This is a genomic window from Paenibacillus timonensis (assembly GCF_022427145.1).
Classification (GTDB): domain Bacteria; phylum Bacillota; class Bacilli; order Paenibacillales; family Paenibacillaceae; genus Fontibacillus; species Fontibacillus timonensis.
The window spans coordinates 1-101,578 of record NZ_JAKSXN010000009.1 but is presented as its reverse complement, the minus strand read 5'-3'; the positions used below and the strand labels follow the sequence as shown (position 1 = coordinate 101,578).

General features: G+C 56.3%; 108 protein-coding genes, 1 riboswitch and 1 other annotated feature. Of the genes, 11 read left to right on the top strand and 97 right to left on the bottom strand.

Annotation, left to right across the window (positions count from 1 at the left end):
- A partial coding sequence (locus tag MJ257_RS05425) for a hypothetical protein (protein ID WP_240268277.1) occupies positions 1-258 on the top strand: 258 nt, incomplete at its 5' end.
- Here MJ257_RS05425 and prsW read toward each other — a convergent pair.
- From prsW to MJ257_RS05410, 3 genes are all read right to left on the bottom strand, one after another.
- The gene (gene prsW / locus MJ257_RS05420; protein WP_240268267.1) at positions 255-947 is read right to left on the bottom strand and encodes a glutamic-type intramembrane protease PrsW; all 693 of its coding nucleotides are present in this window, start codon (positions 945-947) and stop codon (positions 255-257) included. The genes MJ257_RS05425 and prsW overlap by 4 nt on opposite strands.
- Before the next feature lie 86 nt (positions 948-1,033).
- Positions 1,034-1,654, bottom strand: a complete 621-nt coding sequence (locus MJ257_RS05415; RefSeq protein ID WP_059043445.1) for a genetic competence negative regulator — start codon at positions 1,652-1,654, stop codon at positions 1,034-1,036.
- 201 nt (positions 1,655-1,855) lie between these two features.
- Positions 1,856-2,251 (bottom strand): hypothetical protein, encoded by a 396-nt coding sequence (locus tag MJ257_RS05410; RefSeq protein ID WP_240268266.1) that lies wholly within the window; start codon positions 2,249-2,251, stop codon positions 1,856-1,858.
- Positions 2,252-2,338: 87 nt separating this feature from the next.
- Between MJ257_RS05410 and MJ257_RS05405 the strand changes: the two genes are divergently transcribed.
- On the top strand, positions 2,339-3,298 hold the full coding sequence (locus MJ257_RS05405; protein ID WP_240268265.1) for a polysaccharide deacetylase family protein: 960 nt from the start codon (positions 2,339-2,341) through the stop codon (positions 3,296-3,298).
- An 82-nt stretch (positions 3,299-3,380) separates the two neighbouring features.
- On the opposite strand, the gene MJ257_RS05400 is transcribed toward MJ257_RS05405, so the two are convergent.
- Both MJ257_RS05400 and MJ257_RS05395 read right to left on the bottom strand, forming a co-directional pair.
- Positions 3,381-4,070: a hypothetical protein gene (locus MJ257_RS05400; protein ID WP_178022702.1), complete on the bottom strand. Its 690-nt coding sequence runs from the start codon at positions 4,068-4,070 to the stop codon at positions 3,381-3,383.
- Positions 4,067-4,660 (bottom strand): CPBP family intramembrane glutamic endopeptidase, encoded by a 594-nt coding sequence (locus MJ257_RS05395; protein ID WP_178022703.1) that lies wholly within the window; start codon positions 4,658-4,660, stop codon positions 4,067-4,069. The genes MJ257_RS05400 and MJ257_RS05395 overlap by 4 nt, the downstream gene beginning before the upstream one ends.
- A gap of 69 nt (positions 4,661-4,729) precedes the next feature.
- Here MJ257_RS05395 and MJ257_RS05390 point away from each other — a divergent pair, with 69 nt between their 5' ends.
- Together MJ257_RS05390 and serA are read left to right on the top strand one after the other, a co-directional pair.
- Positions 4,730-5,650 carry a hypothetical protein gene (locus tag MJ257_RS05390; protein ID WP_178022704.1) on the top strand — a complete coding sequence of 307 codons (921 nt, stop codon included), beginning with the start codon at positions 4,730-4,732 and terminating at the stop codon, positions 5,648-5,650.
- A 181-nt stretch (positions 5,651-5,831) separates the two neighbouring features.
- Positions 5,832-6,056: a binding site (T-box leader), on the top strand.
- Positions 6,057-6,289: 233 nt separating this feature from the next.
- Positions 6,290-7,879, top strand: a complete 1,590-nt coding sequence (gene serA / locus MJ257_RS05385) for a phosphoglycerate dehydrogenase (RefSeq protein ID WP_240268264.1) — start codon at positions 6,290-6,292, stop codon at positions 7,877-7,879.
- A gap of 98 nt (positions 7,880-7,977) precedes the next feature.
- Here serA and MJ257_RS05380 read toward each other — a convergent pair whose 3' ends face one another.
- From MJ257_RS05380 to ribD, 17 genes are all read right to left on the bottom strand, one after another.
- Positions 7,978-9,417: an ATP-binding protein gene (locus tag MJ257_RS05380; protein ID WP_178022706.1), complete on the bottom strand. Its 1,440-nt coding sequence runs from the start codon at positions 9,415-9,417 to the stop codon at positions 7,978-7,980.
- The gene (locus MJ257_RS05375; protein WP_059043456.1) at positions 9,418-10,134 is read right to left on the bottom strand and encodes a response regulator transcription factor; all 717 of its coding nucleotides are present in this window, start codon (positions 10,132-10,134) and stop codon (positions 9,418-9,420) included.
- A 64-nt stretch (positions 10,135-10,198) separates the two neighbouring features.
- On the bottom strand, positions 10,199-11,464 hold the full coding sequence (gene ccsA / locus MJ257_RS05370; RefSeq protein ID WP_178022707.1) for a cytochrome c biogenesis protein CcsA: 1,266 nt from the start codon (positions 11,462-11,464) through the stop codon (positions 10,199-10,201).
- Positions 11,461-13,131, bottom strand: a complete 1,671-nt coding sequence (gene resB, locus MJ257_RS05365; protein WP_178022708.1) for a cytochrome c biogenesis protein ResB — start codon at positions 13,129-13,131, stop codon at positions 11,461-11,463. The genes ccsA and resB overlap by 4 nt, the downstream gene beginning before the upstream one ends.
- Before the next feature lie 22 nt (positions 13,132-13,153).
- Positions 13,154-13,681, bottom strand: coding sequence for a peroxiredoxin family protein (locus MJ257_RS05360; RefSeq protein ID WP_178022709.1), 528 nt, complete (start codon positions 13,679-13,681; stop codon positions 13,154-13,156).
- Positions 13,682-14,132: 451 nt separating this feature from the next.
- Complete coding sequence (locus MJ257_RS05355; protein ID WP_178022710.1) at positions 14,133-14,879, bottom strand: pseudouridine synthase; 747 nt, start codon at positions 14,877-14,879, stop codon at positions 14,133-14,135.
- Positions 14,880-15,021: 142 nt separating this feature from the next.
- On the bottom strand, positions 15,022-15,555 hold the full coding sequence (locus MJ257_RS05350) for a spore maturation protein (protein ID WP_270405974.1): 534 nt from the start codon (positions 15,553-15,555) through the stop codon (positions 15,022-15,024).
- 6 nt (positions 15,556-15,561) lie between these two features.
- Positions 15,562-16,191, bottom strand: a complete 630-nt coding sequence (locus MJ257_RS05345; RefSeq protein ID WP_178022711.1) for a nucleoside recognition domain-containing protein — start codon at positions 16,189-16,191, stop codon at positions 15,562-15,564.
- A 40-nt stretch (positions 16,192-16,231) separates the two neighbouring features.
- Positions 16,232-17,431, bottom strand: coding sequence for a D-alanyl-D-alanine carboxypeptidase family protein (locus MJ257_RS05340; protein ID WP_372489744.1), 1,200 nt, complete (start codon positions 17,429-17,431; stop codon positions 16,232-16,234).
- Between the two features lie 138 nt (positions 17,432-17,569).
- Positions 17,570-18,067, bottom strand: coding sequence for a GerW family sporulation protein (gene ytfJ / locus MJ257_RS05335; protein ID WP_240268263.1), 498 nt, complete (start codon positions 18,065-18,067; stop codon positions 17,570-17,572).
- The gene (locus MJ257_RS05330) at positions 18,040-18,723 is read right to left on the bottom strand and encodes a DUF2953 domain-containing protein (protein ID WP_240268262.1); all 684 of its coding nucleotides are present in this window, start codon (positions 18,721-18,723) and stop codon (positions 18,040-18,042) included. Before MJ257_RS05330 ends, ytfJ begins: the two co-directional genes overlap by 28 nt.
- A 146-nt stretch (positions 18,724-18,869) precedes the next feature.
- Positions 18,870-19,520: an SMC-Scp complex subunit ScpB gene (scpB, locus tag MJ257_RS05325; protein ID WP_240268261.1), complete on the bottom strand. Its 651-nt coding sequence runs from the start codon at positions 19,518-19,520 to the stop codon at positions 18,870-18,872.
- A complete protein-coding gene (locus MJ257_RS05320) occupies positions 19,489-20,286 on the bottom strand; it encodes a segregation and condensation protein A (protein ID WP_240268260.1) in 798 nt (265 codons plus the stop codon). Before MJ257_RS05320 ends, scpB begins: the two co-directional genes overlap by 32 nt.
- 118 nt (positions 20,287-20,404) lie before the next feature.
- Entirely contained in the window at positions 20,405-20,872 is a 468-nt protein-coding gene (gene ribH / locus MJ257_RS05315) for a 6,7-dimethyl-8-ribityllumazine synthase (protein ID WP_155605400.1), read from the bottom strand.
- 54 nt (positions 20,873-20,926) lie between these two features.
- Positions 20,927-22,165: a bifunctional 3,4-dihydroxy-2-butanone-4-phosphate synthase/GTP cyclohydrolase II gene (locus tag MJ257_RS05310; RefSeq protein ID WP_240268259.1), complete on the bottom strand. Its 1,239-nt coding sequence runs from the start codon at positions 22,163-22,165 to the stop codon at positions 20,927-20,929.
- A gap of 464 nt (positions 22,166-22,629) precedes the next feature.
- The gene (gene ribE / locus MJ257_RS05305; RefSeq protein WP_240268258.1) at positions 22,630-23,310 is read right to left on the bottom strand and encodes a riboflavin synthase; all 681 of its coding nucleotides are present in this window, start codon (positions 23,308-23,310) and stop codon (positions 22,630-22,632) included.
- Positions 23,310-24,437, bottom strand: a complete 1,128-nt coding sequence (ribD, locus tag MJ257_RS05300) for a bifunctional diaminohydroxyphosphoribosylaminopyrimidine deaminase/5-amino-6-(5-phosphoribosylamino)uracil reductase RibD (RefSeq protein ID WP_240268257.1) — start codon at positions 24,435-24,437, stop codon at positions 23,310-23,312. The genes ribE and ribD overlap by 1 nt, the downstream gene beginning before the upstream one ends.
- A 282-nt stretch (positions 24,438-24,719) precedes the next feature.
- A riboswitch (FMN riboswitch) is annotated at positions 24,720-24,882 on the bottom strand.
- 214 nt (positions 24,883-25,096) lie between these two features.
- Here ribD and tlp point away from each other — a divergent pair.
- Complete coding sequence (gene tlp, locus MJ257_RS05295) at positions 25,097-25,324, top strand: small acid-soluble spore protein Tlp (protein ID WP_059043488.1); 228 nt, start codon at positions 25,097-25,099, stop codon at positions 25,322-25,324.
- Between the two features lie 67 nt (positions 25,325-25,391).
- Here the strand turns inward: tlp and MJ257_RS05290 are convergent, their stop codons facing one another.
- The 23 genes from MJ257_RS05290 to ggt all read right to left on the bottom strand — a co-directional run bounded on the left by MJ257_RS05290 (position 25,392) and on the right by ggt (position 51,158).
- Positions 25,392-25,829 carry a peptidylprolyl isomerase gene (locus MJ257_RS05290; RefSeq protein ID WP_178022721.1) on the bottom strand — a complete coding sequence of 146 codons (438 nt, stop codon included), beginning with the start codon at positions 25,827-25,829 and terminating at the stop codon, positions 25,392-25,394.
- A 144-nt stretch (positions 25,830-25,973) separates the two neighbouring features.
- Positions 25,974-27,302, bottom strand: a complete 1,329-nt coding sequence (lysA, locus tag MJ257_RS05285; RefSeq protein ID WP_240268256.1) for a diaminopimelate decarboxylase — start codon at positions 27,300-27,302, stop codon at positions 25,974-25,976.
- A 111-nt stretch (positions 27,303-27,413) separates the two neighbouring features.
- Positions 27,414-29,036 (bottom strand): spore germination protein, encoded by a 1,623-nt coding sequence (locus tag MJ257_RS05280; RefSeq protein WP_372489745.1) that lies wholly within the window; start codon positions 29,034-29,036, stop codon positions 27,414-27,416.
- Between the two features lie 50 nt (positions 29,037-29,086).
- Positions 29,087-29,509 carry a stage V sporulation protein AB gene (locus MJ257_RS05275; protein ID WP_240268254.1) on the bottom strand — a complete coding sequence of 141 codons (423 nt, stop codon included), beginning with the start codon at positions 29,507-29,509 and terminating at the stop codon, positions 29,087-29,089.
- A complete protein-coding gene (locus MJ257_RS05270; protein ID WP_240268253.1) occupies positions 29,509-30,150 on the bottom strand; it encodes a stage V sporulation protein AA in 642 nt (213 codons plus the stop codon). The genes MJ257_RS05275 and MJ257_RS05270 overlap by 1 nt, the downstream gene beginning before the upstream one ends.
- Positions 30,151-30,300: 150 nt before the next feature.
- Entirely contained in the window at positions 30,301-31,008 is a 708-nt protein-coding gene (deoD, locus tag MJ257_RS05265; RefSeq protein WP_240268252.1) for a purine-nucleoside phosphorylase, read from the bottom strand.
- Positions 31,009-31,124: 116 nt separating this feature from the next.
- Positions 31,125-32,357, bottom strand: a complete 1,233-nt coding sequence (locus MJ257_RS05260) for a pyridoxal-phosphate-dependent aminotransferase family protein (RefSeq protein WP_240268251.1) — start codon at positions 32,355-32,357, stop codon at positions 31,125-31,127.
- 46 nt (positions 32,358-32,403) lie between these two features.
- Positions 32,404-33,675, bottom strand: coding sequence for a M20 family metallo-hydrolase (locus tag MJ257_RS05255; protein ID WP_240268250.1), 1,272 nt, complete (start codon positions 33,673-33,675; stop codon positions 32,404-32,406).
- The gene (gene allB / locus MJ257_RS05250) at positions 33,672-35,066 is read right to left on the bottom strand and encodes an allantoinase AllB (RefSeq protein WP_240268249.1); all 1,395 of its coding nucleotides are present in this window, start codon (positions 35,064-35,066) and stop codon (positions 33,672-33,674) included. The genes MJ257_RS05255 and allB overlap by 4 nt, the downstream gene beginning before the upstream one ends.
- Before the next feature lie 37 nt (positions 35,067-35,103).
- On the bottom strand, positions 35,104-35,487 hold the full coding sequence (gene uraH, locus MJ257_RS05245) for a hydroxyisourate hydrolase (protein ID WP_240268248.1): 384 nt from the start codon (positions 35,485-35,487) through the stop codon (positions 35,104-35,106).
- Between the two features lie 39 nt (positions 35,488-35,526).
- The gene (gene uraD, locus MJ257_RS05240; RefSeq protein WP_240268247.1) at positions 35,527-36,042 is read right to left on the bottom strand and encodes a 2-oxo-4-hydroxy-4-carboxy-5-ureidoimidazoline decarboxylase; all 516 of its coding nucleotides are present in this window, start codon (positions 36,040-36,042) and stop codon (positions 35,527-35,529) included.
- Positions 36,032-36,571 carry a (2Fe-2S)-binding protein gene (locus MJ257_RS05235; RefSeq protein ID WP_240268246.1) on the bottom strand — a complete coding sequence of 180 codons (540 nt, stop codon included), beginning with the start codon at positions 36,569-36,571 and terminating at the stop codon, positions 36,032-36,034. Before MJ257_RS05235 ends, uraD begins: the two co-directional genes overlap by 11 nt.
- The gene (gene pucD, locus MJ257_RS05230) at positions 36,561-38,837 is read right to left on the bottom strand and encodes a xanthine dehydrogenase subunit D (RefSeq protein ID WP_240268245.1); all 2,277 of its coding nucleotides are present in this window, start codon (positions 38,835-38,837) and stop codon (positions 36,561-36,563) included. The genes MJ257_RS05235 and pucD overlap by 11 nt, the downstream gene beginning before the upstream one ends.
- Positions 38,838-38,892: 55 nt before the next feature.
- Positions 38,893-39,813, bottom strand: a complete 921-nt coding sequence (locus MJ257_RS05225) for an FAD binding domain-containing protein (protein ID WP_240268244.1) — start codon at positions 39,811-39,813, stop codon at positions 38,893-38,895.
- Between the two features lie 20 nt (positions 39,814-39,833).
- Positions 39,834-40,763 carry an ABC transporter permease gene (locus MJ257_RS05220; RefSeq protein ID WP_240268243.1) on the bottom strand — a complete coding sequence of 310 codons (930 nt, stop codon included), beginning with the start codon at positions 40,761-40,763 and terminating at the stop codon, positions 39,834-39,836.
- 20 nt (positions 40,764-40,783) lie between these two features.
- Positions 40,784-41,908, bottom strand: coding sequence for an ABC transporter permease (locus MJ257_RS05215; RefSeq protein WP_372489742.1), 1,125 nt, complete (start codon positions 41,906-41,908; stop codon positions 40,784-40,786).
- Positions 41,905-43,437, bottom strand: a complete 1,533-nt coding sequence (locus MJ257_RS05210) for an ABC transporter ATP-binding protein (RefSeq protein WP_240268242.1) — start codon at positions 43,435-43,437, stop codon at positions 41,905-41,907. Before MJ257_RS05210 ends, MJ257_RS05215 begins: the two co-directional genes overlap by 4 nt.
- 81 nt (positions 43,438-43,518) lie before the next feature.
- Positions 43,519-44,706 (bottom strand): BMP family ABC transporter substrate-binding protein, encoded by a 1,188-nt coding sequence (locus MJ257_RS05205; protein WP_240268241.1) that lies wholly within the window; start codon positions 44,704-44,706, stop codon positions 43,519-43,521.
- Between the two features lie 174 nt (positions 44,707-44,880).
- Positions 44,881-45,498, bottom strand: coding sequence for a nucleotidyltransferase family protein (locus MJ257_RS05200; protein ID WP_240268240.1), 618 nt, complete (start codon positions 45,496-45,498; stop codon positions 44,881-44,883).
- The gene (locus tag MJ257_RS05195) at positions 45,428-46,480 is read right to left on the bottom strand and encodes an XdhC family protein (RefSeq protein WP_240268239.1); all 1,053 of its coding nucleotides are present in this window, start codon (positions 46,478-46,480) and stop codon (positions 45,428-45,430) included. Before MJ257_RS05195 ends, MJ257_RS05200 begins: the two co-directional genes overlap by 71 nt.
- Positions 46,477-48,063, bottom strand: coding sequence for a PucR family transcriptional regulator (locus tag MJ257_RS05190; RefSeq protein WP_240268238.1), 1,587 nt, complete (start codon positions 48,061-48,063; stop codon positions 46,477-46,479). Before MJ257_RS05190 ends, MJ257_RS05195 begins: the two co-directional genes overlap by 4 nt.
- Before the next feature lie 222 nt (positions 48,064-48,285).
- Entirely contained in the window at positions 48,286-49,518 is a 1,233-nt protein-coding gene (locus tag MJ257_RS05185; protein ID WP_240268237.1) for an amidase, read from the bottom strand.
- A gap of 62 nt (positions 49,519-49,580) precedes the next feature.
- Positions 49,581-51,158 (bottom strand): gamma-glutamyltransferase, encoded by a 1,578-nt coding sequence (gene ggt, locus MJ257_RS05180; RefSeq protein ID WP_240268236.1) that lies wholly within the window; start codon positions 51,156-51,158, stop codon positions 49,581-49,583.
- Positions 51,159-51,369: 211 nt separating this feature from the next.
- Here ggt and chrB point away from each other — a divergent pair, with 211 nt between their 5' ends.
- Positions 51,370-51,981 (top strand): chromate efflux transporter ChrB, encoded by a 612-nt coding sequence (chrB, locus tag MJ257_RS05175; protein ID WP_270405971.1) that lies wholly within the window; start codon positions 51,370-51,372, stop codon positions 51,979-51,981.
- A complete protein-coding gene (gene chrA / locus MJ257_RS05170; protein WP_240268235.1) occupies positions 51,981-52,520 on the top strand; it encodes a chromate efflux transporter ChrA in 540 nt (179 codons plus the stop codon). The genes chrB and chrA overlap by 1 nt, the downstream gene beginning before the upstream one ends.
- A 63-nt stretch (positions 52,521-52,583) precedes the next feature.
- On the opposite strand, the gene MJ257_RS05165 is transcribed toward chrA, so the two are convergent.
- From MJ257_RS05165 to MJ257_RS05100, 14 genes are all read right to left on the bottom strand, one after another.
- Positions 52,584-54,023 carry a flavin-containing monooxygenase gene (locus MJ257_RS05165; protein ID WP_240268272.1) on the bottom strand — a complete coding sequence of 480 codons (1,440 nt, stop codon included), beginning with the start codon at positions 54,021-54,023 and terminating at the stop codon, positions 52,584-52,586.
- A 228-nt stretch (positions 54,024-54,251) separates the two neighbouring features.
- Positions 54,252-55,007, bottom strand: a complete 756-nt coding sequence (gene sigF / locus MJ257_RS05160) for an RNA polymerase sporulation sigma factor SigF (protein ID WP_178022745.1) — start codon at positions 55,005-55,007, stop codon at positions 54,252-54,254.
- Positions 55,008-55,018: 11 nt separating this feature from the next.
- Positions 55,019-55,447 carry an anti-sigma F factor gene (gene spoIIAB / locus MJ257_RS05155; RefSeq protein ID WP_240268271.1) on the bottom strand — a complete coding sequence of 143 codons (429 nt, stop codon included), beginning with the start codon at positions 55,445-55,447 and terminating at the stop codon, positions 55,019-55,021.
- 29 nt (positions 55,448-55,476) lie between these two features.
- On the bottom strand, positions 55,477-55,830 hold the full coding sequence (gene spoIIAA, locus MJ257_RS05150) for an anti-sigma F factor antagonist (RefSeq protein ID WP_240268234.1): 354 nt from the start codon (positions 55,828-55,830) through the stop codon (positions 55,477-55,479).
- Positions 55,831-55,919: 89 nt separating this feature from the next.
- Positions 55,920-57,110 carry a D-alanyl-D-alanine carboxypeptidase family protein gene (locus MJ257_RS05145; RefSeq protein WP_240268233.1) on the bottom strand — a complete coding sequence of 397 codons (1,191 nt, stop codon included), beginning with the start codon at positions 57,108-57,110 and terminating at the stop codon, positions 55,920-55,922.
- A gap of 235 nt (positions 57,111-57,345) precedes the next feature.
- On the bottom strand, positions 57,346-58,677 hold the full coding sequence (locus tag MJ257_RS05140) for a pyrimidine-nucleoside phosphorylase (protein ID WP_240268232.1): 1,332 nt from the start codon (positions 58,675-58,677) through the stop codon (positions 57,346-57,348).
- Between the two features lie 19 nt (positions 58,678-58,696).
- The gene (locus MJ257_RS05135) at positions 58,697-59,533 is read right to left on the bottom strand and encodes a purine-nucleoside phosphorylase (RefSeq protein ID WP_240268231.1); all 837 of its coding nucleotides are present in this window, start codon (positions 59,531-59,533) and stop codon (positions 58,697-58,699) included.
- 48 nt (positions 59,534-59,581) lie between these two features.
- Positions 59,582-60,769 (bottom strand): phosphopentomutase, encoded by a 1,188-nt coding sequence (locus MJ257_RS05130; RefSeq protein ID WP_240268230.1) that lies wholly within the window; start codon positions 60,767-60,769, stop codon positions 59,582-59,584.
- Positions 60,770-60,802: 33 nt separating this feature from the next.
- Positions 60,803-61,774 (bottom strand): site-specific tyrosine recombinase XerD, encoded by a 972-nt coding sequence (gene xerD, locus MJ257_RS05125; RefSeq protein ID WP_240268229.1) that lies wholly within the window; start codon positions 61,772-61,774, stop codon positions 60,803-60,805.
- A gap of 108 nt (positions 61,775-61,882) precedes the next feature.
- Positions 61,883-62,119, bottom strand: a complete 237-nt coding sequence (locus MJ257_RS05120) for a DUF4227 family protein (protein ID WP_240268228.1) — start codon at positions 62,117-62,119, stop codon at positions 61,883-61,885.
- Positions 62,120-62,306: 187 nt separating this feature from the next.
- The gene (fur, locus tag MJ257_RS05115) at positions 62,307-62,780 is read right to left on the bottom strand and encodes a ferric iron uptake transcriptional regulator (protein WP_240268227.1); all 474 of its coding nucleotides are present in this window, start codon (positions 62,778-62,780) and stop codon (positions 62,307-62,309) included.
- Positions 62,781-62,922: 142 nt separating this feature from the next.
- Entirely contained in the window at positions 62,923-63,549 is a 627-nt protein-coding gene (gene spoIIM, locus MJ257_RS05110; protein WP_240268225.1) for a stage II sporulation protein M, read from the bottom strand.
- Between the two features lie 98 nt (positions 63,550-63,647).
- The gene (locus tag MJ257_RS05105) at positions 63,648-64,856 is read right to left on the bottom strand and encodes an endonuclease Q family protein (RefSeq protein ID WP_240268270.1); all 1,209 of its coding nucleotides are present in this window, start codon (positions 64,854-64,856) and stop codon (positions 63,648-63,650) included.
- Complete coding sequence (locus tag MJ257_RS05100; RefSeq protein WP_240268224.1) at positions 64,853-65,419, bottom strand: NUDIX hydrolase; 567 nt, start codon at positions 65,417-65,419, stop codon at positions 64,853-64,855. The genes MJ257_RS05105 and MJ257_RS05100 overlap by 4 nt, the downstream gene beginning before the upstream one ends.
- Before the next feature lie 108 nt (positions 65,420-65,527).
- Between MJ257_RS05100 and mciZ the strand changes: the two genes are divergently transcribed.
- Both mciZ and MJ257_RS05090 read left to right on the top strand, forming a co-directional pair.
- Positions 65,528-65,707 (top strand): Z-ring formation inhibitor MciZ, encoded by a 180-nt coding sequence (gene mciZ / locus MJ257_RS05095; protein WP_240268223.1) that lies wholly within the window; start codon positions 65,528-65,530, stop codon positions 65,705-65,707.
- 3 nt (positions 65,708-65,710) lie between these two features.
- Positions 65,711-66,274 carry a tetratricopeptide repeat protein gene (locus tag MJ257_RS05090; RefSeq protein WP_240268222.1) on the top strand — a complete coding sequence of 188 codons (564 nt, stop codon included), beginning with the start codon at positions 65,711-65,713 and terminating at the stop codon, positions 66,272-66,274.
- An 87-nt stretch (positions 66,275-66,361) separates the two neighbouring features.
- Here the strand turns inward: MJ257_RS05090 and MJ257_RS05085 are convergent, their stop codons facing one another.
- The gene (locus MJ257_RS05085) at positions 66,362-67,489 is read right to left on the bottom strand and encodes a M20/M25/M40 family metallo-hydrolase (RefSeq protein WP_240268221.1); all 1,128 of its coding nucleotides are present in this window, start codon (positions 67,487-67,489) and stop codon (positions 66,362-66,364) included.
- Between the two features lie 76 nt (positions 67,490-67,565).
- Between MJ257_RS05085 and prli42 the strand changes: the two genes are divergently transcribed.
- Positions 67,566-67,664 carry a stressosome-associated protein Prli42 gene (prli42, locus tag MJ257_RS05080; RefSeq protein WP_240268220.1) on the top strand — a complete coding sequence of 33 codons (99 nt, stop codon included), beginning with the start codon at positions 67,566-67,568 and terminating at the stop codon, positions 67,662-67,664.
- Between the two features lie 29 nt (positions 67,665-67,693).
- Here the strand turns inward: prli42 and lipB are convergent, their stop codons facing one another.
- From lipB to lpdA, 5 genes are all read right to left on the bottom strand, one after another.
- Complete coding sequence (gene lipB, locus MJ257_RS05075) at positions 67,694-68,380, bottom strand: lipoyl(octanoyl) transferase LipB (protein ID WP_240268219.1); 687 nt, start codon at positions 68,378-68,380, stop codon at positions 67,694-67,696.
- Between the two features lie 30 nt (positions 68,381-68,410).
- Positions 68,411-69,802 carry a dihydrolipoamide acetyltransferase family protein gene (locus MJ257_RS05070; RefSeq protein WP_240268218.1) on the bottom strand — a complete coding sequence of 464 codons (1,392 nt, stop codon included), beginning with the start codon at positions 69,800-69,802 and terminating at the stop codon, positions 68,411-68,413.
- Between the two features lie 18 nt (positions 69,803-69,820).
- Positions 69,821-70,807, bottom strand: coding sequence for an alpha-ketoacid dehydrogenase subunit beta (locus MJ257_RS05065; RefSeq protein ID WP_240268217.1), 987 nt, complete (start codon positions 70,805-70,807; stop codon positions 69,821-69,823).
- 2 nt (positions 70,808-70,809) lie between these two features.
- Positions 70,810-71,835 carry a thiamine pyrophosphate-dependent dehydrogenase E1 component subunit alpha gene (locus MJ257_RS05060; protein ID WP_240268216.1) on the bottom strand — a complete coding sequence of 342 codons (1,026 nt, stop codon included), beginning with the start codon at positions 71,833-71,835 and terminating at the stop codon, positions 70,810-70,812.
- Positions 71,836-71,961: 126 nt separating this feature from the next.
- Positions 71,962-73,383 carry a dihydrolipoyl dehydrogenase gene (lpdA, locus tag MJ257_RS05055; protein WP_240268215.1) on the bottom strand — a complete coding sequence of 474 codons (1,422 nt, stop codon included), beginning with the start codon at positions 73,381-73,383 and terminating at the stop codon, positions 71,962-71,964.
- A gap of 165 nt (positions 73,384-73,548) precedes the next feature.
- On the opposite strand from lpdA, the gene MJ257_RS05050 reads away from it, so the two are divergent.
- Entirely contained in the window at positions 73,549-73,866 is a 318-nt protein-coding gene (locus tag MJ257_RS05050) for a DUF2627 family protein (RefSeq protein WP_240268214.1), read from the top strand.
- A 75-nt stretch (positions 73,867-73,941) separates the two neighbouring features.
- Here MJ257_RS05050 and MJ257_RS05045 read toward each other — a convergent pair whose 3' ends face one another.
- From MJ257_RS05045 to MJ257_RS04890, 32 genes are all read right to left on the bottom strand, one after another.
- Positions 73,942-74,151: a hypothetical protein gene (locus MJ257_RS05045; RefSeq protein ID WP_240268213.1), complete on the bottom strand. Its 210-nt coding sequence runs from the start codon at positions 74,149-74,151 to the stop codon at positions 73,942-73,944.
- 26 nt (positions 74,152-74,177) lie between these two features.
- On the bottom strand, positions 74,178-75,125 hold the full coding sequence (locus MJ257_RS05040; RefSeq protein ID WP_240268212.1) for a cation diffusion facilitator family transporter: 948 nt from the start codon (positions 75,123-75,125) through the stop codon (positions 74,178-74,180).
- 12 nt (positions 75,126-75,137) lie between these two features.
- Entirely contained in the window at positions 75,138-75,446 is a 309-nt protein-coding gene (locus tag MJ257_RS05035; protein ID WP_240268211.1) for an ArsR/SmtB family transcription factor, read from the bottom strand.
- 240 nt (positions 75,447-75,686) lie between these two features.
- Positions 75,687-76,490, bottom strand: a complete 804-nt coding sequence (gene spo0A, locus MJ257_RS05030; protein ID WP_240268210.1) for a sporulation transcription factor Spo0A — start codon at positions 76,488-76,490, stop codon at positions 75,687-75,689.
- Positions 76,491-76,750: 260 nt separating this feature from the next.
- Positions 76,751-78,082, bottom strand: a complete 1,332-nt coding sequence (spoIVB, locus tag MJ257_RS05025) for a SpoIVB peptidase (protein WP_240268209.1) — start codon at positions 78,080-78,082, stop codon at positions 76,751-76,753.
- A gap of 99 nt (positions 78,083-78,181) precedes the next feature.
- Positions 78,182-79,921, bottom strand: a complete 1,740-nt coding sequence (recN, locus tag MJ257_RS05020) for a DNA repair protein RecN (RefSeq protein ID WP_240268208.1) — start codon at positions 79,919-79,921, stop codon at positions 78,182-78,184.
- Positions 79,922-79,954: 33 nt separating this feature from the next.
- A complete protein-coding gene (gene ahrC, locus MJ257_RS05015) occupies positions 79,955-80,404 on the bottom strand; it encodes a transcriptional regulator AhrC/ArgR (RefSeq protein WP_240268207.1) in 450 nt (149 codons plus the stop codon).
- 39 nt (positions 80,405-80,443) lie between these two features.
- Positions 80,444-80,923 (bottom strand): hypothetical protein, encoded by a 480-nt coding sequence (locus MJ257_RS05010; RefSeq protein ID WP_240268206.1) that lies wholly within the window; start codon positions 80,921-80,923, stop codon positions 80,444-80,446.
- Between the two features lie 155 nt (positions 80,924-81,078).
- Entirely contained in the window at positions 81,079-81,942 is an 864-nt protein-coding gene (locus MJ257_RS05005) for a TlyA family RNA methyltransferase (RefSeq protein ID WP_240268205.1), read from the bottom strand.
- A 12-nt stretch (positions 81,943-81,954) separates the two neighbouring features.
- Positions 81,955-83,865: a 1-deoxy-D-xylulose-5-phosphate synthase gene (gene dxs, locus MJ257_RS05000; protein ID WP_275693693.1), complete on the bottom strand. Its 1,911-nt coding sequence runs from the start codon at positions 83,863-83,865 to the stop codon at positions 81,955-81,957.
- A 168-nt stretch (positions 83,866-84,033) separates the two neighbouring features.
- Positions 84,034-84,909 (bottom strand): polyprenyl synthetase family protein, encoded by an 876-nt coding sequence (locus MJ257_RS04995; protein WP_240268268.1) that lies wholly within the window; start codon positions 84,907-84,909, stop codon positions 84,034-84,036.
- 47 nt (positions 84,910-84,956) lie between these two features.
- The gene (gene xseB, locus MJ257_RS04990; protein WP_240268204.1) at positions 84,957-85,238 is read right to left on the bottom strand and encodes an exodeoxyribonuclease VII small subunit; all 282 of its coding nucleotides are present in this window, start codon (positions 85,236-85,238) and stop codon (positions 84,957-84,959) included.
- Positions 85,213-86,598 (bottom strand): exodeoxyribonuclease VII large subunit, encoded by a 1,386-nt coding sequence (xseA, locus tag MJ257_RS04985; RefSeq protein WP_240268203.1) that lies wholly within the window; start codon positions 86,596-86,598, stop codon positions 85,213-85,215. The genes xseB and xseA overlap by 26 nt, the downstream gene beginning before the upstream one ends.
- 270 nt (positions 86,599-86,868) lie before the next feature.
- A complete protein-coding gene (folD, locus tag MJ257_RS04980; RefSeq protein WP_240268202.1) occupies positions 86,869-87,726 on the bottom strand; it encodes a bifunctional methylenetetrahydrofolate dehydrogenase/methenyltetrahydrofolate cyclohydrolase FolD in 858 nt (285 codons plus the stop codon).
- A gap of 31 nt (positions 87,727-87,757) precedes the next feature.
- Positions 87,758-88,207, bottom strand: a complete 450-nt coding sequence (gene nusB / locus MJ257_RS04975; RefSeq protein WP_240268201.1) for a transcription antitermination factor NusB — start codon at positions 88,205-88,207, stop codon at positions 87,758-87,760.
- 225 nt (positions 88,208-88,432) lie between these two features.
- Positions 88,433-88,666: a DUF2273 domain-containing protein gene (locus tag MJ257_RS04970; RefSeq protein ID WP_178022780.1), complete on the bottom strand. Its 234-nt coding sequence runs from the start codon at positions 88,664-88,666 to the stop codon at positions 88,433-88,435.
- Between the two features lie 14 nt (positions 88,667-88,680).
- On the bottom strand, positions 88,681-89,220 hold the full coding sequence (gene amaP / locus MJ257_RS04965; RefSeq protein ID WP_240268200.1) for an alkaline shock response membrane anchor protein AmaP: 540 nt from the start codon (positions 89,218-89,220) through the stop codon (positions 88,681-88,683).
- Between the two features lie 102 nt (positions 89,221-89,322).
- The gene (locus MJ257_RS04960; protein ID WP_178022782.1) at positions 89,323-89,730 is read right to left on the bottom strand and encodes an Asp23/Gls24 family envelope stress response protein; all 408 of its coding nucleotides are present in this window, start codon (positions 89,728-89,730) and stop codon (positions 89,323-89,325) included.
- A gap of 112 nt (positions 89,731-89,842) precedes the next feature.
- On the bottom strand, positions 89,843-91,186 hold the full coding sequence (gene accC / locus MJ257_RS04955) for an acetyl-CoA carboxylase biotin carboxylase subunit (protein WP_178022783.1): 1,344 nt from the start codon (positions 91,184-91,186) through the stop codon (positions 89,843-89,845).
- 74 nt (positions 91,187-91,260) lie between these two features.
- On the bottom strand, positions 91,261-91,758 hold the full coding sequence (gene accB, locus MJ257_RS04950; RefSeq protein ID WP_240268199.1) for an acetyl-CoA carboxylase biotin carboxyl carrier protein: 498 nt from the start codon (positions 91,756-91,758) through the stop codon (positions 91,261-91,263).
- A gap of 175 nt (positions 91,759-91,933) precedes the next feature.
- Positions 91,934-92,725 (bottom strand): SpoIIIAH-like family protein, encoded by a 792-nt coding sequence (locus tag MJ257_RS04945; protein ID WP_240268198.1) that lies wholly within the window; start codon positions 92,723-92,725, stop codon positions 91,934-91,936.
- Positions 92,726-92,789: 64 nt separating this feature from the next.
- A complete protein-coding gene (gene spoIIIAG, locus MJ257_RS04940) occupies positions 92,790-93,443 on the bottom strand; it encodes a stage III sporulation protein AG (protein WP_275693692.1) in 654 nt (217 codons plus the stop codon).
- On the bottom strand, positions 93,443-94,270 hold the full coding sequence (gene spoIIIAF, locus MJ257_RS04935; RefSeq protein ID WP_240268197.1) for a stage III sporulation protein AF: 828 nt from the start codon (positions 94,268-94,270) through the stop codon (positions 93,443-93,445). Before spoIIIAF ends, spoIIIAG begins: the two co-directional genes overlap by 1 nt.
- A gap of 43 nt (positions 94,271-94,313) precedes the next feature.
- A complete protein-coding gene (gene spoIIIAE, locus MJ257_RS04930; protein WP_240268196.1) occupies positions 94,314-95,510 on the bottom strand; it encodes a stage III sporulation protein AE in 1,197 nt (398 codons plus the stop codon).
- Positions 95,511-95,544: 34 nt separating this feature from the next.
- Positions 95,545-95,934, bottom strand: a complete 390-nt coding sequence (gene spoIIIAD / locus MJ257_RS04925; protein ID WP_240268195.1) for a stage III sporulation protein AD — start codon at positions 95,932-95,934, stop codon at positions 95,545-95,547.
- 11 nt (positions 95,935-95,945) lie between these two features.
- Positions 95,946-96,149, bottom strand: coding sequence for a stage III sporulation protein AC (gene spoIIIAC, locus MJ257_RS04920; protein WP_009225775.1), 204 nt, complete (start codon positions 96,147-96,149; stop codon positions 95,946-95,948).
- Between the two features lie 60 nt (positions 96,150-96,209).
- Positions 96,210-96,728, bottom strand: coding sequence for a stage III sporulation protein SpoIIIAB (gene spoIIIAB, locus MJ257_RS04915; protein ID WP_240268194.1), 519 nt, complete (start codon positions 96,726-96,728; stop codon positions 96,210-96,212).
- On the bottom strand, positions 96,721-97,719 hold the full coding sequence (spoIIIAA, locus tag MJ257_RS04910) for a stage III sporulation protein AA (protein WP_240268193.1): 999 nt from the start codon (positions 97,717-97,719) through the stop codon (positions 96,721-96,723). The genes spoIIIAB and spoIIIAA overlap by 8 nt, the downstream gene beginning before the upstream one ends.
- Positions 97,720-97,845: 126 nt before the next feature.
- On the bottom strand, positions 97,846-98,112 hold the full coding sequence (locus MJ257_RS04905; protein ID WP_240268192.1) for a YqhV family protein: 267 nt from the start codon (positions 98,110-98,112) through the stop codon (positions 97,846-97,848).
- Positions 98,113-98,245: 133 nt separating this feature from the next.
- Positions 98,246-99,499, bottom strand: coding sequence for an aspartate kinase (locus MJ257_RS04900; RefSeq protein WP_240268191.1), 1,254 nt, complete (start codon positions 99,497-99,499; stop codon positions 98,246-98,248).
- A 214-nt stretch (positions 99,500-99,713) separates the two neighbouring features.
- The gene (gene efp / locus MJ257_RS04895) at positions 99,714-100,271 is read right to left on the bottom strand and encodes an elongation factor P (RefSeq protein ID WP_240268190.1); all 558 of its coding nucleotides are present in this window, start codon (positions 100,269-100,271) and stop codon (positions 99,714-99,716) included.
- 162 nt (positions 100,272-100,433) lie between these two features.
- Complete coding sequence (locus MJ257_RS04890; protein WP_240268189.1) at positions 100,434-101,504, bottom strand: M24 family metallopeptidase; 1,071 nt, start codon at positions 101,502-101,504, stop codon at positions 100,434-100,436.
- Between the last annotated feature and the right edge of the window lie 74 nt (positions 101,505-101,578).

Here is a 101,578-nt window from a genome sequence, read left to right as displayed (position 1 = left end):
CGCTTCCCCTTATTGCACCACATCTTCTTCGATCTCGAAGTCATGCTGATTGTTGCACAAGCATTGCTTAAAGCCGGTATCAATGTGGCCGCGTTCTTTTTTGCCGCGCAGCACGAACCGCTCGCCGCACGCTTTACAGGTGATTCTTACCTTGACGCGCACGAAAAAAGGCACCCCCTTCTATCCAACTTCACGGTCTGCCTTACAGCAGACGCGCAAATCGCTAGAATCAGGATGCCCTATTCTTCAATGAATTAGTCTTGCCCCTTGGCTCCCGGCGTTAACCGGAAAGGGGATCGATTGTTGGCCCGGTACACCTTGCCAAGTCCCCCATACCAGAGGAAGGCCATGAGCGGAACGATAAACCAGATCCAGTACTGGGTCGTATTGTTTAAGATCCAGTCATAAACCCCGTGCCAGAACAACGGGAATAACAGCGAAAAAATGAGGAACTTCCGACTTTGCCATCCGGTTGAAAATTTGGCCCGGCCCAAGTAGTACCCCATCATGACGCCAAACATCGCGTGTCCCGATACCGGAAGCAGGGCCCGAACGATCATGGTGCCGATCGAGGCGTGGCTCGCCAAAGCGTAAAGGACATTCTCGACCGTCGCAAATCCCAAGGATATTGCCACCGCATATAATATCCCGTCATACGGTTCATCAAACTCCGTATGATTGTAAATCATATGAAATAGCACGAACCACTTCAGCACTTCCTCAACGCCGGCCGAAATGCCAAATGCCGTCACCAGCGGCCCATCGCCAAGCCACATCGTCAACCCCCGCTGGATGATCATGACCGGCAATACGATCAAGAAGCCAAGCAGGAACACCTTGATGACCATATGCAAGGGTTCCGCATCATACTTGTCCTTGAGATAAAAATATGTTAGCAGTGCAATACCGGGAGCTACCGCTGCGCTTGCTATCGAGAAAAAGAGCAACGGTTATCCCCCCTTATTGGCCGCTTGCCGTTCCTTGTCTCTCTCTCATATCGTTTCACGGGTTGCCTTTCTCGAATACGTACAAATCAATCCTGGCGCTTGAAGTGGCTGCAAATCGTGTCCACCGCGTGGTCGGCCATGATCAAATTCCCGTACTCTTCCAGCATCGCCGTCGTTACCGAAGTTGCTTCGCCAAACTCAGCCAATACCGCGATCAAAGCAGGGTGCTTGCCCTCCTCCAATTCTTCCGGCTCCAACTGAAGAACCCATTTCCCATTATATTTATACAGTCTGCCGGCATTCTGAAGCATCGTCTTAAGCACGTGTGCCGCTTCGATCAAATTTTCGAAATCGTCAAAGGAATACAAAATCGTATCGCTTTGCTCCAGCGTGACTTCCATCTCGTATACTTCTTCCGGCAGTTCATCCTCATAAGGCGAGCCGATCCCGTGTTGATGGTGATCGTATTTGCCGCGCGTTACGATGACGACCATTCCTTGTGCAGGAAGGGCGAACACTTCCACAGCCAATGGCCCGGTGGCGTCAAAGCCCACTTCGTTATAAGCCTGATCCATCATTTCGGTGAACAGGTCATGGACTTTGGGAATCTCTTGCCACATGTCCTCTTTCTGTATACCGCGTTCGCTTAAATCGTCAAACGTGAGGAAAATCCGTATCTTATCCTGGCCTAGTCTTTCTATCTTCATACAGGATCCTCCTCTCTCTATGCCGTGTTATAAACAGATTATGAAACCTGTTGTCAAATGTGCTGGAAATGGTTCTTTGTATGTATGTTATCACTTATTTCCCCTAAATGCACGCTTTAAAATAGACCAAAAAAGAATCATTTTCCGATCCCCCGGGAAGGGGGAAGAAAATGATTCTAGAGCGGGTTGGCGACGGTTGGATTACAGTCCCGGGACCGGTGAATTCGTCTCTTTGAGAATGGCTTCGACTTCACGGCGCACATCCGCATCGCCTTTAATGAAGTCCGTCAGTTGCTTTAGACTGTATTCCTTCGAATGATTCGAACCGGACGCTGATACCGTGCCGGAACTGGGATACACCTGGGCGTTGTCTGCCCCTTTAGCCTTCGCCGCGGTTTCGGACGCTGAAGCTTCCGTCTTCAACGCTGCCGATATATCTTCGGTGGGGTTTTCGTGGCGGTTCGAGGTCACCCCGGCAAACTTCAAGGCCGAACCCGCGCCGTTCATGACCGACATCAGGCTTTGCTTCCGTCTCGAAGCCCACATCGCGGCAAAGACGCCGACCAGAATACCGCCTAAAAATGAGGAAGATTTCACGTAAAAAACCTCCTTGGTTATGTTAAAATCATCTGTAGTGTTCGCGGTTTGCCTCAAACTCATGCGGCATAAATACAGGAAAGCGAGATGACTCCTTTGCTCCACAAGAAACTCCTGCCCATCGCCGCCGCTTGTCTTATTCTTAGCTCATGCGGCCAACCTGATGCACAGCCGAAGGTATCCACATCCAACCAAAACGCCACTCACTCTGTCGAGGCGACCGTGCAAGGCGGCAACGATGAAACCGGACAAGCAAGCGGACAGCTTGAGGGCTCGGCACCATCGGATCAGGGAAGAACCCCTGGCAATTCGTCCGGCGCTGCCGATCACACCGCCGTACCTGATCAAATCGGCGAGGACTCCTCTTCCGAAGTTGCCGCGCCTCCGCTACTGTATCACATCAATAAAGCATACAACGTGGTACCCAATGATGAGACCGTGGACAAGAAGGTCGTATTGCTGACGTTTGACGACGGGCCGAAGGAAAAGGAAATGATCGACGGACTGATCGATACGCTGGATAAGCATCAAGCGAAAGCGATCTTTTTCGTAAACGGGTACCGGGTGAAAGCTCATCCCGAGCTGCTGCAGTTGATCAAAGACCGCGGGCAGATCATCGGAAATCACAGTTGGGATCACATCGACTTAAAGAAAGAATCCGCGGCAAACATGCGCAAACAGATCGAAGACGTGCAAAACATCGTGAAGGAAACGACCGGCGAAACGCCTCGTTTCTTCCGTCCGCCTTTCGGATCAGGCAACGAAACGACGCACCTAATCGCGGACGACAACGACCTGATCTACATGACCTGGTCCAATGGTTCCCTCGATTGGGACAGCAAGAACAAAAACAAGCCGGAAGCGGTCATCGCCAATGTGCTCGAACAGCTTCATGCCGGAAGCAACATCCTGATGCACGAGCTTCCTTGGACCGTGGAGGCGTTGGATGATTTGCTGACCCAGCTGGAACAGAAAGGTTATGGTTTCGTCGACCCGAGGAGCATCGGACCTGCTCCCGTCGAAGCAGAGTCCGGAGGAACAAAATAAAGGATATAGTCCCGCCCAAAGCCTAGAAGACGCAAAAACCGCCAGGAGAATTCCTCCTGACGGTTTTTTTACGCCTTAACTATTATAAACCATGGTTTTTCCCCCACGGCGAATCGCTTACGCCCCACCATAACAAATAAATCAGAATGATGACAAAGATGTAGAGAAGCGAATTATAAAACCAACGGGTCATTTTCAACCGTTGCGACGGAAACAGCTCTTTGCGCGTCGGCAGCATTTCCAGATCCGGCTCCATCCCCGGACTAGCCAGCGGTTCCATCCCGGGCGCCGAAAGCAGCCGCCCCTGGATATCGTCCAATCCTTCGTTCTCGCGCGCCACTCTGGAGTTCGGAGATGAAGAGAACGGCACTTGCTGTACAGGTTCCTTCAATTTAGCCAACGCTGCGACTGCTGCAGACTCGAATTTGCCGCCCCGAGCCGCTTCGGATCTGACCGGTTCCGGCTTCGTCGGAACCTGCGGCACCTTCTCCCGCCGCTGTTCCTCGGGCGCCATCCGCGGAATCAGCAGTCGGACCATCGTCTCATCGCCGATGGCGGGCTTCTTCTCCTCACGCATTAGAGGCATCTCTTCCCTTGCCTTATCGCTCCGGGACCGCACGGTTGGGGTTGGCCGTTCGTCTTCCGCCGTCGAACCTTCCGGAGCAGGCGGGGCCGCCGCCATTCCGGAGGCAAGGCTCCATGAGGCCGCAGAGACGTGTTTAACTCGATTTGGCTGACCGTAACGGTCCATTCGGCTTAAATGTTCGTTCATGTCTCCCTCCGAAATTTGATCACCAATCCCGATACCATATCGATCAGGAAGTGACATAGGATCGGCGCCCAAAGCGTCCCCGTTTGCACATAAATGAATCCAAGACCGTAGCTGCTCGCGAACACCCACGCTGTCGGAATCCAATGCCGGAGATACCGGACATGGATCGCCGCGAACAGGATGCTCGTCCAATACGGACCGATCCCATGCTGGATCGCTCCCCGGAACAACAACTCCTCGCACAGGGCCACGATCGCCGAGATTAAGGCGATATGCCAGATCGGCCGTTGGCGGAATAGCATCGAGTTAATGCCGCCGTCGTCCATACTTTCCTCGGATATGAACCGGGATAGCAGCATATCCGCTCCGAACATCACTACCGCCAATCCCGCCCCCCAGTACAAAAATTCGACACTTTTCGGAAAATCGAACAGGTGAAACGGATTTCTTTTCTGAAAAAACAGGATGACCAGACCGATAAATAAAGTAAGTCCTTGCGTTAGGTACAAATTAATAAGCAGCAAACGATCATTAAGCTGACCGGGGTCGACTTTTTGTATTTTTACGTCGCGAATTTTGAACTTTTTCATAATTTTTGTCAAACCCTGTCCTTTATATTATTCTAGCGCATTCAATTCAATATGGTAAGGAGCATCCTCATGATTCGTAAAAATAATGCCAAATTCGAAATGCTGTTTTTGCTTGGTTTTCTCGCCACGCTGATTATTGCGTTCGGGACCTTCTTTCTGGGACTGAATATCGGCATCGACAAGACGGAAGCCAAGTACGCTTATTTAAATGCTGCGCCGCCCGGGGAAGAGAACGAAGCTTCCTACCAGCAACAGGATTTGGTTACGTTCTACTACGTGGTGTTCCAGCCTTATCAACAGTTCAAAGAGGATTATCTCACGCTGGTCGACGATATGTCCCGCAGCAATTCGAAGTCGGTCTCGGCGGACGCGATGAAGGAAATCCGCGAGAAGGCAAAAGCCAGCTACGAACAGATTGCCGCCCAATCCATTGCAGATTCCTCGCCTTTGCTTAAAGAAGCCCAAACCGACTACTTAAAAAGCTTGAAGCTGTTCGAGGATAGCATGGGCCAGGTCAAAACCACGGCAGGAAGCAAAAAAGGCGCGGAGTTGGCCAAGGCAGTCAACCAGGACGAATTCACGGTCAGCGCAAAAAATTACGGTCTGCAGGCGCAAAAGAAATATTATTCTTCGATACTCAAGTGGACCGCCAAAACGAAAGGTGACGTTCCGGCCGATTACACTTACAAAAATAACATTGGCACCAAGGAATGGTCCGGTTATTCGCTCGCCGTCAAAAACAAAGCCATCACCGATATGATGGTGAACGAGCAGCTTTATGTATCTTATCTGCCGCAGGATTTGACCGCCAAAATCGATCAATTGATCGGAAGCGGAAAAGCCGGTGCGCTGAAACTGACCTCCGTTGCTTCGATCGTTAAGGTTTTAACGGAAACGGATGCCGTCAAAAATAAGGAATTCGCAAAATGGAAATCAACGTATTACGCATCCGAGTCGCTACCGGAGCTGCCATTCTTTACGGAGGATTAAGCCCTGCGGCTTATCGCCGGAATCAGACGCTTTTCGACATTAGTAAAATCATAACCAAAATTCTAGGCGGATTCAAGTTTGGTCAAAACCCGAACGACAACCGCCTATCTTTGTAAAAATGTTCAGGTTGGTGTTGACACTTCACCGGGGACCGTGTTACATTATGAAAAATTACATTTGATGAAACACGTTGAAGGAAAAAAGGATTCGGAAAGCTTCCAGAGAGCCGGTGGTGCTGCAAACCGGTAGCGGAACGAATGCTTTAGCGCTCCCGAGTCGCTGCGTTGAATCGAAGTAGGCGCAGCCGGTGAACCCGTTATCGTTCTGTCAGCAATGACAACTGAGGCTGCTTTCTGCGAAGGCGCAGCGAATTAGGGTGGTACCACGAACAACTCTCGTCCCTTACTACGGAAGTAGTGTGCGGATCGAGAGTTTTTTAGTTTATCAAGCAAGCTAATAAACGAACGCGGACGGCAATCTTCACGTCCCGAGGTACCTCCGTTCTTTTGCGCGGTGATAGGACACAGCGTCAATGAAGGACTCATCTGAAACCCATCAGCTTATGCTTCCGAAGAAAGCCACGAATGCAGACTTTCCAGGAGGCCTTGCTATATAAAACTTTTAGGAGGGTCAATAATCATGTTTAAAGTGTTAGTATCGGATCCGATCAGCGACTTGGGGATTCAGCAGCTGATGGATGCAGCCGACGTTGAGGTCGACAAGAAACCGGGTCTCAGCGAAGACGAATTGGTGCAGATCATTCCGCAATATGACGGTCTTCTGGTCCGCAGCCAAACGAAAGTAACCGAAAAAATCATGGAAGCCGGGACCCGCTTGAAAGTCATCGGCCGCGCAGGTGTCGGGGTCGACAATATCAATCTGGAAGCCGCAACGAAACGCGGGATCATCGTCATTAATGCTCCGGACGGCAATACGATCACGACTTGCGAGCACGCGTTTGCGATGATGATGGCGTTGGCCCGCCATATTCCTCAAGCTTACGCCAAAACGATTAACGGCGAATGGGACCGCAAATTCCTCGGCGTAGAGCTGCGCAACAAAACGTTGGGCGTGCTGGGCATGGGCCGGATCGGCAGCGAGGTTGCCAAGCGGGCTAAAGCGTTCGGCATGGATATTCTCGGGTATGACCCGTTCCTTACCGAGGATCGCGCCGAGAAGCTGGGCGTCAAGCTGGCTACCGTAGACGATATCATTCGTAACGCCGACTTTATTACGGTGCACACGCCATTGACGCCGGAAACGAAGCATATGATCGCCCGTCCGCAGTTTGAAGTGATGAAGAAAGGCATGCGTATCGTCAACTGCGCCCGCGGCGGCATTATCGACGAAATGGCGCTGGTTGAAGCGATCGACCAAGGCATCGTTGCCGGAGCAGCCTTTGACGTGTTCGAGAAAGAACCGCCGGAAGCCGACCACCCTTTCCTTAACCATCCGAAAATCATCGTGACCCCGCACCTCGGCGCTTCCACCGTGGAAGCCCAGGAGAACGTGGCCATCGACGTATCGGAGCAGGTCCTCCATATCCTGCGCAACGAACCGTTCAAAAACGCCGTCAACATGCCGCCGGTAGCGGCCAGCGTCATGAACAAACTGCAGCCTTACTTCGAGCTCGGCGAGAAAATCGGGGTCTTCCTGTCCCAGTTGAACAATCAAGCCGTGAAGGAAATCCACGTCGACTATGCCGGGGATCTGGCGGAAGTCGATACGCAGCCGCTCACCCGCTACATTATCAAAGGGGTGTTATCCCGCCATTTCGCCGGAGACGTGAATATCGTCAACTCGATGCATCTGGCGAAAGTCCGCGACATCAACGTGGTCGTATCGCAGGCTTCAGCCACCAAAGGCTTCACCAACCTGATCTCCGTGACGCTCAAGGCCCAAGACGGGGCGGAGCGTCGAGTCGCTGGAACCTTGCTCAACGGATATGGCGCGCGGATCGTACAGATCGACAAATTCCCGGTCGACGTCGCGCCGGAAGGTCATCTGATTTTCATTTCGCACAATGACAAACCGGGGATCATCGGCCATGTCGGTACCCTGCTCGGGAAAAACGACGTCAACATCGCCTCCATGCAGGTGGGACGTAAGCTCGTCGGCGGAGAAGCCATCATGGTCCTGACCGTGGATAAAATCGTGACGAAGGACGTACTGGACGATTTGACGAAGCTCCCCGAATTGAATAAAGCGCAGCACATCATTTTAGCCTAATCCGGCCAATATTCCGATCATTGTTCCACGATGAACAAGATTTATCTGCGGCATTCAACAAAAAAACATCCTTCTTCGCGAAGGATGTTTTTTTGTTGTTACGTGGTTTGTCCCTTTTCGACAGGAAGCAAGAAATGAAAAGCCGTACCTTTACCGATTTCGCTATCGGCCCAAATCGACCCATGATGAGCGTCGATGATATTCTTGACGATCGAAAGACCCAATCCCGTTCCGCCGCTCTCGCCCCGAACACGAGCTTTATCGGCTTTATAGAAGCGATCAAAGATAAAACGCAAATCATCGCTCGGGATGCCGACCCCCGTATCCGTCACGGTCGCGTGCAGCTGCTTGCCTTGCCCGCCCGGCTCCATGTGAGCCGTCACCGCAACGGTTCCTCCTTCCGGCGTATGCCGGAAAGCATTGTCCAGCAGGTTGGTCAGAACCTGCTCTAACCGGTCTTCATCCGCTTGCAGCTCCAGCTCTCCTTCTTCCAGATCCAAGGCAAGTTCAACGCCGTTCTCCTTGGCCCGCACCTGAAATTTACGGTACACCCGCTCGGCCAATTCGCGGAAGTCGACCTGGCGCATCGCCATATCCGTATGCCCCGCTTCCATGCGGGCCAAGTCCAGCAGGTCACGGACAAGCCGCCCCATCCGCAAGGATTCGTCATGAATAACCTGGGCGAGCTCCGCGCTCTCTTCCGGGGATGAAGCCATGCCGTCCAGCAGCGCTTCGCTGTAACCCTGCATCATCGAGAGCGGGGTCCGAATTTCATGGGACACGTTCGCCACGAAGTCGCGGCGCATCTTCTCCAGACTCACCTCTTCGGTCACGTCGCGAAGCACGGCAACCGCTCCGCGGACCTCGCCGTCCGAAGACAGCGGAGCCATATGAACGGACCATACGCCTTTCATGACGTGTACGTTCATTTTCTGGTCGTTCTCCTGATCGAGCAGCCGGTGGAACATCGGAAGCAGCGGTTGCGGAACAACCTGCCCTTCGCCGGTTGGCACGGGCGGATCCTCTCCCTCTTCCTCGGTCAGATCGCCCCACATTTGCAGGATCCGATCGCCCGGCGGATTGGTCAAGATCACGTAGCCTTCCCGATCCAAGGTGATCACCGCATCGTTCATGCTCCGCAGCACGCTGGATAGATGCTCTTTCTCATGCTTCAAGCTGCGGATCGTATTCTCGAGCTCCTCAGCCATATGATTAAACGTAATCGCTAATTCGCCGATCTCGTCGCTCGTTCGAAGCGACAGGCGTGTGTCATACTTCCCCTTGCGCACCGAATCTGCAGCCTGAATAAGCTGCTGCATCGGTTGGGTAATCTTGGTGAACAGAAACAACGCAAAAAACGTCGTGAGCGAAAATCCAATCATCGAGACGATCACGAATAATCGTTTGACCGCTCCGGAGTTTGTAAAATTCGTATCGATATAGGGCAGCAGGAAGAGTCCCATCAACATCAGGACACAGGCCACCAAACAAATGATCGTAATCCACAGTTTACCAACGAGCGTTCTCCAGAAGTTCACTTACTTCGAAACCTCCAGCTTGTAACCGACGCCCCACACCGTGGTGATCATTGCGGCGGATTCCGGTGACACCTTGTTCAGTTTCTCGCGCAGCCGTTTGACATGAGTGTCGACCGTGCGCAAATCGCCGAAAAATTCGTAATTCCAAACGTCCTTCAACAGTTCTTCCCGGGAAAACACTTTATCCGGTGAAACCGCCAGATAATGAAGCAGCTCATATTCCTTCGGGGTCAAGCTGACCTCTTGGCCGCTAGCCGTCACCCGATGAGCGTCATGCTCAATGACAAGATGAGGGAACACGATATTGTTGCTAGTCCCGCTTTCTTTGGTCAAATACGCCGTTGCCGAGGCGCGACGCATAATCGCCTTGACCCGGTAGATGACCTCACGAGGGCTAAACGGCTTGACGACGTAATCGTCCGCTCCGACTTCAAAGCCCTGCACGCGGTTGATTTCCTCGCCCTTGGCCGTCAGCATCAGCACCGGCGTTGCCTTGACTTGTCTCAAACGGTTACAGACCTCGACGCCGTCAATGCCCGGCAGCATGACGTCGAGCAGAATCAAACCGTAGTCGCCGGAGGTCGCCATTTTCAAGGCAGTCTCTCCGTCTTCGGCTTCATCGATTTCGTAGCCTTCTTTTTCCAAGTACATCTTCAGCAGCCGGCGAATCCGCTCCTCGTCATCGACTACCAGAATGCGGTTTGCTTGATCTGACATTAACAACAACCCCTTCATCATCTTACCCAATCAGTTGAGCAGTCCATATGGTCTTCTTGCTTTGTTAATCGGTACCCGCATAGGAGTGCAGACCTGCTATGATCAAATTCACCCCTACGAGCGTAAACATCACGACTAGAAATCCCAAGACGGCCAGCCACGAAGCCTTACGTCCCTGAAACCCTCGCGACAAGCGCAAATGCAGATAGGCACTGTAAAACAGCCAGGTAATCAGCGCCCATACTTCCTTCGGATCCCAGCCCCAGAATCTGCCCCAGGCCTGCTGCGCCCAGATCATGGCAAATACGAGCGCACCCAAAGTAAAGATTGGGAAACCGATCGCAATCGCCCGGTAGCTGATCTCATCCAGATCGTCCGGATCGATGCCCCGAAGCGCCGGCGATAGCGCCGAGCCCAGCGGTTTACGAATCATCAACCGGAGCAGCAAATAAAGCACGGTACCTGTTAGTATGGCCCAAATGACCGTGTTCAGTTTGCGGCCGGCCGTATCCCCCCTCATCCAGGAAGGCGCCTCGAATAACGGCTTCGTCATTCCAAGGAACGGCTGGATTTGCTCCGCTTCGCCTTGATGCGGACCGACGATCGGTGGCAGATTATAGATTTCTTTATCTTCTATTGTACTATCCTGCTCTACTTGGCTGTCAATCGTTGTCTGATTTTGTACGAATACGGCTTCATATCCGGCTGCCCGAAAAGCGAAAACGGAAACAATAAAGCCCAATACTATAATAATAGAAAAAAGCGTAAATTCAACCCACCATTTTTGCCGGCGGCCGGGCCGGTCGGTGGCGGCGAAATCCACGGCGCGCAGCAGGTACATCAACCCGGCGATAAACCCTACGGCGAAAAACGCCTCTCCGGTTGCCGCCAGCGTCACATGGATATAGAGCCAAATGGAGCGAAGCGAGGGGATCAGCGGCTGCACGTCCTGCGGGAAGACGGCGGCATAAGCCATAATCAGAATGGCAAGCGGAAGCGCGAACACCCCCAATAGAATCTTACGATAAATGATAAAAACGACGGTGAAGGCCACCATTATCATCATCGACAAGAACGACATGAATTCGTACATGTTGCTGACCGGCACGTGTCCGCTGTAGGCCCAGCGGGTAGCGCAATAGACAAGATGAGACAATAGGCCAAGCGAGGAGACGGTAAATGAAATACGTCCCCATTTGGCCTCATGGCGCTGCGGGTCGCGATTGCGCCACGTTTTTCCCGTTACGGCCACCACATAGAATATAAAAGCCGCGCAATAAAGCAAAAAGGCCGTCATAAATGCGACTCTGCTGATTTCCAGAAAGTTCATGGACGTTTCCCCCTGTTTTCCAATGACTTCTCATCCGCTTCCAGTCCCATCGATTGGAGGAACCCGGAAACTTCGCGGCGCATGCCGAACCAATTTTTCGTCGTGTGCCCGCCCAGCGTCAACTGACGGCCGTCCACACGCAGCCAAATTCGGCGATGCTGCCAGTAAAATCCCAAGATCAACCCAAGCATTACGATTCCGAGCCCCAGCCATACGAATGGCATCGCCCGGTCGATCCGGATGTTCAGGTAACTGGACGCTGCGATAAAATCCACGTCCTCCATGCCAAGGACATCCAACTGCAGTTTCGACTGCACTCCGCCGAGCTGCTGGTTGATCGCATCCTGCTGGAACCGCTCCTTGTCGACCTGCTTGGGAAAATAAATGTACTGCGCGCCTTTGTCCGGAAGATCCGGTCCCTGGATCAAAAACAAGAAAGCCGGCGCGTTGGGTTCACCGGAGATGGATACCGGCTGCCCCTCGTCGTTCAGGGAAAAATCCATATATTTATTTTGCAGCGTCAGCCGATAAGGGCCGATTTCAACCTCGCGCTGAGGATTTCTCATGTCCAATTTGAATTTCCCGTACGACTCCCCGGTTTTGACATCGATTAAGGCCGGCTGCACGGACCTCAGCTTCGGCGTGAGATCGAAGTCGAACTGATACGCTTGAAGTCCTTTGTAGCTGAGCGGATCGTTCACCCGGATCGCGTGACGGTCCACTTCGCGAAGCTGCGGCTCTTTCGAGGGATCGTCGCAATCGGCCGTGCATTCATAGAGAACCGCTTGCGTTTCGAACAGCTTCGGCACGACTTTGCCTCTCGCTTTGAAATCCTCGGACATTTCGTCTTCGCTGTAATATTCGACCGTAAACTTCTCATTTTTCAGATAGAGGTTCGTTTCCGGAATCCGCGTAATTTCCCCCTCGGGAAACCAGTAGTGTTTGTCCAAGTGAAGCCCCGGCAACCCGCGGAACAAAACAGCCAGAAGAAAAACGATCAACCCGATATGAATGATGTAGGGGCCCCACCGGCTAAATCGCTGTTTCTCCGCCAGCAGGGCACTCCCGTCCGTATACACACGGTAGTGCTTCTTCCGCAAAGGTTGAACGGCCCGCTGGACCCATTCCGTGCCTTCTTCACTAATTTCCCCCTGGTACACGACTTTCTGCCGGGTGAGAAATTCAAGGTGTTTGCGCACTTTTTGCTTTGAAAGCGCTTTGTACAGCGGAAGCACGCGATCCAGGCTGCAGATCACCAGCGAAGCGCCGATCATGACTAGCAGCAGAATGAACCACCAGGATTCATACGTATGGGATAAGCCCAGCCGGTAATAAATTTCGCCGATCGTACCATATTTGTTTTTGTAAAAGGTGGACGGATCAAAATTGATGAAGTTGCTCTCCTGCTCGAAGATCGTACCGAACATCGCACCAATCAGCGTGATGATGATCAGGTAGATGGCGACCTTCACGGAGGAGAAGAAATTCCAAATCCGATCGATCACGTTAGGGTTGGCCCGCTGCGATCGCCGGGCGACCCCGTCATAACGCATCTCCAGCAACCCGCCCGGCTGCTCATCCTCGATCAGCGGTTTGCCGCAGGCTTCGCATAACACGGTTCCCACCCGATTCTGGTGGCCGCATTCGCATTTTGTGTTTTGGATCACGGATTATGCCCTCCTCTCGTCGTCAAAGATCCACCAGCTGCTTGATTTGGTCATCCAACGTATCCAAGTTCAGCTCGCCTTGATGAATGGAGGAGATTTTGCCGTTCTTGCCGATAAAAAACGTCGTTGGCATCGGCACGATGCCATAATCGCGGGTCGTGGTATTATCGGAATCAAATAGAATGGGAAAATCCACGCCCGTTTGCTTGACGAAATTTTGCACGGTCATCTCGTCTTCGCCCGTGTTGATGCCCAACACGACGACGCCTTGCTCGCGCCATTTTTCCCACTGGGCTTGCAGTGCCGGCATCTCTTTCACGCAATAGGTGCACCAGGTAGCCCAGAAATTCAGGACAACCGTTTGGCCTTTGTAATCATCCAACGTATGTACCTGTCCATCCAAACCGAGCAGCTTAAAAGCCGGCGGTTTGCCGCCTTGCTTTGGTTTATCGGCTTCGCCGCCGGATACCGCGGTCCCGATGGCATATCCGCCCAGGACGACGATCAGCAGCAAGATGACGATTTGGACTGGCCGTCTCGCCTTCCCCATAGTTAACTTCCTTTCTATGACAATAATCATAAGTGTTGAACAAATCGTGAACACTCTATGAACATTATAACGATATTTGCCACAGTTTCAGCCCGGGGAAATATGAATATTATGTGACGCGCTAGAAATGAGGGGAAAAAGTGGGGCAGAGGCGGTCAGGCGAAATATTTCTTACGAAACGTGGCGTCGCTTTTTAGCCTTAATGTTTGAACGATGGTTGGCTACGGCAGGGGCAGCCGGGCAAAATGTTCTTACGATCGCTGTTGCTCGCGGAATTCTTTAATTGCGATTTAAAGGTAGAATTCCGCTCACAAAGGCGAACGCTCCGCTTCTTCAGAATCATTTTCCCCTTTGCCACTTTCCGTGCTACTGTTCAATCCATAGGGCCTTGGCGCTTCGCTTCTTCAGAATCGTTTCACCCTGTTGCCCTTACCTCCTGTTCACCGCATTTCTAGCGCTTAGGGGTGGGGGGAGTGGTGGTGCGGGCTTGTTTATAAAGGCTTTCGACCTCTTCTTTCGTCAAGTGGCGATAGAGGCCGCGTTTTAGGTTGCCGAGGTACAAATCGCCGAAAGATATGCGTTTCAGCTTGGTCACCGGGTGCGAGATCGCATCAAACATGCGGCGTACCTGGCGGTTTCTGCCTTCATGGATGGTGATCGAGATCGTCGAGAATTTGCCCTCCGGGTCGATGTCTTGGTACTCTACCTCCGCAGGGGCGGTCATTCCGTCCTCCAGCATCACGCCTTGCTTGAGCTTGTCCAGCGCCGAGCCATGCGGCACCCCTTTGACCGTTGCATGATACGTCTTCGGCACATGATGCTTCGGGTGCGTCAGCAGATGAGCAAACTCGCCGTCGTTGGTCAGCAGCAACAAACCTTCGGTATCATAGTCAAGCCGGCCTACCGGGTAAACCCGCTCGGTGATTCCTTTTAAGTAGTCGGTGACGATTTTGCGGCCCTGAGGATCGGAAGCGCTCGTGATCACGCCTTTCGGTTTGTTGAACACAAGATACAGCTTCTTCTCCTTGCCGATAGATTTTCCCTCGACGGTGATGACGTCAACGGCCGGATCGGCTTTCGTGCCGAGGGTCGTGACGGTTTCCCCGTTTACCTGAACTTTGCCGCTCAGAATCAATTCCTCGCATTTGCGGCGCGATGCCACGCCTGCAGCGGCCAATATTTTCTGTAATCTCTCCATTTTCGCTAAGTCACCTCATACACATGATACCCACCGAAAGGCAAAATCACAATAGCCGTGCGGAGAAACCGCAAAAACCGCCTCGTCAGCTAAGAAGAGCTGCAGGCGGTTCACACTTGGCAACATAACCGATATGTAGGAATTATCCGAATAAGAGCAGGCAAACGGCGATCGCCGCGATAAAGCCGACAACATCTGAAAACAAACCAACCTTTAAGGCATAACGGCCGTTCCGGATACCCACGGCCCCAAAATAAACCGTCAAAACGTACAACGTCGTATCGGTACTTCCTTGAATCGTGGAGGCAATCCGGCCGATCATCGAATCCGGACCGTAGGTTTTGATCAGGTCGGTCGTAAACGCAAGCGACCCGGTCCCTGTCAAAGGGCGGAGGAAGCCAAGCGGCAGCACTTCCGGCGGAACCCGCAGCCAGGACAGCAAGGGAGCCATCCATCCGACGAAAAAATCCAGCGCCCCCGAAGCGCGGAATACGCTGATGGCCACCATCATGCCCACCAGATGCGGGATGATGCCGATGGCGGTCGAAAAGCCGTCCTTAGCCCCATCTACGAACGATTCGTATACCGGCACTTTTTTGAAATAAGCATATAGCGGAATGAACGCGATCATCACCGGTACCGCCCATGCGGAAATAAGATTGATCCAGTCCAGCAATGTGCCTCACCCTTTCAGCGAGATATTGGGCGGCGCCGTGGTCTGTGGCGGGGTGCGATAAGTGTTGCGCCTGCGATACCAACGGTCGGCCACAATGGCCGCCATCGTGGCGATTGCGGTCGCAAGCAGCGTAGAGCCCACGATCTCTGCCGGATTGGCGGAATGAAAATTGATCCGGATCGCAATGAGCGTCGTCGGGATCAGCGTAATGCTGGCTGTGTTGAGCGCCAACAAGGTACACATCGCCGGGGAAGCCGTCTGTTTGTCCGGATTCAATTCCTGCAGCGCCTGCATTGCCCGGATTCCCATGGGTGTTGCCGCATTCCCCAGCCCAAGCAGATTCGCGCTCATGTTCGATAGAATATATCCCATGGCTGGATGATTCTTCGGCACGTCAGGGAACAAATACCCTACGATCGGTCCGAGCAACCGGGAAATCGTCTTGACCAACCCGGAATCCTCGGCTAGCCGCATGATGCCAAGCCAGAACACCAGGACGCTGATCAAGCCGAAACATACGGTCACGCCGGTCGCGGCCCCATCGAACGCCGCTTGGGTGACGACTCCGATGTCCCCTTTTACGGCAGCAAAGAGAAACCCAATCAGAATGAGCGCAAGCCATATTTTATTGACCATTTTTCCCCCTCCTTGCCCTGTCCTGCGTTTCTCCCGTAATTTAAACGTCAAACAGCAGGGACTGCAGCACTTTCTTCAGCGAACCGGACCAATCGGAAGGCAGCCGGATGACCTTGCTGTTCGAGGCGGAACCAAAGGCTCCGTCAACTTTCGGTGCGCTGCCCTCTCCCGTTTTGGACGGGCTGTAGCTGACTTTATCGTAGACCGGTACCGTGCCGATCTCTTCCCCCTTCAGCAGGACGCTGATTTTCCCGCGGTAACCGAACGACCCTGAGCGCGTCGTGCTCAGCTTCAGCCTTCTTTCGATTTGATCCGCTTCTTCCGGCGCCAAAGCATATTTGAATTCCGCCCCGGTGACCAGGCCGTTCTCGACAGACTGTCCTTCGCGGATCAACGTCGTCAACGGAAAGTTGGCAAAGCCGTAGTCCAGCAGCTTCCGGTGGTCGTTCCAATCATCTCCGTCATTTAAGGTGATAACGGCGATTTGCTGTCCGCCGCGGGTGGCGGAGCTCACCAGACACCGCTTGGCGATTTTGGTGTAGCCGGTTTTGACGCCGTCCGCCCCGTCGTAGAATCGCAGCATCTTATTCTTGTTCAGCCATTTATAATCCCAAGGATCGTTAGGATTCGGCGCGTTTTTGCTGGGCGTGCGGACGATCTCTTTAAAATGCGGATTTTTCAACGCATAGCTCGTCAGCTTGGCCAAATCGTTGGCTGACGAATAATGCCCTTTGGCGTCCAAGCCGTGCGGATTCTGAAAATGGGTATGCGTAAGTCCGAGCAGCTTGGCTTTCTCGTTCATCAAGTAAACGAAGCCCTCTTCCGATCCGCCAACGTGCTCGGCTATGGCGGTGGCCGCATCGTTGCCCGAACGGAGCATCAGCCCATACAGCATATTTTCCAGGCTCATCTCTTCCCCCAAATGCAGATAGATGGACGAACCTTCCTTAGCGTAAGCGTTTCTTCCGACGGTGACCGTATCCGAAAGCTTGCCATGCTCGATGGCAACGATGGCTGTCATGATTTTGGTCAAGCTGGCGATCGGCAGCTGCTCGTCCCCGCGCAGACTATACAGCAGACGGCCCGAAGTCACGTCAATGACCGCAGCGGCCTGGGCATGGATCGATGGCGCGGCTGGGGCGGCTTGTACCGGTTGCGGGCTTAGGCAACCCAGCAGAACCATGGCGGCCAAGAAACCGCGAAACGCGCGAAATCTGCGGTCAGGTGCATTTTTCCTCATAAGCTGATTCCTCCGGTAACAGGTACTGTAGCGTGTCCTTGTATACAATATGCGGTAATTCAGGAGAGTATGTCCCACCCTGAATCAATAAAAAGACCCCTCCCGGAAGTCCGGAAAGGATCAACGGTCGAAAGGCGGTTAGGAAAACGGGTTGATGCCGTTTCGTGCAGCCGATTCCTGCATCGCGTTTTGAGCGGCCTGCGCCGTGGCCATCGAGGTACCCGCAGTTGTATGTTGGTTCGGGAACATGGACTGGATTCTGTCGATGACGCCAGGTACCGAATCGATGATCTTTTCGACCAAATGCGTCTGGTTATCAAGCGGTACGATGTGTACCCCCGGCTTTCCAACGACGAGGAACGCGATCGGATTGATCGATACCCCGCCGCCGCTACCGCCGCCGAACGGACGGGCTTTGCCGTGCTCGGAAGTGCCTGAGGCCGATTTATCGTGGCCGTCCTCAATATTGAAATCGCTACCTCCGGCGGCAAAACCGAAGCCTACGCGGCTAATCGGCAGAATCACGCTGCCGTCCGGCGTTTCGACTGGCTCGCCCACAATCGTGTTGACATCAACCATTTCCTTGATGTTTTCCATGGCGGTTTGCATTAATCCTTGAATAGGATGGTCAGCCATTTTTTCACTCCTCCCTTCACTTTTAGCACGCGAACTATAAGTACCAGTCCAGCATATATAGCATAACCGCAGCGAATTTTCGCTATGCAGCGAAATTCCGTGGAAAATAACGGCGTACCATCAAATACGGGAACGACGAACAACTTCGGTCTTTTCTTTAATGTAATATGTTGGGTCAACCACCCGACGAGCGTGGACTTCACTCCCCATAAAGCTCCGGTTAATGTCGCGGTATGGGCCGCATCCTGCAAACCCACATTCGTCGACCATTCCAACTGGCGGAACGATACGCGGCGGAGCGTGGCGCGAAGCCAAACCTTAAACCCGCTGGTCGCCTTGAGCATCCGTTCGAACTCGTCCATCCATTGCTGGACTTGGTCCTTGTTTACTTTTTGGTCAACGCTTGAAGACTCCTTCTGCAATACGTTCTCTGGCCGATTCTTCTCGATCTGCAGGCCGTCGCGCCAGTTCTTGAGCCGAACCGAGGGCACTTGATAGTGCATGCGAACAAAGCCGTAGAGCATCGTGACATCCAGCAGGATCGTATCATCCCGGTTCTTCTTGCGCAGGGTCAAATGGAGCGTAATTGTAGACAGCAAAATCAAGGCGGCTATAAGCAGCAGCAGGATCAGGATGCCTCCGAGCCAAATCCACACGGGAAAGCCCTCCATACCTATCAGATAAAAATTCTCCATCGTAGTATGGCTTGCCCAATAGGAAAAAATTCGTCGGTATGGGTCACGAAGCAGCATTTCGGCGCAAAAAAACGCCGGAGGGACTTCTCCGGCGTTTTATGGATTGTTTAGTTTTCGTTATCCGCATCCTGACGCTCCTCCGGCGGCGCTAAAGCCTCGTCGTTTACGTCATCGAAGGTCAACTGTTGTTCCTCTAGCCGTTGAAACAGCAACTGCGTTTCTTCTTCCAACTGTTCGGCGCTCTCGAAATCGGCCAAATCCGGAAGGTCCTTCAAGCTGGCCAGGCCGAAATAATCAAGGAACGCCTTAGTCGTGCCGTATAAAATCGGTCGCCCGATCGCTTCGGCGCGGCCAACCTCCTCGATCAAATCCTTGTTCACCAACGAATGAATGGCCCGCTCCGATTTCACCCCGCGGATCTCCTCGATTTCCACCCGGGTTATCGGTTGCCGGTAAGCGATAATCGATAACGTCTCGAGCGCGGCCTGGGATAAGGTCGAACGCGAAGGCGAATAAGCCAGACGTTCGAAATAAGGGGCATGCTCCGGGAGCGTCGCCAGCTGGTAGCTGCCAGCAATTTGCACGATTTGCAGCCCTCTGCCGGCTCGTTCGAAGGACGACTTCATGTCAAGCAGGGCATCCGAAACCACCTCCTGCCGCTGCTCCGTCACTTCGGCCAGCTGCTTCAGGCTCAGGCCTTCTTCGCCGGCCAAAAATAGCAACCCCTCAATAATCGATTTCAATTCCTGAAAATTCATCGATCTTTCCTTCCCCTCTCCACTCCATGACAATATCGTCGAATAGCCTGTTCTGATAACAGACGATCTGTTTCATCTTCATCAGCTCCAGAACGGCCAGGAACGTGACGACGATTTCATGCCGATACATTTCGGGATGCAGCAGCTTGGAAAACAGCAGCCGCCCTCCCATGCCCGCCTGCTCAAGCGCGGCCACAACCTCCTTGATCCGGTCCTTGACGGAAATCTCGTCGCGGTGAATCCGCGCCACCGTGTTGCGCTTGGCCGCCCGGCGAATCGCCTTCTGAAAGACGGCTATCAAGTCGGCGGCGTGCAATCCCTTAACCGGGTTCTCCTGCACTTCCGGCATGAACGGCGTCAAATCCTCCGGTTCCTTGGAGAAAATCAAGCTTCGTTCCCATTCACGTTCATGCAAATGCTCGGCGATCCCTTTATATTTTCGATATTCGATCAGCTTGCGGATCAACTCGTCACGCGGGTCCTCCTCATCCTCAAGCAAATAATCGAATTCATCGTCCAATTCAATGACGGGTGGTTTGGGCAGCAGCTGCTTGCTCTTGATCGACAGCAGCGTCGCGGCCATGACCAGAAACTCGCTGGTTATTTCCAGTTCAAGCTCCTGCATGTCATGCAAATATTCGAGGTACTGATCGGTGATCTCGCTGATGGAGATTTGATGGATATCGATCTCCGCTTTGTCGATGAGGTGCAATAGCAAATCCAGCGGACCCTCGAAGGTTTCCAGCTTGTACGTTACTGTCGTCAATGAACATCCTCCACCCGTAAGCAAACATGTATGTACATAAGTTTACCTTAAAAACGGTTTGTTGCAAAAGAAAAATGTAGTACCCCTGCGAATCAGAGGTACTACATTAAGATAAGCACTATTTCAGCTGTTTCGTCAAGTTTGCCATTTCGATCGCTGCCATCGCCGCATCCCAGCCTTTGTTACCGGCTTTCGTGCCCGCGCGTTCGATCGCTTGCTCGATATTTTCGGTCGTTACGACGCCGAAGATCGTCGGTACGCCGGTTTTGAGTCCGACGGCCGCCACGCCTTTGGCCACTTCGTTGCAGACGTAATCATAATGCGTAGTCGAACCGCGAATGACCGTGCCTAGCGTGATCACCGCGTCATATTTGCCGCTTTCCGCCAGCTTTTGCGCCGCAAACGGGATTTCAAAAGCGCCGGGCACCCAAGCCACGTTAATCTCTTCCTCTTTGGCCCCGTGCCGCTTCAAGGCATCCAAGGCTCCGGAGAGCAGCTTGCTGGTAATGAACTCGTTAAAGCGCCCGACGACGATCGCATATTTTAACCCTTCCGATACTAAATGCCCTTCAAATACGTTTGCCATGATTCATCAAACCTTTCTATAAGTGGGATAGTGGATAATTTCGCAATGTGCGGCCTAGACACGGGAGGATTCGTCCTGCTCCAAATCGTCAAATTTGAGCAAATGACCCAATTTAGCCTGCTTCGTGTGCAGATATTTGGTGTTATCCTCGTTTTCCTTCATTTGAATCGGTACGCGTTCGACGACCTCCAGCCCGTAACCTTCCAACCCTTTGATCTTCCGCGGATTATTGGTCATCAGGCGGATTTGGCGGACGCCCAGATCCTTGAGGATTTGCGCCCCGATTCCATAATCGCGCAGGTCCGCCGGGAATCCGAGCTTCAGGTTGGCATCGACCGTATCAAAGCCTTGTTCCTGCAGCTTATAGGCCTTCAGCTTGTTGATCAAGCCGATACCGCGGCCTTCTTGGCGCATATACAGCAATACGCCCCTGCCCGCTTCCTCAATCTGGCGAAGCGCCGCTTCGAACTGCGGTCCGCAGTCGCAGCGGTGAGAATGGAACACGTCCCCGGTCAAGCATTCGGAATGCACGCGCACCAGCACCGGCTCGTCGCCGTTAATCTCGCCTTTGACCAATGCGACATGCTCTTTGTTATCCACGTCGTTCGTGTAGGCGACGGCGCGGAATTCGCCGTAATCGGTCGGCATACGCACCTCGACTTCGCGCGTGACCAGCTTCTCTTTCTCATTACGGTAATGAATGAGATCCTTGACGCTGATCAATTTGAGGTCATAGGTTTTGGCGATCTCCACCAAATCCGGTAACCGGGCCATCGTCCCGTCTTCCTTGATCACCTCGCAGATCACACCGGCCGGATAGGCACCGCACATCCGGGCCAGGTCGACCGCCGCTTCCGTATGTCCGGCGCGGCGCAGCACGCCGCCTTTCTTCGCGATCAGCGGGAACATATGGCCCGGCCGACGGAAGTCCGAAGCCTTGGTGTTCGGATCCATGATCGCCTTAATCGTTAGGGAACGTTCATACGCCGATATTCCCGTCGTCGTATCTTTATGGTCAATGGAGACGGTAAAGGCCGTCCCGTGGTTATCGGTATTTTGCGCCACCATGGGCTGCAGATCCAGTTCTTCCGCCCGTTCTGCCGTAATCGGCAAGCAGACCAGACCGCGGCCTTGGGTGATCATGAAGTTGATGACTTCGGGCGTCGCTTTTTCGGCCAAGGCCACGAAATCCCCTTCATTCTCCCGATCCTCGTCGTCAACGACGATGATGACCTTGCCTCGCATCAGTTCGTAAATCGCTTCTTCGACTCGGTCCAATACGATATCACTCATAGCTTTCCCCTCCTTGGTAGATGTAGATCACAAACTTGTCTTTGGATCACGAAGCGGGTTCAAGGATGCAGATTCGGCGTCGAATCTTGAATTCAGACGGGCCTTCCGTTGCTCACGTACCCAAAACGACGTTCCGCTACTCACTCCCTAACTTCATCCAACCTTCTTGGTGCTCCAAACCCAGCGGCTCCAAACGAAACTCCCCGGCTAACGGAACTCAGGGGCGTTATCTCTCCGCTGATAGGGCGATTATTGCGGCTAACGGAACTAGGAGGTCTTATTTGGAATCGATGCGGCTGATTTGTTGCTATTTGGGCCAAATAAGGTCTCTGGGTTCCGTTACATCGGGAAATCGCCGGGAAATGAGCATATAAGAGCTCTCAGTTCCGTTACAATCAAAGCCAGGGGCGCAGCGCGTTCCATGTTTCATCCAACCCTTGGCCTCGCTCAAGTTCCGGCCTTTATTAAACGAACCCGTTCGCTGCCAGAAACGGAAGATTGATTCCCGACTCGACGCCGCTAGCATCTTCATCTTCCGTTTCGACGCCGCCTCTGCCGTACTTCAGCAGATGATCCACGTATTTTCCGAGCACATCGCATTCCAGATTAACCGTGTCCCCGGCCCGCTTGAAAGCGAGCACCGTTTCGGCCAACGTATGCGGAATGATGGATATCGTAAACGTGCCGCCTTCCGCTTCAACCACCGTTAAGCTAATCCCGTCCACAGCAATGGAGCCTTTGGGAATAATGTATTTGAATAAAGACGGTTTACCCGGTCGGATTTCAAACACAACCGCGTTCTGATCCTGACTGGTGCCGACAATTGTGCCGATTCCGTCGACATGCCCCTGGACGATATGTCCGCCGAACCGTCCATTCGCCGACATGGCCCGTTCCAGATTCACTCGGCTGCCTGGTTTCAAATCCTTCAGATTCGTGTTGCGGTACGTCTGCGGCATCACGTCTACCGTAAAGGAGGAAGCATCGAACGAGGTGGCCGTCAAGCATACCCCGTTAACCGAAATGCTGTCGCCCAGCTTGATGCCCTCCGTGACAACCTTTGCCGAGATGCCAAGGAGCATGGCTTCCCCTTTGCGGCTAATCGATTTTAGAGTGCCGATTTCTTCCACAAGTCCTGTAAACATCAGTGATCTCCCTCCTTCACCTCAGCCTGCGCCCAGACCGGTACTCCCCGGATGCACACATTATCCCCGATTTGTTCGACTTCCATGTCGCGCAAAGTGACGGCATCCTGCATTCGATCGTACCCGGTGAAGCGAAAATTCTCGGGTGATTCCTTGCCGCCGACGAGCTTGGGAGCGAAAAACAACACGATTTCATCCACCAGTTGCCGTTCCAGCAGCGAGCCGTTTAAGCGTCCGCCGCCTTCGACGAGGACGGAGGAGATTCCCCGCTGTCCGAGTTGAACGAGCGCCTCCCGAAGATCGACCTGCGGACCGCTGCCGCATCGGAGAACTTCCGCACCGAGGCCCATTAGCCGTTTGGCTTTCTCCGGATCGGCTTGTTCCGTTGTCACGATCCACGTAGGGGCCGTCCCGTCCCGAAGGATCTGTGCCGTCTCCGGAATCCGAAGCGTAGAATCGGCGACCACGCGAACGGGCGACAATCCCGGGACAGTCATCCGGGTCGATAACTGCGGATCATCGGCTACGATCGTCGATACGCCAACCATGATCGCCTGATGGCGATGCCGCATCGTGTGCACGATTTCTCTCGCTTTCTCGTTGGAGATCCATTTGCTGTCCCCCGTCCGGCTCGCAAGCTTCCCATCCAGCGTGCTGGCGGATTTGATCGTCACATACGGCATGCCCGTGGTGATGAACTTGATAAAGCGGCGGTTCAGCTTTAAAGCCCGCTCGTGCAGGACGCCTACCTTCACCTCGACGCCGGCGGCGCGCAGCATTTCGATTCCTCTCCCGGCAACCAGAGGATTCGGATCCTCGCAGGCAACCACGACACGCTGCACCTTTTCGTGAATCAACCGCTCCGCGCAAGGCGGCGTCAAGCCATGGTGGCTGCAGGGCTCCAGCGTGACATAAACCGTGCTGCCTTCCGCCCGGGAACCCGCCATGTTGAGGGCATGCACCTCGGCATGCGGAGTCCCCCGCTGCAAATGGGTGCCAAGGCCAACCAACGCTCCGTCCTTGACCACAACGGCGCCGACGACCGGATTCGTCCCGGTTTGCCCGAGCGCCCGTTCAGCCATGTCCAGCGCCAATGCCATGTAATATTCGTCATCGATCACCTTCATCCGCCGTCCTCCTTTCACCAATCCTTCAAGCTGAGAATACAAAAACAACCCTGCCGCAATCCGGCAGGGTTGATCATGAGAGTGGTTCTACGGACAAACGAAAGAGCGCCTCCATCTTCATCGTGCCGCCTTCTTTATGATAAAGGGACGACATATGTAAGACGAATAAGCCGAAATCACCAAGCTCTCCACAAACGTGTAATTGTGAAAAATAGAACTTGATCAATTGAAGCTCTTTAGGTCTGAACACCATCGCAAAATAAATAACGTACGTGCTCCCGCGTTTTCCTTCTCCCATCCAGACTATACTGTCGGTCCCGGAATCTCACCGGCTCAGCCGCATGCTTACGAAAGCACTGCGGGTCACGGACTCGTGCTTCATCGGACGAACGTCCAATGAGCCATCACCGTCGGTAGGGAATTTCACCCTGCCCCGAAGGATTGCTTAATATTAGGTTTTGCATAACTGCAAGACGAATGTTAGCACTTATCCCGTAAAAAATCAAGCCTGCCCGTCACAACGCGTCGCCGCGACTCGCCTCTCCAGCAAAGATGCATGGCACCGATCTCCGGAAACCCGGGTGAATAAAAACCTTTCGAAATAGCCAACCTTAATGTCGATATCGTAGTGCAAATCCCTATACTCAGGAGGAATGAACGTGGCTAAACCGGACAATCGCTCCGACAACGTCGATAAGCTGCAACGAAGCATTCAGAACACCATCGAGAATTTCCGCGAAGGACAAGACTACCTCAGCGAACATGCGGATGAAATCTCCGTTAAGGAGAAGAAGCAGATCGAGGAGAAAAACGACAAACGGCTACACGCCATCGAAGGCTTCCGGGAAGAAGTCAAGGATGAAGCGGCCCACCAAAGAAAATCCTAAAATCATAATAGGGGTGCTCCGCCGCCAAATCTGCTTGGCTTGCGGGGCACCCCTTCTTATCGGCTGATTAAGCCTCGTCCCAAACGGAAACTTCCTTCATTTTATCGCCAGGACGAACATTGTCCACGTGCTCCATCCCCGAAGTCACTTTGCCGAAAACGGTATGTACTCCGTTCAAATGCGGCTGCGGCTCATAAACGATGAAGAACTGGCTGCCGCCGGTATCTTTGCCGGCATGGGCCATCGACAGCACGCCGCGTTCATGTTTGGTTACGTTCGTATCCGTCTCGCATTTGATCGTATAGCCAGGACCGCCGGTACCGTTGCCGATCGGGCAACCGCCTTGGGCCACGAATCCCGGAATCACGCGATGGAACGTGAGACCGTTGTAGAAACCGGAATTGGCCAGTTTTTCGAAGTTAGCGACCGTACCGGGAGCTTCCTCCGGCAGGAACTGAATTTCCACCTCGCCGCCTTTTTCCAAAACGATTTTACCTTTTTTCATATCCGTACACGCACCCTTCTTCTTTAACGTCATTGGACAAACCTCTTCCAGTTTACTAAAAAATAGACCTCCAAGCAAAAAAGGCCGGTCAGGGACCGGACAACCCGGTTCCCCTCGGCCTTGAAATCTCCCTGATCCTTCCGCTTATTTCAGCGAAGGTTGTTTGGCGATTCGCTCCGGAATCACGTCGCACGCGACCAGATCCTGGAGGGACTCCCGTTTCACGACTAGATCGCTGCGGCCGTCTTGAACGAAGACAACCGCCGGACGGCGAATCCGGTTATAATTGCTGGCCATGGCGTAGTTATAGGCGCCGGTGCAAGCCACGGCAAGCAAATCGCCGCTGTTCACCTTCGGCAAATCCACGTCCCAGATCAGCATGTCGCCGCTTTCGCAGCATTTGCCGGCGATCGATACGGTCTCTTCGTTCGCATCGTTGCCGCGGTTGGCGAGCATCGCCTCGTATTTGGAGCCGTAAAGAGCCGGACGCGGGTTGTCCGTCATCCCGCCATCTACCGCAACGTATTTGCGTACGCCGGGGATATCCTTGCTTGTTCCCACCGTGTACAACGTCGTGCCGGCATCGCCGACGATGCTCCGGCCCGGTTCAACCCAAATTTCCGGAAGCTGCGGATAACCGGCAAATTCCCGTTTGACCGCATCCGTAATCGCACCGACGTAATCGGAAACCTTCAGCGGCGTATCGCCTTCCGTATAGCGAATGCCAAAGCCCCCGCCCAGATTAACGACCTTGAACGTAACGCCCAGATTCTCCTTCGCTTGCATGGCAAAAGCCGCAACCCGCTCAACCGCCATTTGGAACCCTTCCACCTCGAAAATCTGCGAGCCGATATGCGAATGCACGCCGAGCAATTGCAGATTCAAACTGCGGTTGGCCAATTCTACGGCATCCATTGCCGAGCCGTTGCCGATATCAAACCCGAATTTGGAGTCGGTTTGACCGGTCGAAATATATTCATGCGTATGGGCTTCCACCCCCGGAGTTACGCGCAGCAACACATTGACGATGACGCCTTTCTCGGCGGCAAGCGCCTGCAGCATATGCAGCTCCGTAAAATTGTCGGCCACGAAACAACCGATCCCGGCGGAAATCGCCATTTCCAACTCATCCGGCGTCTTGTTGTTGCCATGAAAATGGATTCGCTGCGCGGGGAAACCCGCTTGAAGGGCCGTAAACAGTTCACCCTCGGAGACGACGTCCAGGGACAAGCCCTCCTCCTCGGCCAGCCGGCACATCGCCATGACGCAGAATGCTTTGCTGGCATAAGCGACCTGGAAAGCCAAGCCCGATGCCCGGAAGGCATTCATATATTCACGGCATCTTTGCCGTACAAGGGCTTCATCTACGACATACAGCGGCGTTCCGTAGGTTTGCTTCAGCTCGACCGAATCGCAGCCGCCGATTTCGAGATGGCCTTTTGCATTGATTTTGCTGGTACCGTGTAAATACATCTATGCAGTCCTCCACTTTCAAATTTTACACCAGTATAGCAAACAACCGGGAACCTGAAAAATGGATTTTTCGGAATAACATTTGTGTTATTTGTTGAACAAGCCCAAGCGTCACCGTTTCCCCGGCATCCGCGTATTGTCCCGCGGTTTGTTGGAGGACGGTCTTTGCTTGGACGTCATCACCGGAACACGGAACAACACCCCGGCCAAAGCCTTTGCATTAAAAGGTATAAACGGCCACATGTAAGACGAGTTATTCGAGCGGCGCAAGGTTAGCAGCACGATAAACGCCGTTACCCCGACCACGAATCCGGGGGCGCCGAAGATCGCCACCGCCACGAGCAATGCCAACCGCACAACGCGGTTAGCAAGACCCAGCTCATAACTCGGCGTCGCAAACATCCCGATCGCCGCCACCGCCATATAGAGGACGACCTCGTTGACGAACAACCCCGTCTGGACGGCGATATCGCCGATCAAGATGGCGGCGATCAAGCCCATCGCGGAAGCAAGCGGCGTTGGCGTATGCACGGCTGCCATCCGCATCAGATCGACGCCGAACTCGACCAGCAGGAACTGGGCGATCAGCGGTATTTTTGCCTGTTCCTGAGGCCCGATGAAAGCGAGTCCCGCCGGCTTGAACTCCGGATAGACAACGACCAGCAGCCAAATCGGCAGCAGGAATAGCGAGGCGAATATGCCGAAGAAACGCACCCAGCGCAAATACGTTCCCATAAACGGGGTCTGCCGGTTCTCCTCCGCATGCTGGCACAGATCAAAAAAGGTGGTCGGCAGGATCATCACGCTGGGCGAGGTATCCACGAACAGGACAACCCGGCCTTCCAGCAGATGCGAAGCGACGACGTCCGGACGTTCCGAATAACGCACCAGCGGGTAAGGATTCCACCCTTTATGGATGATCGCTTCCTCCAGTTGTTTATCCGCCAGGGGAATACCGTCGATGTTGACCGCTTTGATTTTTTCGCGGATGGAATCGACCTGGGTCTTATCGACGATGTCGTCGATGTAGGCGATGCAAACGTCGGTACGGGTCCGGCGGCCCACGCTGACCATCTCCAGTTTAAGTCCCGGATCGCGCAACCGGCGGCGAACCAAGGTAATGTTGGTTACCAGCGTCTCCGTGAACCCGTCCCGCGATCCGCGCACGACCCGCTCCAGCGACGGCTCCTCCGGGCTTCGCACCGGGTATTGCCGGGTATCCATCAGCAGCGCCGTTTGCTCTCCTTCGATAAACAACGCGCTCATGCCGGTCAGCGTTTTGTTGATGGCGTCGCTCAGCTTCTCCGTTTTCTCTACCTGAATATGAGGAATATAGAGTTCGAAAAAAGATCGGAGCGCTCCGGTCGTCAGGTTTTCCGGGGTTAGATAGGTGAGCCGCTTGATGATTTCCTGCATCACGTCAGTCCGGGCAAACCCGTTAATGAAAAAGAGGCAGGTGTTTTTACCTCCGAAAGTCATGTCGCGGAACACGACGTCAAAGCTTTCTCCCAGGCCGACGACTTCCTTCAGCGTATGTTTCGTTGTCGTCAGGCTCCGGCTGATCGCATCGCTTTGCTGCCAATAGATGACCGATTCCTCAACGTTATCGGACCGTTCCGCTTCGCGTTTTCGTTTGATCGCCTCCTCCTCCGGATAGTTCTCCTGAAGAAAATTCTCCTCTTCCTCAGGCACGAAGTCCGGAACCGCCTGCGGCTGATCCACTCCGTCCTGCATCGTCTCTTGCGTATCCTGCTCCATCCCACATCAACCTCCGTTTCTTCGATTCACGGTCTGTAAATAAACCATTCAAACAGGGAGCCCGCCATTTTGCCAAAGACCATCGCGAGCAAGAAGCCAAACAAATACCGTTGCATATGCAGCCGCTTGGCCAAAATCGGCAGGACGTTCAGCACTTCGGTCAAAGCGGCGGCCAGCATGCCGACGAAAACGCCGTTAAATAAGCCGACAACGCCGGTAACCGGCCATGGCCCGGCCACCCGCCAATTCCAGAAATCCGCCACCGTGCCCATCACCGCTCCGGCAATCATCGCCCCTTCGTACCAATGCACCTTATCGTAAGAATTCGTCACCTGGGCCAGGCGCGGAATCATGTCCAGAACGATGAATAAAGCGATGACGCCTCCGCCGACGGCGATGCCGCCAGCTAGGCCAAGGAAGATCGCCAACCCCGCAGCGACGGGAGACATCAGCTTCGCTTCGCCGACGATTCGGCGCGATGCATTTTTTTATATTCCTCGGCGACGACGTACTGGTTGAGGTTCTCCTGGTAGAGGAACATTTCGACTTCCAGCGGGGTGGGCTCCTCATTCCACTTCTTCCTGAACAAATGATTAAAAAACACGATCATCCCGAAACCGATGCCTACGGAATAAGCGCCTTGAAAGAGATAGGGGTGTTCATCCTTCTCGCCGGTGATCATCTCCACGATCCGGACCTGCACCTCCGGCATGCTGACATCGGCGTGAAAGTTCATGATGGTCAACGCCGCTCCGAAAAAGAGCAGCAGCCAGACCAGGGCAAACAACAGCAGGGAGGGTTTCTTCTCGGGTTTAACCATTTCCACAAGCACATGCGGCTCGCCGAGCAATTCGACACGCTGCCCGGGAAATCGGGCTTGGATGGCGGAAATGACCTGTAGCATATCGATGACGATCAGGTTTCCGTCGCGCTGTTCCGGACGGACCAGCACCAGCTCCAACAGCTTGGTTTCCAGCTTCGGCTCCGCCAGCACGCGGGCCACGTCCCGCAGCCGGATCGGCGTCCCGGCGGGAAGCCCGACCTGCTTGCGCAGACGCAAATAGACGATGGACGCGGAATCTTTATCCATGCTGACCACCCTTCCACTAGCGTATTGCCCATAGTATGCCAAGCGAGGAGGGGCTTTACTCTTGATGAACATTTTGCGGCAGCAAAAAAAGCATGGGGAGATGCCTCCGCATCGGATCCCCATGCTTGATTCGCTTTGGTCGCACCAAAATTACAGCGATACGGCCGTATCCAGCGCCACTTCCATCATTTGCTTGAACGTCGTTTGCCGTTCCTCGGCCGACGTCTCCTCGCCGGTCAGCAGATGGTCGCTGACGGTCAGGATCGTCAACGCCTTTGCGCCGTATTTGGCGGCCAGCGTATAAAGCGCCGTCGTCTCCATCTCCACGCCCAACACGCCGTATTTCATCAGCAACTGGGTTACGCTCGTATCGTCGCGATAGAACATGTCCGAGCTGAAAATGTTGCCGACATGCAGCTTCAGCCCCTTTTCCACCCCGCGATCATAGGCCGCCTTTAACAACTCGAAGCTGGCGATCGGCGAAAAATCGTACCCGCCGAAGACATGACGGTTCATGCTGGAATCGGTACAGGAAGCTTGGGCCAAAATGACGTCCCGCACCCGGACATGCTGCTGCATGCCGCCGCAGGTTCCGACGCGAATCAGGTTTTTGACGCCGTATTCCTTCATCAATTCATTCACGTAGATGGAAATCGAAGGAATCCCCATGCCGGTCCCCTGCACGGAAATCCGCTTCCCTTGATAAGTGCCGGTGAAGCCGAGCATCCCGCGCACCTCGTTATAGCAAATAACGTCGCTCAAATACGTCTCCGCGATAAATTTGGCCCGGAGCGGATCCCCCGGCAGCAGGATCGTTTCGGCGATATCTCCCGGTTTCGCTGCGATATGTACACTCATGTTTCTAGTATCTCCCTTGCTTCCAATTTTGGTATAGCTGCCACTCTTTTTATTATATAGGATGTGACAACCCGCGTACATGGATGCAAATATCGCAAAACCGTTTATTGCGCATATCAGACCTCGGGTCGCTCATACACGTCCAATGCAGCCTGAACCGCTTGGCCGGCCGGCACGCGGAAGCCCTGGCGAAGAAGGGCCGCTTCCAGGGCCCCAAGCAGCCGCAGCACGTTATCGGCGCGGCAGCTGTACCCCATCGTCCCGATGCGCCAGATCAAGCCCTTCAGCGGGCCGAAGGAACTGGCGATTTCGATGCCGAAGCTCTCAAGCAGCAGTTTGCGAACCGCCTCGCCATCCACGCCCTCCGGGACATTGACGCAGGTGACCATCGGCATTTTGCAGGTCGGATCGCCGTACAGCGTCAGGCCCATCGCGGACAGTCCCTGCATCAACGCCGACTCGTGCAGACGATGACGGGCAAACCTCGCCTCCAGCCCTTCCTCCAGCACAAGCCGGAGCCCTTCGCGCAGCGCATAAAGCATGGAGGTCATTTCCGTATGGTGATTCAACCGGAGCGGGCTCCAATAATCCTGAAGCATCCCCAGGTCAAAATAATTGCTGCGCACCGGCGCAACGTCTTCCTCCAGGCCCGCGTCCGTCCGCAATCCGCGCTCCACCCGTTTGCGGGACAGCAGCTTCCGCTCGGCACGATCGTTGTATGTGATCGGCGCCATGCCGGCCGGAACGGACAGGCACTTCTGCGTTCCGCCGACGACGGCGTCCAGCAGCAGGCGGTCCGTATCCACGGGCACGCCGCCGATCGTGGCTACCGCATCGACGATCAGGAGGGCGCCTACCTCGCGGCAGGCCGCCCCGATCCCTTCCAGCGGCTGCAAACGTCCGGTCGATGTTTCGCCGTGCACCATCGCCACGATTTGCGGTTTGACGCGCCGGATCTCAGCAAGGATGTCCTCGGGCGCAAACACGCCGCCCCAGGGCCGCTCGAGCACATGCACCTCGGCCCCGCAGCGGTCGGCGATTTCATGCAGCAGATGGCCGAAGCGGCCGTAAATCGGAATCAGCACACGGTCTCCCGGGGCGATCAAGCTGACCATCACCGCTTCGATGCCCGAACGGGAGGTGCCGTCGACTGGATAAGCCCAGGTGTTCCGCGTGGCGAACAGCTCCCGCAGCATGGACATCGTTTCGTTCATGATCCCGGTAAACTGCGGGTCGAATTGCCCCAGCACCGGATACGACATCGCCCGCAGCACTCGCGGGTCCACCTCCACCGGACCCGGCGTCATGATCGAACGCAAGGACGGCGACAAATCTTCAAACCGTTTCATGCCCTACCTCCTTTCACGTTTTACCGGATCAACGCTCGAAACCCGATCATTCCTCGTATCCCAGCCTGTATAACAGCGCAATCAGAACGTTCAGCCCGGCGGCTAACGCTTCCGGAGGCGTATCCTCCTCCGGGGCGTGGCTGATGCCGCCCCGGCTCGGGACGAAGAGCATCGCCGCCGGGCAAAGTGGGGCGAACAGCTGGGCGTCGTGCCCGGCGCCGCTCACCATGCTCCGCCAGGCGAACCCCTGCCCGGTGCAGATCGCTGCGAGTTCGTCCTGCAGGCGGGCGTCCATGAGCGCCGGAACGGCAGCGAGCCGCGGTTCGACTCGCAGCGCAGCGCCGCGCCGTTCGGCGATCTCCGCGAACGCATCAAGCGCCTGGGCGCAAAACGCTTCCAGCTCGGGTTCATGGCTGTGCCGAATGTCGAGCGTGAAGCGCACCTCGCCGGGAATGACGTTAGGCGTGTTCGGCCGTACCTCAAGCCGGCCGACGGTGGCGACCAGCGGGTCGCCCGCAGCAGTCGCCAGCGCTTCCAGCCGCAGCGTCATTTCCGCGGCCGCCGCCAGGGCATCGCTGCGCAGGCCCATCGGCGTCGTTCCGGCGTGGTTCGCCGTTCCCCGAACGACGACGGCGAACCGCCGCTGGCCGCAGATGGCGCTCACGACGCCCAACTGCGTTCCGGTACGCTCCAGCACGATGCCCTGTTCGATGTGGAGCTCAACGTATGCGGCGAGACCGTCGCGTGATGGCGCCGGCCTCCTCGGACCTAGCTCACACCCCGCCATCGCCGCCTGTAAAGACACGCCGTCGGCATCGCGGAAATCGGCGCCTTCGCTGACGTCGTAAAGCCCGGTCACATGGCCCGAACCCCAGAACGTGAGCGGGAAACGGCTGCCTTCCTCCTCGGCGAACGACACCGCGGTTAGCGTCCGCAGCGGCGGGCCGTACGTGCGGCTCAAATACCGCAGAGCTGCCAGCGCCGCCGCTACGCCGTAAGCTCCGTCGTACCGGCCGCCGCTGACGACCGTGTCGATATGCGAGCCGGTCAGCACGATAGGCTCGAAGCTGCGGAGCCCGGTCAGCTCGCCATATACGTTGCCTACGCCGTCGGCATAACCTTCCAGCCCGCTATCGGCGATTTGCTCCAGCAAAAACCGCTGAGCCCGCGTCCACTCCGGGCTGTACAGCAGCCGGGTGACCCCCTCCCCCGGTTCGCTGAACTCGGCGAGCTTCTCTAGCAGCCCCTGCATGAAGGCGGTGGCCTCCTCCGTCCCGGATCCAGCATTGCCGCAGTGTTTCGCCTTCGCTCCGCTCATCGGACTGGCTCCCTGTTGCCAAGACGCACCGGCTCTCCGCTCCCGGGAGCGATCAGTCCGCTCTCCAGCGAATAAACCAGCCGGCCTTGGAGGAGCGTGGCGGTCACCCGGCACGACAACGGCATTCCCGTATAAGGGCTCATCCGATGCCGGTAGAGGAGGTTCTCGGCTTGAAGGACATACGGCATGTCGGGATGCAGCAGCACCAGATCGGCATCCAACCCGACGGCAATCGTCCCTTTGCGCTCGGCCATGCCGAACCGTTCCGCCGGAGAAGCCGCGAGCAGCCGTGCGATCAAAGGCACCGGCAGCCCTCGTCGATTCACGCCTTCGTGAAACATGAGCTCCAGGCTGCTTTGGGCGCCGGAAATGCCGCCCCAGGCCGCAAAAAAGGACAACTCTGGATCCAGCTTCAACTCGGGCGGACAAGGCGAATGATCGGAGGCGACCAGATCGATCTTCCCCGCAGCCAGCGCCTGCCAGAGCTTCTCCCTTTCTTCCGGACTGCGCAGCGGCGGCGCGCATTTCGCTACCGGTCCGAGTCGGGCCATGTCCTCCTCCGTGAGCAAAAGGTAATGGGGGCAGGTCTCGACGGACACGTCCTGGCCGCGCCGTTTGGCGGCATCGATCAACTCGACCGCGGCGGCCGTGCTGATATGCACGAAATGCAGCCTGCAGCCCGTTCGCTCCCCGTACAACAGCGCCCGGGCGACCGCTTCCAGCTCGGCGAGCGGCGGCCGCGAGGCGGCGAAATCGCGCGCCCCCGTCCGTCCGCTCCTGACCGCCGCTTCGCCAAGCACGGCGGTCACGGCGTCGCTTTCGGCATGCAGCGCCAGGAGCCCGCCGAACTCCGCGATGGTCGCCATTCCTTCGTACAGCGTCGCATCGTCCACCTCGCGGAACCGGCCTTCTCCTTCCCCGCCGGGATTGGAGATGAACGCCTTAAAGGCAGGTACCCCTGCGGCCCATAACTTCTCCAATTCCCCGGTATTGCCGGGGACGAGGCCGCCCCAAAACGCATAATCGACGGCGGACCGGCCGGCCGCCCGTTTCGCTTTTAACGCCAACGCCGGTAGGCTCACCGTAGGGGGATTGCCGTTTAGCGGCATATCGATGTAAGTGGTGCAGCCGCCGGCCGCCAGCGCGGCCGAACCGCTGGCAAAGCCTTCCCAGTGCCCGAAATTCGGCTCATTGAAATGCACGTGCGCATCGATCATGCCCGGCAGCACATATTGCCCCTCCGCCTCCAGCACGGTCTTCCCCAAGCGCCGGTCCAGATCTTCCGCCAATAGGGCGATTCTTCCGGAAGACACGGCGATGTCGAGCCGGGCGACCCGGTCCGGCAGCACGACACGGCCGTTCTTGATAATCAGATCGTAAGTCTCGCTCATGCTTGCTTCCCCTCCCATGAACACCATCTGGACTCCATCAGCTTCCGCGGTAAGTGCTGTAACCGCCAGGCGACAGCAGCAACGGCACATGATAATGGCCGCCTTTTGCGCCGACGTGAAATCGGACGGGGATGAGGCTTAGGAACCCGGGTTCACCGGTTGCTGCAGCCGCCGTAAGCTGACCCGCCTGCCTGAAATAATCCCCTGCATCAAACAAGAGCTCGTATTCGCCCGCCGTCATCTCCGGCCCCTCCAGCAGCGGAACGTCCAAGCGTCCCTCCGCGTTGGTTCGAGCGGAACGGAGCAACGGGCGTTTTTCCCCTTCCAGCCTTCTTAACTCCACGCGTACGCCTGCAGCCGGAAGTCCCCGCGCCAAGTCCAGCACATGGGTCGTCAGTTTGTTGTCATGCCCGCTCACCATGCCGCCGCCTCCTTTCTTGATCCTCGCCTCCCGGCCCATTCAACCGACAATGAGATCTTCCAGCCGGAACCGGGTGATCTTGCCTATTTCGGCCCATGCCCGATCTCGCTCCAGCTCCAAGCTCGATTCGACCCGCTCGGCGATGGACCGAAGGATTTCGTCTTTGCTTTTCCCTCGCACCGCCAGGATAAACGGGAACCCGAACTTATCCGTATATTTTCGATTCCATTCGGAGAGCTCGGCGTACTCCTCGTTCGTCAACGAATCGAGGCCCGCCCCCTGCTGTTCGGCTGCCGAGAGCGGCGATACCTTCATCCGGGTCGCTAAATCGGGATGCGCGCGAAGGAGCGAAAGCCGGGTTGCCTCATCGGCCTGGCTTGCCGATTCCAGCATGACTTCGTGCAGTTGCGCCACCGACACGAACGGTCCTGACGGGTGAGCCGCTTCCGCCACCCAAGGCGAATGTTCGAAAATCCCGCCCAACGCTTCCGTAAACCGCTGCCGGTCCATGTGATTCAAATCGGTCAGCGTTAAGCAAGAACCTTCAGTTCTCATGCCTGCCGCCCCCTTGTTCGATCGCTCGATTAACCGCCCGTATAATAGCGGCGTACCCCGTACAGCGGCACAGGTTGCCCGACAACGCTTCTTCGATCTCTTCCGGCGCGGGCTGCGGATTCTCCGCCAGCAGGGCGACTACCGAAACGACCATTCCCGGCGTACAATACCCGCATTGGAATCCGCCTTCCTCCAGGAAGGCCCGCTGTACCGGGTGAAGTCCGTCAGCGCCGATCCCTTCAATCGTGACGATCTCGGCGCCTTCGCATTGATAAGCCATCGTCAGACAGGCATTCACCGGACGGCCGTTCAGCAACACCATGCAAGAACCGCAGCGGCCAAGCTCGCAGGAACGCTTCGTCCCGGTTAACCCGAGATCCTCGCGAAGCAGCGCCAACAGCCGCCGCGTAGGCGTTACCTCCAACGAGACGGGATGCCCGTTGACGCGGAAGCGTACCGTAAATCCGGGCCCTGCTTCCTCCGTCCCCGGGACCCGGCTTGCCGAAGGGTGCGGGATCTTATCCAACATGCGAATCCACCGCCTTCCTGCTCGTAAATGGCATCTCCTGCAACAGCCCCGGTTCGATCGGCAGCCGGTTCACCCGTTTACCGACCGCCTGAAACACGGCAGAGGCCACCGCAGGGGCCAGGCACACCGAACCCACTTCGCCGACGCCGCGCGGCCCGTAGATATCCTGCTCCGGCAATTCCTCGATCGGCTCGACCTCAATCTTGCCGTTAAAATCGAGAATCGTGGGGATCAGGTAGGTATCCAGGTTTTTCGTCACATACAAGCCTTCCTCCATCCGCGCGTCTTCCGTCAACGTAAACCCGGCAGCCATCGCTGCTCCGCCTTCGATTTGCCCCAGATAGCCTTGCGGATTGGCCACCGGACCGGCGGCAACCGCATGATGCTGGTCGACGATACGCACCCTCCCCGTCAGCGTATTGACTTCCACTTTTACCGCAACCGCCGCATAGGTATATAGAAAATGGGCACCAACCCGCTCCAGCGTCGTCGTTGGATAAGAGAACTCGGTTTCACTAACGAGGGGCTCCGACAGCGTGCGGGCCAGCTCGCCGTACGTCAACACCCGGCAGCCATCCTTCCACATCCCGCCTCTGCCGGGAACGCAGCCATCGCCTCCGCCGGCCCGGGCCGCCGCGGCAGCCAGTTTGCCGGCAAAATCGGGAACTAGGCGGCGCAGCGCCATCCACATCATGCTTGTCGCCCGCGAAGCGGTGCTCGAACCGCTGTCCGGCACCACGTCCGTATCGCCGATGATGATTCGCAGATCCTCCGCCGAGAAGCCGTACAGCTCCACAAGCATTTGCTCCATCGTAGCAATCAAGCCTTGACCGAACTCCTCGTAGCCGAACACCGCTTCGATCCGGCCGTCCGGCGCCAGCTGCAACCGCCCGCCCGCGGGATCGGGAATGCCGAAGCCCAGCCCTGCCCCGTGCATGGCGATCGCCGCCCCGATGCCGGTGACCGTCCAAGGATCGCGGGCTCCGCGAACCGGCCCGCCCTTCCGTTCGGCCATCAGCCGGCTGCCCTCCAGGGCCTTCCACACCTGGCGGGCCCCGTCGGTCGGGGCGATCGGCTGGCCGAGCGGACCGGGATCGCCGAACTCCCGCAGATTGCGGCGGCGCATTTCCCAAGGATCGAGGCCGGCCATCTCCGCCAACCGATCGATCTGTCCTTCCAGCGCAAAAATCGCCTGGTTGCCGCCAAAGCCCCGGAACTCCCCGGATACGCCGTTGTTCGTATATACGCACACGCTGTTTACGGCGATATGCTCGATCCGGTACGGCCCAATGACATGCTCGGTGGCGAAGTTCAACACCTCGGCGCCAAGCGTGGCGTAAGCGCCGGTATCGGAGACGACCCGGACGGCATGAGCCAACAATCGTCCGTCCCGATCGCAGCCCGTGCGCATCGTAATTTTCATCGGATGTCGTTTCAAACCGGCCCGGACCGACTCGGCGCGGGAGTTATGCATCTGCACCGGCCGTCCCGTGCGAAGCGCAAGCAACGCCCCGTAAGGTTGGACATTCAATTCGTCTTTGCCGCCAAACGAACCGCCGATCGGGCTGGAAACGACGCGAATCCGTTCCTCCGGCAGATCCAGGATACGCGAAAGCTGCATGCGGTCCTTCAGTCCGTGCTGGGTGGCTGAGTACACGGTTAATTTCCCGTCTTCTTCGGGAACGAACAGCCCGCCCTCCGTCTCCATGTACGTATGCATCTGCCGCGGCGTAAAGTAGGTTTCCTCGGCCACGTAGGCGCAGGACGTAAACGCTTCTTCTGTTTCGCCCTCGCGGTATTCCGCGCGGTGCAGCACATTCCCTTCGGGATGCAGCAGGATCGCGTCCTCCCGCAGCGCCTCCTCGGGGTCGGCGATCACCGGCAACGGCTCATAGTCGACTTCGATCAAGGATAATGCGTATTCGGCGAGCTCCCCGTTCTCCGCCGCCACCGCAGCAATCGCATCGCCCGTATACCGAACCCGATCGGTGCAAAATACCGGCTGGTGAGGAAACGCAATGCCAAACGCGTTTAAACCCGGCACATCCTCGTGCGTCAGCACGGCAAACACGCCGGGCACGTTGGCGGCGGCCTCCGTCCGAATGCCCAAAATTCGGGCATGGGCTTTGGCGCTTCTCAGCACGCGGCCGATCAGCATCCCTTCCGCCGATCTGTCGGTCAGATATTGCAGCTTGCCCGTCACTTTTTCGAGGCCGTCCGGCCGCGTTCGCCAGCGGGCTCCGCTGGACTCTCGATTCAGCAGCATGGTCTCCTCCCCCTTCTTGCAATCGCCCACTTCGATTCCTGCACCGGTTCCCCGTTTACTTCGATTGCCCCGATCCGTCTTCACGATCGCCGAGCAGCCGCCACAGCTCGGCGGCAATCAGGTTGGCCGCCGTTTTTGCCTTGTACGCTCCCGTCGCAAACGCGTCGCCGGAGGGCGCATATTCCTCATACACCGCCTCGCAGAGGGAAGGCAACAGCTCCGCGCTCAAACGGCGGCCCTCCAGCAGCGCCTCCGCCAACCCAAGCCGTTGCGGGCGACCGTTTCCGCCGCCGGCGGCGATTCGCACGCCGCGGAGAACGCCGCCCTCGCCGGCGGTTCCGGCCAGCGCTGCCGTCACCAGCGACGGCGTAAACGCTTCGCGGCGGCCGACCTTGCGGTAGACCTCGAACCGCCGACCGCCCTCGCCGGGTGCCGCCGCCGCGGGCAAGCGCACGCCCGCCACGATCGTCTCCGGATCATAGGCGTCGCTCCAGCGATCCTCCAGCCACTCTGCCACCGGCACCCACCGAACGGAAGCCGGGCCGTTAACGGCCAACTCGGCCTCGGCGACCAGCAGCGCAGGCAGTGTATCCCCGTAGCCGCAGGCCAGGTTGCCGCCGAGCGTCGCGAGATTGCGGACGGACGGAGCGGCAATGACTTTGGCAGCTTCCCGCAACGCGGGAGAAACTGCCGCGATTTCGGCGCTGCTTCGGCACGCCGATAAATTCGTTAAAGCCCCGATATACAGCCGGCAGCCATCATAACGAATCCCGGTTAAGTCCTCAATCCCGCGAAGGTCGATCAAGACTTCCGGCAGAGCAGCCGTTCCGTTCTCCCACAACGTTCGCAGCAAGGTGCCTCCCGCCGCGTAAACCGCTTTTCCCCCATGGTCTCGCTTCAGCTTCCGGGCTTCCTCCAAGGTAGCCGGCCGATATAACGCCGATGATCGATGCGGATGATCCTGCCATGCCAGCATAGCTATTCCTCCTCTTCGCGCTAAAAACGCTGCTCCCGGACGTAGGGCACACCCAGCGATTCCGGCGTGCCGGACGGCTTGCCGCGATCGCGGTAGCCCAAATACATCAATACAAGAATGGTGACGACGTATGGAATCATTTTGAGGAAATACGGCGGAATGGCGCTGCCAAGCAATTGCATTCGGAAGCCCAGCGAATCCAGCGCGCCGAAGAAATAAGCGCATACCAGCGCCCGTACCGGATTCCACCTTGCAAAGATCACCAAACCGACCGCGATCCACCCCCGTCCGGCCGTCAAACCTTCGTTCCACGTCGGAGCGACGGTTAACACCATATCCGCGCCGGCCAACCCGATCAGTACGGCTCCGGCCGTCACGTAGCCGTAACGGATCAGCCGAACCCGAATCCCCATTACGTCAGCGGTGGCCGGACTGTCGCCAACCGCCCGCAAGTGCAATCCCCAAGAGGTGCGGCGAATGAGGAGATGCAGCGCAATGACGAGGAGGAAGCTCAGCCAGGTCAGTAGATCCAGCCTTCCGAAAATAACTCCGATCACCGGAATCGGTTCAAGAAATTCTAGCGGGACTCTCGGCAGGATTCCGGGCAGCGGATTGCCGCTGACCGCTTTGCCGAGGTAAGCGCTGAGCCCGCTCCCGAACAGGGTCATCGCCAGGCCGCACATCGTCTGGTTAGCCCGAAGCGTGACCGCCAGGAATGCGTGCACCATCCCCAGCATCGCCGTGACCGCCGCGGCCGCCAGCAAGGCGAGCGCCAGGTTGCCCGAGCGGATGAAGACGAGGCAGGTCGTTACCGCTCCCATCAGCATCAGCCCTTCGGCGCCCAGTTGGATGATTCCGGCCCGTTCGGTAAGAATGCCGCCGAGGGTAGCCAGCAGAAGCGGAGTCCCGGCGGTGATGGCAGCAAGCAGCAATTGGGTGATAAAATCCATCGAGATAGCCTCCTTTGCTTTTACGCCGCGCCGCGGCGCACCCGGAATCGAGCGATCATGTCGCCGGCGATCAGGAAGAATAAAATCGCCCCCTGCAGCATTTCCGATACGGACGACGGCAAGCCGATCGTTTGGACGCTGTAGCCGCCGACGATCAAACCGCCGAATAACACGGCGGATACGATCAATCCGAGCGGATTCAGCTTTGCCAACCAAGCGACGATAATTGCGGTATACCCGTATCCCGGGGAAAAGCCCTGCATCAGCTTATGGCTGACGCCGGAAACCTCCGCCATCCCGGCCAACCCGGCCAACCCTCCGCTAATCAGCATGACGAGCAGGATGTGACGGGTGATCGGTATGCCGTTGTACCGCGCCGCAACCGGGTTGGCGCCGATCATCCGCAGCTCGTATCCCCAGCGTGTAAACCGGATCATCAAGTAATAAATCAATACGGCGGCAAGGGCGAAGAGCAAACCGATGTGCAGCCGCGTGCCGCCTAGCGTAGGTAAAGATTGCGAGGCGGCGAACATGGGCGATCCCGGCATATTAAAGCCTTTCGGGTCTTTCCAGGGCCCGATAACGACATAATCCAGCGCCAGCAGCGCCACGTAATTCAGCATCAGCGAGGTAATCAACTCGTTGACGCCGAAATAGGTTCGCGGAATCGCGGTCAGGAGCCCCCAAAACGCCCCGGCTGCGATCCCGAGCACCAACATTAGCAGGATCGACCAAATCGCGGGCAAGTCGGGAAAATATACCGTAACCGCCGTGGCGGCGATTGCGCCGGCCGTCAACTGCCCTTCGGCTCCGATGTTCCAGACCGATATCCGGTAAGCCACGGCGATGCCAAGCCCGCATAGCAGCAGCGGGATCGCTTTGACCAGCGTCTCGGTGATGCCGTAGCTGGTTCCGAAGGCGCCGTTCCACATTTTCGCGTAAACCGTCCAGGGATTCATGCCGTTGACGGCGATGAATCCTGCGCACAGCAGCAGCGCCAGCAGCACGGACAGGACCGGCGTCCACCAAGGCGAGCGCATCCGAGCCGCGTCGAATTCCAGCCGCCAAGCCATTCGTTTTCCGTGGGCCGCCTGGGGGATGACCGGTTTCGGCAGCGTTTCGGCCCCCGCTTTTTGCCGGTTCATACGACCTTCTCCTCCCCTTCGAGAATTCCCGCCATCAGCAAGCCGAGGCGTTCCCGGTCCGCCGACTCTCGGGTTTGCTCGCCGAGGATCGTGCCGTTATACATCACGAGAATCCGGTCCGACAGCTGCATCAGTTCGTCCAGATCCTCCGAAATCAGCAGCACGCCGCTGCCCGATGCCCGCAGCTCCAGCAGCAGCTCATGCACGCCTGCGGCGGCGCCGACGTCCAGTCCCTGCGTCGGATGCACGGCGACCATAAGCTTCGGCCGCTGCGTCACCTCTCGCGCGAACAGCAGCTTCTGTTGGTTGCCGCCGGACAGCTGCTGCACGGGCGTATCCAGCCCCGGCGTCTTGACATCGAATCTTCGCACGAGATGCTCGGACCACTGCCGGTTTTTGGCCGATTTCAAGATCCCCAGCCGCGAATGCTCCTCGGAGCGGTACGACTTGGACAGCAGATTATCCACGGCCCCGAGGCTTCCTGCCAACCCGCTTTTCATCCGGTTCTCCGGAACATGGGCGATGCCGGAGGCGATGGCCCCTCGAACCGAAGCGGTTTTTATCGGGGCACCGTCAAACCGGATGCTCCCTTCCGACCAGCCTCTGAGCCCGGTGAGCACCTCGGCCAGTTCCTTCTGGCCGTTACCGGCCACGCCGGCCACTCCGACGATTTCGCCCTGGTGAACGGTCAGGGACAAGCGATCCAGCGCTCTGCGCCCATGCTCGGCCATGGCGCTGATCCGGTGCACCGCCAGCAGTTCCCCGCCGCGCGTTCGCTCCAGCTCCCGGCGCTCCAGGACCACTTCCCGTCCAACCATCAGCCGGGCCAACTCGCGTTCGTCCGTATCCTTGGTAAGCAGCGTTGCGATCATTTTCCCTTTGCGCATGACCGAAATCCGATCGGAGGAAGCAAGCACTTCCTTCATTTTATGCGTCGTCAGGATGACGGTTTTCCCTTCCTCTTTCATGCGGCGCAGCGTACGGAACAATCCCTCGGCCTCGCCCGGCGTCAACACCGAAGTCGGCTCGTCGAGAATGATGATGTCCGCTCCTCGGTATAACGTCTTGACGATTTCCACGCGTTGCTGCTCCCCAACGGACAGCTGCCAGACCGGCCGATCGACGGGGATGCTTAACCCGAAATGCTCCGCCAGCTCGGCGATTTCCCGGTGCTTGTTTTTGATCCAGGTTCGGCCGCGCCAGAAAGACGATTTTTCGCCAAGCACGATATTTTCCGCCGCCGTCAGCGTCTGCACGAGCCGGAAATTTTGGAACACCATGCCTACGCCAAGCCGGGCCGCATCTTTCGGGGAGCGAATCTGCACCTTTGTCCCATGGAGCCGGATTTCCCCTTCATCTGCCCGATATACGCCGGACAACATGCTCATCACCGTGCTTTTGCCTGCCCCGTTTTCGCCGAGCAGCGCATGGATCTCCCCCGCGTTTGCCGAAAAATCGACTTGATCGCTCGCGACAACCGAACCGAATGTTTTGACGATCCCGCGCATTTCCACCGAACACTCCCGCATAGGGAACGCCCCCTTCCTTCCGGTTGGAATACGGGTGGGGAAGGTCCTCTCTCCGGAGCCCGCCCCACCCAATGTTTTTTTCTACTTCGGAATCGTGCCGACGACCCCTTCCGCCAGCCAATTCATCCCGAGCACCTCGTCAAGGCTCAGCGATTTGCCGGCAGGCACCTGCTCGTTGCCCGCGTTGTCTTTGATCGGCCCGGTAAAAATGTTCAATTCGCCGCTAATGATCTTCTCCTGGGCTTCCAAGACCAGCTTTTGCACGTCTTCGGGGACCTTGTTGCCGAAAGGCGCCAGCGTGACCATGCCATCGGCCATGCTGCCGGAATATTGTTCGTTCGTCCAGGTCCCGTCCATCAGCGACTTGACGGTTTTGGTATAGTACGGCCCCCAGTTCCAAACCGGGTTGGTCAAATAGTTATCCGGGGCGTATTTCTTCATGTCCGAATCGTTGCCGCCCGCAAACGCCCCGCGTTCGGCGGCCGCCTGCAGCGTTGCCGGCGAATCCTGATACGCGAGCAGCACGTCGGCGCCTTTGTCCAGCAGGCTGATCGCCGCTTGGCGCTCTGTGGTCGGGTCATACCAGGTGTTCGTCCAGACGACGTCGACCTTAATATCGGGGTTGACGCTTCGCGCGCCTAAGGCAAAAGCGTTGAGATTATAAATGACTTCGCTGATCGGGAACGCACCGACATAACCCAAATGATTGTCTTTCGTCATTTTGCCTGCGGCGATCCCCGTCAGATAACTGGCTTCATAGTTCTTGCCGAAATAAGTACCCATGTTCTCGGCCGTCTTATAGCCGGAAGCATGATCGAATTTGACGTCCGGGAACTTGCCCGCCACGTTCAGGGTGTAATCCATATAGCCGAAGCTGGTGGTGAAGACGATATCGTGGTTTTGCGCCAATTCCGTAATGATCCGTTCCGCATCCGGTCCTTCCGGTACGTTCTCGACCGTATCCGCGGTGATCCCGAGCTCCTTCTCCATCTCTTTGCGGCCCAGGTCATGCTGGTAAGTATAACCGCCATCCCCGGGCGGTCCGATATACACGAACGCAACCTTGGGTTTCTCGGTCGAGCTCCCTGTACCGGACGCATCCCCGCTCGGTTCGGACGCTGCCGGTTCCGTCGTCGCCGCGTTCGTATTCCCTCCCGTATTTTCGCTTCCCGCATGGCTTGCTGTATTGCTGCCGCACCCTGCCAGGCTTAATGCTGCGGCAAGCAGCAGAACCAAACTCCAACCGGATGCCAAACCCCTTTTGCTCATCGTTCTCCTCCTCCATCTTCTTGCGCTTGATATTTTGATTTTAAATATACGAAGGAGAAAAGTCGGTGTAAATTTAGTTAACATACGTTTGTGCGTGATCCTAAAAAGCGCCGGGATTATCTGTGTCTTTTGCACGAATGTACGTGGTTTTCTTGTAATTTATGTCAGTTAAATTTACATCTGGTGGCGTTTCCATTCCAACTGCACTTCCCGCAATTCTGCTTCCGTGTCCACGTCTTTGGCAAACCATGAAGATTCCGGCTCCACGATTCGCCCTTCGAAGACCGAGGATCGCAGAATTCCGGCCGCGCCGCGGTCGCCTTCCAACCGTTGCAAAGCCGGGAACACCGTGTTGGAGAACAAGGCCGGGACCATGCGTACCCCACCATAGGTACAGGCTACGTAATCCAGTTCCGGCGAACGGCGAAAGGTTTCCAACAGCCGAGAAAACAAAGCCGCCGTCACGAAAGGCTGATCGGCCAAAGCGATGACGACGGCATCCGGTTCATAGGGCATGACGGCATTCAGCCCGCAGCGGAGGGAATAAGAAAGGCCTTTGTCCGCATTCAAGCAGGGTACCGTCTTGCGAAGGCTGGGGACCACGGCAGGCGGAAGCCACTCCAGCGGGTCGTCCGCCCGAACGACCACGATCACCGGGGCAAAGCCGCTATTTTCCAGTTCGCGCAGCGCCACGCTTCCGAGAGGCACGCCAGGGGACAACTCACGCGAGACTTTGGAGCCGCCCATCCGGCTGCCTTTTCCCGCCGCCAGATAGATCCCGCAAACCTTCATCGATTGCCCCTCCTTCATTCCATAGCGAACGGGGGAATGCTCGTTTCTCCCGAATCAATTCAGCCACGATGCTGACGGCGATTTCCTCGGGACCTTCACCGCCGATCGGCAATCCTGCCGGCGCATGCAGAGGTAAGCCTTCCGGCCATTCCAGGGCCTCCGTCAACCGGGCGATCCGCGCCTTGGACCCGACGATCCCAAGATAACGAGGACGCAGGGGTGCGACCCGCTCAAGAAACTGCCGGTCCCGCAATAACGAATGGCTGCAAATCAGCACATAATCATGGATGGAGATGTCCAATTCGCTAGGAGCCTCGTCCGGCAGGCAAAGCGCGCTTTCCTGCGCCGGAAACCCGTCCCGCAAACGGGCTTCGCGCCAATCCGCGACCGCGATGCGAAAGCCGGCGCGTGCCGCCAACTCCGCGATGGAGCCGCTGTCGCTGCCGGCTCCGAACAATACCAGCCGCGGCTTGGGAACCAGCGGCGTTGCGAACGTCCCCTCGCTCTTCCGCGGCGTCTCTCCCTGCAAGGCGAAAGAATTCGGAGCATCCTCCTTATCTTCCTCGAGCCGGTAGACATATCCCGCCCCTTGTTGCGGATGGCGCCGCAGCACCAGATTTTCCCCTCCATCCATACGCGCCTTCGCCTGCCGCAGCAAGCTGCGCAGCTCCCCGAACACCGGCTCCAGCACGACCGTAATCTTCCCCCCGCAGCCCACGGCTTCTCCCCAACCCGCATCGTCCGAAGACCGCATATCGTATTCCACCGATTCCGTCCGTGCGTGCTCCCACAGCGCTTCGGCCCGCAGACTCAGATCGCTCTCCAGGCAGCCCGGACTGAGACTGCCGAGGGTCCCGCCCGGGTAGAAGAGCATCGCCGCGCCCGGCTTCCGGTAAGAATGCCCCTCAACGGCAATTAAGGTTGCCAGCACCGCTGGCCCGTCATGATTGGCGACATGGCAACAGATCTCGTACATGCTCATGACACTTCTTCCCCTTGCTCCAGCATGTGGCGGAACAGGAAAGCCAGACGCAGCCTCAGCAAATCGTCGGTTTTCTTGAAATCCACATCCAGCAGCTCGCTCAGCTTCTCCATCCGATACGTGGCCGTGTTGCGGTGAATGAACAATTTTTTCGCCGTATCATTGATGTGGCCGTCATTGTCCAGGTAAGCTTCCAACGTGGCCAGCATTTCCCGGACGTACTCCGGTTCCCGGCACAATAATCCGGAAAGCGTGCGGCTGCTGTATTTCCGCATCAGCTCGGCAGGCACATGCCGCAGCACCATGGCCAGCTCCAAGTCCCGGAAATAAGCCGCCTGCCGCCCGGGAGGCCAATACGGCTTCAGCCGCATAGATTCCTTCGTTTCCAGATAAGCTTCGCGAAGATCTTCCGGCTTGCTCTTTCGGCCTCCCAGCACCGCAATGGGGTCTCCTGCTTCCCGGCTTCCCCCCAATCCCAGGCAATGCTCGATATGACCGCATAACCTCTCCGGCGCCATCCGGACTCCGGAATATAACGACAGCAGCCCTTCATCAACCATCAGATGAAAAGAGTTCAGTTTGGTCAGCTCGGGATGCCGCCCATACGCCTCTTTCATCCGTATCAATTCATGAGACCTGTGCTCGCCGGCATCGGGGACGTCGGTGAGCACGAGATGAAAAGGCGCTTGAAAAAGGCCGGGGCTAACGGTTTCCGCCGCCTTGGTGAGCTCCGTGGCTGAGAAGTCTCCCTTTAAGCACCGCCGGAACAGACGGGCGAAATCCCGGTGCAGCTCCTGCTCGAAATCCTCCCCGCTCCCCGTCCGCAAATGGTGCGCAACGAGCTCCGCCCCCTGCACGAACAAGCTTTCCTCAACCGGCAGCACCAACGGATCGATCGGACAGAATACGAGAAATCCGACCGTTTCCTCCCCTTGCATCAGAGGAAGGCGGTATGCGGAAGCATCGCCGATCCGGACTTTACGGCGTTTCGCGGTCCAGGGCCAGCCGGCCAACAGCTCTCCCTCCGCCACGGCGGAGTTGTTGAACAGCATTTCGCCCCGCCGACCGATCACGGCCAACGGACGCCCGATGCAGTCGGACACGGCTTCGAGCAGCGCACGGCTTCGCACCGGTTGCAACGCGAGGCTCATCAGCTGCCGCTGCTTCTCCAGCACGTTTTGCAGCGCTCCCGTGCTGCGCGAGAGCTCCGCCCGGAACAAACCGTTCATTTGATCGGAGAAGGTGAACTGGAACGGGAGCTCGATCAGCGGAAAGCCCAGTTCATCCGCCTCGGTAATGAGCCGCTCAGGCACCGCGTCCCAAAACCGCCCCAGCTTGATCCCCAGCCCCGACGAGCCCCGGCGGTTCAGCCTATGGAGCAGGGAAGACGCCTGCTCCGGCTCATCCTTGATCAAATAAGCCGTCGTCAGCAGCATTTCGCCCTCTTTGATCCAATCCGAAATATCCGGCGCATCCATCACGTTGATCGATTTGACGATCCGTTTCGATCCTTTGGAGCCGGCAATCAACCTGGCTTCCGATAATGGGTATACCGACAACGCCTCTTCTACCGTCAGATGCATTCCGACCCCTCCCCTAGCGTCCAATTATTTAGGAAAAACCTATCCTTGTGTTATGTTATGTAACATTATAATGAGATTATCTTGTTTTGAAAAGGATAAAAAACAAATTTAGGCTATTCCATGTCAAGTTATATTACATATATTACTCCGAGTGATGTCCTGCACCTTCCATGAACATTAAAAAGCCGCCCGTGGATAACCCTCAGGCGGCTGAATTAACGTTCATGAATGAAGTTGTACGGACGGTTTCCATATCTGGCCGATCCAAGCGAGCAACCGCAAATCCTGCCCCGGACCGCCGATTACGGATAGGCCAAGCGGTAGTCCCTTCGGCCCCTCCACAGGCAGCGTCGCCTGCGGAAGACCGGCAAGTCCGGCGATGCAACACAAGGATAGGGCTCCGCTTCGGTTGCGCTCCAGCTCCTCCGCTTTCCCGCCGGCAGGCGGAGCGACCCCGGGCACGGTTGGGATGACCAAGATGCCGTCATCGCCCAGCAGATCGCAGAGGCGCCGTACGATCGAGTGTTGCAGCGCTTCTGCGTTAGAGTGGTCTTGGCCCGCGATTTGCTCCGCCAAGGCGAACCTGGCGGCGATGTCAGGGCCGAACGTTGGATTGGCGCTGCGGATCCAGGCCCCGTGCGTGGCCCATATTTGGCTGGCCTGCAGCACGCGGAATGCCTCCTTCCAGGCATCCAGCCCTTCTGCCGCTATCATAACCTCTTCTGCAGCGGCAGCCCCCGCTTGAAGGTAACGAAGCGGCCCGGACCAACAATCGCCGCAGGATGGATCGGTCAATGCCCATGCCTCCTTAGCCAAAAACAACTTGCGGACGCTCCGGCCGGCATCCTCTGCTTTGGCCGCCATGGCGGGTGTATCGGCCGGATCACCGGAGGCAAGCAGCACCTCCCCGACGCGCAGCAGCAACTCGGGCGAACGCGCCATCCAGCCGACCGTATCGAAGCGCGGCGCCAGCGGGATCACCCCTCGCATATCGATCGCTCCATGGCTTGGGCGGAGGCCGTAGATACCGCAATACGACGCCGGCACGCGGACCGAACCGCCCGTATCGGTACCCAGGGCGAAATCCGCGCGGTATGACGCAACCGCAACCGCCGAGCCGCTGGACGAACCGCCGGGAATCCTTCCTCGGCCGCGCGGGTTGATCGGAGTGCCGTAGTGGATGTTTTCGCCGCCGAGGCTGTACATCAGTTCGTCCGTATGCGTTACTCCGCGAAGCTCCGCTCCCGTTGCCAGCAGCCGGCGCACCGCTTCCGCGTGTCCATCGGCCGGCTTGTGGCTCCGAAGCCAATCGGGATTGCCCGCCGACGATACATGCCCGCGTATGGCGATCACGTCCTTCACGGCGAATGTTGTCCCGTTCAGTATTCCGCTGCCCGTCGGGCGCTCCACCAGCGCCGGATCCATATACGCCCCGAATTCGTTGTTATGACCCATCCGTTATACCTCCTAAAGCGTTCTCCTGTCCTTCCGTTATCCTCCAGGGCAACCCAACCCCGCTATCGGCCGATCGCTGCCCCGTCGCAGCGCGGGTCGGTTCCGCCATAGAATCCCCCGCGCTCATCGATCGCGATGACATGGGCATGGCCGGCCAGTCCGTCATAATCCGCGACCTTCCGCACTTGATGGCCGGCCGCGGCGAGCGCAGCCAGCACCTCCTGATCCACCCTTCCTTCCACCGTCAGCGCTTCTGTGGGTTCGCCCCAGGTTCGCCCCCATACAAACCGAGGCTGGTCAATCGCCTCCTGTGGATTCATTCCGTAATGCAGCAAGCGGGTCAGCAGCAGCGTTTGCGTTTGCGGCTGGCCTTCCCCGCCTTGTGTACCGTACAAGATCGCGGGTTTTCCGTTTCGCGCGGCAAGAGCCGGCATCAGCGTATGGAACGTGCGCTTGCGGGGAGCCAGCCGGTTGACGGCTGCCGGGTCGAGCGAAAAGAACGATCCTCGGTTTTGCAGCAGGATACCGGTTCCGCCCGGGGCAATCCCGGCGCCGAACTCGAAATAGAGGCTTTGGATAAATGAAACGGCATTGCCTTCGTCGTCAACCACGGCCGCATATGCCGTATCCCGGCCCACCGGCTGGCTGGTCGAAGCCGCTGCTTTATCAAAAGAGATGGAGGCGGCCAAGCGGGCCGCATATGATTTGTCCAATAGAACTTCCAAGGGGATCTCCGCAAACTCCGGATCGGTAAGCACCGCGTCGCGGTCCCGGAAGCTGGCCTTAATCGCTTCGGCCAACAAATGGTAATACGCATAGGAGCCGTGAGCGATATTACCGAAATCGAAATGATCCAGGATGTTCAGCGTCATCAACGCGGCAAAGCCCTGCGAGTTGGGCGGCGCCTGGTAGATCGTGAATCCGTGATAGGTCGTCGATACGGGTTCGCACCACAAGCCGCGATGTTCCGCGAAGTCCTCAGGGCGCAAGTACCCCCCTGACGCCGCCAACCCGCGGCAGATCCTCTCGGCAATCTCCCCGCAATATAAAGCGTCTCGGCCGCCTTCCGCCAAAAGCGACAGCGAACGGGCCAACTCCGGCTGGACGAACCGCTCGCCGGGCTGCAGCGGACTTCCGCCCGGAAGATAGATGGAAGCCGCTTCGCCGGAAAGGGCGGAACCGGCCCGTAGGGTGTTGCGGTACTGGTCCGGCGACATCGGGAATCCCTCGGCCGCGTAGCCGATGGCGCTCTCCAGCGCTTCCGCGAGCGATAAGCGCCCATAGCGGCTTTGTACCGCCTCCCAGCTGTCCGCCATGCCGGGTACCGTAATCGACGCCCGCGCACCTCGGCGCGGAATCTCCGATTCGCCCGAATATTGCTCAAGGCTAACGCCCCTTCCCGAACGACCGCTGCCGTTATAAGCCCGGACTCGTCCCTCCTCGGCGCTGTAGCAAAGCCAAAACGCATCGCCCCCAAGCCCCGTCATGTGCGGATAGACCACGGCCAGAGCCGCGCTGACGGCGATCGCGGCATCAAAGGCATTCCCGCCCCGTTCCAGGATGCGGGCTCCCGCCGCTGAAGCCAGATGATGCGGGCTGACCACCATCGATTGCGTGCCGATGATCGGCTGTTTGCTCATATGCGGCCCCCTCCCCTGAATTACTGCCATTTAACCCCACGCGCGACGGCAAGTCAACGCCGAGGGTCGATCCTCGGCGCGCCGTGAACGACATTTGTGTGCGCTGCACAATTTTACGCCGCTTGGCATCCATTTCCCACTATAATGAGGTTGTGTGGTAATTTTAGGAACGGGCTAAATCGGGTAACTTAATTCCAAAGGAGGGGACCACGTGAAACCGCGTCATAGAGATTATCTGGACCTCGGCGTGTCCATGGCCAGAACCGGGGTGTTAGGTTACGGTGGCGGACCTTCCGTCATTCCCTTGATCCGGCACGATGCCGTCAAACGATATCAGTGGCTCAGCGACGAAGAGTTCGGCGAAATCCTTGCGTTAGCCAACGCCTTGCCCGGCCCCATTGCCACAAAGATGGCCGCTTACCTGGGCTATAAACGAAGAGGCGCCTGGGGAGCGGCTTACGCCGTCGTCATGCACATCTTCCCCAGCGTTCTGGCGATGCTCCTGCTGTTATCGGCCGTTAACTTTCTGGCCGGTTCCCGCGTCGTCAAAGGGATGATCGCTGCCGTATCGCCCGTAATCGCCGTCATGCTGGGGGTCATGGCTTATGAGTTCGCGAAAAAAGGGATCAAGGGCCTAGGCGTCACCGCCGGCATCTTGTTCATGCTGCTGGCCCTGCTGCTGCTGGAGGTTTTCAAGGTTCATCCGGCACTGGTGATCGTGCTGTTCCTCGCCTATGGAGCCGTACATTATCGGGCGGTGGCACGTCTGCGTAGGAAGCGCAAAGGAGAACGGAAGCATCAGGAAGGAGGAGGCCAACCGTGATGGATTGGTTGGAATTGCTGCTCGGCTTCCTGATTGCCAATCTGCTCGGCTACGGCGGAGGACCTTCCTCCATCCCGTTAATGTACGAGGAGATTGTTCCCCATTATCACTGGCTATCGGACGCGGAATTCTCCAACATGCTTGCGTTGGGCAACGCTTTGCCGGGACCCATCGCCACCAAAATCGCCGCTTACGTCGGCTTTGAGGTGGGAGGCTGGGGTGGACTTGGGCTGGCGTTGCTGGCCACCGTGCTGCCCTCGGCGGCCGGCCTCATTCTGCTGCTCCGCTTGCTCGCCAAATACCGGCAGTCCAACGTCGTCAAAGGTATGACCTTGTTGGTTCAGCCGGTCATCGCGATCATGATGGTCACGTTAACCTGGCAGGTGGCCAAAGAGCCTCTCACCGCCATCGGCATTTGGCAAACGATGGCGATCGCGGCCATCGCGTTTTGGGCGATGGAACGCCGCAAAATCCACCCCGCCCTCATCATTGTGGCGGCATTCATCTACGGCGGCGTGGTGCTCCAGCATTACGTCTAAGCCCGATCACGATAGATAAGGCCGCAGGGAGTCACCCCCCGCGGCCTTACGTTTTGACCTAGGCTATTTGGATTTTGCTTCCGCTTTTTCCGCCGGGCGCCAGGTCGCGGTAAACTCCGGCATGTCGTAGCGAAAATAAGCATCCAGAATCGCCGGCTTGTCATCGGTGAACAGTTGATCCGCGATGCCGGCCACCAGCTTGGGGATGGCGTTGCGGGTTCCCGATATCGCCGAAGCGGATAAACCGCACGACGCTAGCGCCGAATAATTAAACACGAACAGCCCATGCAGGGCTGCTTCTCCTTCCTCGTTCCGCGGAAGCATCGCGAACCCCGGGCTTAGATAGGGATGCAGGTCAAGCAAGGTATTCCCCTCCCCGGCCGGCGGAGCGTAAACCTCGCCCCAGCGCTTGATATGGCGTTCCACCATCCGCAGCTCCGGCCGCAGCCCCGGATCGCTGATGAGGCCGGTGCTGACGATGAGGAAATCGAACACCTCTCGGCCATGCGGCGTTGTCACGGTAATCCCTCTTTCGGACGCCTCGACGTCCAACCAAGGCGCACCGAGGTGCAGAACGAACCCTGGCCATGCCGCCGCGCGCTCGAACATATCGGCCGTCGGCGGCTGGTTCGTTTGGAAGAAATGCGAGATGACGCGGTACTTCTCCGCATCGGTTAGCGTATGGAACCGCTCGATCATCCCCGAGCCCTCCATTTGGCGGATCGGATTGACGCTGGGCAGCTTGTCGCGCCGGACGAATACATGCGCTTCCGCCGCACCTTCGGATAATGCATGGTTAGCGTTGTCAAAGGCGGACGCGCCCCCGCCGAGGATGGCCAGCCTCTTCCCCTTCAAGGCGGCGAAATCCACCGCCTCCGAAGTATGGGCGTATAAGCCTCGCGGCAGGCGTTGCTCGATCATCGGCGGAACATGCCACTGACCGCCGCCCTGAATCCCGGTTGCCAGTACCACCTTGCGGGTTAGCAGGTTTGCCGCCGGGGCGCCGGGGCCGTCCAGATGCAGCCGGTACAGGCCACCCTCCGCCGGCTCGATCAACGTCAGCTTTGTTTCGTTCACGACCGGCAGCTTCAGCACCTTGCGGTACCAGCGCAAATAGTCCATCCACGCGCCGCGCGGAATTTTGTCCAGCGCCTCCCAGCCGGCTTCGCCGTGCAACGCTTCCCACCAGGCGCGGAAGGTCAAGGAAGGAACGCCTAAATCGATGGAAGTCAGCCATTTCGGAGTCCGCAGCGTGACCATCCGGGCGTACGTATCCCACGGACCTTCCCGTCCCTCCGGATTTTCGTCGATCACGAGAAGGTTGGAGATCCGCTCGCGCATCAATCCGAAGGCGGCACCCAGTCCGCTTTGCCCGCCTCCCACGATCACAACATCGTAGACGTGCCCCTCCGCGGACGTTCGGGGCGTCACCCAACTTGCCGCCCCATAATTCAGGCAAGCAAGGTCCCGTTTTACCCGTTTGTCTAAAGCATCCAGACCCATGGCTCTCCCGCCTTCCATACCCGTAGCGTTCATTTTAGTAGCAATTATAGCTGGCGATACGGGTTGGTTGGAACGGGCCGAGCAAGTTGTTGGTTGCGCCGCCGAAAAACGACGCCGAAATTTGTGCGCGATACATGAAGGAGCAAGGTCCGACTGCGACAAAAACCCCCTTCGGGTCCAGCGTCCGTATGGAGGCCGGCGTCGCCCGAAGGGGGGATGCATGCCAGGTCATTGCGCGATCTGGTCGCGAATGCTCTGCAATATTTTCTTCTCCAGCCGGGATACCTGAACCTGGGAAATTCCGAGCCGGGTCGCCACTTCCGATTGGGTCTGGTCGCGGTAGTACCTCAAGTAGACGATCAAGCGCTCCCGGTCGGTTAATCCGTCGATCGCTTCGTGCAGCGCCAGCTTGTCGAACCAACGCTCCTGGGATTCATCGGCGATTTGATCCATCAGCGTGATCGGGTCACCGTCATTCTCAAACACGGTTTCGTGAATGGACGCCGGCGGCTTGTTGGCTTCCTGGGCAAACACGACGTCCTCGGGCGTAACCCCCAGCTCCTCGGCGACTTCCTTGACCGTCGGAAGCCGGCCCAGCAGCTTGGACAATTCGTCCTTCTTCTTGCGAACTTTGTTCGCCATTTCTTTCAATGAACGGCTGACCTTTAGCGTCCCGTCGTCGCGCAGGAAACGCTGGATTTCCCCGATGATCATCGGCACCGCATACGTAGAAAACTTCACATCATAGCTGAGATCAAACTTATCCACCGACTTGAGCAGGCCGATACAGCCGATTTGAAACAAATCCTCGGGTTCGTATCCCCGATTCATAAACCGCTGCACGACGGACCAGACAAGCCGAATGTTGCAGTTCACCAGCCGGTCTCTGGCAGCGTTGTCCCCGGATTGACTCAGGGCGATCAACCGTTTCACTTCCGTGTCGTCCAAAAACTCTCTCGAGATTTGCTTCACTTCGGCATCCATAGATCCAACCCCTAATTGTATAAAGCTTTCTTGGATACAATCCTTTTCTTCATCCGAATGCGCGTGCCTCCGCCGATCTCGCTGGTCACATCGAATTCGTCCATGAAATTTTCCATGATGGTAAAGCCCATCCCCGAGCGTTCCAGCTCCGGTTTTGACGTATACAGCGGTTGCTTCGCCAACTCCACGTCTTCGATGCCGCGGCCTTGATCCTCGATAATCAAGGTCACCGTATCCCCTTCAATCGCGGCGGAGATCGATACGACCCCTTCCGGGTTCCCGTCGTATCCGTGGATGATGGAATTTGTAACCGCCTCGGACACCACCGTCTTCAAATCGGTGATTTCATCCATCGTCGGGTCCAGTTGGGAGACGAAGGCGGCGACGGTCACCCGGGCAAACGATTCGTTTTCGGATTTCGCGGCAAACTTCAGCGACATGAAATTTCCGGTTTGATTCGCGTTGGTATTCACAGGGCCACCTCCAGATCCGTCAGCGCCAAGTCCTCATTTTCGAAGATGGACATGATCTTAAACAATCCCGACATTTCCAGCAGCCGGTAAACCGGCGGGTTGACGTCGCACACGACCATCTTCCCGCCCTTTTGCTTGATCAGCTTATATCTTCCGAGGATGACGCCGATGCCGGAGCTATCCATAAACTGCAGCGACTTCAGGCTTAATACGAGATTGCGGCAGTTCCCGCGGGCGATTTCTTCATCCATCCGCATGCGGACGTCGTCCGCCGTATGATGGTCCAATTCCCCGCTCAGGCGTACGATTAACGTCTCGCGGTGTTTTTCCATTTCCACTTGCAAATTCACGTCTGTTCACTCTCCTCCCTGACATGAACACAACAATTCTACGATTCCGGTCCGGATTCCTGCCGACTGACAAAACTAGAAGAAAAGCCCTATGAATCTACAAAAAACAAGCGTGCAGCTGTCCGTTTAAACAACGTCCACCAGCCGGCTTTATCGATATCGCTTGGCGCGGTCAGCTCGAATTCGGTCAGCACGCGGCCGTCCTGATACACCACCAGCTTGCCGACGGATTGGCCCGCTTTGATCGGAGCCGCGAGTTTTTCCGGCGCGATCAGCTTGTGCGTGATGTTGTCTTGCTTCACGCCTTTTTTGACCAGCACGTTCAACGGTCTCGAAGCCGCCAGCTCCAGCTGGGCGCTCATTCCCTTCTGCACCTTCACCTTGCCGATCGATTCCCCCGCTTGATAAATCGGCAACAGCGCGTATTGCGAGAAGGCATAATCGAACATAGCGGACACTTCGCTGTTCCGCGTCTTCGTGTTCGGCTCTCCAAGCACCACGGCGATCAGGCGCAGCCCGTCGCGTTTCGCGGTGGCGGCCAAGCAGAATTTCGCTTCCGACGTATAGCCGGTTTTCAGGCCGTCGGCCCCGCTATAGAAGCGAACCAGCTTGTTCGTGTTGACGAGCCAGAACGGTTTCTCCGTTCCTTGCCGCAAGTAATCCTGGTAGGCGCCGGTGTATTTCGTAATCCCTTCATGTTTAAGCAGTTCCCGGCTCATGACGGCAATATCATGGGCAGAGCTATAGTGGTCGGCTACCGGCAGACCGTTGCAGTTGGCAAAATGCGTGTCCTTCATCCCGAGCTGCCCGGCCCGCTCGTTCATCATTTTCACGAACGCTTTTTCGGAGCCGGCGATCTTCTCCGCAAGCGCGACAGACGCATCGTTCCCGGAGGCCATGGCGACGCCCTTCAGCATCTCGTCGACCGTCATCGATTCCCCCGGCTCCAAAAAGATCTGCGAACCGCCCATGGATGCCGCGTATTCGCTGGCCGTCACTTTATCGGTCAGCTTTAGCGTGCCGTTATCGACGGCCTCCATCGTTAGCAGCATCGTCATGATCTTCGTGATGCTCGCCGGAGGCAGCTTCTCGTGACTCTTTTTCTCGTAAATGACCGTACCCGTATCGGCATCGATCAATACGGCGGATAGCGCATTTTCCGCCAACGCGATTTCATCATCCCCGACATGCGGTCCGCCATGTTCCGCGCTGGTGTAAGTCGGCCATACCGATACGGCCAAAACGAACGCGGCAAACCAGATCAACACCCGTCTTTTCAAGATTCGTCCTCCTTTAGACATAAGTCTGGATTCTGCTAACCTAGTATCGGCATGAAAGTGGGATAATATTCCTGAACAAAAAGAAAAAACGCCTTTCGGCGTTTGATTTCGTAGCATGGAATGCCACCACTTTTGAATAAGGGAAGTTTAGAGTCTTCTTTTGTCGTGATATGGGATCGCGGCAATCACCGTTATTTCATTCGGCCCCACTGGGAAGCCGGTTGTCCGCTCAAGCTCAGAACCGCTTGACGCCGTCCGGCGTCACCAGCGCGAAAACCAGCGGCCGTCTCGGCACCTTCGTTCCGGAAATGCCGTAAGCATTTAGGATGCGCCGTTCCGCTTCCGCGCGGCCCGCTTCATGGCTGCGGTTCAAATGCAATACGGCCAGCGTTTCGCCGACCTCGACCGGATCGCCGATTTTCTTGCGCAGCTCCACTCCGGCCGCCAGGTCAATGACGGATTCCTTCGTTTCCCGGCCCGCCCCCAGCATCATGGCGGCAATACCGATCTCCTCGGCCTGAATCGATTCGACGTATCCGCCCGCGCTCGCCTTCACGTCCACCTGCAGCTCCGCGGTCGGCAGCAGCTCCGGACGGTCGATCTGCTCCGTGTTCCCGCCCTGCGCAGCCACCATCTGCTTCAGCTTCTCCAGCGCTTCGCCGCTGTCCAATTGCGCGGTCAGCATGGCATGCGCCTCTTCTTCGTTCGCCGCCTTGCCGCCGAGAATCAGCATGTGCGAGGCCAGAATCAGGCAGACCTCCTCAAGGTCGGCCGGGCCTTCGCCCCGCAGCGTTGCAACGGCTTCCTTAATCTCGAGCGCGTTGCCGATCGCGTGGCCCAGCGGCTGGTCCATGTCGCTGATCACGGCAACCGTGCGGCGTCCGACCTGGGTGCCGATATCAACCATGGCCTTGGCCAGGCGGATCGAGTCCTCCAGCGTCTTCATAAACGCGCCGCTGCCGGTCTTCACGTCCAGCACGATGGCGTCCGCGCCGGCGGCGATTTTCTTGCTCATGACACTGCTGGCGATCAACGGAATGGAATCCACCGTGGCGGTCACGTCCCGCAGCGAATACAGCTTCTTGTCGGCCGGCGTCATATTGCCGCTTTGGCCGACGACAGCCAGGCCGATTTCGTTCACCTGGCGGAAGAATTGCTCTTTCCCAAGCTCCACGGAGAATCCGGAGATCGCTTCCAGCTTGTCGATCGTCCCGCCGGTATGCCCCAGGCCCCGGCCCGACATTTTCGCCACCGGCACGCCGGCCGCCGCCACGAGCGGACCAAGCACGACGGTCGTTTTATCGCCGACCCCGCCGGTGGAATGCTTGTCGACCTTGATGCCATGAATGGAGCCGAGGTCGATCGTATCCCCGGACCCGGCCATGGCCATCGTCAGATCGGCCGTCTCCCGGGCGCTCATCCCTTGATAAAATACGGCCATCGCCCACGCCGACATTTGGTAGTCGGGAATTTGCCCGTCGCTGTACCCTTTCACCAAGAAGGCAATTTCCTCGCTTGTCAGCTCCTGGCCATCCCTTTTTTTGCGGATCAGATCTACCGCTCTCATCGCTCTCTACCTCCGTTCCTTAGGCTTCGCCGATTTGCGGAATAATGGACAACACGAGGCTCAGAAACTTCTCGCGCACGCGCTCGGTCGTTTCCATGACCTCCTGGTGGGACAACGGCTGGTCCAAAATCCCCGAAGCCATGTTGCTGATGCAGGAGATGCCCAGCACCTCGAGCCCCGCATGCCGGGCCACAATCGTTTCGGAGACGGTGGACATGCCCACTGCGTCGGCGCCAAGCGTCCGCAACATGCGGATTTCCGCCGGTGTTTCATAGGTTGGGCCAAGCAAGCCGGCATAGACGCCCTCTTGCAGAGGCACCCCTTTGTCTGCGGCAATCTTCCGTGCGATGTCGCGCAATCGGCGGCTGTACGCCTGGGACATGTCCGGGAAGCGGGCCCCAAGCTCCTCGTCATTCGGACCGACCAAAGGATTTCTGCCAGTCAGATTCAGATGGTCGGAAATCAGCATCAAATCCCCCGGGTGATAAGATGTATTCACCCCGCCGGCAGCGTTCGTGACCAGCAGCGTCGTTACGCCCAGCTCTTTCATGACCCGCACCGGAAACGCGGTCATCTCCGGCCCGTATCCTTCGTACATGTGGAAACGGCCTTTCATCAGCACGACCGGCGTGCCTTGCACCGTCCCGATCAACAGCTCGCCGGCATGGCCTTCCACTGTCGACTGCGGAAAGAACGGGATATCGCGGTAGTCGATGCTAACCGGCTGTTCGATGTGATCGGCCAAAACGCCCAATCCGGAGCCCAGAATTAATCCTACCTTCGGCGCAAGCGCCGACCGGGAACGGATATATTCCGCCGCCTCCCGGATCATGCCAATGGTCAATGTAGTCGTCATATCGAAATCCTCCAAGTCTATAATAAACGCTCGCTTTTTGAACTCCCTCTATACGAGTTCGTGTAAAAAGCTCTTGCCGTGCTCGGTGGCATGCACCCCGAAATTGTCGGCGATCGTCGCCGCCAAATCGGCATAAGTGGCTCTGACGCCCAGGCTGCCCGGCTTGTTCAGGCTTGGCCCGTAGACGAGCAGCGGCACGTATTCGCGCGTATGGTCCGTTCCGGCATGAATCGGATCGTTGCCATGGTCGGCGGTAATGACCAGCAGGTCGTTCTCGCCCACGTTCTTCAGCAAATCCGGCAACGCGGCATCGAATTCCTCCAGGGCACGGGCATAGCCTTGCGGGTCGCGGCGATGTCCGTACAAGGAGTCGAAATCGACCAGATTCGTGAACAGTATGCCGGAGAAATTCTGTCCGATTCGCTGCAGCGTTTCCTCGATTCCGTGCTGGTTGCTCTTCGTCGGATACGAGGCGGTAATCCCTTCCCCGGAGAAAATATCGCCGATTTTCCCGACAGCCACGACTTCTTTCCCGGCGTTCTTTAGGGCGTTCAGCACGGTGGGTTCCGGCGGCTTCACCGCGTAATCGTGGCGGTTCGGCGTGCGTTGGAAGTTGCCCGGCTGGCCGACGAACGGACGGGCGATGACGCGCCCGACGGAATGTTCCGGCTCAAGGGTTAACCGGCGAGCGATTTCGCAAGCCCGGTAAAGTTCCGGCAGCGGGATGATCTCTTCATGGGCGGCGATTTGGAACACGCTATCCGCCGAGGTATATACGATCCAGTTGCCGGTTTTCATATGCTCTTCCCCAAGCTCCACCAGGATCTCCGTGCCCGAGGCCGGCTTGTTCCCGATGATTTTACGGCCCGTTTCCTGCTCGAATCGGGCGATCAAATCGCGCGGAAATCCGTTCGGATACGTTTGGAACGGCGTTTCGATCTTCAGCCCCATCAATTCCCAATGGCCGGTCATCGTATCCTTGCCGGAAGAAATCTCGGCCATTTTGCCGAAGTAAGCCGTCGGTTCGTCCACCGGGCTTAAGTTCGGCAGTTCCGCGATATTGCCTAGTCCTAATTTTTGCAGGTTCGGCAGCTTCGTACCGGGCACGGTATGCAAAATATGCCCTAGCGTATGCGCACCCTCGTCGCCGAATTTTTTGGCGTCCGGCAGCTCGCCGATTCCCACGCTGTCTAGAACGATGACGGTCATTTTTCTAAAACGGTTTCCGTTTTGCATCTTCTATCACTCCTTTAATCTATGCAGCTTTAGTTATCCCTTGCCTTTAGGGAAAACATTCTGCCTGTCCTTTGGTGTTGCTTCCTCCGTGGCTTCCGGCTCCCCCGAGCCGCGTTTGGCCCGGGGATGAAAGGCGTCGTAAACCGTTTTGAGATTAGGCCTGGAACGGTTCACGTACATTTGAATCGTCGACGCATCGGAGTGGCCAAGCAGCTCCTGTACCGTCCACACGTCGGCCCCCCGTTCCAATAGATGGACGGCGAAGGAATGGCGCAGCGTATGCGGCGTGATATCGGCCGTAATCCCCGCTTCCTGACCATATTTCTTAATCACTTTCCAGAAGCCTTGGCGGCTAATCCGTCCACCTCGGCGATTCGGGAATAAGGCCGGGTTCTCCCCTTCGGCTTCGATCAAACGGCAACGTCCTTCCCGAAAATACAGCTCCAGCCATTCCGCCGTAACGCCGCCAAACGGGATGATCCGTTCTTTCCCCCGCTCACCGGAGCAGCGGAGAAAACGGAGCTCCAGATTCACGTCGTCCGTATTCAGCGAGATCAGCTCGGAAACGCGGATGCCGGTCGCATAAAGCAACTCCAGCATCGCCTTATCTCTTAGGCCTAGCGGCGAATCGGGCTTCGGCGTATCCAGCAGCCGCTCTGTTTCCTCGATGGTCAGCGTTTGCGGTTGCCTTTTTTCCACTTTCGGCACCTCCAGCATCACAAAGGGATCCTGGTCAATCCGCCGTTCCCGCAGCAAATACTGAAAGAAAGCGCGAAGGGTTACGGATACGCGCTGTATCGTCGCCGGAGCTTTGCCGCGTTCTTTAAGGGAAGCGAAATAGAGCAGCATTCCTGCGCGGGTCACTAGACGATAGTCGTCGATCTGCTTGTCCTGCAAATAAGTTATGTATTGCTTCAGATCCCGCGCATAGGATTCCCGAGTCGCTTCGCTTAACCCCCGCTGCCCGGCCAAAAATGAAATAAAAGAGGCCGCATCCCGTTCCATGCGTTGCGCCTCCTTTCTAGGTTGTCGAAAACTATAGGGTATCCATCCGCCTTACCTCATTCTAATTCCACATCATGCCGGGATTTCCCTGCTGCTCTTGGCGTCGGACTACTCTCCATACCAAAAAAACAACTTAAGCCGCTCCGTCATTGTCTCCATCTCGGCGCTGCCCGAAACGCCTTCCCGGAATACCTTCACCGCCGAGCCTTCGGGAACGCGGTACTTGTCCTCCCGAAACACATAATCGTCCAACAGTCCCAGCGCCTTATAAAAAGTATACGCAAGTGCGACGAATAGGATCAAATATTTCCCCGATCTCAGCCATTTGCGAAGCGAGATAACCATTAGCCCCATCCCCTCAATCGTTCGTCCGGCGTCTAGGCTCCTGCTTGGACGCCCCTATGTATTCAGTATATAGTGAGGGGCCGGCGAGTATGCGAAATAGGCTGAATCGTTCCAGCTGCCTTCGCTTCGCGGGGGCAACGTAAAAAGCTCCCTACGGCAGGGCCGTAAAGAGCTCGGCTTAATGATCTTATTTCTTATTGCCTGTTCCCGGCGAGTCGTTGTTCTTGTCCTTGCAGCGGTAACAAATGCCCTGAAAATCCAACCGGTGATCGAGCACCGTAAAATTGAATTCCTTCTCCAAGCGTTCCTCTAACGGTCCAAGCCAATCCTCGCGAATTTCATCCATAGCCCCGCATTGAACGCAGATCAAATGGTGGTGATGATGTTTTGTCGTATCGGTACGCAGATCGTACCGGGCTACTCCGTCGCCGAAGTTGATCTTCTCCACGACGTGAAGCTCACTGAGCAATTCCAATGTTCGATAGACCGTGGCCAGGCCGATTTCCGGCGCCTTGTCCTTGACGAGCATGAAAACATCTTCCGCACTGAGATGATCATCTTCATTTTCGAGCAATACGCGTACCGTGGCTTCCCGCTGGGGCGTCAATTTGTAACCGTGGGATTGTAACTGCTGTTTGATTTTTTCGATCTTTGCTTCCATGTTATCCCTCCCCCAGCCTTGCCGCACATCCAAAAAAAGTTCTATAACCACTTCTTTCATTATAGGGGGAGTTATTCAACAAAGTCAAACATTTTGCTAGAGTCGGCTCTCCCCGGCAAACCCGGGCCGACGTACCGCCCATTCAAGCGATCAAAGGCGTAACCCAGCTCATCAGCACCGGCGTCACCCAAGTTTCGAACGAGGATACGGCGAGCAGCACCGCCGCCATGACCAGCGTCAGCCCTGTGTAAGAAAGTAACGGACGGGTGGCATGGCCCGTGCGGCTCATCAGGACACGGGAACGGATGATGTTCAGCGAAAAGCCGACGGCCGCCACGCTGGCGATAAGCAATGCCGGGATGACGATCAGATTGTGCGGAGCAACCGAAACGAGGGCAAACAGCAGCCCTTTCCAGGTATATTGGCCGACCAGGCAGCCGACCGTGAAGCCGATCAGCACCCCTTTTAAGAAATCGAGGATCAGGATGCCTGGGAGTCCGATGACGGATAACCCTAGCAGCCAGATCAATCCAAGCCATTTCAAATGCAAGGCGGCCACGTCCCAAAACGTCTGCGGCTGGAACTCGGCTCCGCCCTCGTTAATCGAAAGAAAAAAATCGCCCAAATAACGGGAGATATCCTGTTGTTGTTCCAAGGTCAAAGCATTGACCATCAAAGCGCCGAAAACGACGCCCATCAAAAACAGCACGGAAACAAAAACATAAAGCGGCGTTTGGTCTTTGAGCGTATGGCGAATGGGATGCAGCATCGAATTTTGCCTCCTAGCTTGTTCTATAGGGTCCTACCCTAAAACTATGAACAAGCCTGCCCACCTATGCCTGCTTCTTTCCGTTCGCTTCCGGCAAATCAGGATTTCTTCACTTTGCCGTAAATCCCACCGCCCCCGGCACTGAGCTCCAGCTTGCCGCTGCGGGCCAATACGATACGCTCTGCCAGTTCGGCTCCCCCCGCCTCGGCCAGCTCTGCCTCCGGGACGCGATGCAAAATATTCATCTCCGTGCCGAACTTGTCCAGCAAGAGCTCTAATTTAGCCGGTCCCAGGCCCGGGATAAACTCCAGGGGAACCTGGTAATGATACGGCGGTCGATGGGCCGGAACCTTTGGCTCCGTTCGATCCGCGATCGAGCGGATACGGTCCAGCACGCCCCTTACCAGCTTCGGGCTGCCGCAATAAGGACAGCGCTCCACGGCGGCCTCCGCCTCGTCGATGATATAGTTGCAATTGCTGCAATAGGTGCGGTGATACTTGCCAAGACGCGGATTCAGACCGTAGTTGCCGGCCACGTTCCGCCCATCCTCGCGCCGCAGCGCTTTGACGAATTCCAGGTAACTTGCTTCCTTAAGACGCAGCTCATTGTATTCCCGCCCGATTTTGCCTAGCGAGTGAGCGTCGGAATTGGTCAAGATCGTAAACGGATCCAGCTCGCTGATCAACCCGGCCATGTCGGTATCGGCGCTAAGTCCGAGTTCCACTCCGCTGATCAGGGAAAGATCCAGCACATCCGACATCCGTGGCGCGCAGCTCCCGTAAATGCTGCGATGCGGCGTGAAAATATGGGCAGGGATGATCATGCCGCCCCGGGCATAAACCTCCTCCTGCAAGGTGACGGCGGGCGCGTACACGCGCTGCGAGCTCAAACCGACATTCTTCATTCTGGGCTTAAGCCAACCGGTGAAGCCGCGAATCGTTTCCAGATGGGGGAAAAAAGCAAGCAAATGGGCCGGTCCCATCCCCGGCTCCCGGATTTCCAGCTCGCTGCCAAGCAGAATCGTCGTCCCTTGATAGGCGATGCCTCCGTCCTTCAGCTCCTGCATTTCGCCCCGCTGCAGGCACAGTTCGATATCTTCTTGAACCCCGGGCGCATGGCAGTCGATAATGCCGACGAGCCCGATGCCCTTGCGCTGCGCCGCCTCCTTTGCGATCCCGGCAAAAGTAAGATTGCGGCTGCCGCTGATCTTGACCGGCTCCCCCCGCCCGGTTCGCCCGATGTGAATATGTAAATCGGCGAACAGAGTCGTCAGTTGGTCGGAAGCGGTATCGGAACGTTCGCTCATATCCCGTTCCCCGCCGATTTGCGCGTGTTCCTGAGTTGCCAAATATATACCGCCATAATCGTTTTGGCATCGGCAATACGCCCTTCGGCAATCAGGTCAAGTGCCTCCTCCAGCGTCGCCTCCCGGACCTCGAGGAATTCATCCTCATCCGGCGACATTTCCCCGGCGCTCAACTGCTCGGCCAGATAAAGATGAATGATTTCATCCGCGAACCCCGGGGAGGTGTAAAACGAATGCAAATGCGTCAGTTTATCGCAGCGAAATCCGGTCTCTTCCTGAAGCTCGCGAACCGCCGCTTCCGCAGGTTCTTCCCCTTTCTCCAATTTCCCCGCAGGAATCTCCAATTCGCATCGGCCCATCGCCTGACGGTATTGGTCAACCAGCAGCAAGCGCCCCTCATGCACCGCCAACACGGCCACAGCCCCCGGATGCTTCACGATTTCGCGGGTTGCCGTCGTTCCGTCCGGCAGCTTTACCGTATCGATCTGAAGGGAGATCACTTTCCCGTTAAATATCTGCTCCGTTGAGACGGTGGTTTCGATTAATTTATCGTTAGCTGACATCTCATTTCCTCCTTTATTCGGCAAAAAAGCCATTCCATCCATTCATAACTTGTCCGCACTGGACATATGGTGTTATTATACCAAACCTGTTCGGAAAGGAGCCCCCTCATGAAAAGCTATTTCACGGCGAACCGCTTACGCGCCCAGGGCAAAGCCTGGCAAATCCGCATCCTGTTATCCCAGTGGATGAAAGAAGCAGGACCCGAGGCCAAACTCTCCGATTTGATCCAATCCTATAAAACTAGTTATTCAGTCACGGTTATTCCGGTTAATATTAGGAGGGGGTGAATTATGCGTAGTCCTACCGGACAACCTCAAAATATGGGTAAACTCGTAGAAATGATTCAAACCGCCGTAACGGCCGGGCGGCTTGACGTCGCCGAACAGCTGGCGGGACAAACGGACAATTATTTGCTCAGCGAGCTGGTACAATCCTTGTATAAAGAAGGTTATGTCGCACTAGCCAAGGAACGGCTAATGCAGATGGAATCTCGCCTGCTTCGCGAACCCTCCCCCCCATTGTTAGAACTTAGCCTGATTTGGGCTGAGATCTGCTACGATGAGGGACGGTATGACGAAGCAGCCCCCATTTTTGAAACGATTGCCGAGCGGCATCCCGATTTCGCTGCAGCCCGTTTCGGTGCGGCCTCCTGTTACCTGCAGCTGGCCATCGCCAATTTGAAGCGAAGAATCCAGCTGTACCACCCGCCCAAAACGGAGCAGGAGAAAATCTGCAAATATTTAGATGACTTCCACCATGCCTTGAATCTGATTCAGACCTCAGGCTGGCATACCGAATGGAACCAAACGCAGGTTCGTCATTTCCCGATCAAACCGGCCACCGTGCTGCATTAGAACGAACCTCTAGGAAACGAATGTCATCTTGCAAAAAAAGCCCGGTGCTTGATCCCGCACCGGGCATCCTATTATTCGCGTTATCGTCTAAGAGGATATGGATTGACGGACGATCTCCAGCGCAAACTGCGCGGTTTTGACAATATCGTCCTTCTTGATTCTTTCGTTTGTCGTGTGGATGTCCTCATAGCCGATGGCCAAATTTACGGTTGGAATCCCCAGGCTGTTGAAGACGTTCGCGTCGCTGCCGCCGCCCGTCGTAAACGTCGTCCCCGGCAGTCCAAGCACGGACGCCGCTTGCTTGGCAATCCGCAGTACGGGAGCCTCCTCGGGTATCCGGAACGCCCGGTACAACACCTCGCTGCGGAATTCCCCTTTGGCACCAAAGTCGCGGCAAGCGGATTCCACGGCTTCTTTCATTTCCCGTAATTGCTTATCGACTTTCTCCTGGGACATGCTGCGCGCTTCACCATATAAAGTAACGTGATCCGGAACGATATTGGTGGCGCCGCCGCCCTCGAATTTGCCGATATTGGCCGTCGTCTCCGGGTCGATTCGTCCCAGACTCATTCGAGCCAGCGCTTTGCCGGCCACCTGAATCGCGCTAATGCCGTCCTCGGGATTTACCCCGGCATGGGCGGCTTTGCCGTAAATCTCGATCTCGACCCGCGCCTGCGTAGGCGCGCCTACACAAATCGTGCCCACTTCGCCGCCGGTGTCGATCGCAAACCCGAATTTGGCGTCCACGTACCGCGATTCCAGTGCCCGTGCCCCGCGCAGGCTCGACTCCTCGCCGACGGAGATGACGAATTGGATTTGGCCGTGCGGGATTTGCTCCTCCTGAAGCACTTGAATCAGCTCCAGCAGTACCGCTACGCCGGCTTTGTCATCTGCCCCGAGGATCGTCGTGCCGTCGCTGCGAATCCACCCGTCTTCGCCAACGACCGGCTTGATGCCTTTGCCCGGGGTCACGGTGTCCATATGGCAGGTGAACAGGAAAGGTTCGGCGGACACGCCTTCGCTTGCTTTCAGCGTGGCAATCAGGTTCCCGGCGCCATGTCCCGTTTCCGCCTGCGAACCGTCCTCGACGACGTCCAGCCCCAATTCGCTGAATTTGCGTTTCAAGACATCGGCGATCTGGCGCTCGTGTTTCGTTTCGCTGTCGATCTGCACCAGTTCCAAAAATTGTCCGATGACGCGTTCCTCTTTAATCATTGGACTTTCCTCGCTTTCTTCGTTACGATAATAAAGATGAACATGAATCTACGTATAAGCAAAAGGAGTTACCGTTATGCGCAAAAATTGGATGAGAATCGTCGTATTTTTGATGTTGTTCGCCATGCTGGCTTCAACGCTGATCGCTTTTCTGGAGCCGTTCTTCATTCGCTGATCCGACTCGGGGGCTCTTTAAGTACCTCTTCAAGCTTCAGCCCAAGCCCCCGAACGCCCAAACACCGCGTTGAATTTCGGAACGATGTCTCTGGCCACCTGCTCGACCGTAAAGGATCGTCCGGTGACGTCCTCCAGCGACGTCACCCCATACTCTTGAATTCCGCAAGGGATGATTCCGCCAAAGCCCTCTTCTTGAATGCCGGACTTGACGTTAAAAGCAAACCCATGGCTCGTGATAAAGCCTTTATGGTACCTGCTTTTGTTGAATTTCACGCCAATGGCACAAATTTTCACGTCACCGACCCACACCCCGGTATACTCCGGCTTTCGTGTCCCTTCGAGGCCAAACTCGGCCAAATAATCGATGATCACCTGCTCCAGCTGGCGCAGGTAACCGTGCAAATCCAGCCCGCGCCCGGCCTCCAGACGAAGCAACGGATAACCGACAAGTTGGCCGGGACCATGGTATGTAATATCTCCGCCGCGGTCGATTTCAAACACCGCGATCCCACGTTCCTGAAGCTGCTCGGCGCTGAGCAGCAGATGCTCGGGATGGCGCTGGGAACCGATCGTATAGGTCGGCGGATGCTGCAACAGCAGCAGGTGTTCTTCCTGCTGCTGCGCATCCATCTCTTTAATGAGCCGTTTTTGCAAATCCCAGGCTTCCCCATATTCCATCATCGGATAATAGCGTACTGTCAAGCCTTCGTTCATCGCATCCTCGCCTCGATCCTCTTTTTACGCTCAATAAACCTGCGTTTCCAGATTGTAGCTTTCCATGTTTTCCTTCACCCGTTGCATAAAGCGGCCGCAGATGACCCCGTCCAGGATCCGGTGATCCAGCGACAAGCAGAGATTGGCCATCGAACGGACGGCGATCATGTCGTTGATCACGACCGGTCTCTTGACGATCGATTCGAACGTTAAGATCGCGGCTTGCGGATAATTAATGATTGGTTGCGTCAGAATCGAACCGAAGGAGCCAGTGTTGTTAACCGTAAACGTTCCGCCCTGCATGTCATCCAGCTTCAGCTTGCCGGAACGAACTTTCGTCGCCAGCTCCTCGATCTCCCGCGCCAAGCCGGCGATATTTTTCTGGTCGGCCTTTTTGATGACCGGCGTCAGCACCGAATCCTCGGTCCCGACGGCCAGGGAGATATTGATGTCGCGTTTGACGATGATTTTGTCCACCGCCCACACCGAGTTCATGATCGGATAATCCTTGATCGCTCCCACAACCGCCTTCAGCAGGAAGGCCAGATACGTCAAGTTGACGCCTTCCTTCTGCATAAATTCCTGCTTGACCTTGTTGCGCAGCTGTACCAGGTTGGTGACGTCGACTTCGATCATCATCCAACCGTGCGGAATTTCCGATACGCTTTGGCGCATCCGGGTAGCGATCGTGTTGCGGATGGGGGTCACGTCGATAAAATATTCGGAACGGTCGCCACCCTCCACCTCGATCGTCGGAATCGGCGGGTTTTCCGTCAAATGCAAACCCGAATGGCGTACCGGCCCGGCGGCGGCGTTCAGGCCGGCCGGGATCGCGCTTGTTGGCGCCGGAGCAGCGGAAGGCATTGCCTGCGGCTGCACGGGAGGCGTAGCGGTGGCCGCAGCTGCCGGAGCTACAGGCGGTGCTGCAACGGCCCCACGGCCTCCCTGTTCGATGAAGGCCAGCACGTCTTTGCGCGTGATCCGTCCGCCGAGCCCCGTTCCGGCGATTTGCCGCAGATCCAAACCATGCTCGGCAGCAAGCGTCTGCACCGCCGGCGAATACCGGCTGCGCTGCGATTCATCGGGCTGTACGCCCGCGTTTGTCGTCCCCGCAGCCGGACTGGCAGCGACAGACGCCGCTTGCCCGCTTGCCGGCGACTCCTCGGCGCTCGCCGTCTCGATCCGGCAGATCACGGCGCCGACCTGAACCTCCTGGCCTTCCTCGGCCAACAGCTCGCCCATCACGCCGTCCAAAGTCGAAGGAATCTCGGCATTCACTTTGTCCGTAATGACTTCCAGGATGGGTTCGTATTGCTCGACCGGATCCCCCGGCTTCTTCAACCATTTCCCGATCGTTGCCGACACGAGCGATTCGGCCAGCTGGGGCAAATGCACGTCAATCAATGTTTTATTGGATGGCATCGGTATACTCACTCCCAATTAATAAAGCGCCAATTGAAGCATCGCTTCTTTGACCTTGTCTTTGCTAAGCATAAAGAATTTCTCCATCGGCGGACTGATCGGCATGGCCGGAACGTCCGGGCCGCATAACCGGGCGATTGGCGCATCCAGCTCGAACAGGCACTCCTCGGAGATGATGGCCGAAACTTCGGCACCAATCCCGCCGGTCTTATTGTCTTCATGGACGATCAGCACCTTGCCGGTCTTCCGGGCCGCTGCCACAATCGCTTCGCGGTCCAGCGGCTGGAGCGTGCGCAAATCGAGAATATGAGAGCTGATCCCCTGCTCCGCAGCCAACTCTTCCGCGGCTTGCATCGCAAAATGCAGCGGCAGGCTGTAGCTGATGACCGTGATGTCGCTGCCTTCCCGCAGCAGGTTGGCTTTGCCGATCGGCACCACGTAATCGTCTTCCGGCACATCCTCTTTGATCAGCTTATAGCATTTTTTGTTCTCAAAGAACAACACCGGATCGGGGTCGCGGATCGCCGCCTTCAACAAGCCTTTGGCATCATAAGCCGAATAGGGGGCAACGATCTTTAACCCCGGCGTACCAAAGAAGATCGATTCCGGACATTGGGAGTGGTACAAGCCGCCAAAGATCCCGCCGCCGATCGGGGCGCGAACGACGACGGGGCAATTCCAGTCGTTGTTGGAGCGATAGCGGATTTTCGCCGCTTCGCTGATGATCTGGTTGGTTGCCGGCAGCATGAAGTCCGAATACTGCATTTCCGCGATCGGCTTCAGCCCGTACATGGCCGCGCCGATCGCCACGCCGGCGATCGCCGATTCCGCAAGCGGCGTATCGATGACGCGCATTTCCCCGAACTGCTCCTGCAGCCCTTTCGTCGTCGTAAACACGCCGCCTTTCACGCCGACGTCTTCCCCCATCACAAACACGCTTTCGTCCCGCTCCATTTCTTCCTTCATCGCGAGACGGATCGCGTCGATATATTCCATCACCGGCATGATTATTGCCCCTCCCCTTCGCTGGCATAGACATGCAGCAGTGTGTCTTCCGGTTTCGGGAAAGGCGAGTTATCCGCCGCTTCCACCGCTTCCTTCAGCTGTTGATGGATCTCCTTCAACAGCGTTTCATCCTGCTCCTCGCTCCATAACCCGTTATCGATCAGATACGACTTCATTTTCGGGATGCCGTCTTTTTTCCAATTCTCCTCGACTTCTTCCTTCGTCCGATAAGCCAGGTCGTTGTCCGACGTAGAGTGCGGGGATAGCCGATACATCATGGCCTCGATCAGCGTAGGCCCTTCGCCGCGGACGGCACGTTCCCGTGCCTCCTTGACCACCCGATACACTTCAAGCGCATCGTTCCCGTCCACGCGGATTCCCGGGAAGCCATAACCTTGAGCTCGGTCGCAAACGCGCCCGCCCAATTGCTTCTTCACGGGAACGGAGATCGCGTATTGGTTGTTTTCGCACATGAAAATCACCGGCAGCTTCTGAACTCCGGCAAAATTTAAGCCCTCATGAAAATCGCCCTGGTTGCTGGAGCCTTCGCCAAACGTTACGTAAGAAACGATGTCCTTCTTTTGCATTTTCGCAGCCAAGGCCACGCCCACCGCATGGGGAACCTGAGTGGTTACCGGACTGGATCCGGTCACGATGCGCAGCCGTTTGCTGCCGAAATGCCCCGGCATTTGCCGGCCGCCGCTGTTCGGGTCGCCCGCTTTGGCGAACGCCGACAGCATCAGCTCGGTCAACGACATGCCGACCGCCAGTACGAATCCGTAGTCCCGGTAATAAGGCAGAAAATAATCGCGTTGCCGATCGAGCGCAAAAGCCGCGGCTACCTGCGCCGTCTCCTGGCCGATTCCGGAAACGTGAAAATTGATTTTACCCGCTCGCTGCAGCAGCAGGTTGCGCTCGTCGAATTTGCGCGCAATCACCATATATCTGTACATTTCTACGACTTCAGCATCCGATAATCCGACTTGCTTATGTTTCGGCTCTGTTTGAACTGCACTTTTGGCATTCATGGGAGTTACCTCCTTCGATTGGGGCTTGCATACCTTAATCTTAACACCAGGTACTAAGACTTGGAATAAGTTTATTATAATCGTTTTCCGTTGAAAAAGAAAATACTCATCTTCCCGTCCGTTTCCTCAAGCGTTTAAGGAGTTCCCGTCCACGGCCAACGCCGCTTCCCCGATAATTTCCGCCAGCGTCGGATGGGCGAATACCGCTTGTCCAACTTCCCAAGGCGTCGCATCCAGCACCTGAGCGAGCGCCGCTTGGCTGATCAGCTCCGTCACGTGCGGACCGATCATCTGAACGCCAAGGATGTCGTTCGTGCGGGCATCGGCCACCATTTTAACGAAACCTTCCGGTTCTCCGTGCACGAGCGCCTTGCCGATCGCCGAAAACGGAACCTTGCCGATCTTAACGTCCAGCCCCTTTGCCTTGGCCTCTTTGGCGGTGATGCCAACGGAAGCAACCTCTGGTCGAGTGTAGACGCAACGCGGGACTTGACTCTCCTGATAACCATGCGAAGCTTCCCCGGCCAAATGATGGACGGCCGTTAATCCTTCATGGCTGGCGGCATGCGCCAGTTGAAGCCCGCCGATACAATCGCCGATGGCGTAAATATGCGGTTCGGTCGTCTGCATATGTTCATTTACCCGAATGAAGCCGCGCTCTAACCCGATGTCGGTATTTTCCAGCCCGATATTCTCCACGTTGGCCTGGCGTCCGATGGATACCAGCAGCTTATCCGCTTCGAGCCGGAGTGATTCGTCTCCCCGCTTCGCCGAAATATGTACCCGGTTATCGCCAATTTCCAAGGAACCGGGATCTACCGAGACCCCCGTGATGACTTCAATGCCGCGGCGCTTCAACTGCTTCTGCAATTCGCGGGCCACGTCCTCGTCTTCGGCCGGCAGCAATTGATCCGCGGCTTCCACCACGGTCACCTGCACGCCGAAATCGTTCAACAGTGAAGCCCATTCTACGCCGATGACCCCGCCCCCCACGATCAGCATTGAGCCGGGAAGTTCGGCTAACTGCAACGCTTCATCGCTGCTGAGGATATGGATGCCGTCGGGTTCCAGACCCGGCAGCGTCCGCGGCCGAGAGCCGGTCGCGATGATTAGGTTCGTCGGCACGACCGTCTCCATTTCCCCGTCCGGCAGTTCCACCGCGACCGCCCCGCTCTTCGGCGAGAAGATCGACGGCCCAATCACCCGGCCTTTCCCTTCGATGACGCGGATTTTATGTTTACGCATCAAGTATTCGACCCCTTTATGAAGCTGATCCACGATGCTTTGCTTTCTTTCTTGGACTTTCGGAAACACAAGCGTGACTCCGTTCGTTTCTATGCCGAAGCTTGCGCTGTCCTTCATTTGCGCATAAAGCTCCGCGCTGCGCAGCAGCGCTTTGCTAGGGATGCAGCCCCGATGCAGACAAGTTCCACCCAGCTTGTCCCGCTCGATGATGACCACTTCTTTCCCCAATTGGGCCGCGCGAATAGCCGCGATATATCCGCCCGTACCTCCGCCCAGCACCGCTACGTCACATGTAATTGCCATATCAGATCTCCACCCATTCTATCAATTCAGTCGCTTTCCCCTTATTTTACCTTGTTTTTTCGTTAATACAAATCGGCGCAGCAAATAGACATCCCACCGGGAAAAAGGTATGATATTTTTAACAGTACATAGGCCATTTTTAGGAAGGAAAGGACGATCCCCCTGATGAAGCTGAAGTTATCCCGGTTTATCGCCATTCTATTGCTGGTTATTCCCGGCATTACCGCGATGATCGGCTTTCTGAAAATAAAAGACTCCCTATTTGATTATATGTCCGCCCATGGCGACGATGCGTTATCCCGCGTCACGTTCGATTGGCTGAATTTTGGGCTGGGCGTCGTTTTGTTTGGTGCAGGCGCCGGATTTTTGGGCGGCTGGATTTTCTTCCGGGACCGCAAGCGGAATTACGTCGGTCCAAGATTCCGCAAGAAAGACGCCGCTGCCGACAAAGATCCGGAGCCGGTTGGGCTCCAACACGATTAGCCTCAGGATTTCCGTTTTGCGGGCAAAAAATAAACCTCTTTCGCCTTTAAATCTTGGCGGGAGAGGTTTTTTCAGCTATTCGTATAAAGCTTCTTTCAGCTTGGTCGACATCCGCGAGGCGTTATGGGAAGAAGCCCGAAGCAGCGCTTTGCGCAATCTGGCATTTTCAGCTGTCACCTGGTCAAAACGGTCGATCAGTTCCAATAAGGCCTTCCGCTTCTCCTCCTCCAAAGAGGCCTGTTCCAGCATTTCCCGATAAGTCGCCGAATCCAAATTCTGTGACATGTTCGATCATCCTTTCTCAGATCGCATTATATCATAAGCTCCCGATGACGGATGTGCCGCGTTTCGACCTGAATGGTGGAATGACCGATATGGAACGTTCTCTCCAAGGCGGATATGGCTTCCTGTAACACGGCCTGACTCTGGCTGCCGTCCTCGATCGTCAAATGGCAGCTAAGCGCATCCATGCCCGACGTAATCGTCCAAATATGCAAATCATGAACCTCAACGACGCCGGAAATGCCTTCCAAGCACTGCTTGACCTGGCTTTGATCGATCGTTGCCGGCGATCCTTCCATCAGGATATGCACCGATTGGGCAATCACGCCCCAGGCGCCGCGAAGAATCAATAACGCCACGACAACGCTGATGATCGGGTCGAAAATGTACCAGCCGAACAACGACATGACGATACCTGCCAAGATCGCCCCAACCGAACCTAAAGCGTCTCCTAGGACGTGCAGATAGGCGCTTTTCAGATTAACGTTGCCCTTCACATCCCCTTTCTTGAGCAAGGCGGCCGCACTCGCTAAATTCGCGATCAGGCCGATCACCGCAATGACGATCATGGTATTGCTGGAGACGGTCGGCGGATCAAGCAAACGCCCGTACGCCTCCCACATGATAAAACCGGCGATCACGAACAAGGTTACCCCGTTCAGCAGTGCCGCCAAAATCTCCATGCGGTGAAATCCATAAGTATTGCGTTTCGATGCAGGACGCGCGGCAAACCAAAAGGCGACCAGGCTAAGTACCAGCGAGCTGGCGTCGCTAAGCATATGCCCGGAGTCGGACAATAACGCCAGGCTTCCCGTAAACAAACCGCCGAAAAATTCCAGGATTGCGATCGAAGCCGTAATCAATAATGCGATCAACAACCCTTTTTTGTTGCCCGACCGCACGGCGTGATGATCGTGGTGATGGCCGGCATGACCGTGATGATGGTGAGCGTGGTGATCATGATGATGATGTCCCATGGAAACTCCCTCCTAATCGCATTTCGCGTGCTGAATCGCTTGGGTCAAGAGCGATATGACATGGTCGTCGTCACAGCTGTAATACATCGTATTGGCCTCGCGCCGAAACTTCACCAGCCGCAAATTTCGCAGCAGGCTCAGCTGATGGGATACCGCCGATTGTGACAAATTCAGCACGTCCGACATATGCGTCACGGAACATTCCTCTTCCGACAGCAAATAGAGAATTTTGATTCGGGTTGGATCGGATAATGCCTTAAAAATCGTAGAAACCTTCTCCAGCGTATCCGGGCTCAGATAGGAGTGCACATTTTTCTCCATTCGTTGGTTTCCCCTCTCCAAATTCAGTATATGAGCATATGTTCATATACAGAATAACCCCAAAGGTAGGTTTTGTCAATTGGGGTATGCGGATCTCTTTCCCGAAAAATAAAAAACGGCCGCAGCCCGGTGTTCACCGAGAGGGACCGCCTTTCATTCAAATCTGTATAACTACGTAAGTGAACGACCAACGGCATACACTCACCCGTCGTTATCACGTTCATTCGTTTCCTTAGACTTTCACGACACTTTATGCTCGATCCGCAGCTTATCGGCCACCATGGCGATAAATTCGCTGTTGGTCGGCTTGGATTTGGAGATGTTGATCGTATAGCCGAAAAGATGGCTGATCGAATCGATGTTGCCGCGCGTCCAAGCGACTTCGATCGCATGGCGAATGGCTCGTTCTACGCGGGATGGCGTCGTTTTGAATTTTTCCGCGATCGCCGGATACAACGTTTTCGTGATTGCACCCAAAATTTCGATGTTGTTATAAACCATCGTAATCGCTTCGCGCAGATATTGATACCCTTTAATATGCGCAGGGACTCCGATTTCATGAATGATTGAAGTGATGTTCGCATCGAGGTTTTTGCCCTTGCCCAGCGGCACCACGTTCGATTTCGTAAACGATGCCGACGGTGCGCTGGTGGTTAAGGTTTGAACGCCGACGAGCTGGCGGATACGGTTCGCCAGAACTTCCATGTCAAAAGGCTTCAAGATGTAGTAAGAAGCGCCAAGCTGAACGGCACGCTGCGTGATGTTCTCTTGACCAAAAGCGGTCAGCATGATGATTTTGGGCTGCGGTGTCAAGTTGAGGTCGCGAATGCGTTCAAGTACACCGAGTCCGTCCAGATGAGGCATAATGATGTCCAGGATCAAGACATCGGGAACTTTGGCCGCATTATCGATCATCTCCAGCACTTCTTCCCCATTATAGGCGATTCCCGAGACGACCATATCGTCCTGCTCCGAAATGTATTCCGCGAGCAAATTCGTAAATTCTCGATTATCATCCGCCAACAACACTTCGATTTTCTGCACTGCCTACTTCCTCCTTCAGGTAAATGGATGGGTTCTTCTTTGTTTCTCCTCTTCCCAGAATAAGGATTCGACACACAAAAGTAAATTCCTTCTGTCGAAAATTATTTTTATTTATTTTTTTACAGGCTTGAGATATAATAAAATATTTATTTACACAAACCGATACCGTTCGGATTCATTCGACAAATGCATACAGGAAATAGGGATTGTATGTCGATCTAAAGGTAAGCCCCTGGGATAAAAAAAATCTTAAGGCAGCGTTAGCTCGCCTTAAGATTTTGAAGCGTGCCTTTGTTGCTCTGCAGAATTCCGGCATCCTGGAGCATCCACTCGATAAAGCATCCATATCCTGATTTCGGATCGTTGACGAACACATGGGTGACCGCGCCAATCAGTTTCCCGTTTTGGATAATCGGGCTGCCGCTCATGCCTTGAACAATGCCCCCCGTCTTCTCCACGAGGCGAGGATCGGTAATGCGGATCACCAGACCCTTGGTTTCCGGAGCGCTTTGCTTGGAAACATGAACGATCTCAACCTTAAATCGCTCCACCCGCTGACCCTCCACCACCGTTAGGATTTCCGCCGGTCCTTCCTTCACTTCCTCCGCGAAAGCGACTGGGACCGGTTTCTGATATACGCTATGCTCCGGATTTTGCGACATTTTCCCGAAGATCCCGAAATGCGTATTTCGTTCGATATTGCCTAAGGTTTTCCCTTCCTTCAGAAAATGAGCCCGCTTCTCCCCCGGTTCTCCGCTTTCGCTCTTGGAGATGGACGTTACGCTGGACTGCAAAATCTGCCCGCTGCCGACCACGATCGGCGTCTGCGTATTCATATCGGTAATAATGTGTCCTAACGCCCCATACACGCCATGAGACGGGGAATAGAACGTCAGTGTCCCCACCCCTGCGGCGGAATCACGAATATAAAGGCCTAATCTCCACGCCCGATCCTGTTGATCGTACGCCGGACTCAGGGAGGTGGTAAATTCTTTGTCGTTCCGCTTATAAGTAATCTTGAGCGGACGCTGGTGATTGCCTGAATCGGCCGCGATATCGGCCACCTCGCGGACATCCTGCAGCTTCGTGCCGTTAATGTGGGTGATCAAATCGCCGGCTTGAATTCCCGCGGCTTCGCCGGGAGATACTTTGCCGGTGTCGGTGACGACCTGGTGATGGCCGACCACTAAGATCCCGGCGGACTTCACCTTAACGCCGATGGTTTGTCCGCCGGGAATGACTTTGAGGTCCGGAATGACATTGACCTTCACGGTCTTTAGAGGAATTTGACCGAATAATTTCATGCGGAGGTTGGCTTCTCCACTCCGAAGCGACGAAAGCTTGAGCGGATTTCCCAAGGATACTTTCATGGATGGATTCGCTTGCCCGTTTACCATCACGACATCGGGCCGATCCACGCTAACTTCGGCCTGTACGGGCAAAGCTAATGAAATTTGCGTTCCCTGACCCTGAAACAGGCGCAACTCGTCCGGCAATACAGGCAGCCGCCCTTCAGCGGCAGACGTGCCGAGAAAACAAAAGAAGAAGGCAAGAAAAAGACCGAGCATTCTATTCCTGAGGTTCGGGTTCAATGGCTGTCACGCTCCCTTAGCTTCTTTCGCTTGACGAAAAGGTGGTCGCCAATTGCGTACCTATAAGATACCCCGGGTCAGGTGTTTTATTACTGTCAATCATTGTGCCGGACTTAATAAACCATCCTTTTGTGCCTGCGCCAGCTTCAGCATTTCCTGGGCATGGTGTTGGGTTTTCTCCGTGATTTCCACCCCGCCGAGCATGCGGGCCAGTTCATTCACCCGTCCCGCTTCATCTAATGATTCAACGCGGGTCATCGTACGGCCTTCTTCAACGACTTTCTCGATGAGATACTGCCGTTCGGCCATGCAGGCCACCTGCGGCAAGTGGGTAATGGCGAACACCTGGCACATCGCGGACAATCGGGACAACTTGTCGGCGATCGATTGGGCGGCCCGGCCGCTGACGCCGGTATCGACTTCATCGAAAATCAGCACGGGGACCTGCTCATGCCGGGCAAAAATGCTCTTAAGCGCCAGCATCATCCGCGACAACTCACCGCCGGACGCAATTTTGCTTAACGGCCGGAGAGGTTCTCCCGGGTTCGGCGAGATCAAGAATTCGGCATTGTCGATGCCTTGCTTACCGGGACGGATCTTCTTCCCTTCCCAGTCCAAGCCATGTGCATCCTCCGCGATGGACAACTTCACTTGCAAAGAAGTTCGTCCCATTTGCAGGTCCTTGAGCTCGGTCTCGATCTGGGCTGCAAGTTCATCGGCCTTCAGGCGCCGTACTGCACTCAGTTCAAAGGCTTGCTTCATTAATCGGGCCGTCAGTTTCTCCCGCTCCGCCTGAAGCTGGTCCAGTCGCTCATCCTTGTTCTCCAGAGCATCGGTTTCCTGACGGATCTTCTCATAATAAGCGAGGATGCCTTGAATGTCGTCTCCGTATTTGCGGCGGAGCGATGAGATTAAATCTAGCCGTTCCTCCACTTCTTCGAGCCGTTCGGGATTAAATTCAATCCGTTCTCGGTAGTTCCGCAAACTGAAGGATGCATCCTCGAGTTGATAATAAGCGGACTGCAGCTGCTCCAAGAGAGGAGAAATCCCTTTGCTGTCATATGCGGCCACTTCGTTCAGCTTCGATACGGCTTTCGCGATCGCGTCAAGCCCTTGGGGTCCATATAGCGAATCATACGCTTTCGAAATGGACTCCATCATTTTCTCGCTATGGGATAGCTTGACCTTTTCCTCCGCGAGTAATTCATCTTCGCCCGGTTTTAACTCGGCTGCCGCAATCTCGCCAAGCTGAAACCGGTATAAATCGAGCATTTGCAACGCCTGCTGGCTCGTATTGCGCAGCTCGTTATATTCCTTGTCGATTCGCACGAACTCGGCATAGGTTGCTTGATAAGCCGCCTTGACCGGATCTATCGATTCGGCCCCGTAAGCATCCAGCAGCTCCAAATGGCGTTCGGGCCGAAGCAGGGTTTGGTGCTCATGTTGTCCATGCAGGTTGATCAATTCGTCGCCGACTTCGCGCAGCATCGATAAATTAACGAGTTGACCGTTGATGCGCGCCGAGCTCTTGCCCTGAACGCTGATTTCCCGGCGAATGATCAGAAGTTCGCCGGGATCGCCGGCGATTCCTAATCCATCCAAGGTTGTCCAGACCGGATGTCCCGCAGGCAGATCGAAGGAGGCCTCCATTTCGGCCTTATCACAGCCATAACGGATCAAATCGGCCGAACCCCGGCCGCCGGCAATCAAGCCTAGCGCATCGATGATGATCGATTTGCCCGCACCGGTCTCCCCCGTGAGGACATGAAAGCCGGAACCAAAAGAGACGTCCACCGCTTCAACCACCGCCAGATTACGAATGGATAAATGAACCAACATGCCAGGCACTCCTTCCCCTAACTCCAAACTCGATTAAGATATGTAACCCATGATCTGTTCGATCAAAAACCGGCTGTACTCCTCATTCCGGCAAATCAGCAGGATCGTGTCGTCCCCGCAAATCGTGCCGAGCAAATCCGGCCACTCCATATTGTCGAGCAGCACGGCCACCGAATTGGCCGTCCCCGGAAGGCACTTCATCACGACCAGATTCCCGGTATGGTCGATATGCACGAAGCTGTCGACCAGCGCACGCTGCAGCTTCTGCACCGGGTTATAACGCTGGGCCGTCGGCATGGAGTATTTGTACCTGCCATCGTCCGTCGGCACCTTGATCAGCATCAGTTCTTTGATGTCGCGGGAGACCGTGGCCTGAGTGACCTGATATCCCGCTTCGCGCAGCGCTTCCACCAGCTCGTCCTGGGTTTCGATTTCCCTTGCCGTAATGATTTCCCGTATTTTGATATGTCTATGCCCTTTCATTCTGCCCTCCACTTGCCTGTTGGTCGAAAACGTATCGATTCAGGCGGATTCATCTTCTTCATCCTCTTCCGTCGTTAAGGAGATTTCCTTCAGCTCCCCTTGTTCCGGATCCACGTACAACACGCCGGCGCAATCCGGATATAGCAGCAGGAACGGCAGCAGTTCCCTGCGTAAGCCGCTGCCCGTCCATTCGATCGGGAGGCGTTCCCGCGCGGTCCTTACCAGATAGAATTCCCCGTTCTTGACCGCAATATAGTCGATAAACAGACGGCTGTGCAGGAGTTCGCCGTCCACGCGGAAGGTGAGCGGCACCTTCAATTTATCGCTGACGACCTCGTAACCCGCTTGCTCCAGCATGTCCACGGCAGGGTGCTCCAGAATCTCCTCATTCATTTCAAATCCGATGCCGGATCTTAAAGAAAACGGCTTGCGGACCCAGGAACGAAAACCGCGGTACAGTAAAAAAGCGCCGATTCCCGCGATCACAATCATCAGAAGACCGTCAGAGTAAGCTCCCACCGATTATCACCTCACCCATTATTTCGACGCTGCCGCGATCAGCTCCTGTCGGGCGAAGCATAAATTTATGAGGGGAATGAGGACAAAATCACGGTTTTGATTCCATTATAGGGAACAGGCGTTCGATTTGCAAGCAGGCATGCAAAAAAGACCCATCATTTCGATGGGCCTCCCGTAAAGGTGTTCGCGGCTTCCTGGACAACGCTGGCGGCCAATTCGCGGAGTTGCGTGATACGCTCATCCCCCTGCCTGCCTGCCGAATTGCCTGCTGGCTCTTCCTCTAGCCTGAGGTGAGCCAAAAATTCGATATTGCCTTCACCGCCGGTGATCGGGGAGAAGGTTAACCCGGCCACTTCGTAGCCTTGCTCTGCCGCAAACCCCAGCACCGTCTCCAGCACTTCCTGATGCACTTTGGAATCGCGAACGACCCCCGATTTGCCGACCTTCTCGCGCCCGGCCTCAAACTGCGGCTTAATGAGAGCGGCGATGTCCGCCGGCCGTCTCAACAGCGCGAGGAGCGGCGGCAAAATGATTTTGAGCGATATAAATGACACGTCGATGCTGGCGAAGTCCGGCTTCGGGCCCTCCAAATCCTCCGGCGTCATGTACCGGAAGTTGGTGCGTTCCTTGACGTTCACCCGCGGATCGTTGCGCAGCGACCAATCGAGCTGGTTGTAGCCGACGTCGATGGCATAGACATAACCGGCGCCATGCTGCAAGGCGCAATCGGTAAAGCCCCCGGTGGACGATCCGATGTCCAGCATCGTCCGGCCTGTCAGATCCAGGTTAAATCGCTTAATCGCTTTTTCCAGCTTCAGTCCGCCCCGGCTGACATAGGGATGGATCGCCCCTTTGACGGACAACGCGGTATCGCGGGGAATCTTCGTCCCCGCTTTCTCGAGCCGCTCCTGTCCGCCGAACACCAGACCGGCCATGATCGCGGCTTTCGCCTTTTCCCTGCTATCGAAATATCCCTGCTCCACGAGCAGGACGTCTACGCGTTCCTTGGAAACCGACATGCCAATCTCCCGTCAATAATTTACTTTTTTGCCCAGAGTCAGATGTTGACCGCTTCGCAGTTTCTGTACCTCGCGGACGACATTTTCGGCCGTTAAGCCAACTTCTTCCAACTGCTCTTTAATGCTTCCATGCTCGATAAACCGGTCCGGGACGCCCATCAGATGGATGTCCAGCCCTGTGATCCCTTGCTCTGCGTAGAACTCCAAGATGGCGCTGCCCAAGCTTCCTGCCTGCGACGCCTCTTCAAGCACGATGATCTTTCCGCTGCCCTGCGCAAGCTTACCCAGCATATCCCCATCGAGCGGCTTCAAAAATCTGGCGTTCACGACGGCGGCGGACACGCCTTCCCGTTTCAGCGTTTCCGCCGCTTCTTCCGCCACCTGCACCATCGGCCCCACCGCTACGATCGTCAGGCTGTCGCCTTCGCGCAGCTGTTCCCAAGTTCCGATCGGGATCGGCATCAGCTCTTTGTCCAGCGGAACCCCAGGCACGTTGATCCGCGGATAGCGGTAGGCGATCGGCCCGTCATTATATTCAAGCGCCGTTTTCATCATGTGGCGCAATTCGTTCTCGTCCTTCGGCATCATCAATACGATATTCGGAATATGCCGCATAAAAGCGATATCGTAAACGCCTTGGTGGGTCTCTCCGTCCGCACCGACAAATCCGGCTCGGTCGATGGCGAACATCACGTTGGCGTTATGGCGGCAAATATCATGGACGATCTGGTCGTAAGCCCGCTGCATAAACGTGGAATACACCGCGTACACCGGCTTCAGGCCTTCCATCGCCATAGCTGCGCACATCGTGGCGGCATGCTGCTCGGCGATGCCGACGTCGATCATGCGGCCGGGAAAACGTTCGCCGAATTTGACCAACCCGGAACCGCCCGGCATCGCCGGGGTCACGGCTACGATGCGTTCGTCCTGCTCGGCCAACTCAATCAGCGTCTGGCCGAACACCTCCGTGTACATCGGATTTCCCACGGCCTTCAACAGTTGGCCGGATTCGATTTTGTACGGCGTAATGCCATGCCATTTATGCGAATCCTGCTCTGCCGGCGTATATCCTTTGCCTTTAGTAGTTAGGACATGTACCAACACCGGGCCGCTTACGTTATTCGCCTGCTTGAAGGAGTCGATCAAGCCCGGCAAATCATGGCCGTCCACCGGCCCCAGGTACTTGAAGCCGAGCTCCTCGAATAAGACGCCGGACACCATCAAATACTTGAGGCTGTCCTTCACTCGTTCCACGGTTTTGGCCACTTTGCCTCCGATGGCCGGAATTTTCTTCAGCAGCTGCTCGACCTCGTCCTTGGCCCGCAGATAATTGCGGTCGGAACGGATTTTGGTCAAGTAGTTGTGCATGGCCCCGACGTTTGGCGCGATCGACATTTCATTGTCGTTCAGGATGACCATCAGGTCTTTCTTCTCATGACCGATGTGGTTCAGCGCTTCAAACGCCATTCCTCCGGTTAACGCACCGTCCCCGATGATCGCGATCACCCGGTTCGATTCGCCTTTCAAATCCCGGGCCAGCGCCATCCCCATCGCCGCCGAAAGCGAGGTGCTGCTATGCCCTGCCTCCCACACGTCATGCTCGCTCTCACTCCGTTTAACAAATCCGCATAGTCCATGATGTTTGCGAAGCGTGTCAAACTGATCCATCCGCCCGGTTAGTATTTTATGTACATAAGCCTGGTGGCCTACGTCGAAGATGAATTTATCCTGCGGACTGTTATAGCAATAGTGCAGGGCGATCGTCAATTCCACCACGCCCAAATTCGAAGCCAAATGCCCGCCGGTCACCGACAGCTTCTCGATCAAGAACTGGCGGATTTCCTCAGCGAGCGGCGTCAATTGCTCCAGGGACAAGTTTTTCAGATCGGCAGGCTCATGTATTTCCGAAAGCAGCACAGCCATTCCCCGCTTTCCTTAATGTATGGTTCAAAAAGTCGGCTTCAGATACCGGCTTTTAACACTAGATGATAATAGCCTTCATTATACCATATGTCACAATGATGTCGAAATCACTTGCAACAGATGAATGAGTCATTTTTCCGTGATATCGCTCCATAAAACGGAGGCGGATCAATGATCCCGGCGCAGCAGCATATCGGCGATTTCCAAGAGCCGCTGCGGGTTTGGAACCGCGCCGCCCTGCACGGCTTCCTTCGCTTCGCGCGTCAGCCGGTCGACTTCGGAGCGGGATGCCTCGATACCGATAAAGTAAGGATAGGTCACCTTCTGCTGTTTCACGTCGCTTTGCGTTTTTTTGCCGAGTTTGCTTTCGTCTCCGATCAGATCGAGGATATCGTCCTGAATTTGGAAAGCATGCCCTAACGCCCGTCCGTAACGCTCCAAGGCTTCAAGCTGCTCCGCGGTCCCGGAAGCGAGATGTCCCCCCGCCTTCACCGAGAATACGATCAGGTCTCCGGTTTTGTGCTCATGGATATAGCGCAGTTGGTTCAGGTCGGTTACTCCCTGCTCCCCTTGCATGTCGGCCACCTGACCGCCCACCATGCCGCCGGGTCCGGCATACCGCGACAACTCCGCAACGATCGCAAGCGCCGCCTCCGCGGGCACCCCGTACTCGCGGCTCGCTTGGACTACGTTGTAGAAAGCGTGCGTTAACAAGCCGTCTCCGGCCAAAATGGCCATCGCTTCCCCAAACACTTTATGATTCGTCGGTTTCCCGCGCCGAAAGTCGTCGTTGTCCAAGGCCGGCAGATCGTCATGGATCAGCGAATAGGTATGCACCATTTCCACGGCGCAGGCGACGGGCAATGCCGCTTCCCGGCTTCCGCCGAGCGCCTCCGCCGCAGCCACGACGAGCAGCGGCCGCAGCCGTTTCCCTCCCGCCATCAGCGAGTAATCCATCGCCTGGCTTAGCGTATCCGGCACGTCCCATGCCGCCGGAAGGCTTGCGGACAATCGGGCAGAAACGACTTCTCCAATCTCTTTCATGTATTCCTCAATCGATAATTGCTGCCGCAACAAGATCACCGCTCTCCTCAGAAATCCGCGTTATCGCCCAGCGGCGGCTGAAACGGCTGCTTCTCTACCGCCCCGTCTTCTTCTACGATCATTTCGATCTTCCGTTCCACCTGCGCCAACTTCTGACCGCAGAGTTGCGAGAGCCGCATGCCTTCCTGGAACAGGTCAATCGCCTTCTCCAGCGGGACATCCCCGTGCTCCAGCTGGGACACGATGTCCTCCAGCTGGTTCATCGCTTCTTCGAAATTCAGTTCCGGTTGCTGCGCCTCAGCCTTAAGCTTGGCTTCCTTGTCTTTCATCTTCTTCTCCAGCTCCTTCCGGCCTCATGCCCCAAACTTGACAATCCAGTTCTCCGTCCGTGACTTTCACCGTGATCCGGTCGCCCGGATCAACGTCCGACAACGACTTGATGAGCCGTTCTCCTTGCTCATCGTATACGAGGCTGTAGCCCCGCGCCATGACTTTGAGCGGGCTCAGCGCATCCAAATGGCGGATGCCCGAAGCCAACTGGCCGGACTTCTCCCGCAGGATGCCGTGCATGGCCTGCCGCAGCAGGCGATCCGCCTCCCGCCGCCGACGCCCCGCGAACTGAAGCGCTTCCCTAGGATGGAAGCGCAACAGCCGCTGGTGCAGGCGGTCCTGTGCCGCGCCGGCCAGCTGCAGGCGCGTGTCCATGCGGCCGGTCAGCCGCGAGGACAGCCGGTCCAGCCGCTCCGCGTGCTGGAGCAGGCTGCGCCGCGGCTGCGTCAGCGCCGGCGAGCGCTTCAGCCGGCGCAGCCGTTCGCGCGCCTGCTGCAGGCGGTGCTGCAAGCCCTGCTGCAGCACCTGTTCGCGCTGGCGCAGAAGCGCGCGCAGCTCGGCCGTGTGCGGCACGGCCAGCTCGGCGGCCGCTGTGGGCGTGGCGGCGCGCAGGTCGGCGACAAAATCGGCGATGGTGAAGTCCGTCTCATGGCCAACGGCCGAGATGACGGGAATCGCCGATTCGTAAATCGCGCGCGCGACCTGCTCCTCGTTGAACGCCCACAGCTCCTCGAGCGAGCCGCCGCCGCGGCCGACGATGAGCACGTCGGCCTCGCCCATGTCGTTCAGCGTCCGGATCGCTTTCACGATCGACGGCGCCGCCCCTTTGCCCTGGACGAGCACGGGGTACAGGATCACCGCGGCCTGCGGGTATCGCCGCCCGAGCGTCGTCAAGATATCGCGGACCGCCGCTCCGGTCGGCGAAGTCACGACGCCGATCGTCTTCGGGAACCGCGGCAAGGGCCGCTTACGTCCCGGCGCGAACAGGCCTTCCGCATCGAGCTTCTGTTTCAACTGCTCGAAAGCCAGATACAGGCTGCCCACTCCGTCCGGCTGCATATGCGTAGCGTAGAACTGGTATTGCCCGTCCCGCTCGTAGACGGAGACGTTGCCGCGAGCGATCACGCGCGTCCCTTCCTTCGGCCGAAACGGCAGCCGCTGGTTGTGGGAAGCAAACATAATGCATTTGATCCGGCTGTCCGCATCCTTTAGCGTGAAATACATATGTCCGCTGGAATGGTGCGTGAAATTCGAAATTTCACCGCGAATCCAGACGTCGGTAAGCACCTGATCCGATTCCAGCTTCATTCGGATGTAGCGGTTCAAATCCTTGACCGTCAAAATCCGCTGCTGATCCATCAAGCCGCCTCCTTTCCGAGAAATAAGGGAACTTCGTACCCTTATTCAACGATCGATGTCCCTGTTCGATGAAATAAGGGAACTTTTTTCCTTTATTTTATCGCGACTGCCCCTATATGCGGCTATTTCCACACTTTTCTCGAGAATAAGGACAAAAAAGTCCTCTTTTCTCCCCCCAATGTTCATTTTCAAGTTAAATAAGGGCCTTTTGTGCCCTTATTTATTGGGACCATCCGTGATCCCGTGTATCGTGTATCGGTCTAATCCTGCCTAAGCCAACCCCTGCAGCCGTTTAGCCGCGATCAGCGTATTCTGCATCAGCATCGTGATCGTCATCGGTCCAACGCCTCCAGGTACCGGCGTGATCGGTCCGGAAACTTCCTTCACGCTTTCGAAATCGACGTCTCCGGCCAGCTTGCCGTTCTCGAGACGGTTCATTCCGACGTCGATGACAACCGCACCGGGCTTCACGTAAGAAGCGTCCACAAAGTTAGCGCGCCCGATCGCTACGACAAGAATATCCGCCAGTCGGGTCAATTCCTTCATGTTGGCCGTACGCGAATGGCACATCGTGACCGTGGCGTTCTCCCGCTGCAGGAGCAAGGATACCGGCTTGCCGACGATGTTGCTGCGGCCAATGACGACCGCATGCTTGCCGGCGATGTCCACGCCCGTGCGTTTGATGAGTTCGATGACTCCCGCCGGCGTGCAAGGCAGCAAGCTATCGTCGCCGATCATCAGATTCCCGACGTTGACCGGATGGAACCCGTCAACGTCCTTCACTGCGGAGATCGCATCGATGACGGCTTTCTCGTCAATATGCTTTGGCAGAGGCAGCTGCACCAGGATCCCGTGGATATTGGCCTGTCGATTCAGCTTGTCCACCAGAGCCAGCAGCTCCTCTTGAGACGTCTCCGCCGATAAGCGGTGAACCTCCGAATAGTAGCCCAGCTCATGGCACGCTTTTTCCTTGTTCCGCACATACACCTGCGAAGCCGGATCCTCGCCGACGAGCACGACCGCCAGTCCCGGCGTAAATCCTTGCTTCGCCAGCCGCTCTACCTCTTCGCGCAAATCCTTGCGGATCTCTTCCGAAATTTGTTTCCCGTTAATGATTGGTGCTGTCATGCTCGTCCTCTCCTCTACCTAAAAATATGAATTATCGGTTGCTTTTCAACTGGTCGACGTCTTGGATCATCTTCCCAAGCACGCCGTTGACGAACTTCCCGGATTCCGCGGTTCCGAAATGCTTGGCCAGCTCGATCGCTTCATTGACGGCTACTTTGCCCGGCACGTCGTCGCGGAAAATCATTTCGTACGTCGCCAGACGCAGCACCTGCCGGTCCACCTTGGACAAGCGGCTGATTTGCCAGCCTTTCAGGTATTCCTCCAGCAAGGCGTCGATCGCGTCTTTCCGGCCCCAGGTGCCGTTCACCAGCTCCAGCACGAAAGCCCGGGTCGCGTCCACATCGGACAGCTCAACCTCGCTCTCGTTCTCTTCCATCGCTTCCGTAAGCAGCATCGTCACCGCTTCGTTTGCATCAACTTCGTTCATTTCCATCTGGTACATGCTCTGTACCGCAATCTCTCTTGCCAAACGCCGTTTCATCTGTTTCCTCCTAAAAATTTCTACGCTTTATTCATCAACCCGTGCTTATCCTTCAGCATGGACCAAAACCGCCTCAATCATCACCGATTTCCCCAAAACTCGCACTTCCCTTTACACAAAAAAAGACCCGTAATAGGCTTACTCCACAAAAGGGGCAAGAACACGTTCCTAGCTCTTTTCCGGAGTAAGCATATCACAGGAAACGGTAATGAGGAATTCGAAATCTCATTTAAAGGGACGCCATCGCGTAGACAGCCATTCCCAGATCATGCCCCAAGGTAAAAGCGGGCCTCCCTCCAAGTCCTTCTGCTTGCCGATCGTATACCCGATAAACAGCAGCAAGGCGCAGAACAACATATTCCAGAATCCGAAAAACAGGTAGATCGGGCATAAAAACACGGCCGCTGCTATGCCAAGCAGGCGTCCTTTGTGACTCTCCCACAATTGTTTCCAGAACACCCCGCTGCTCACCCCTACTCAACCCGGCTTTTGATGACCGGGGAATGGACCAGATTCGCAATGTACACCGACACGTAAGAGACGGGAATCCCCGTAATTTCCTCGACATGGTCATGGACCTGTCTTTGGACTTCCTCCGTCAGCGCCGGGATCGACGTTTCTCCATCGACGAGCGCACGAACCACGATCTCGAGTCCCGATTCCGTGATTCGAATCCGCGTCTTGACTTCCTTGATGCCACGCACACGGGATGCGGCTTTATATGACAGATTCTCGATCGTATCCACCGAGATTTGGATATCCCCGTATTCGTTGCGCTGGTCAATCGAGGTTGCCGAACTCCGGTCCCTGCTGACCGATATGTAAAAAACGCGGATGCTGATGAGCAGCAATACGATGGCTACCACCCAGGTCCCAACATAAAACGGTTGTCGCTCTATGAGCTCCAGGTTCACGGGAACCGCATCGGTGAGCAATAGGATGACGAAAACAGATAGGATCGCGATGCTCAAGCTGTAAATAAACATGAGAATTCGGTCTAAAATTTTGGCCACGACAGGTGTTGCCTCCTTAATAGAGGTTTGCTTCAGCTTGTCCCAGCTGAAAATTACAGTAAACCCCTGACCTGAAAATAGGTCGGGGGTTCGTTACGATCGTTATTTCACGCGATGGGTCGCTTCCACTTCTTCCGCACGTTCGGCAGCTTTGAAAATGACGTCGTGAATCTGCACGTTCACTTCGACGACATTCAGCCCCGTCATGGTTTCGATGGAGCGCTTGACGTTGCGCTGGATTTCCGAGGCGACTTCCGGGAGACGGTTGCCGTATTCGACGATGACGGATACGTCCACCGCAGCTTCGCGTTGGCCGACTTCCACTTTGACGCCTTTGGAAAGATTCTTTCTTCCCAGCAATTCGGCAATGCCGCCGGCGAATCCGCCGCTCATTCCAGCAACGCCCTTCACCTCAACGGTAGCCAGTCCGGCAATTACTTCGATCACTTCCGGGGCAATTTGAATTTCACCGATATCCGTACGTTCGAATTCCGTTGGCAAAGTGCTCATTCTATTCATCCACCTCTCAATAAGTATGACGCTGCTCTAGCGATAGATACCGCGCACTTATTATACATACTATATCATTTTGGGTTCATTATGACAAACTTGCGGCGGCTTTCTATATCTCGTTTTCTTCCAGAAATTTGATATCAAAGTCACCCTTGATGAATGTCGGATGCTCCAGCAGCTTCTGGTGAAAGGGGATCGTTGTATGAATGCCTTCGATGGCGAACTCGGACAGCGCCCGCTTCATTTTCGCAATGGCTTCCTCCCGCGTGGGTCCCCAAACGATCAGCTTGGCGATCATCGAATCGTAATGCGGCGAGATCGTATACCCCGGATAGGCCCCGCTGTCGACGCGAACGCCCGGACCGCCCGGCGGCAAATAGAAGCCGATTTTCCCCGGGGACGGCATGAAATTGCGGGAAGGATCCTCGGCGTTAATCCGGCATTCGATCGACCAGCCGTTCAGCTTGATGTCCTCCTGGGTGAAGGATAACGGATTGCCCTCGGCCACCGAGATCATCTCCTGGATCAAGTCGACGCCGGTCACCATTTCGGTGACCGGATGCTCCACCTGAATCCGCGTGTTCATTTCCATGAAATAAAATTGTCCGTCCTGACCCAGCAGGAATTCCAACGTTCCCGCGCCGGAATAGTTGACCGCCTGCGCAGCCCGAACCGCAGCCTCGCCCATCTCGCGCCGCTTCTCCGGCGAAAGCACCGGGCACGGAGCTTCTTCGACCAGCTTCTGACGGCGGCGCTGCACCGAGCAGTCGCGTTCGCCCAGATAAACGGCGTTGCCATGCTTGTCGGCAATGATTTGGATTTCCACGTGCTTCATGCCGGTCAAATACTTCTCCAGATAAACGCCGGCGTTGCCGAACGCTTTTTGCGCTTCCTGCTGGGCCGTCGTAATCTGCTTAATCAGCGATTCCTCGTCATCGGCGATGCGGATCCCTTTGCCTCCGCCGCCGGCCGTCGCTTTGATGATCACCGGGTACCCGATGTCGCGCGCGACCATGACGGCTTCGTCCAAATCCTCGATCAAGCCGTCCGAGCCCGGAATGACCGGCACCTTGGCTTCCTTCATCGTTTGCTTCGCCATCGCTTTATCCCCCATGCGGGTGATCGCTTCCGGAGAAGGGCCGATAAACGTAATGTTGCAGGAGCCGCAAATTTCCGCGAAGTCGGCGTTTTCGGCCAAAAATCCATACCCGGGATGAATCGCGTCGCACTCCGTCAATGTCGCAACGCTCATTAGATTGGTCAAATTCAAATAACTGTCCTTGGACAGCGTAGGTCCTATGCAATAAGCCTCATCGGCCAGGCGCACGTGCAGCGAATCCTTGTCCGCTTCGGAATAGACCGCTACGGTGGAAATTCCCAGTTCGCGGCAAGCGCGAATGATCCGCACGGCGATCTCGCCGCGGTTGGCAATCAATACTTTATGAAATTTCATGAGATTCTCGTATCCTCCTTTGGAAAGCTAGGGTAGCGGCCCTTAAAGCTGCATTCGGGGCGGTACTCCTTGATTTACTCCGGCTTCACCAAAAAGAGAGGCTGTCCGTATTCGACCATCTGCCCGTTCTCCACGAGGATGTCGATGATCTCGCCTTTGACTTCCGCCTCCAGCTCGTTCATCAGCTTCATCGCTTCAATAATGCAGACCGTCGTCTTCTCGCCGACTTTGTCGCCGATGTTCACGTAAGGCTGGGCTTCCGGCGACGAGGAACGATAGAACGTTCCGACCATCGGCGAAACTATGGTATGTAAATTAGCTGCAGGCGCAGCGGAACGTGCCGCTTCAGCCGCTTGCGGAGCTGGCGTGACTTCCTGGGCAGCCGGCACAGATACGGCAGCCGGAACAAATCCCGGAGCTGCAGCCGCCTGCATTGGCTGCACGTGAACGACTTCACTCACTCCGTTCTTGCGGATGCACAAGCGAGCGCCTTCATTTTCGATTTCTAATTCATGCACGGACGTTTGGTCCAGCAGTTCGATCAATTCTTTGATTTCACTCAGCTTAAACATATTCTCACTCTCTCCTTCAGCTTTGTAGGAAAAGCCTTGGCCTTAAAACGTAAGCCTTCTCGGCTCATAACTTTATGTATTATATCATAATCGATCAAAATGGAAAGAGTCCAAGTTACCTCGGACCCTTTCCTCGATTGAACCCATCGGTTCGTTATTTTAGGAGCGTAATTAATTATTGCGTGACGTATTGCACGCTGACCTTATCCTGGGATACGCCCAGCTCCTTGATGACCAGGTCCATGATGCTTACGGCTTCCTTGGCTTCCATCTTCTCGCTGACGACGACGACTTTATATTTGTCGTCCGCTTCCGTCACGACGGCGTTGGCGTATTGCTGTTTGAGTCTTTCCTCAATATCGTAGATCTTCGCTTCCTTCTCTTCCAGAGCGCTTAATTCCTGTTGGGCCATCGCCGAGGCCTCCAGCGATTCGTTCTCGCTAATCGCTTGCATCAGCTCTTCCTGCTTCTTCATGTTTTCCTGGGTGCGGGTGAATTGGTAAGCATTCAGCGTATCCGTGGAAGTAACCCCTTGGGATTCCAGTTGGCTCAGCACATCTTCGTCCGTTGCGGCTTGCTTCTGGCCATCGCCCGTTGCCGGGGTGCCTTCCGCCGCCTTGCCGGAATCCGTCGATTGCGCCTCGCCGGAAGTGGCGGCATCGTCGCTTTGGGCTGCGTCAGGCGTTGCGTTGCCCTCGTTATCGGCGGCTTGTTCGGTTTGATCCGCGGCTGCGGTGTCGTCCGTGATGACGCTACTGTTTTCACTGCCTTCCGACGTCACCTCCGAGAGGATCACGTCATCACCCGCAGCGTTTCCGCTCATGCCGTTATTTGTCGTACTCACTTGCTGTCCGTCCGTTGGCGTCGAAGTCTGCGGACCGTCTTCCGTAAACAGGTAGTAAGCGGATAAAATGACCATCAAGCTCAGCATGGAAACCAGCCAAATCGTTTGTCTTTTGGATTTCATAATGGAATTCCTCCTCAAAATTTGAATGAACGAGATACAACCTGATAACAAATCGAATCATCAATTATTGCGATTGCTTACGCGGGACGACGGAGATTCGATATGCCGGTACGTTTAGCCCCTTCTCGACAGCGTCCACGATCAAACCTTTCACCGTTTTATTCTCGGCTCCCCGCGCTACGATCAGCACGCCGCGGACCTTGGGTTTGATCTTCTTGGTGACGATCGGCTGCTCGCTCCCGGAAGCCTCGTAGGTGACGATCTGGCCATCCCGGGTATATTGGGTGATGTGCCGTTTTCCTCCGTCCGCATCGCTTTCTTCCGTAAGTTCCTGCGAATCTTTAATGTTACGCTGAACCACGATTTCCTCGGTCGAGTCGATGGTCACGAGCACGTCCACCGCACCGACTCCCACGATTTTTTCCAAGATTTCCTTGGTCTTGCCTTCGAGCGTCATTTCGATGCTGCTGAATTCATCGTCTCCCGTCCCGCCCGCAGATCCGTCCGATCCGGCGATTTCCTGCATCATAGGCGGTTCGCGGCTCCCCTCGCCGTTAGGTTCCAGCTGCTTTACGTTAACGAAGGAATTGAACAGCATAATGGCGATCCCGACCAGCCCGAGGATCAGCAGCCAACGGAACGTACTTGCGGTTTTTTTGCCTTCCGCTCCCCGGCCAAGCCATTGCTCCAGTTTCTTCAGCCATCCCGGCACTTTCATCACCTCCCGGCGTTATCTTCGTTAGGATTCGCGGCCCCAAGGACTGTGACCGCCTCTTGATCTACGCCCCAGTTCTGCTGGAGCAGCTCTTCGATTTGCGAGACCAACCGGTCTGCCGGCGGCTTGGCATCTGCCTTTAAGGCGGCTCCGTCCTGCGCTTCGTCACCGGAGCCGGCCATCGCCGCGCTGCTTTGCGCTTCGGTTTGGCCTTCGGTATCCCCAACCTTGGCGGAATCCCTTGCGTTTACGCTGATTTTTATTTTTTCTACCGGTGCGATCGATACCTCCGGCCCCCGTCCGGCTGCACCGGGATCAGCGCCCTCTTCTTCAGGTTTGACCTGCGCCATGACCACCTCGACCGAGGAGATGACCGGCTCCGCGGCTTGCGGATTCATTCCATCGGCTCCGTCCGGCGCTTTCGCGGGCTCCGTTCTCAGCTTTACGGAGACCCGGTCTACCTGTTGCCCTGTGGACCGTTCGATTTGTTCCTTCATTTGCCTCGCCGCCTCCTCCCCTGCCCATGCCAGCGCTTCGGATTCCTGCTTCTGCCTCAGCTTCTCGCCCTGCTGCAGGATCGCCTCCGTGCTTTGGCCCGGGGAATCGCTCCCCAGTCCGTCCCAACTGGTCGCAAAGGCGGCCTCGAGTTGGTCTTTGGCATCCGCCGAGAAAAATCGCATGACCGGGGATAGCAGCGTTAGCAGGATCAGCAGGCTGACCACGAATTTGACGTAGCGCTCCATCGCACGGTTGGGCAGCAGTAAATCGATAAATACCGCGATCAGCACGATAAAAATGATTTCTCTCAGCCAATCCGCCAGCCAGTCCACGCATGATCACCACCCCTTGTTAAGTCGTTCTTGTCCGAAGGCGTCACCTCATCATGACGGTGATGTTCCCGGCCGTCAGCATGATCGTAATAGCCAGGAAAAACATCATGCCCACTGCCGCCAGTGCCGCGAAAACGTACAGCATGCTCTTGCCGATCGTCTCCAGGCAAGCGATGACCGGGGAATCGCCGAGCGGCTGCATGACCGCTGCTGCCAGGTTGAAGATCAGCGCCAGCGTAATAATCTTGATCGCCGGAAAGGCGCAGAGGAACAGCAGGATGATCACGCCGACGAGACCGATCGAATTTTTGACCAGCAGGGAGGCCGAGATGACCGTGTCCGTGGCATCGGCGAACACTTTGCCGACGACCGGAACGAAGTTCCCGGTCAGGTACTTGGCCGTCCGCAGCGTAACCCCGTCCGCCACCGATCCGGCGATGCCCTTCACGGAGATCACGCCGAGAAAGACGGTGAGCAGCACCCCTAGCAAAGCCATACTGACCGTTCGGAGCAAATTGGCCAATTGGGTGAGCTTATACTTGTCGGACAACGAGCTGACGATGTGCAGCACGGCCGAGAAGAACAATAGCGGGAACACCACCGCATGCACCGTCGTACCGACCGTGTGGACCATAAACACAACCAACGGATGAGTCACGGTCACGGTCACCGCATTGCCTAGAGAAGCCAACAGCGTGAACAGCAGGGGTACCATCGCCATCATGAAGTCGATCATTCCGCTGATTGCATTCGTGGCATACGTGATCGCGACATGGAAGCTGTTGATGGCGAGTACCAGAATCACCATATAGCAGATCGAGTAAGCGACTTTGCTGACCTGCTTGCGTTCGAACGCCGTTTGCAACGTTTCCAGGATCATGCTGAAGATGGAAAGCAGCACGATGGTTACGAGAATGTGCCCGTTATAGAGCACCTCGTGCCACATATATCGCATCAAGCCGCTAAGTCCCGACTTCAGACTGAAGCTTTGATCCTGCTGCAGGAGCATATCCATAAAGGACGGAACCTTCTGATCCGGAAAAAAACCGCCGTAATCCTTCATCAGTTGCTGCCAATAGGTTTCGACCTGATCGGTGGGAAGCTCCTCGGCCTGGCGCTGGATCCAGTTGTCCCCCTCGCCTTCGGCGGAGGCGAGGACAGGCATGTACCAAAACAGCAGGATCCCCAGGAATATCAAGAGCAGCGTAGGGCCGCGCCATCGTTCATTCGTAGCGAGCATAAGTCCTTCTCCCCAATCTGATGCAATGCAGCCTCTAAGCCGGCAGCAGCTTGATGACCGTCTCGATAATAATGCTGATGATCGGAATGGCGAGCACCATGATGAGCACTTTTCCCGCCATTTCGATTTTGCTGGCGATGCTCTCCTGCCCGGCATCCCGGACGATCTGGGCGCCGAACTCGGCGATGTAGGCGATGCCGATGATTTTCAGGATCGTCTTCAGATAAATCATCTGGACACCGGATTTGTCGGCCAAATCCTCCAGCACTTCAATGATCCCGCCGATTTTGCCGACCAGGTACAGAAAAATCAGAACGCCCGTGCTTGCGGCGATCAGGAAAGCGAACATCGGCTTTTGTTCTTTGACGACCAGGACCAACACGGTGGCGATAAGCCCGAGCCCTACGATTTGGATGATTTCCACGGGGCGCTCACCTACTGGAATAAGAAGATCGATTTGATTTCCTGAAACAGACTGTCAAGCAGCCGGATGACCATGAACAGGACGACAACGAACCCGATCAGCGTCACCCAATGCGCCATATCTTCTTTTCCCATCTGCTTCAGCACCGTATGGATCATGGCGATAATGATGCCGATGCCCGCAATCTGAAAAATGGCGTTCACTTCTATGTTCATTGATTTGGCACCTCACTAACGATTTCACAGGCGACAATCAGCCGTGGAGGGAAATGGTATTCAGTAGAACAAAATGACGATGAACGCTCCGCACAAAAGACCCAAGCTTCGATACATTTTTTCATAGCGGGCTTGTTCTTCCCGTGCCGCGGATTCCTCGCTTTCCAGCTGCCGCACCGCCGTGGCCAGGTGACCCAACTGATCCTTCCGGTCGCTTGTCCCGAGCGTCAAGCTGAGCTGCCGGATGACTTCCTGCTCGGGTGCCTTCATCGCGGTGTATTTCCACAGCTTCGTCACGGCTTGCTCCAGGCTTTCTTGAGCCGTCCACGGGTGGGCCGAGCTCATATTGTCCGCCGCGGACACGAAGATCGCCCGGATCGGCTCCCCGCTTTGCTCGCCGATTCGGCGAAGCGCATCCGGCAGCGGCGTAAAGCCGTACATGATCTCGGTCTCCAGCCGTTTCAAAGCGAGGATGAGCCGCCGGATTTGACTCGGCCGAGCGGCGAATTGCCTGGCCTGCAGCCAGCCTGCCAAGGTGGCGGTCAGCAGGACGAGCGCGGCCCCGAACATCTTAAGCATGCTCTTCCCTGCCTTTCCACCCGGGGGCAGCCGCCGGGATGCCTCGGCGTTTGCCGTCCCACAGCTTGAAGGCCAGTCCCTTCTCCGTCCTCGCGAGCACCGCGTACATTTGGAAGAAGGAGCTTTCCGCCAGCTTGGACAACGCCGGGCGAGCGCCCAGATCCTCCACGCTTGAACCATGCGCCGTGGCGATGACCCGCACTCCCGCGTGCAGCGCCTCAGCTAACGCCTCGGCATCCTCCGGCCGGCCGATCTCATCGACGATCAGCACGTCCGGCGACATGGAACGAATCATCATCATGATCCCCTCGGCCTTCGGGCAACCGTCCATCACGTCGGTTCTCGGACCGACGTCAAAGCCGGGCACCCCGCGCTTGCTGCCGGCGATCTCCGAGCGCTCGTCGATGACCGCGACCTTCAGCCCCGGCCAGGCCGCCTCGGGATGTCCCCAGGTGCCGCTGCTGATCTGGCGGGCCAAATCGCGAATCAGCGTCGTTTTGCCTTGCTGCGGCGGCGACAGTATCAACGTGTGGTGCACCGTTTTGTGCCTGAAATCCAGCAACTTCGGCAGGATGGGATCGGCGATGCCTCGGATCTCTCGGGCAATCCGCACGTTAAACCCGCTGATGTCGCGCAAATGCTCGACCCTTCCTCCGCTGAGCAGGGTTCTTCCGGCTAGTCCGATGCGATGGCCGCCGGCGATCGTAATAAACCCTTTGCGAAGCTCTTCCTCCATCGTATAAAGCGAATGGTTGGTGATGAGATCGAGCAGGCGATTGCCGTCCTGCTTGCCCGGCTTGTACGCCGCATCCGGATTCCTCGTCATCTCCCCGTCCGGCGTAAGGAAAAAGTATCGCCCCCCCGCATTAATCTCTAAGGGGCGTCCCTCGCGAATGCGGATTTCTTCCAAACCCGGAAAGATAGAAGGCGGGAGCTTGAGCAGCAAGGCCCGGAGATTATCGGGAAATACGGTTAACCAACTCGGGTTCATAGGCGTACCCCCAAAACTCTTACTTTCATGCATGTCCATACCGCCTAAAGCTTTCTCTTAATTGGATTGTTATTTGCTATATCACATGTGTATGCTTGTACTTTGCCATTATGCTAGGGAAATCTATCATTTCTTCAAAATCCCGATTAAGAGACACGCCACGCCGCAGCCGATCCATACCATCTTCCCCCAGGACAGCTTGTCGGCGATGCCGGCAAGCCCGATGGATGTGGTGAGGAGCAGTATCGTCGGACCGACGAACGCGAGCGCCGAATTGACGGCGAGCGCCTTGTCCACCCTTCCCAGCTTCAACATGAGCAGCGCAGCCAGAATTTCGATCGTTCCCGAGAAGATACGCAAGGCTGCCATGCTGGTCACGAATTTATCAAGCATAAGTACCTCCTTCTTGTCCCATCTGTTCTCTTAACGATATGCCCGAATATCTCTATTTATTAAAAAAATCCCCCGAAGCCATAGCTTCGGGGGATTCCCATTTCGCGTTTGATATTATCTAGGGTTTTGCGGGTTAGCGGCGATCCTGCGGCCCGCCAACAAAAGCGGTGCTTTCCGCATCCAGGCCGTAGGCCGTATGCAGCGCGGTCACGACTTCGTTCAGCTTGCTTCCGTCGATAACGCAGGATACCTTGATTTCCGAGGTGCTGACCATAACGATATTCACACCTTGCTTCGAGATCACGTCGAACATTTGTGCCGCGACGCCCGGATGGCTGACCATGCCTGCGCCCACGATCGACACCTTCACGAGCCCTTCTTCGGACGTGACTTTCTCATAAGGCAACTCGCTGCGGATGCCTTCCAACACTTTCACCGCTTTGTCGCAATCGGACAAGGCCACCGTAAAGGAGAAGTCCGCTTTGCCGTCCGTTACGCCGCTTTGAACGATGATGTCCACGTCGATTTTTGCATCGGCCAGCGAGCCGAACACCTTCGCCAGCACGCCGGGCACATGCGATACGCCCATGATGCTGATTCGGGCCACATTTTTATCATAAGCGATTCCGCTGACTACCACACCTTGTTCCATATTGACTTCCTCCTTCACGACCGTACCTTCATGATAGTTAAAGCTGGAGCGAACCACGAGCCGAACCTTGTTGTGCTTCGCATATTCTACTGCACGTGGATGCAGGACCGCCGCGCCTAAGTTCGCGAGCTCAAGCATTTCGTCATACGAGATTTCGTTCAGCTTGCGGGCGTTCTTCACGATCCGCGGGTCGGTGGAATATACGCCGTCCACGTCCGTATAAATCTCGCAATAGTCCGCCCCCGTCGCCGCAGCCAAAGCCACCGCTGTCGTGTCGGAGCCGCCGCGTCCAAACGTGGTAATCTCCCCATCCTCGGTCATGCCCTGGAAGCCGGCAACGATGACGATATGTCCTTCGTCCAGCGATTTCAGTACCCGCTCCGGCTGAATCTCGGTGATCCGGGCTCTGCCGTGCTCCGCTTCCGTACGGAAGCCGGCCTGCCAGCCCGTATAGGAAACGGCTTTTGCGCCAAGCGCATCGATGGCGATCGCCAGCAGCGCGATGGAGATTTGTTCGCCGGTCGTCATCAGCATATCCATCTCCCGCAATGGCGGATTTTGATTCAGCAGCTTTGCCTGATCAATTAAATCGTCCGTCGTGTCGCCCATCGCGGAGACCACCACCATGACTTGATGCCCTTCCTGTTGTTTTTCCACAACGCGCCGGGCGACGCGCTGCATGCGCTCCGTATCGCCTACGGAGCTGCCTCCAAATTTCATCACGTATAAAGCCAAGTCAGACCCTCCCTAATGGTGCCCCTCCAATCGGAGCGTTCAGCCCATTGAATCCAGTAACGCTTTAAACCAGTATAATACGAAAGACCCGAAGTTCGTCAATGCTTTTGCGGATATTAACAAAAATTCCCCCACCTGATTCAAGTGGAGGATGCCCTTTGCGGACAAGGCCCCGCCTGAAGCGGAGCCTTGTACCAAACAACCGCAGGGTGATTTAAGCCCGCGAAATATATTTGCCTTCGCGCGTATCGATCAGGAGCACATCGTCTTCATTAATGAAGAGCGGCACTTGCACGTTCAAGCCGGTTTCGACTTTCGCGTTTTTGGTTGCGCCGGTCGCCGTGTTGCCTTTGATCCCCGGCTCGGTTTCAATCACCTTCAGCTCGACGCTGTTCGGCAGGTTGATCCCGAGAATTTCGCCCTGGTAGCTGACGATCTTCACGTTCATGTTTTCTTTCAGGAAGTTCAATTCCCATTCCAATTGATCCGAAGTCAACGAGAATTGATCGTAGGTCTCGTTGTCCATGAACGTATGCTCTTGGCCGCTGGCGTACAAGTATTGCACGTCGCGGTTCTCAATCATCGCCCGGCCGATCGTTTCACCGGCGCGGAACGTTTTTTCCACCGTATTGCCGTTACGCAGGTTCTTCAGCTTGGAGCGGACGAACGCCGCGCCTTTCCCCGGTTTTACGTGTTGGAACTCCAGCACCGTATAAATGTCGCCGTCCACCTCGACGGTCAAGCCTGTTTTAAAATCGTTTACTGAAATCACAAAAGTACCTCCTCAAGTGGGTTAACACCTCTATTAAAATTGAAAAAGACCCAAAATTCAAGCTGTCCCCGTAAGCTGCTGTTCCCCCACGTTTGGAGTCCCTGCGAAACCACGTACTACAGCCGGGCGTCCGGCGCTAATAAAACCGGTGGCAACCCTGATTTAAAGCGAGATGAAATCCTTCGTCGACTCCGTCAACCGGCGGATTCCGGTCTCCGTGATCACGACATCGTCCTCGATGCGAACGCCGCCGATTCCAGGCAGATAGATCCCCGGTTCGACGGTGACGACCATCCCGGGCTTCAGCACCGTGTCGCTCGCTTTGGATACGCGCGGCGCCTCATGCACTTCCATCCCGAGGCCATGTCCGGTGCTGTGGCCGAACTGCTCGCCGTAGCCGTAACGGGTGATCACGTCGCGCGCCAAGGCGTCGGCTTCCCGTCCGGTCATCCCCGGACGCAGGAATTCCAGCGTATGCAGCTGGGCTTCCAGGACGATATCGTAAATTTCGCGCAGCTTGGCACTTGGCGTCCCCAGGGCCACCGTCCGCGTTATATCGGAGCAATAACCTTGATACAAAGCGCCGAAATCCATCGTTACCAGCTCGTTCGCTTGCATGATGCGCTCGCTTGCTCTGCCGTGAGGCAAAGCGGAGCGTTCTCCGGAAGCCATGATCGTATCAAACGAAGGTCCGGTTGCCCCATTCTTCCGCATGAACGTTTCCAGCTCCAATGCGGCATCCCATTCGCTGATCCCCGGCTTCAGGACGTCCAGCATATGCAGGAAGGTGCGATCGGCCAATTCGGCCGCTTCCTTCATGATCGCCAACTCTTCGGCATCCTTGAAGATGCGCAGCTCTTCAACCAAACCGCTTAGCGGAACGAGCGTCACCAGCTTCAGTTCGCTTTCGTAAGTCCGGTAAGCGGCGAACACCATCTGCTCTTCTTCAAATCCAAGCCGATCGATGTTCTCTTGCTTCAGCAGGCTTAGCATGGTTCCGGTGACCGAAGCCCCGTGGTCCACGATTTCGAATCCGGGCGCCTGTTCGGCCGCCTGCGTCAAATAACGGAAGTCCGTCAGCAGCCAGGCCTTTTGATGCGTAATCAGGACATAGCCGGAACTTCCCGTAAATCCCGTCAAATAGCGGCGGTTCACTTCTCCGGTAATCAATACGGCTTCGATCTGCTGCGACTTCATCGCTTCGCGGAGCCGGGTTACACGTGTACTCGCCATAACTAACTCTCCCTTATTATAAGGTAGTTCAAAAAGCCATCTTTGGATCACGAAGCATTGGCTAGGATGCAGGG

Coding starts and splice junctions, on each gene's coding strand:
- MJ257_RS05195 (WP_240268239.1), bottom strand. CDS start 46,480: ATGAGCATGTACGAGATCTGTTGCCATGTCGCCAATCATGACGGGCCA.
- MJ257_RS05060 (WP_240268216.1), bottom strand. CDS start 71,835: ATGAATGCCAAAAGTGCAGTTCAAACAGAGCCGAAACATAAGCAAGTC.
- MJ257_RS05130 (WP_240268230.1), bottom strand. CDS start 60,769: ATGCAAAACGGAAACCGTTTTAGAAAAATGACCGTCATCGTTCTAGAC.
- sigF (WP_178022745.1), bottom strand. CDS start 55,007: ATGGATGCCGAAGTGAAGCAAATCTCGAGAGAGTTTTTGGACGACACG.
- ccsA (WP_178022707.1), bottom strand. CDS start 11,464: ATGAACTTTCTGGAAATCAGCAGAGTCGCATTTATGACGGCCTTTTTG.
- allB (WP_240268249.1), bottom strand. CDS start 35,066: ATGAGCGAGACTTACGATCTGATTATCAAGAACGGCCGTGTCGTGCTG.
- MJ257_RS05225 (WP_240268244.1), bottom strand. CDS start 39,813: ATGCTGGCATGGCAGGATCATCCGCATCGATCATCGGCGTTATATCGG.
- ribE (WP_240268258.1), bottom strand. CDS start 23,310: ATGTTTACAGGACTTGTGGAAGAAATCGGCACTCTAAAATCGATTAGC.
- MJ257_RS05340 (WP_372489744.1), bottom strand. CDS start 17,431: ATGAGGAAAAATGCACCTGACCGCAGATTTCGCGCGTTTCGCGGTTTC.
- MJ257_RS05270 (WP_240268253.1), bottom strand. CDS start 30,150: ATGGATAAAGATTCCGCGTCCATCGTCTATTTGCGTCTGCGCAAGCAG.
- fur (WP_240268227.1), bottom strand. CDS start 62,780: ATGGAAGCAAAGATCGAAAAAATCAAACAGCAGTTACAATCCCACGGT.
- MJ257_RS05415 (WP_059043445.1), bottom strand. CDS start 1,654: ATGAAGATAGAAAGACTAGGCCAGGATAAGATACGGATTTTCCTCACG.
- xseA (WP_240268203.1), bottom strand. CDS start 86,598: ATGGATCAGCAGCGGATTTTGACGGTCAAGGATTTGAACCGCTACATC.
- MJ257_RS05215 (WP_372489742.1), bottom strand. CDS start 41,908: ATGAACCGGCAAAAAGCGGGGGCCGAAACGCTGCCGAAACCGGTCATC.
- MJ257_RS05085 (WP_240268221.1), bottom strand. CDS start 67,489: ATGATTAAAGAGGAACGCGTCATCGGACAATTTTTGGAACTGGTGCAG.
- ahrC (WP_240268207.1), bottom strand. CDS start 80,404: ATGAAAGGGCATAGACATATCAAAATACGGGAAATCATTACGGCAAGG.
- prli42 (WP_240268220.1), top strand. CDS start 67,566: ATGCGCAAAAATTGGATGAGAATCGTCGTATTTTTGATGTTGTTCGCC.
- MJ257_RS05185 (WP_240268237.1), bottom strand. CDS start 49,518: ATGGGTCATAACAACGAATTCGGGGCGTATATGGATCCGGCGCTGGTG.
- MJ257_RS04960 (WP_178022782.1), bottom strand. CDS start 89,730: ATGAGCACTTTGCCAACGGAATTCGAACGTACGGATATCGGTGAAATT.
- uraH (WP_240268248.1), bottom strand. CDS start 35,487: ATGGTGAGCGGGCATGACAACAAACTGACGACCCATGTGCTGGACTTG.
- spoIIAB (WP_240268271.1), bottom strand. CDS start 55,447: ATGTCGCTGAAGTTTGCCGCGAAATCCGAAAACGAATCGTTTGCCCGG.
- spoIIIAC (WP_009225775.1), bottom strand. CDS start 96,149: ATGAACATAGAAGTGAACGCCATTTTTCAGATTGCGGGCATCGGCATC.
- deoD (WP_240268252.1), bottom strand. CDS start 31,008: ATGAGTGTACATATCGCAGCGAAACCGGGAGATATCGCCGAAACGATC.
- spoIIIAA (WP_240268193.1), bottom strand. CDS start 97,719: ATGAACCCGAGTTGGTTAACCGTATTTCCCGATAATCTCCGGGCCTTG.
- nusB (WP_240268201.1), bottom strand. CDS start 88,207: ATGAAACGGCGTTTGGCAAGAGAGATTGCGGTACAGAGCATGTACCAG.
- spoIIIAG (WP_275693692.1), bottom strand. CDS start 93,443: ATGAAAGTGCCGGGATGGCTGAAGAAACTGGAGCAATGGCTTGGCCGG.
- MJ257_RS05280 (WP_372489745.1), bottom strand. CDS start 29,036: ATGCAGGACGGAGTGGATCAGCCGCAGGCGGTTCCGGACTTCGTGCCT.
- lipB (WP_240268219.1), bottom strand. CDS start 68,380: ATGAACGAAGGCTTGACAGTACGCTATTATCCGATGATGGAATATGGG.
- MJ257_RS05210 (WP_240268242.1), bottom strand. CDS start 43,437: ATGCGGGAGTGTTCGGTGGAAATGCGCGGGATCGTCAAAACATTCGGT.
- MJ257_RS05135 (WP_240268231.1), bottom strand. CDS start 59,533: ATGACGACTACATTGACCATTGGCATGATCCGGGAGGCGGCGGAATAT.
- MJ257_RS04945 (WP_240268198.1), bottom strand. CDS start 92,725: ATGAAATCCAAAAGACAAACGATTTGGCTGGTTTCCATGCTGAGCTTG.
- ribD (WP_240268257.1), bottom strand. CDS start 24,437: ATGAAGGTGATCGATGACGAATATTACATGGCATTGGCGCTGGACATG.
- MJ257_RS05090 (WP_240268222.1), top strand. CDS start 65,711: ATGCGTAGTCCTACCGGACAACCTCAAAATATGGGTAAACTCGTAGAA.
- MJ257_RS05190 (WP_240268238.1), bottom strand. CDS start 48,063: ATGCATCTGACGGTAGAAGAGGCGTTGTCGGTATACCCATTATCGGAA.
- MJ257_RS04995 (WP_240268268.1), bottom strand. CDS start 84,909: ATGAAAGAGATTGGAGAAGTCGTTTCTGCCCGATTGTCCGCAAGCCTT.
- MJ257_RS05395 (WP_178022703.1), bottom strand. CDS start 4,660: ATGAAAAAGTTCAAAATTCGCGACGTAAAAATACAAAAAGTCGACCCC.
- pucD (WP_240268245.1), bottom strand. CDS start 38,837: ATGCTGCTGAATCGAGAGTCCAGCGGAGCCCGCTGGCGAACGCGGCCG.
- accB (WP_240268199.1), bottom strand. CDS start 91,758: ATGTTTAAGCTGAGTGAAATCAAAGAATTGATCGAACTGCTGGACCAA.
- MJ257_RS05405 (WP_240268265.1), top strand. CDS start 2,339: ATGACTCCTTTGCTCCACAAGAAACTCCTGCCCATCGCCGCCGCTTGT.
- MJ257_RS05390 (WP_178022704.1), top strand. CDS start 4,730: ATGATTCGTAAAAATAATGCCAAATTCGAAATGCTGTTTTTGCTTGGT.
- MJ257_RS05345 (WP_178022711.1), bottom strand. CDS start 16,191: ATGGTCAATAAAATATGGCTTGCGCTCATTCTGATTGGGTTTCTCTTT.
- MJ257_RS05165 (WP_240268272.1), bottom strand. CDS start 54,023: ATGGGTCTGGATGCTTTAGACAAACGGGTAAAACGGGACCTTGCTTGC.
- MJ257_RS05205 (WP_240268241.1), bottom strand. CDS start 44,706: ATGAGCAAAAGGGGTTTGGCATCCGGTTGGAGTTTGGTTCTGCTGCTT.
- MJ257_RS05235 (WP_240268246.1), bottom strand. CDS start 36,571: ATGTTGGATAAGATCCCGCACCCTTCGGCAAGCCGGGTCCCGGGGACG.
- MJ257_RS05310 (WP_240268259.1), bottom strand. CDS start 22,165: ATGAGTGATATCGTATTGGACCGAGTCGAAGAAGCGATTTACGAACTG.
- MJ257_RS05105 (WP_240268270.1), bottom strand. CDS start 64,856: ATGAGCGAACGTTCCGATACCGCTTCCGACCAACTGACGACTCTGTTC.
- dxs (WP_275693693.1), bottom strand. CDS start 83,865: ATGGCTGTGCTGCTTTCGGAAATACATGAGCCTGCCGATCTGAAAAAC.
- MJ257_RS05260 (WP_240268251.1), bottom strand. CDS start 32,357: ATGAAACGGTTTGAAGATTTGTCGCCGTCCTTGCGTTCGATCATGACG.
- MJ257_RS05120 (WP_240268228.1), bottom strand. CDS start 62,119: ATGGTTATCTCGCTTCGCAAATGGCTGAGATCGGGGAAATATTTGATC.
- MJ257_RS05045 (WP_240268213.1), bottom strand. CDS start 74,151: ATGTCACAGAATTTGGATTCGGCGACTTATCGGGAAATGCTGGAACAG.
- MJ257_RS05100 (WP_240268224.1), bottom strand. CDS start 65,419: ATGTCAGCTAACGATAAATTAATCGAAACCACCGTCTCAACGGAGCAG.
- accC (WP_178022783.1), bottom strand. CDS start 91,186: ATGAAATTTCATAAAGTATTGATTGCCAACCGCGGCGAGATCGCCGTG.
- MJ257_RS05065 (WP_240268217.1), bottom strand. CDS start 70,807: ATGCCGGTGATGGAATATATCGACGCGATCCGTCTCGCGATGAAGGAA.
- folD (WP_240268202.1), bottom strand. CDS start 87,726: ATGACAGCACCAATCATTAACGGGAAACAAATTTCGGAAGAGATCCGC.
- MJ257_RS05070 (WP_240268218.1), bottom strand. CDS start 69,802: ATGCCATCCAATAAAACATTGATTGACGTGCATTTGCCCCAGCTGGCC.
- serA (WP_240268264.1), top strand. CDS start 6,290: ATGTTTAAAGTGTTAGTATCGGATCCGATCAGCGACTTGGGGATTCAG.
- recN (WP_240268208.1), bottom strand. CDS start 79,921: ATGTTGGTTCATTTATCCATTCGTAATCTGGCGGTGGTTGAAGCGGTG.
- scpB (WP_240268261.1), bottom strand. CDS start 19,520: ATGAATTTTCAGGAATTGAAATCGATTATTGAGGGGTTGCTATTTTTG.
- MJ257_RS05005 (WP_240268205.1), bottom strand. CDS start 81,942: ATGTCGGTTTCCAAGGAACGCGTAGACGTCCTGCTCGTGGAGCAGGGA.
- MJ257_RS05400 (WP_178022702.1), bottom strand. CDS start 4,070: ATGAACGAACATTTAAGCCGAATGGACCGTTACGGTCAGCCAAATCGA.
- MJ257_RS05035 (WP_240268211.1), bottom strand. CDS start 75,446: ATGGAGAAAAATGTGCACTCCTATCTGAGCCCGGATACGCTGGAGAAG.
- xseB (WP_240268204.1), bottom strand. CDS start 85,238: ATGAAAGACAAGGAAGCCAAGCTTAAGGCTGAGGCGCAGCAACCGGAA.
- ggt (WP_240268236.1), bottom strand. CDS start 51,158: ATGAGCAAACAGCCGATCATCGGCACGCAATCGATGGTGGTCAGCCCG.
- spoIIIAB (WP_240268194.1), bottom strand. CDS start 96,728: ATGCTTAAGATGTTCGGGGCCGCGCTCGTCCTGCTGACCGCCACCTTG.
- spoIIM (WP_240268225.1), bottom strand. CDS start 63,549: ATGCTGCATCCCATTCGCCATACGCTCAAAGACCAAACGCCGCTTTAT.
- MJ257_RS05050 (WP_240268214.1), top strand. CDS start 73,549: ATGAAGCTGAAGTTATCCCGGTTTATCGCCATTCTATTGCTGGTTATT.
- MJ257_RS05040 (WP_240268212.1), bottom strand. CDS start 75,125: ATGGGACATCATCATCATGATCACCACGCTCACCATCATCACGGTCAT.
- MJ257_RS05220 (WP_240268243.1), bottom strand. CDS start 40,763: ATGGATTTTATCACCCAATTGCTGCTTGCTGCCATCACCGCCGGGACT.
- MJ257_RS05140 (WP_240268232.1), bottom strand. CDS start 58,677: ATGAGAGCGGTAGATCTGATCCGCAAAAAAAGGGATGGCCAGGAGCTG.
- ytfJ (WP_240268263.1), bottom strand. CDS start 18,067: ATGGCTGACCATCCTATTCAAGGATTAATGCAAACCGCCATGGAAAAC.
- MJ257_RS04905 (WP_240268192.1), bottom strand. CDS start 98,112: ATGCTTGATAAATTCGTGACCAGCATGGCAGCCTTGCGTATCTTCTCG.
- lpdA (WP_240268215.1), bottom strand. CDS start 73,383: ATGGCAATTACATGTGACGTAGCGGTGCTGGGCGGAGGTACGGGCGGA.
- MJ257_RS05360 (WP_178022709.1), bottom strand. CDS start 13,681: ATGGGGAAGGCGAGACGGCCAGTCCAAATCGTCATCTTGCTGCTGATC.
- MJ257_RS05375 (WP_059043456.1), bottom strand. CDS start 10,134: ATGTCAGATCAAGCAAACCGCATTCTGGTAGTCGATGACGAGGAGCGG.
- mciZ (WP_240268223.1), top strand. CDS start 65,528: ATGAAAAGCTATTTCACGGCGAACCGCTTACGCGCCCAGGGCAAAGCC.
- lysA (WP_240268256.1), bottom strand. CDS start 27,302: ATGTATTTACACGGTACCAGCAAAATCAATGCAAAAGGCCATCTCGAA.
- chrA (WP_240268235.1), top strand. CDS start 51,981: ATGGATTGGTTGGAATTGCTGCTCGGCTTCCTGATTGCCAATCTGCTC.
- xerD (WP_240268229.1), bottom strand. CDS start 61,774: ATGGAACGGGATGCGGCCTCTTTTATTTCATTTTTGGCCGGGCAGCGG.
- uraD (WP_240268247.1), bottom strand. CDS start 36,042: ATGAGAACTGAAGGTTCTTGCTTAACGCTGACCGATTTGAATCACATG.
- spoIIIAE (WP_240268196.1), bottom strand. CDS start 95,510: ATGCTCGCTACGAATGAACGATGGCGCGGCCCTACGCTGCTCTTGATA.
- MJ257_RS05290 (WP_178022721.1), bottom strand. CDS start 25,829: ATGAAAAAAGGTAAAATCGTTTTGGAAAAAGGCGGCGAGGTGGAAATT.
- MJ257_RS05355 (WP_178022710.1), bottom strand. CDS start 14,879: ATGGAGAGATTACAGAAAATATTGGCCGCTGCAGGCGTGGCATCGCGC.
- MJ257_RS05255 (WP_240268250.1), bottom strand. CDS start 33,675: ATGAGCGGAGCGAAGGCGAAACACTGCGGCAATGCTGGATCCGGGACG.
- ribH (WP_155605400.1), bottom strand. CDS start 20,872: ATGGCAAACGTATTTGAAGGGCATTTAGTATCGGAAGGGTTAAAATAT.
- MJ257_RS05200 (WP_240268240.1), bottom strand. CDS start 45,498: ATGAAGGTTTGCGGGATCTATCTGGCGGCGGGAAAAGGCAGCCGGATG.
- MJ257_RS05275 (WP_240268254.1), bottom strand. CDS start 29,509: ATGTCTCCCGTCGCTGCGGGGTTGGCGATCTTCCTTGGCCTAGCTGGC.
- MJ257_RS04890 (WP_240268189.1), bottom strand. CDS start 101,504: ATGGCGAGTACACGTGTAACCCGGCTCCGCGAAGCGATGAAGTCGCAG.